Below are 115343 nucleotides of genomic sequence, written 5' to 3' on the forward strand. Positions count from 1 at the left end.
ACGTCCAAAGTGCTGGCCAGACATTCCGGCGTTTGCTCAAGCGCCTCAACCAACGTAGCAACAGCCTGAGCGAGGTACGCCGCAATCCGCTGCGGGTCTATCCCGGTAATCGATTGAGCAGTCAGGGAGAATCCGCTGCCGACATTGGCCACGGCGATTTCAATCGGGTAGTTGGTGCGGGTTTCAGAGGCAATAAAGTGCATGCCCTCGTGATCGCCCATGTCCTCGACGTTTTCCCCGGACGCGTTCACCAGATCGCCGTGTCGGCAGTTGAGGATCACCGTGAACAGCGGCAACGAAGTGTCCACCGCACTGCAACGCTGCGCCAGTGCCAACGAAGCCTGTTCGTGGGTCAGCAGTTCACTGAGCTGCTGATAAGCGTCCTGGACGATGTCGCGGACGCTGTTTTGCTGCAAGCGAATGCGCATCGGCAAGGTATTGATAAACATCCCCAGTGCATGGTCGGCGCCGACCGTGCCTTGGGAGCGGCCCGACAGCACAGTGCCGAAAATTCCGTCGTCACGGCCACTGGTGGCCGCCACGACCAAACCCCAGGCAGCGTGGAACAGCACCGATGTCGGCACACCCTGAGCCCGCGCCGTACGATAAACCTGCGCACTGAGTTCATCGCTCAAGTGCTGCACCGAACGTTTGATCCCGGCGCCGTTGCCCCGCACATCCAGCACGCCGTACGGCGCGGTGGTGGCATCGACATCGGCCAGCAAGCGGCGGAAGTAGGCTTCATGTTCGGCCTGGGACACGCTCGCGGCCTGGGCGATGAAGTTACGATAAGGCTGAGACGGCGGCAGGCTGTCGGCCTGTCCGGCCAGCACGGCTTCAATCTCCAGCATGATCAGGCGCAAGGTCACGTTATCGCTGACCAGGTGATGGTCCAGCAAGGCCAGCAGCCATTGTTCGCCGGGCGCGTCATAGGTGATGTACGCGGCGATCAGCGGAGCCCGTTGCAGATCGAGTCGCAGATGGTGGGTGTCCGTGCGGTCGCGCAGTCCTTGCAAGGCGTCTTCGCCCGGCAGCGTTTCCAGGGTGATGACCGGCAGTTGCGCCTGGCGGTGGACCACCTGCACCGGTTGCGGCAAGCCGTGCCAGCGCAGGGCGGTGCGCAGGATGTCGTGACGGTTGATCACCACTTGCACGGCGGCGAGGAAATTGTCGAGCAACCCGCGCTCATTGAACGTCACCACGGTGCGCATCAGGTACGCGTCGCCCTCGGATTGCAACAAGTGGTGGAACAGAATGCCTTCCTGCAGCGACGACAGTGGGTAGATGTCCTGCACATTGCTGGCGCCGCCGGGAACGTCGGCGACGATCTGCTCGATGTCCGCCTGGCTGAGGGTCACCAGCGGCAACATCGACGGCGTGATGGTGGTGCAATCCGCCGGGATCAGGTTGGCCGGGACGACGTGGCGGGCGCTGCTTTCACCTACCAGAACGCTGGCCATGGCCTTGAGCGTCGGCGCGGAGAAAACCGTGCGCACATCCAGTTGCAGCCCGGCCTGACGCAGGCGCTCGATCAGGCTGATGACCAGGAATGAATGTCCGCCCAGTTCGAAAAAGTGATCGTGACGACCGACGCGCTCAACCCCGAGCAACTCCTGCCAGGCGCTGGCCAGGGTAAGTTCGATAGCCCCCAGCGGCGCTTCGTAGTGTTGGCTGACGGCCGCGGACAGGTCCGGTGCCGGCAAGGCATTGCGGTCGAGTTTGCCGTTGGTGGTCAGTGGCCAGGCCGCCAGATTGACGAACGCACTCGGCAGCATGTGCTCGGCGAGCACTCCGGCCAATTGGCTACGCAACGCCGAGGCTTCCGGGACAATCCCGTCGTGGGCGATCAGGTAGGCAATCAGGCGCTTGTCGCCGGGCGTGTCTTCGCGCACCGTCACCAGCGCTTCGCGGACTTGCGCGCAGGCCAGCAATTGTGCTTCGATTTCCCCCAATTCGATACGGAATCCACGGATCTTGATTTGCGAGTCGTTGCGGCCGACGTACACCACGCCGCCGTCGGCGCGATAGCGGGCGACGTCGCCAGTGCGATACAGCCGCGCGTTCGCCGTCACGGCGAAGGGGTCGGCAATGAAGCGTTCGGCGTTGAGTTCGTCGCGGTTCAGGTAATGCCGGGCCACGCCGGCGCCGCCGATATAGATCTCCCCGTGGACGCCGACCGGCACCGGTTGCTGATAGTCATCGAGAATGCGCAGGCACAGGTCCGGCAGTGCCGGGCCGATCAGGCTCGGCGCACCCGCGTCGATTTCACCTTGGCTGACCGGGTAATAGGTGGCGTGCACGGTGATTTCAGTGATGCCGTACATGTTGACCAACCGAGTGCGCGACAACGGCGTACGCGCTGTCCACGGCCGCAGGCTGCGGAACTCCAGGGCCTCGCCGCCGAAGATCACTTCACGCAAACCGTGCTCACGGTCGCTGCGTTCACGGGCTTCGATAAACTGCCGGAATGCGCTCGGCGTCTGGTTCAACACCGTGACCTGCTGTTGGCAGACCAGCTCGAAAAACTCATCGGGTGAACGGGCCACGTCGCTCGGGACGATCACCAGTTTGCCGCCGTAGCACAGCGCGCCCCAGATTTCCCAGACCGAGAAATCGAACGCGAATGAGTGGAACAGCGTCCAGACGTCGTTGCGGCCGAAGTCGAACAGGGAAGCGCTGGCGTCGAACAAGCGCGAGACATTGCCGTGCTCCACCAATACACCCTTGGGCAGCCCGGTGGAACCCGAGGTGTAAATGACGTAGGCCAGATGTTCGGGCTTCAGGCCGAGGGCGCGGGCCGCAAGGTTGTGGTCCAGGGACGTATCCGCCACATCATCGGTTGCGGCGTATTCGTCGAGAGTCAACAGCGGCACGGCATGGCCGGGCAGGGCGTCGAGGCAGGCCGGTTGCGCGAGCAAAACCACCGGCGCGCTGTCCGCCAGCAAATAGCCGAGGCGCTCGACGGGATAGGCCGGGTCCAATGGTACGTAGGCGGCGCCGGCCTTGAGCACGGCGAGCACGGCGCAGACCATTTCCACCCCGCGCCCGGCCAGAATCGCCACCCGATCATCCGGACGCACACCTTGGGCGAGCAGTTGCCGGGCGATGCGGTTGGCGCGACGATTGAGGGCCTGATAACTCAATTCGAGTTCGCCGAACACCAGCGCGGTGCTTTGCGGATCAGCCGCGGCACGTTCTTCGAAACGTTGATGAATCAGCAGCCCTGGAGCGAACACGACCTTGGGCGGCAGCGTCGCCGGTGAGGCCTGACGCTGGGCCGGGCTGAGCAATGGCAAGCCGAGCACTGGTTGCTCGACATCCTCGACCATCGCCTCAAGCAAGGTCTGGAAGTGTTGGGCAAAGCGCTCCACCGTCGAATGATCGAACAGGTCGCTGGCGTACTCGATGACCCCGGCCAGTGTGCCGTTGTCGTTGCCCAGCGTCAGCATCAGGTCGAACTGCGAAGTTTCGTGGGCCTGCGCCACGGGTGTCAGGGTCAGCCCAGGCAAGCTGAACTCGACGCCGCCGGGAGTGTTGTCCAGCGACAGGGCTACCTGGCACAGCGGGTTGTGGCTCAGGGAGCGTGGAGGCTGCAAGGCTTCGATGACTTGCTCGAAAGGAATGTCCTGATGCTCGTGGGCCGCCAGGGTTGTCTGTTTGATCTGCGCCAGCAACTGCGCCACGCTCGGGTTCTGCCCAAGGTCGACCCGCAGGGCCAGGGTGTTGACGAAGAAACCGATCAGGTTTTCGGTTTCAGTGCGACCCCGATTAGCGGTCGGCACGCCGATCACCACGTCACGCTCGTTACCCAGGCGTGCCATAAGCACCGACCAGGCACTCAGCAGCGTCATGAACAGGGTGACGTTGTGTTGTTGGCAGAAGTGCTCCAGACGTTCGCGCAATGCCGGGGCGATGAGCAGCGGAATGTCGCCGCCACGGTAGCTTTGCACCGCCGGGCGTGGGCGGTCGGTCGGCAAGGCCAACAGCGACGGTGCCCCGCCCAAATGCTCACGCCAGAAATCAGCCTGATGGCTCAACTGCTCGCCGGTGAGGGTGCGGCGCTGCCAGGCCGCATAGTCGGCATATTGAATCGACATCGCTGGCAGCGGATCGGCCAGTTGTTGGCTGAAGGCCTGGTAAAGGGCGGCGAATTCCTTGACCAATACGCCGACCGACCAGCCATCAGAGATGATGTGGTGCTGGGTGATCAGCAGAATGTGTTCGTCATCCGCCACACGCAGCAAGCGGCCACGAATAAGCGGCCCCTGACGCAAGTCGAACGGCGCCATGGCTTCGCTGTTGCCGATGCGTGACGCGGTGAGGCTGGCTTGCTCATAAGGCAGTGCGCGCAAATCCTGCTCGGCCAGCGCGAAACCGCAATCCGCCGGGGCAATGATCTGCACCGGCTGTTCGCCCTGGCGTTCGAAGGTGGTGCGCAGACTTTCGTGGCGCGCCACCAGTTGGTCGAGTGCGGCTTTGAGCGCGACCTGATCGAGGTCGCCGCGCAGCAGCAAGGACGCCGGCATGTGGTACGCGGTGCCGGCGCTCGGGTCGAGCTGGTCGAGGAACCACAGGCGCTGCTGGGAAAAGGACAGCGCCAGCGGGACGTTGCGATCCGCCAGGCCGATGGTTTCGGTGCTGACCTGTTGCAGGCCGCCGACGACTCGGGCCAACTCTTCCACGGTCGGATGGCTGAACAGTTCGCGCAGCATCATCTCGCCGCCCAACTGTTGGCGCACCCGGAGACCAGTTGCGCGGCCAGCAGCGAGTGCCCGCCCAGTTCAAAGAAGCTGTCACGACGACCGACCTTCGGCAGCCCCAGCAGCTCCTGGAAAATCTGCGCCAGCGCATGTTCGGTGGCACCTTCGGGCGCCGCATAACCGCGCTCGGACATGGCGTCCAGATCCGGTGCCGGCAGCGCGTCCTGATCCAGTTTGCCGTTGGCCGTGAGCGGGTAAGCGTTGAGGCTGACAAACGCACTCGGGATCATGTAGTCGGGCAGGGTCGCGCCCAATTGCTTGCGCAACGCCGCGACTTCCAGCACCGCCGCCGGTTGGGCGATCAGGTAGGCGATCAGCCGCTTGCCCTGGCCGGCATCCTCGCGGGCCAGCACCCGGGCTTCGCGCACACCGTCGCAGGCCAGCAGTTTCGCTTCGATTTCCCCCAGCTCGATACGGAAGCCCCGAATCTTAACTTGGGCATCCATTCGACCCAGGTGAATAAGCTCGCCGTTTTCCAGCAACTTACCGAGGTCGCCCGAGCGATACAGCCGCTCGCCGGGGCGGAACGGGTCGGCAATAAAACGTTCGGCACTCAGCTGTTCACGGTTCAGGTAACCCCGACCGACCCCCAGCCCGCCGACGCAGATTTCACCCGCGACCCCGACCGGCAACAGACGCTGATGGGCGTCGAGCACGTAGGCCACGGTAGTCGGAATCGGCCGCCCGACATTGGAGATGCCGGCGGCGATATCCGCTGCACCGATGGCTTTGTAGGTCACGTGCACACAGGTTTCGGTGATGCCGTACATGTTCACCAGCGCCACTGTCGGGTAGGCGCGATGGAAGGCGTCGAGGGTGCCCAGTTCCAGGCTTTCGCCACCGAAAATCACATAGCGCAAGCGTTCCAGGCCAATATCGGCGCGAGCCAAAGCTACCGCACTCAATTGATGGAACGCCGAAGGCGTCTGGTTCAGCACGGTCACGCGTTCGCTGTCGAGGAAACCGAGCAGTTGCTCCGGATCGCGGCGCAGGGCATCGGGCACCAGGGTCAGGCGCGCACCATGCAGCAAGGCCCCGAAGATTTCCCAGACCGAGAAATCGAAGGCATTGGAATGGAACAGCGACCAGACATCGTCAGCGTCGAACTGGAAGTCCGAGCGGTTGTTGTGCAGCAGGCGGACGACGTTGCGGTGTTCCAGCAATGCACCCTTGGGTTCACCGGTGGAACCCGAGGTGTAGATCACGTAGCAGAGGTGGTCCGGGGCGTTGAGGTTGACCAGGTTGGCGGCGCTGTCCGGAGTGGCGCTTGTCGGATCGGTATCAAAGACTTCGACACCGAGTGCCTGCAACGACGGGCTGATGTCGCGATGGGCAATGGCCGTGCGGGCGCCGCTGTCGCGCAGCACGTACGCAATGCGCTCGGCCGGCGAGGAGGGGTCGATCGGCACATAAGCGGCGCCAGACTTGAGCACGGCCAGGGTGGCGACGATCATCGCCAGCGACCGGTCCAGTGCAACCGCCACCAGTTCCTGAGGCTGCACGCCTGCAGCACGCAAGCGGTGGGCGAGGCGGTTGGCCTGTTCGTTGAGTTGGCGATACGTCAGCCGCGCGTCACCGAGGTTTACGGCAATGCGATCCGGGGTCTGACGGGCCTGTTCTTCGAAAATCTGATGCAAGGTCAGGCTATCAGGCCAGGCCGCTTCACTGTCGTTGAAGGCGAGAATCTGCTGCTGACGCTCGGCTGAATCCAGCAGTGACAAGTCGTCGACACGTTGCTGCGGATTCTCGACAAAGCCTTCCAGCAAACGCACGTAATGGCGCATCAGTTGCTGGATAAACCCAGGGTCGAAGAATTCGGCGTTGTACGCCAGATGCCCGGCCCAGTGTTGTTCATCCGCGGTGATCAGCAGGTGCAGGTCGTTCTTGCCGTAACCGAGGTTGGTTTCCAGGGTGTTGACCGCCAGACCGGCGACCACCGCCGCGGTGTCGCTGGCGTGCTCGAAGTTGAACAGCACGTCGAACAGCGCCGTGCGGCTCATGTCCTTGGCCGGGTTCAAGGCCAGGACCAATTGGTCGAACTGCATGTGCCGATGCCGCAGCGCCTGGGCCAGGTGGCTGGCGGTCTGTTCGCACAACTGTTGCACGCTGCTGTCGCTATCGCAGGTGGCGCGGATCACTAGCAGGTTGTCGAGTGGGCCAACGGTGTCCTGCAAGGCCGGGTCGCGAACCGCTGCGGTAGTGCCGATCACCAATTCGTCGTGCCCGGCGTAGCGGCGCAACAGCGCGGCGAATGCGCTCAAGGCCAGGCTGTCGCTGCTCACGCCGAGTTGCCCGGCGAGGGTTTGCAGGCGCCGTACCAGCGCCGGTTCGATGGCGAAGCTATGGGTGGCTTCGGCGAACACATGCACGGCGGCCCGTGGCCGGTTCAACGGCAGTTCCAGGGCTTGCAGCTTGCCGCGCAGTTGAAAGGCCCAGTAGGCCCGCAGGTTTTCCCGGACAGCGGCTGGCAGGTCGCGTTGCCACGCGGCAAAGTCGCCGTAACCGATGGACAGCGCCGGCAGTTCGGCGCTGCGTTCGGCACAGGCGCCTGCATAGAGCGCCAGCAGGTCGCGCTTGAGCAATTGCATGGACGTGCGGTCAGCCAGCAAATGATGCACGGCGATGGCCAGGACGGCGTTTTTGTTATCTGCCTGCACGAGGGTGGCGCGCACCAGGCTGCCGCCGTCCATTGCCAGCGGACGGCGGGTTTCGGCCAGGGCGTGGGCCGCCATGTCGTGCCGGTTGCTTTGAATCAGCTCAAGGGCGAGGGACGCGGCGCCATCGAAACTCTGCCAGGCGTTGACACCGTCGCCGAGGACGCGGCAACGCAAGATTTCATGGCGGGCCAGCAGTCCGTCGAGCGCGGTTTGCAGGGCCGGTTGATTGATTTCACCGCCCAGCTCCAGCAGCAGCGCAATGTTGTGATAGACCGGATTGGCCGGGTACAGGTAACCGGTTTCGAAGGTGTCGACGAACCACAGGCGTTCCTGGTGATAAGACAGCGGTACGCGTTCCGGCTGTTGCGCCAGCGCCGTGACGGGCGGCAGGACCGGGGTTTCGTCCAGCTCCAGATCACCGATGCGGGTGTGCGGTGCTTGGGTGAAGCAACTCAGCAGCCGCTCGAAACGCCCGGCGAGACGTTCAATGCTCGCGGAATCGAACAGCGCGGTGGAGTACGACAGGCTGCAGGACAGTTGCACGCTACCTTCATCGATGTGCAGCGACAGGTCGTGCTGGGTGTTGTCCTTGCGTGAAGGCAGGAACTGCAGATTCAGCCCTGGCAGTTGCAACTGCCCGCCAGCGCCGCCGGCATTGGTGTAGAACATGGTCTGGAACACCGGACTATAGCGGGCGCTGCGCGGTGGCTTGAGGGCTTCGACGACTTGTTCGAACGGCGTGTCCTGGCGGCTGGAGGATTCCAACATCAGGTCTTTGACTTGTTGCAGCACCTGATCGAGGGTCGGGTTGGCGTCCAGGCGAATGCGCAGGGCCAGGGTGTTGACGAAGAAACCGATCAACGACTGCACGTCCTGGCGGTCACGGTTGGCGGCGACGGTGCCGATCACCAGGTCTTGCTGGCCGCTGATACGGGCGAGTAATACAGCCCAGGCGGCCATCAGGGTCATGAACGGGGTCGCGGCGCGGGACTGGGCGAACTGGCCGATGGCGCTGGACAGCGACGCGGGTAAATCGAACGCCAGGGTTGCGCCGCGATAGCTCTGGACCGCCGGGCGTGGCCGGTCGGTCGGCAGCGTCAGCATCGCCGGGGCGCCGGCCAGGTGACTGCGCCAGAACTCCACTTGCTGGCTCAGGCGTTCACCTTCCAGGTGCTGGCGTTGCCATGCGGCGTAGTCGGCGTATTGCAGGGGCAGCGCCGGCAGCGGATCGGGCTGGCCGGCGGAAAAGGCCTGATACAGCGCGGCGAATTCCTTGACCAGCACACCGATGGACCAGCCATCGGAAATGATGTGGTGCTGGGTGATCAGCAGGATGTGTTCTTCATCGGCCAGACGCAGCAGGCTGCCGCGAATCAGCGGCCCATTCAGCAAATCAAACGGCGCCGCCGCTTCACTTTCGGTTAGGCGAGCAGCTTGCTGTTCGGCCTGATCGCGGGGCAGATCACGCAGGTCGTGCTCCACCAGGGTGAAGCCGCAATGCGCCGGAGCGATCACTTGCACCGGGTGTTCGCCGTCGCGGCGGAAAGTGGTGCGCAAACTTTCATGCCGAGCGACGAGACGGTCAAGGGCCGCCTTCAGTGCGGGCTGATCCAGCACGCCGTTGAGCAACAGCGAGGCCGGCATGTGGTAGGCGGCGCTGGCGGTCGGGTCCAACTGATCAAGGAACCACAAGCGCTGTTGGGCGAACGACAACACCAACGGCGCGTTGCGATCCACCGCCACCATGTTCTCGGGCGTCGCTTCGACAACCCGTGTGGCGCCGCGTTGCTTGAGCAGACGCAAGAGGGCGGCACGTTTCAACTGGTCGAGACTATCGTTATGTTCGTTCAATTTATTAAGCATCCTTGGAGACGATAGCGAGCAGTTCGCTTTCAGACAGCGAAGCCATTTCGTGTTGCAGGTCCAGCAGTTCATCCGACTCGTACTGCGCCAGTTGCAGGGTGGTGATCAGGTCGGCCAGGGCCAGCAGCGAGGTGTGTTCGAACAACCCCCGCAGCGGCACTTCGACGCCGAAGGTGTCCCGCGCCCGCAGCGTGACTTGCACCGCCAACAAGGAATGGCCGCCGAGTTCGAAGAAGTCGTCGTGACGGCCGATCCGCTCCAGACCCAGCAGCTCGGTCCAGATCGCCGCCAGCAGCGCTTCGGTTTCACCGTTGGGCGCCTCGTATTGGCGGAAGGCAAAGTCCTCGGCGCCCGGTGCCGGCAGGGCGCGGCGGTCGAGCTTGCCGTTAGGTGTCAACGGCAGTTGTTCGACCACCACGAACGCCGCCGGGACCATATAATCCGGCACCTGCGAGGTCAGGTAAGGCCGTAGCGAGCTGCTGGCATTGCGTCCGGCCAGGTGTGGCTCGACGCTCAGATAAGCCACAAGACGCGTGGCCCCCGGTGTGTCTTCGCGAGCGATCACCGCCGCTTCACGCACGCCGGGCAAGGTGAGCATCAGTGCTTCGATTTCACCGGGTTCGACGCGGAAACCGCGAATCTTCACCTGTTGATCGTTGCGACCGAGGAACTCGATCACCCCATCGGCGCGCATGCGCACCAGATCCCCGGTGCGGTACATCCGCGCCTCGGCGGTCAGGCCAAACGGGTCGGCGAGGAAGTGTTCGGCGTTCAACTGGTCACGGTTCAAGTAGCCCGGGCAACCCCGGCGCCGCCCACGTACAACTCGCCCGGCACGCCCAGTGGCACCGGCAAGCCTTGGCTGTCGAGCAGGTACACACGGGTGTTGGGGATGGGCCGGCCAATCGGCACCGAACCTTGTTCGTCCGCGGTGCAGCGGTGCACCGTGGCCCAGACCGTGGCTTCGGTCGGGCCGTATTCGTTGTACAGGGCAATCGCCGGTTTGACCCCGGCACATTCCTGCACCAACAGCGTCGGGCAAGCCTCACCGGCGACAATCATCTCTCGCAGGCCGGTGCGCCCACCCATGGCGGCAAGGCTGGCCAACACCAGGCGCCCGAGGGACGGCACGCACAACAGCGAAGTGATGGCTTGCCCTGTGATGAAGCGCGCGATGGCTTCTGGGTCGCGGGCGGTTTCGGCATCCGGGATGCACAAGGTGCCGCCGCTGATCAGGGTGCCAAAAATCCCGGCCACGGAGCTGTCGAAAGCAATTGAGGAGAGCAACAGGAAACGCTTGTCGACCGTCGGTGCATACACCGAGCAGCGGGCCAGGGTCGACGCCACCAGGTTGCGGTGTTCGATCATTACGCCCTTGGGTTTGCCGGTAGAGCCGGAGGTGTAGATCACATAAGCCAGGTGCGCCGAGGTCAGGTGGGCGGTTTCGAAGATCGGATCGTTCGCGCTCAGCTCTGCCGGCAGCAGTGCTTCAATGGCTTGATAAGCGGTGTTGCCGGGCAGCGTGCCGACGGCCGCCCGCCCGACCGGGTCAGCCAGGACCCAGCGCGGTTGGGCGTCTTCGACAATCGAGGCAAGTCGCTCGGCCGGGTAGGTCGGGTCCAGAGGTACATAGGCTGCACCGGCCTTGAGAATGCCCAGTAATCCGCTGATCATCGGCGTGCCGCGTTCGACGCAGATCGCAATCAGATCCCCCGGTTGGGTGCCGGCGGCGATCAGGTGATGGGCCAGGCGATTGGCCCGGGTGTTGAGTTCGGCGTAGCTGAGTTGATTCCGGCCATCGATCAATGCGCAAGCATCGGGGGTGCGCCGAACCTGTTCCTCGAACAACTGCTGAATGCACAGGTGGGCCGGGTAGTCGGCTTGGGTCTGGTTGAGAGTTTCCAGCAGCAAGGTGCGTTCCTGAGGTGGTAGCACGTCCAGTTGTGTGAGCTGGATTTTCGGCGTGTACATCAGCGCCTGGGTCAGTTGCTCCAGCGCCCGCTGCATCAAGGCGCAGAGGCGCTGCGGGTCCACTGCTTGCACACTTTGCACGGCCAGGCCGAGGGCGTCGCCGTAATCGTTGACCGACAGGGTCAGCGGATAGTTGGTGCGCTCGGCGCTGTTGAGGATGCGCATGCCCGGCCACTGCAACTGGCTGTCATCACGCTGATGTCGATAGTTGAGCAACGTGGTGAACAACGGCAAACCCGAAGCGACACCGCTGCAACGCTGCGCCAGCGCCAGGGACGCCTGTTCGTGGGACAGCAGCTCGCTGAGGTCGCGGTAGGTTTCATCGACCAGCGCACTGACGCCGAACCCGGCCAAATGCACCCGCACCGGCAAGGTATTGATGAACACCCCGAGTGCACGGTCGGCCCCGGCGGAACCTTGTAGTCGACCGGCGACCACGGTGCCGAACACCACGTCGTCACGGTCGGTGCAGCGCCCGAGCACCTGGGCCCAGGCAATGTGGAACAGCACGGCCGGCGTCACCCCGGCAATGCGCGCCTGGGCGCGGATCCGCTGGCTCAGGGCCGGGTCGAGGCGTTCGCTGGTTTCGAAAACATGGGCACCGTCACCTTGCACATCCAGCACGCCAAAAGGCGCGGTGGGTGCGTCGACGCTGGCCAGACGGCTGCGCAAATAAGCTTCGTGGGCCTGCGGCGGTGTCGCCAGAATCTGCGCGACAAACTCGCGATACGGCATCGGCGCCGGCAGGCTGGCGCCCTGGCCTTGCAACAGGGTCTGGATTTCTTCGAGCACAATCCCCAACGACACGTGGTCGCTGATCATATGATGGTCGAGTAGTGCCAATAACCAGCGTCCGGACTGCGGGTCCTGGGCGATACAGGCGCGCATCAACGGCGCCTGTTGCAAGTCCAGGCGCAACTGCCGTGGATCGCTCAACCGCTCCAGTTGGGTGCGCGGGTCTTCATCGGCCAGCAACGTAAGGGTGTGCACCGGCAACTGCGCCTGACGGTGCACCACCTGCACGGCTTGCGGCTGGCCGACCCAATGCACGGCGCTGCGCAGAATGTCATGGCGATTGATCACCACCTGCAAGGCGTCGACAAAGGCGTCGAGGCGTTGGCGGTCGTCGAACTCGATCATCGAGCGCACCAGGTAGGCGTCGCCCTCATGCCCAAGCAAGTGATGAAAGAGGATGCCTTGTTGCAGCGGCGCCAGCGGGTAGATGTCCTGGATATTCGCGGCGCCACCGGGAACGGCGCTGACGATGCGGTCCAATTGTGCTTGCGTCATCGCCACCAGCGGCAACAGGTCCGGGGTCAGGGCCGTGCAATCGGCCGGGATGCGATTGGCCGGTGCCTGGAACAGCGCTTCGCTGTCGCGGCTCAGAGCTTGGGCCATTTCACGCAGGCTCGGCGCGGTGAACACGGTGCGTACCGTGGCACTCAGGCCGTGTTGGCGCAGACGGTCAATCAGGCTCACAGCCAGCAGCGAATGGCCGCCGAGTTCGAAGAAACGGTCATGACGGCCGACTTTTTCAATCCCCAGCAAGTCTTGCCAGACACTCGCGACCACCTGTTCGATCTCGCCGCGTGGCGCTTCATAGGCCCGACTGGCGAAGGCGTCCTGACCCGGCGCCGGCAGGGCGCGGCGATCGAGTTTGCCGTTAGGTGTCAGCGGCAAGGCTTCAAGGTGCACGTAGGCGCTCGGCACCATGTAGTCGGGCAGCGACTCCAGCAACGCGGCGCGCAATTGCTCCACCGGCACCGGTTCACCGCACAGGTAGGCGATCAAACGCTTGCTGTCGGAATGCCCCGGTTTGCTTTCCTGGGCCACCACCACGGCTTCGAGCACGCCGGCAACAGCGCCGAGCACCGCTTCAATCTCGCCCAGTTCGACACGGAAACCACGGATTTTCACCTGGTCGTCATTGCGACCCAGGTATTCGAGGGTGCCGTCTGCGCGCCAGCGACCGAGGTCGCCGGTCTTGTACAGCCGCGCGTCCGGGTCGGTGCTGAACGGGTCGTTGATAAACTTTTCGGCACTCAGTTCTTCACGATTGAGGTAGCCACGAGCAACACCCACGCCGCCGATATGAATTTCCCCGACGACGCCCAACGGTGCGAGGGCACCGGCGCTGTCCAGCACATGGAGCTGGGTGTTGCGCACCGGTTTGCCGATCGAGCGGAAATCGTCGTTGTCGCTTTCCATCAGGCGAATCGAGGCGTTGACGGTGGCCTCGGTCGGGCCGTAGGCGTTGAACAGCGCCGGACGGTGCCCGGCACGGGCGAACCACTGGGCCACGGCCTGTTTGCCGACGGCTTCGCCGCCGATCATGAACTGACGCAGCGAGGTCGGCAGCGCCACGTGTTGGTCGCGGCTGACTTGTTGCCAGAACACCGTCGGCAGGTTGGCCACAGTGATTTCGTGTTGCTCGCACAGCGCGGCGAAGGCGCCGGTGCCGGCAATCCAGGCATCGCTGCGCAACACCAGTGTGGCGCCGGACAGCAGGGCGCCGAAGATCTCTTCCACGGACATGTCGAAGGTCATGGTGGCGAATTGCAGGACCCGGTCCTGTGGATTCAGGCAGTAGCGTTCTTGCAGTGCGCCGATCTGGTTGCACACCGAACGGTGTTCCAGCATCACGCCTTTCGGCTTGCCGGTGGAACCGGAGGTGTACATCACGTAGGCCAGGTGTCGGGAGGTCAAACCCTCGACCACTGGATTGCACTCATCACCGTCAGCCGGGTCGTCCAGCAGCAGTTGCGCAATCGACAACGGTGGCAGTTGTTCGGCCAAAGAGCCCTGACTCAGCAGCACCCGCGGCGCACTGTCGCTAAGCATGTGCTGCAAGCGGTCCTGCGGATAGTTCGGGTCGAGCGGCACGTAGGCACCACCCGCCTTGAGAATGGCCAGGATGCCAATGATCATTTCCGGGCTGCGTTCAACCAGCAGCGCCACCCGTTCATCCGGGCGCAGACCGGCGGCGATCAGCCGGTGGGCGATGCGGTTGGCCCGGGCATTCAGTTGCGCGTAGCTGAGGCTGATGCCGTCAGCCTGCACGGCGCTGGCGCTTGGGCGAGCCAGCACATGTTGTTCGAACCATTCGTGCAGTAGCATTTTCTCAGGGAAATCGGCGTGGGGCTGATTGAAGCTCCCAAGCAATTCCCGGCGTTGCTGGTTGTCCAGTAACGGCAGGGTCGCCAGCGGTTGCGCCGCGTTGTCGAGCATGGCGTCCAACAAGTGCAGCAGGTGTCGACTCCAGCGCACGACGGTGCACTCGTCGAACAGGTCGGTGGCGTATTCGAACTGGCCACTGATGGTGTTGCCGTCGTCGTTGAGCGACAGGCTGACGTCGAATTGCGTGGTGCCGGTGGCTTGGGGCAGTGGCGTGAGGTTCAGTCCTGGCAGCGCGAGGGCTTGGTCTTGTGGCGTATTGCCGAGCACCAGCATCGCCTGGAACAACGGGCTGTGGCCGAGGCTGCGTTCCGGTTGCAGGACTTCGACGACCTGTTCGAACGGCAAGTCTTGATGGCTGTAGGCGTCGAGGGCGGTGGCTTTGATCGCGGCCAGCAGTTGATCGACGCGGCTGTGGGTCTGGACGTTGATGCGCAGGGCCAGGGTGTTGACGAAGAAGCCGATCAGCGCCTCGGTTTCGCGGCGTGGACGGTTGGCGACCGGGGTGCCGATCACCACTTCTGGTTGATTGCTCAGGCGCGAGAGCAGGATTGACCAGGCGCCGAGCAAAGTCATGAACGGTGTCAGCCCTTGTTGCTGGCTGAAGCTCCGAAGCCTGGCACTCAACGGCGCCGGCAGTGTCAGCGGCAATGTCGCCCCGCGATAGGTTTGCACCTGCGGCCGGGTGTGGTCGGTCGGCAGTTCCAGCAATGCCGGGGCACCGCCGAGGTGTTGTTTCCAGAAACCGGTCTGGGCCTGAAGACGTTCGCCTTGCAGATGCTGTTGTTGCCACGCGGCGTAGTCGGCGTATTGCAGCGCCAGGGCCGGCAGCGGATCGTCGAGGCCTTGGCTGAACGCAGCGTAGAGTGCGTTGAATTCACCGATCAACACTGCGACGGACCAACCGTCGGAGACGATGTGGTGTTGAGTGACCAGCAGGATGTGTTCGTCTTCGGCCAGACGCAGCAAACGCCCGCGAATCAGCGGACCCTGGCTCAGGTCGAAGGCTTCGCGGGCTTCGGCTTCGGTCAGTTGCTCGACGGCGGTTTGCCGGGTGTCGGCCGGCAGGGATTGCAGGTCGTGTTCGCTGAGGGCAAAACCGATATCGGCCGCGGCGAACTGCTGGCGGACTTCGCCGTTGTGGCGTTCGAAGGTGGTGCGCAGGCTTTCGTGACGGGCGACGATGCGATCCAGGGCACGTTGCAAGGCGCTTCGGTCCAACTCGCCACGCAAGTGCAGCGCGGCGGGCATGTGATAGGCGACGCTGGCGGCGTGGTCGAGTTGATCGAGGAACCACAGGCGTTGCTGGGCCAGGGACAACGGCAAGGCCTGATCGCGGGAGACCACGCTGATCGCCTCGACCGTTGATTGACTGGCCTGTTCGACAGACTGCGCCAGTTCGCTGAGCGAGGTCTGGGCAAACAGCGTGCGCAGGTCGATCTCGACGCCGAGGTCCTGATGCAGCCGCGCTTGCAGTTGCACGGTCAGCAGCGAATGGCCGCCGAGTTCGAGGAAACCGTCGTGGCGTCCGACCTGATCCAGGCCAAGCAAGGACTGCCAGATCCCGGCGATGGCGATTTCGGTGGCACCTTGAGGCGCTTCATAGGTTTTACTCGCCAGGGATTCCAGACCTGGCGCGGGCAGGGCGCGGCGGTCAAGTTTGCCGTTGGCAGTCAGGGGCAGGGTGTCGAGGTGGACGAAGGCGCTCGGCACCATGTACTCGGGCAAATGCTTGAGCAATTCGCTGCGCAGCTGTTCGGCACTGGCGGGATCACCGCACAGGTACGCCACCAGACGCTTGCTGTCCGGTTGCTCGGGGTTGTCTTCCGGGCGATCACCACCACTTCGCGAATCCCGGCACACAGTGCCAGCGCGGCTTCAACTTCGCCGATTTCGATGCGCAAGCCGCGAATTTTCACCTGGAAATCGTTGCGCCCCAGGTATTCCAGGGCACCGTTGTCCAGCCAGCGACCAAGGTCGCCGGTCTTGTACAGGCGTGCCTCGGGGTCGCTGGAAAAACCGTCGACAACAAAGCGTTCTGCCGTCAGCTGCGGCTGGTTCAAGTAGCCACGCGCCACGCCGATGCCGCCGATATGCAGTTCGCCGGCCACGCCCAACGGCTGCGGCTGGCCACGACTGTCCAGCACATGCATCTGAATGTTGGCAATCGGTCGGCCGATCGGCACGCTTTCGCCGGGATCACTCGGCAGGCAATGCCACGCCGTTACGTCGATGGCGGCCTCGGTCGGGCCGTACAGGTTGTGCAACTCGATGCCGCTCATTTGCTGCTCGAAACGCCGTTGCAAACTGCGCGGCAGGGCTTCGCCGCTGCACAGCACCCGACGCAGGTCCGGGAAGCCTTCGCTGTCGCGGTGTTCCAGAAACAGGTCGAGCATCGACGGCACGAAGTGCAGCATCGTGACGCCTGCCTGACGTATCAGGCTGGCGAGGTAATCCGGCTCCTGATGGCCGCCGGGGCGAGCCATGACCAGCTCGGCACCCGCCAGCAACGGCAGGAAAAACTCCCAGACCGACACGTCAAAACCAAACGGAGTCTTTTGCAATACCCGGTCGTTGGCGTCGACGCGGTATTCATCTCGCGCCCACAAAAGCCGGTTAACCACGCCGAGGTGTTCATTCATCACGCCTTTCGGAGTGCCAGTCGAGCCCGAGGTGTAGAGCACGTAGGCCAGGTGTTTCGGCGTCAGTCCCAGGGCCAGCGGGTCCGGGTTGTGCCGGGATTGCGCAGACAGTTGTGCGTAGTCTTCGGCGTCGCGATCAATGGCCAGCAGCGGCACGTTCAGCGGCGGCAAGTGATCGAGAAATTCACTGCAACTGAGCACCGCACGCGGGGCACTGTCACTGAGCATGAATGCCTGGCGCGCGCTGGGCAGGTCCGGGTCGATGGGTACGTAGGCGCCGCCGGCCTTGAGAATCCCCAGCAGGGCGACGACCATTTCCGGGCCGCGCTTGAGGCACACCGCGACCCGGGCATCCGGCTCGACGCCGAGCTCGATCAAACGGTGGGCGATCTGGTTGGCCTGGCGATTGAGTTGCCCGTAACTGAGCAACGGCCCCGCGTCGCCGCGCACCGCACAGGCGTGTGGGTGCAATTCGGCCTGCTGTTCGAACAGCGAGTGAATCAGCTCTTCACGAGGGTATTCGCGGGCGGTGGCGTTGAACTCGACCTGCACGCGTTGCTGCTCGGCCTGGCTCATCAGCGGGAAATCCGCGACCGGTGTGTCATAGCCTTCCAGCACGGCTTCGAGCATCGAAACGATGCGCTGTTGCAGATGCCGGGCTTCTTCCAGGCTGAAATAGGCGGTGTTGAAGTTGAAATCCAGATGCACGTCTTCAAACGGGTGGTAATCGCGGACGAAGATCGCCATCGGCGTCTGTTCGTAGCCGTTGTCCATGGTGATGACGCGGGAGGAGGTGCCGCCAAACTGGTCGTCACCGTCCAGGCTTTCGAACGACAGCGACACGTCGAACAGTTGCCGCCGCCCGGTTTGCGCCAGGCGCAAGGTGCGGTTGAGTTCGGCGATGGGGAAGCGTTGATGGCGGTAGCAGCGGCGCAATTGACCGCCGGCGGTGTGCATCAGCTCCAGTAACGAGGCTTGGGGATCGACCGGCAAGCGAATCGGGCTGACCGACGAAAACATGCCAACAGTGGTTTTCGCGCGGGCGGTGGTGCGGTTGTGAACGGGCATGCCGATGACGATTTCATCGACCCCCACGGTACGGCAGAAATAAGTGCCGACCACGCTGATCAGCACGTGGGCCACGGACAGGCTGCGCTCGCTGGCGAATTGCGTCAGGGCGTTGTACAGCGCCCGGGTAACATCGCCTGGACCTGGGCGCTCGGCGCGAGTTCGTTGGCCTGGCCGGTTTTGAAATCGGCCCGGCGTTGCAGCAGGGACGGCGGCAGTTGCGTGTAGGTGTCCTGCCAGAACTGCCGGTCGCGCTCATAGCGTGAAGACTGCAAGTACGCCCGATCGTCGTCGAGGAACGCCAAATAGGATTGCCCAGGCGCAACCTCATCGTTGCCCGCCAATAAAGCGTTATAGACCGCGCCCACTGCATGCCCGATCAGCGCCACGCCGATACCGTCGGTGACCAGGTGGTGGTAGCGGTTGAGCCAGTAATGGCGGTCCGGGCCGCAGCGCACCAGCCGCGCTTCCCAGAGTTGCCCGGTCAGCGATTCGAACGGCTGGCGAAAGGCGGCGCGCAGATAGTCCATGGCCCGCCCGGCATCGTCGTCGGCCTCGGAAAACTCCACCACTTCGAGCTTTACCTTGATGTGGGGCATGACCCGCTGACGGCCGATGCCGCCCTCATGGCTGAAGCTCAGGCGCAGGGCATCGTGATGATTGGCCACCTGTTCGATGGCTTTCTCGAACAGCCCGATATTGATCTCGCCCCTGATCTCCAGGGACATGCCGATGTTGTAGTAGGGCAGGTCCGGGTGCGCGATCTGGTCAAGCCAGATGCCCTGTTGAACCGAGGCCAGTTCGTGGGACGCGGAGTCTTGCGTAGGCAACATATCGGTCGACGAATCCATTTCGGGGCACCTGCTGGGTCAAATGAGGTTCGTCTCCGGTCGGCGGGCAGCAGTGCGTGAAGGCCTGGGCGACTGCGCGCTGGCGGGACGAAAAAAAGGTCGTGGGGAAGGGCATCGAGGCGGGCGAATAAGCGCCTGGTGTGATCAGGTCGATAGGGTTTGCACCGCGGCATGTCGATGGGCCGCCCTGACATCCGCTTGCGCCGATATCCCTCCACAAAGTGAGAAAAAATTAGAGCATTCGCTGCGTTATGTCTGTCATGGGAAGCAGGGACAACAGCGAAGAACGGGGCTTCGGGGCGCTTGGGCTGGGTCGCGCGAGTCTGTTATACCAACGACCCTGAGTGTTCTTGCGAGGGTCGAAAATGCCACTGATAGCCGAATTGGATCGCCCAGCCACGAAGTTCTGGAGCCTGTCCCGTTTCCCCAATCATCCTCAGGCCGATCCCGTTGAAGTGATCGACGCGTTAACGATTTCGAGGGAGGAATTCAACCGCCAGTACGTCAATTGCAACCGTCCCTGCCTGGTCAAAAATGCCGTTAAACATTGGCCGGCCTTCCATAAGTGGAACCAGCTCGACTACCTCAAGGCGCACTCGCGCAATAGTGCGGTGGTGGTGCGTTCGCAGATCGTGTCGGAGGTCATCGGCTGGTCGAAACCCGAGGTCAAGGCAGCGCTGACCGAGTATGCGAACACGGTCTATCGGGAAATGCCGTTCCACGACTTTCTTGATGGTTTAAGCCAGGGTTCCGAGCCGTTGGTGGCCGACAGCTGCCGTTTTTCCGAAGGCTCGGCCATCGAACCGATGAAGGACGACGTCGGAGGTTTGCCGTTCATGCCGCAGTTGTCCAAGTCGCGGCACTACCCACCGCATCGCAGCTTTCTTTATCGCAACTCGTACACCGATTGGCATTTCCATGTCACCGATGAAACCTTCATGGCCCAGGTGGTCGGCGCCAAGGAAGTCCTGTTACTGCCGCCGGACGAGACCAGTTGGCGGGCGTTGCAGCCAGTGATCGAAGAGGCGGGTTACCTGTACGACATCGACACCCGACGCTTCCCTGGCACCCTGGGCTTGCACGCAATGCGCACGGTGGTCGAGCCGGGCGATGCGCTGTACATCCCGGTTTACTGGTGGCATGCGGTGCAATCAATGGACGATGAGTTCGGCGTGACGGTCGCGGCAACATTCCCGACCCCTTTGCACGTCAGTGGCGATATTCGTTCGCCGATTGCCCGGCGCGTGCTGCGCACCTATCTGTTCTCCCGTTATGCGCCGGTGGTGTTGGGCGCAGTGGTGTATTCCATGGCTTATCGACTGCTGCACAAACTCATCAGTGTCGGCACGCCCCGCGATGTGCGCCGATGAGCGTCAAGGGTGGCAAGCAATCATTTGACCTGGGCCGCAGTTTCTATTTTCTCTGGTGCGGCGAGTCCCTGGCGGTCGTCGGCACTGCGCTGATGGAATTCGCACTTGGCGTATGGGTGTACAACCACACGGGTTCTGCGGTGGCCTTTGCCAACGTGGTACTGGCGGCAACGTTGCCGGCGATCCTGTTTCTGCCGTTGGCGGGCGGGCTGGCCGACCGGATCAGTCACCGGGTGATCATTGTCTGTTGCGATGTGAGCCTGGCATTGCTGCTGTTCGTGGTCATGGCGTTGCTCTGGTTTGACCGCCTGGAACCGCTGCACCTGTACATCTTCAATTGCCTGGCGTCGATTGTCGGGGCGTTCCGCAAACCGGCGTATCAAGCGGCGGTGAACTCGATTGTGGCCCGGGACAAATTTACCCGGGCGTCGGGCCTGATGAGCATCAGCAAGAACGCTTCGGCGCTGGTGGCGCCGCTGATGGCCGGGGCGATCATGGCCGAGGCCGGGCTGGTGACGATTCTGGCTGTGGACCTGATTACCTTTTGCTCCGGCACTTTGCTGGTGATCAAGGCATTTTCCCATGTGCGCGTGGCACCGGGGCGTCACGACGGCGCGGCTAAGGGCACGGTGATTCAGGGCGCGCTGAGCAACATCGCCGCAGCGCTGAAGTTCTTTGCCGGCGGGCAGTTGATGGCCGGGCTGCTGGTCTACACCATGGTCCGCAGCGCGTTGTTGTCGCTGTCGACGTTGATGATGACGCCGTTGCTGCTGTCGACGTTGGGCAGCCAGACCTTGGGCATGGCGTACACCTGGGCGGCGTTGGGTGGGTTGTCGGGTGCGGGGCTGCTGATTGCCATGGGCAACCCGCGTCGGTTGATGGCGCTGGTGGCGGTGGCTGATTTGCTGCTGTCGGTCTGCATCATTTCCATGGGCGTCGTTTCGCAAGCCTTTGCCTACTGCGCACTGGCGTTTGTCGCCATCACGGCGGCGAGCATCGCCGATGCCAGCGTGAGTTCGCTGTGGATGCGCAAGATCCCGGACGGCAGCCGTGCCAGTGTGTTTGCGCTGATCAGCATGTTGACCATCGCCACCACCAGCCTGGCGGTGTTCGGCGGCGGCTTGCTGGTCGATCACTGGTTTCAGCCGGCCCTGGTGCCCGGCGGCCTCTATGCCGAGTCGATTGGTCACTGGCTGGGTGTCGGCGCGGGACGTGGTGTGGGGATGCTGTTCGTGGTGGCCGGCGGGTTGTTTGCGCTGCTGTCCTTGAGCGTGCTGGTCTACGGACCGATGCGCCGAATGGACGAAGAACCGCCGCAGACCGCCACGCTGCGAACAACCGACAGTCCCCAGGTCGACGCCTCGTGATTCCGGGCCGGGCCGGTTGTACCGGATTCCCGTGACAGACAGGCCGGGTCGGGTGGGTCAACCTCTGCAGACTCTTGCGCAGTATTGCGCGTCGCGGGTGCGGCAGAACCGTGCCCGTCCATCGATAAAGGAGCACCTATGCGTCCGTCGTTTTATGATCCCAGCCGCTTTCCGCAACTGAAAAACCTTGCCGAGAACTGGGAAGTCATCCGCGAGGAATTTCTCGCCCTCGATGCACCGACCCTGACCATCAATCGCGTGGGCAAGTCGATCATGGAGATCGTCGATGAAGTCGCCGCCCACGTGGAGGGTGGTGGTGAGTACGGTTGGCTCTGGGGCTGGGGCGATGACATGGACGTCATGCCCGAGTGGACGCAATACGGGCTGGTCGCCTACGACACGCCGATCCCTTATGCCCAGGCCGCCATGCCCGGCACCATCGAGTTGCTGAGCAAAATCCCCGGGGTCAAACTCTGTGCACTGTTGCGCATGGAGCCCAACGTGTTCCTCGGCACCCATTCCCACACCGGCACCTGGGAAGAAGGCCTGCTGCACATGCAACTGACCATCGACGCGCCGCTGACCCAGAACTACGCTTACCTCAACGTCAACGGCAGCTTCAACCAGAGCACCAACGGCAACCTGGTGATATTCGACGGCTCCCTCGACCACTTCGCCGTCAACGCCTCCCGAGCTGAACGCACCGTGCTGTACCTCGAATTCCATCGTGAAAAACACATGGTTGCCTGATAGACCGACTATCCCTGTGGGAGCGGGCTTGCTCGCGAAAGCAGTCTCACCTTCAACATCAATGCTGACGGTGAGACTGCTTTCGCGAGCAAGCCCGCTCCCACGGGTTTTTGTGGCTTAAGTGATTGATGTGCTTGAAGCGGGCAGCCCCGGATCATCCAGGGCTGAAGGGGTGGGAGCAGTCAGATGACTGCCGGTTCGACGTTTGATTCGAGGAAGCGGAATGCGGTCTGTTTCGAGCTCTGTGTCGATTCGAAGAACGCCAGGTGGCTGCCGTTGCGTTCGACGTGCAGTGTCGCGTCGCTGATGGCATCGGCGATGTGTCGGGAGCCGCCGATGTGGGTGGTTTCATCGGCGTCGCCAGCGACCACCAGGGTCGGCACGTTGATCTGTTCCAGGCGCGACTGCAGCTCGGTTTTGTTCAATGCATCGTTGAGCCGCGCGTAGCGATAGAACAGTTCCTCGTTGACGTAAGGGTACAGCGCCACGTGGGCGATCGATTCCGGGACGCTGGCCAGTGTGGCCTGATCCAGGAACAGTGCCTGTAGATCGCTGGCTTCGTTGCGATCCACCGCCGCCGTTTCCATCAGCCATTCGAAATTCTGCTGGTGGGCGGTGCGCAAGCTGTTGTCGCCCAGGTTGTAGTCACCGTGCCACAGGCTCAGGGAACTCACCCGGCTATGGTGGGCGGCGGCCGCGCTGAGCGCAATCACTGCGCCACCGCAGATGCCCATCAAGTGCGCGGCCGGCAGTTCGTAATGGTTCATCACGTTGATCAGGTCGCCGACCTGGGCATCGGTGTCCACCGACAACTGGTCGAACGCCGTGCAGGAACCGAACAGTCCACGGGTTTCCCAGGTGACCACGAAGAAGCGCTCACTCAATGCATTGAACCAGTCGCGGCACAGGTCGAACGGCATGCCGCAAGGCAGTGCCAGGACGATGGCCGGGCACTCGCGGTTGGCGCTGGCGTGCACCGACAGCGCAACGTTGTCGCGGGTAATCAGGTGCAGTGTCTCAACCTCCGGCACGGCACCACTGAAATCGAATTGTCTGACCAGGCGCCCGAATTCCTTGACGGTTTCAACGTCGTCGAACCGGTCGTAAGAATAGTCGAGCGCCTCGCAGATTTTCCTGCTGATAAAAATTTCGAAAGACGACAGTTGGTCTTCGCCGTCGTGCAGATACTGCACAGTCCGCACACCAATCCGTGCCAGAGCGGCGTTCACCGCCCGTTCCGTGGCCCTCACGCTGGGGGACGACTGCTCGGGTAAACAGTCATCGCCCTGGGCGAGAAAACTCAGGCAAATGGGATCGGGCAGATGAATGGCAAGGTGCCGAAGCATCCTCACCGTCTCACACAGGCGCATGGCTGCGTCGGTGGCAATAGTCATGGATTGGGGACTCCTGTCGGGCACGTTACGCATGCCAACTGTCGTATGGCACTGAAAAAATCAGACCGCTTCGAACTTTCTGCCACGGGTGGTGTGGGTCACCAGACGGTTGTATTCCGGGGTTGTATCACCGATCACCTGAACCGCGCCGTACTTCTCAAGGCTGATACGTCCACCGTATTCCTCAATGTGATCGGATTCCGGGTAGACCTTCACGAACGACGGCACATAGCGCGAGGCGAAGCCCATGCGCATGTCCTGGGATTCACCGCTGTGCGGGTAGGAAGCGTGCATCAGCGTTGACCAGAAAATGATGAACTGGCCAGCCTTCATCTGCATCGGTACGGCGGCTTCTTCGTCAGGCTTCCAGTTTTCGTCGATTTGCAACTGACGATAGTCGTAGCCGAAGAACCCGCGTCTGACGCCATCCTTGACCACCGAATTGTTGGTGTCCGGGGCGTAGCTCATACGCTTGGTTTCGTCGTAATTCATGCTGTTCTGGGTGCCGGGAATGAACTGCAGGCAGCCGTTGGCAATATTGGCGTCGGTGAACGCCGTCCAGACGGTAATGGTGCCGCCGAACTCTTCGTTTTCCGGCCAGATGATCTGTGGCTTGCCCGAGGCATTGGCGAAGGTGTCGGCCTGGTGCCAGTCGGTGCCTTCATCGCCGGGGTATTTAGGGAAAAACTCGGTGCGCCAGCACAGCACATCCGGCCCCAGGATGCTTTCCACACGGTCGCAGATTTCCGGACGGCAGATGTGGCTGGCGAGGAAGTCATCGTCCAGGTGGCGGTCATAGTTGGCAATGTTAGTGGCGCCGGAGATGGCGTCCAGATCCTGGTAAGCGGCGGCGCTGCGATCAAGCAAGCGCAGGCGCGTGCGTTTCCAGGTTTCTTTCATTTCTTCTGGCGTATAAGCGTCGAAAGGGCCGATGAAACCGTTCTTCTCGAAGGCTGCGCGTTGTTCTTTGGTCAAAGCGAATTGTTTGCTCATGGGCTTTTCCTTTTCGGTCAATGGGCTTGAACAAGGGAGCGTTGAATGCAGCTGGCCAGGACTTTGGCTGTCGCGCCGTCCGCCAGGACACCGGGATCAAGGTTGATCTGGTAGTGGGTCTTGAACGTGCTCAGCGAACGGATCAGCGCCAGCGAGGTGCCGCCGTAATCGAAGAAATCATCGTTCAGGCCGATGTTTTTCAAGCCCAGGGTTTCCGACCAGACCTTGAGCACAAACTGCTCTTGCTCAGTCAGGCCCGGCTCGCTGGCGTGCTGGGCAGTCGCCGGCACGGAATCAGGCGAGGGCAGCAGGTTCTTGTCGATCTTGCCGTGGGCCGTAACCGGCAATTGCGCCAGGGCGATGTAGGCCGACGGGCGCATGTAGTCCGGCAGGTTCTCGGCCATCAGCGCGGCGACGTCGCTGCGGGTCTGTTCGGTCCAGGCGTCCACGCCGAGGGTCGGCACCACATAGCTGATCAGGCGCCAGTCGCCATCGCCATAATCGTGGGCGGCCACGTGGGCGGCGGACACGGCCGGGCTGGTTTGCAGGCAGGCCTCGACTTCGCCTGGCTCGATCCGGAAACCGCGAATCTTCAATTGCTCATCGCAGCGGCCGGCGTAGCGATATTCAGCGTCATCGCCCAGAACCAACAGGTCACCCGTGCGATAGGCGCGGGTCGCGGTGCCCGGTAACTGGACAAAGCGCTCGGCAGTCAGGGCCGGACGGTTCAAGTAGCCCAGCGTGACACCGGCGCCCTCGATGTACAGCTCACCGGTCGTGCCTTGTGGTACTGGCTGCTGATGGGCATCGAGCAAATGCAGGCGCCAGCCGTCCAGCGGCTTGCCAATCGAAACCATCGCGGAGGTTTCAAGGTCCTGGCCCAACACCCGCTTGCAGGTGGTGTGAACCGTCGCTTCGGTGATGCCGTACATGTTGATCAACGCGGGTTTCTGGTCGCCATGACGTTCGACCCATGGCCGCAACACCGTGGCTGGCAATGCCTCACCCCCAAACACCACATAACGCAGCGCCAGCGGCACGCGAACCTGACGGTCAGCCTCATCCAGGCCACGGAACGCAGAAGGCGTCTGGCTCAGTACGGTGACGCCCTGATCAGCCAGCCACCGGTGCAGCGCGGCCGGCGAACGGGATACGTCGTAAGGCACCACGGCCACTTGGCCACCATGGGCCAGCGCGCCCCAGATTTCCCAGACCGAGAAGTCAAAACCGATGGAATGGAACATCGACCAGATATCGTCCTGGGTGAAGGCGTACTCGCGCTGGGTGCTTTCCAGCAGGCGACTGACGTTGCCGTGCGCCACCAGCACACCCTTGGGTTCGCCAGTGGAACCGGAGGTGTAGATGACGTAGGCCGGCGCCGTGTCGGGGTTGCGATTGCCGCTGTCGGCAGCCAGTTGCAGCGTCGGTGCGGACAACAGATCGGCAATCGGCAGCACCCGTAGCGACGGCGTGTTCGGCAGGTTGTCGATGTCGCCGATCAGCAGGTTGATGCCGCTGTCGCGCACGATGTGTTCGAGCCGTTTGGAGGGGTATTGCGGGTCAATCGGCACATAGGCGCCGCCGGCCTTGAGGATGCCCAACAGGCTGATGACCAGTTCGACACTTCGAGTCAGGCACATCCCGACCAGCGTACCGTCCTTGACGCCTTCGTGACGCAACCGGGCGGCCAGCCTGGACGACACGGCATCGAGCTGTGCGTAGCTCAATGCACGAGTGGCGTCGGACACCGCAGTTCGCTCGGGGAATTCCAGCGCCCGTGTGCTGAATATTTCATGCAGCAAAGCACCGGGCGTGAGAGGGGCTGGCGCGGTGATAACCGATCCGCCAGTGTTCTTAATCGGCATGACTAACGCTCCTGTTAATTGCCAGGTGCAGCGCATCTTCGCGTTGGCGAAAATCGCTGCATTCGAGACTTCGCTGCGGTCCACGGGATTCGTTTGAAACGCCGGGACAATCCGCAGTTGCCGCATTTCAGCACCGACTCCGTGCCGGCGTCTGTCGCGGGAAATGGGGACAAGCGGCCCTCGCCGAAGATCGAGACGTTGCGTGACGGCGCCTGTCCCGGAATGCGGTGACAGACAGGGCGGCGCTTAGGTGTTTTTATCCGGCCGCGACGGCGGAGCGCATTCGTTTTGCCGCGTACAACGTAGCTGTGAGTATCTGTAGTTCAGGAGTTATTCATGAGTCTTCAAACGAACGCTTCGCCCGCCATGACCAATGACGGGCTGCCGGATTCGCAGGCCTGGCCGGATTTCGGGCACAACGAAACAGTGAAATTGTCATGGCTGGCCCCCGGTTTGAGTTTGCCGGTGGTGATCGAGCCGATTGAGCCAGGCCTGGACCCGGCACTGTGGGCCGCCACCCATCGCGAGTCGATCGAGGCATTGTTGTGTCGCCACGGTGCCGTGTTATTTCGCGGTTTTGAACTGGGCTCGGTGCCAGCGTTCGAGGCGTTTGCCGAAGCCTTGTCGCCCGGGCTGCACGGCAGCTACGGTGACTTGCCGAAGAAGGAGGGCGGGCGTAACGTCTATCGTTCTACGCCGTATCCCGAGCGCGAGATGATTCTGTATCACAACGAAAGCTCGCACCTGGAAAGCTGGCCACGCAAGCAATGGTTTTTTGCGAGCTGCCATCGCGGGTCGGTGGCGCGACGCCGCTGGCGGACATCCGGCAAGTACTGGCGCGCTTGCCCGCCGAGGTGGTGGCCCGCTTCGAACAACAAGGCCTGATGTACAGCCGCACCTTCACCGTCGGGGTCGAACCGAGCTGGGAGTCGTTCTTCGGCAGCACTGACCGGACGGTTGTCGAACAGCACTGCCGGGAGCAAGGCACCGACTTCGAATGGCTCGACCACGAAACCCTGCAAGTGCGCACGCGCTGCCCGGCGGTGATTCGTCATCCGCTCACCGGGGAGCGGGCATTCTTCAATCAGCTGCAGTTGCATCACCCGTACTGCCTTGGCGAGGAAATGCGCGAAGACCTGCTCGATATGTTCGGCGCTGATCGCTTGCCGCGCCTGGTCAGCTACGGCGACAGCACACCGATTGAAGACGACATCATGGCGCTGGTGGGCCAGGCCTATGAGGACTGTGCCGTGCGGTTTGACTGGCGCAAAGGTGACGTGGCGATGCTCGACAACATGCTGGTCGCCCACGCCCGTGATCCCTACGAAGAGCCGCGCCTGATCGTCGTCGCCATGGGCGAGATGACTGCCCGGGGCGATGTGTGGCAGTCCGAATGACCACACCGATTGGCTCGGTTTGATGTTTTGTACCGGCAATCCGGGACAGCGTAACCGGTGGTGATCCGTACACTTGGGGCCTGGCTCGATCCTGTGGCAATACAGCCTGAGCAAGGCCAACAGTCGGCGAAACCGCAACCGGCAGTGCCCTGTCGCGAGTTCATTTGAGGTAGCAATCAATGAAAGACAAGAAAGAGAAGAAGCCCAAGCCGGGCTCGGTCATGCGCCTGCTATGGCGCAGTCATCCCTGGCTGACGATCTTCACGTTGATTACCGGCATCATCAGTGGCATCGCGTCGATTGCGGTGGTCAATGTGATCAACCAGGCCATCCACAATGACGGCTCGCGCACGGATTCGCTGTACTGGTTTATCGGCCTGAGCGCGGTGGCGCTGATCTTCCGCAATGGCGCGGCCCTGTTTCCGGCTTATGCCAGCATGCGCATCATGACGCGGTTGCGCATCGCGCTGTGCCGCAAGATTCTCGCCACGCCCCTGGAAGAAGTCGACCGGCGTGGTCCGCCCAATGTGCTGACCATGTTGACCAACGACATCCCGCAACTGAACACCACGCTGGTGGTCATGCCCACGGTGCTGGTCGAGGCGACGGTGTTTCTGTTCGGTATTGCCTACCTGGCTTATCTGTCGTGGGTGGTCCTGGCCTTGACCCTCTCGCTGATGATCCTGGGGGTGATGCTGTATCTGTTCTTCTTTGTCAGCGGCGTGCGCTACACCACTCGTGTGCGGGATGAATTCACCTCGTTCAACGAATACACCCATGCCCTGGTGTTTGGTTTGAAGGAGCTGAAGCTCAACGGCATCCGCCGCCGCTGGTTCGGTCGCTCGGCCATTCAGGCATCCTCTACGCGAGTGGCACGCTACAACTTTATTGAGCGCCTGTGGTACACCGCAGCCGATAATGTCGGGCAATTCACCTTGTCGCTATTGATCGGCTGCCTGTTGTTTGCCGCGCCGATGGTCAGTGCACTCGACCCGAAAGTCATGACCGCCAGCGTGTTGGCGGTGCTGTACATCATGGGGCCGCTGTCCTTGTTGGTCGGGGCGATGCCGGTCCTGGCGGCGGGCCGTATTGCCTGCGGTCGGTTGGCGGAATTCGGTTTCTCGATCAACGACCCACACCCGGAGCCGGTTGAAGTGCAAGTGCCGAAGGTGCATCTGCTGGACCACAAGAAGTCCTGGGACAGCATCGAGTTGAAAGACGTGCGCATGCACTATCACGATCAGCACGCCGGGTCCGGTTTCTCGCTGGGACCGATTGACCTGAGCGTGCAATCCGGTGAGCTGATCTACATCGTTGGTGGCAACGGCTGCGGCAAAAGTACCCTGGCCAAAGTCATCTGTGGGCTCTACATCCCCCAGAGTGGCGAGGTGTTGCTCGACGGTACGACGATTACCGAAGACAGCCGCAGCGACTACCGCGACCTGTTTTCGGCGGTGTTCTCGGACTTCCACCTGTTCAATCGCCTGATCGGCCCGAACGAAGAGGAGGGCAGCCCGGCGCTGGCCCAGAAGTACCTCGAAACCCTCGGTCTGGCCGACAAAATCAAGATCGACGGACTCGGCTATTCGACCATGAAGGCGCTGTCCTACGGCCAGCAGAAACGCCTGGCATTGGTCTGCGCGTACATGGAAGACCGTCCGGTGTATGTGCTCGACGAGTGGGCTGCCGACCAGGATCCACCGTTCAAGAAATTCTTCTACGAAGAGTTGTTGCCTGACCTCAAGCGTCGCGGCAAGACGGTGCTGATCATTACCCACGACGACCAATACTTCCAACTGGCCGACCGGATTATCAAGTTGGCGGATGGGCACATCGTCTCGGATATCAACTGCGCCATTCGCGACAAGCGAGCCTGACTTCGCGTTTGCCGACATCGCCAGCCGGGCTGGCGATGTCGCCGCCGCCAAACATTAGTGAACACCTGAAAGACGCCTGACAGCACGCCTTCAACCCGCCGGGACCAGTCCGCTCAATCCGGGCGGCGGAGTCGTGCAGGCGCGATTCGCTGATTCATCGGGCGGCCTCCACTTCAAGCGTGCCTGTTACTTGTGTCCCGGGCAGCACTGACATTTTTTGAGAAGGAACTTATGACATTTTTCTCTGCGCGTGCTGTGGGCGATGTGGTCGCAACAGGCTTTTCACTGGCCAATCTTTCTCATGAAAACAACCTGGGCCGGATGACAGGTCGCGTTCCTGTGTCGTGTGCTGCGCGCGCCTTGGAGCAATGGGTATGAATCAGCTTTTGCAGCTCACCGACACGTACCCGCTGACCGCCGCCCAGCGTGACATCTGGCTCGACCAGATGACCCAAGGCCATTCACCGCTGTACACCATCGGTGGTTACCTCGAAATCAATGGCGCGGTTGATCCCGAGCGCTTTCAGCAGGCCGTCGAGCTGCTGGTTCAAAAGCATGACGCGCTGCGCACGATGCTGCTTCCAGGCGCCGGCGAAGCGGGGCTGCCGATGCAGACGCTAATTGCCGCGCTGGACGAGCCGGTGCCGGTGCAGGATTTCTCCGATCAGCCTGACCCCCAGGCTTCAGCGCAGGTCTGGATGCAGCAACGCATGCAGATTGCGTTTCAACTGGATGGCAGCCCGTTGTTCCGCTTCTACCTGATCAAACTCAACGAGACGTCGTTTTACTTCGTTGCCCACGTTCACCACATCATCCTCGACGGCTGGGGCATCAGCCTGATGTTCGAGTCCCTGGGCGATCTCTACAGTGCGCTGGAAGACGACCAACCGCCGCAGGTGTCGGCGCCGTCCTACGTGGATTTTATCCAGGACGATGCGCGCTATCGGGACTCCACTCGCTTCCTGCGCGACCAGCAGTACTGGCTGGACAAGTATCAGGAGGTTCCTGAGCCGTTGTTCGTTGCGCGGTACCGCGATCAGTACCCCAAGCAACTGGCGCCGAGCCGGCATGCCTTGTGGCGCTTCGCCCATAGCTTGAACGAGCGGGTCGACGCGTTGGCGCGCCGGCATCAGTCGTCGCGGTTCCCGGTGCTGTTGGCTGCGCTGTATGTCTATTTCATTCGCACCAGCCAGCGCGACGAGCTGGTGATTGGCCTGCCGATCCTCAATCGCTCCAACGCCGCATTCAAGCAAACCCTGGGGTTGTTCACCCAAGTCAGTGCGGTGCGGCTGCAATTCGGCGTCGACTTGTCGTTCGGCGAGCTGATCCGCGCAGTGACGCGCACGCTCAAGCAGGACTATCGCAACCAGCGCTTCCCCTGAGCGATATCAACCGTGCGCTGGCGCTGCGCCGTGACGGCCGTGCACAGCTTTTCGATCTGTCGTTCTCCTTTGAGCACGACGATCAGCGCTACCGGTTCGGCGATGCACTGGCGCATTCGGTGAAGTGCTCGAACAATCATGAGCAGACGCCCCTAGCGATTTATCTGCGCAGCAACCCGAACGACGACTGTGCCTGGCTGCACTTCATCCACAACGAAGCTTATTTCCAGTCGGATGAAATCGAGGCGATGGTCGAGCGCTACCTGCATGTGCTGGAGCAGGGGTTGGCGGACGATGATTTACCGGTTCGCGGTTTTCTGCTGCCAACGCCGGCCGAAGCCGAGCAACTGCTAACGTGGAACGCACCCGCTGCGTACCATGAGCAGGCGCGCACGATCCATGGCCTGTTCGAAGCACAGGTGACCGCGCAACCCGACGCGGTGGCCGTGGTGTTTGACGACCAGGCCCTGACCTACGGCGAGCTTAACGCCCGGGCGAACCAGGTCGCTCATCACCTGTTGTCGTTGGGCATTCGCACGGATGACCGGGTAGCGATCTGTGTCGAGCGCGGCCTGGAGATGATCGTCGGCCTGCTCGGTATCCTGAAATCCGGCGCCGGCTACGTGCCGCTCGACCCGGCTTATCCGCCGGAGCGCCTGGCCTTTATGCTCGACGACAGCACGCCGGTGGCGTTGCTGACTCAATCGAATTTGCCTGTTCAGGTGCCTGCAAGAAACGTCCCCGTTGTACTGCTCGATCAACCCGAAGCATCGGGGGTCGCAGCACAGCCACCGCACAATCCCGAGGTGCCGGGCCTGAATTCCAGCCACCTCGCGTACGTGATCTACACCTCCGGCTCGACCGGTCAACCCAAGGGCGTGATGGTCGAACACCGCAACGTTGCGCGGTTGTTTTCGGCAACCCAGTCCTCATTCGACTTCGGCGTGCAAGACGTTTGGGCCTTGTTCCATTCCTTCGCGTTCGACTTTTCGGTCTGGGAAATCTGGGGCGCGTTGACCCGCGGCGGCCGTTTACTGGTGGTGCCGCAACTGATCAGTCGTTCCCCGGCGGATTGCTACGCACTGCTGTGCAAGGCCGGCGTCACGGTGTTGAACCAGACACCGAGCGCCTTCCGCCAGTTGATTGCCGCCCAGGGCGACAGTGATCTGAGCCACAGCTTGCGGCAGGTGATTTTCGGCGGTGAAGCACTGGATACCGGCATCCTCAAACCCTGGTATGCCCGCGAGGCCAACGCCCGGACACAACTGGTCAACATGTACGGCATCACCGAAACCACCGTGCACGTGACCTACCGTGCACTGTGCGCGGCGGATGCGGAACGGGTTGGCTTGAGCCCGATTGGCAAGCGCATCGCTGATTTGCGCCTGTACCTTCTCGATCGACACGGTCAACCGGTGCCGGTGGGCGTGGAGGGCGAGTTGTACGTCGGTGGTGCAGGAGTGGCACGCGGTTACCTGAACCGCCCGCAATTGAACGAAACGCGCTTTCTGGTCGACCCGTTCGACTCTACGCCGCAGGCACGGATGTACCGCACCGGCGACTTGGCTCGCTGGCGGGCGGACGGTGAACTGGAATACCTGGGACGCAACGACGAACAGGTAAAAATCCGTGGTTTCCGTATCGAGTTGGGCGAGATCGAGGCCAAACTCGCCGTGTGCAACGGTGTGCGTGAAGCGGTCGTGATCGTGCGCCAGGATGGATCGGGCGATCAGCGTCTGGTGGCCTATGTGATCGCTGAGGATGGGGTTTCACTATCGGCCGCGCAGTTACGGACTCAACTGCTGGGTTCGCTCGCGGAGTACATGGTGCCGAGCGCATTCGTGGTCCTTGAAGCGTTCCCGCTGACCACCAACGGCAAACTCGACCGCAAGGCATTGCCGGCGCCGGGTTCAGAGGCCTATGCCCGCCGTGACTACGAAGCCCCGGTGGGTGAGGTGGAAATGACCTTGGCCAGTCTGTGGGCCGAATTGCTCGGCGTCACGCAAGTGGGGCGACACGATCAATTCTTCGAGCTGGGCGGTCACTCGCTGCTGGCGGTGAAGCTGATCGAGCGTATGCGCCAGGTCAACCTGGATGCCGATGTGCGCGTGCTGTTTGGTCAGCCAACCCTGGCGACACTCGCCGCTGCGGCGGGTGCAAGCACAGGTCTTGTCGTGCCGGCCAACGGCATTGCGCCGAACGCTGAGCGCATCACCCCGCAGATGCTGCCACTGGCGACGCTGACCCAGGAGGAGATCGACCGGGTGGTTGCCACGGTGCCGGGCGGCGTGGCCAATGTGCAGGATATTTATGGGTTGGTGCCGTTGCAGGAAGGCATTTTGTATCACCACCTGGCTACCGAGGAAGGTGATCCCTACCTGCTCCAAGCTACGTTGCGCATGGCCAGTCGCGAGCAACTGGACGCTTTTGTCCAGGCCATGCAAACGGTGATCGAGCGCCACGACATCCTGCGCACGTCGGTGGTCTGGGAAGGGTTGGACGAACCGGTGCAAGTGGTCTGGCGCGAGGCCCGAATGATGGTCGAGGCATTCGTGCCGGATCCGGCCCAGGGTGACATTGCCAGCCAACTGCAAACCCGTTTCGATCCCCGGCATATCCGCTTCGATCTGCGCCACGCGCCGATGATGCGTCTGCACTTCGCTGAAGACCTGGCCGGCGGCGGTTGGGTAGCGGTGTTGCTGTTCCACCATCTGATCGACGATGCGACGTCACTGGGGTTGCTGGGCAAGGAAATCGAGGCGCATATCGCCGGCCGGTGGGCACTGCTGCCGGTGTCGGTGCCGTATCGCAACTATGTGGCGCAGGTCCGGTTAGGAATTAGTCGCGAGCAGCATGAAGCGTTCTTCAGCGAGATGCTCGGGGACGTCGACGAGCCGACGCTGCCCTTCGGTCTGCAGGATGTGCAAGGCGACGGCAGCGGTATAGAGCAAGCGTCGCTGCCATTGGCAGCCGAACTGGATCAGCGTTTGCGCACCCAGGCACGGCGCTTGGGCGTGAGCACCGCCAGCCTGCACCATTTGGCCTGGGGCCAGGTGGTGGGGCGTTTGTCCGGTCGCCAGGACGTGGTGTTCGGCACCGTGCTGATGGGCCGCTTGCAGGGTGGGCCGTCGGCCGGTCATGCCCTCGGCATGTTCATCAATACACTGCCATTGCGCGTCGAGGCCGGCGATCAGGGAGTACTGGCGGCGCTGAAGACCACTCATGGGCGACTGGCTGCGCTGTTGGGCCACGAACATGCGCCGTTGTCGCTGGCCCAGCGTTGCAGTGGCGTCGCCGCGCCGACGCCGTTGTTCAGTGCATTGATGAATTACCGCCAGGCCGCCGTCGGCGCGCAGGCGTTGAAAGATGCCGGCATCGCACGGGTGTGGGCCGGGGTGGAAATTCTCGGCGGCGAAGAGCGGACCAATTATCCGTTGTCACTGTCCGTTGACGACCTCGGTGACTCGTTCGGGCTGACCGTGCAGGCCGTGGCCGGAATCGGCGCGCAGCGTGTCTGCGGTTACCTGCACACCGTGCTGGAGGCGTTGGCCGATGCCCTCGACCGCGACGTCAGCACGCCGCTGCATAGCCTGGCCTTTGTGCCGGACAGCGAGCGCCGGCAATTACTCGACGACTTCAACGCCTGTGATGTGGTGTACCCGTCGGGGCTGCTGATTCATCAACTGTTCGAGGCGCATGCCGAGGCTCAGCCTGGCGTGGTTGCGGTGACTTATGACCAGCAACGCCTGACCTACGGCGAGTTGAACCGGCTCGCCAATCAGATTGCCCATCGTCTGCTTGAGCTGGGCATCCGCGCCGATGACCGCGTGGCCATTTGTGTGGATCGCAGCCTGGAAATGGTGGCGGGGCTGATCGGCATCCTCAAGGCCGGTGCCGCTTATGTGCCGCTGGACCCGGCGTATCCCGCCGAGCGACTGACCTACATGCTGGAAGACAGCGCGCCCAAGGTGCTGCTGACCCAGCGCAGCTTGCAGTCGCGTTTCCCCGCGCTGGCGGTGCCGCTGCTGTTGCTTGATGGCGACGCTCGCGAAGCGTCCGGTATCTGCCATCAGCCGCTGGCCAATCCCGACTCGGCCGCGAACGGCTTGATCCCGAATAACCTGGCGTATGTCATCTACACCTCGGGCTCGACCGGTCAGCCGAAGGGCGTGGCCATGGCCCACGGGCCACTGGTCAACCTGATGCAATGGCAAGTGGCGCAAGCCAAACTCCAAGGCCAGGCGCCGGCGCGCACCTTGCAGTTCGCCGCCCTCGGGTTCGATGTGGCGTTCCAGGAAGTGTTCAGCACCCTGTGTGCCGGCGCCGAACTGTCGCTGATCCATGCCGACACCCGGCTGAATTTCCACCTACTGTTCCAGCACATCTGCGCCCAGCGGATCGAGCGCCTCTACCTGCCATGCATCGCGTTGCAGGCACTGGCCGAAGCGGTCACCGGCGACGGCGAACCCGGGCCACTGGCCTGCGTGCTGCGGGATGTCATTACCGCTGGCGAGCAACTGCGCATCACCCCACAGATTCGCGCCTTGTTCGAACGCCTGCCGGGTTGTCGCCTGCACAACCACTATGGGCCGACCGAATCCCATGTGACCACGGCGCTGACCCTGCCGGACTCAATCGCGAACTGGCCGACCCTGCCAGCCATCGGCTATCCGGTGGCCAATACCCACATCTATTTGCTCGACGAACACTTGCAACCAGTGCCGGTGGGTGTTGCCGGCGAGATCCACATCGGCGGCGCCTGCGTTGCCCGTGGCTACCTGAACCGTGCGGACTTGACCGCCGAACGCTTCATCCGCGACCCGTTCGCCAGCCATCCGCAGGCGCGCCTGTACAAGACCGGTGACTTGGGCCGCTACCAGGCCGACGGCTGCATCGACTACCTGGGCCGCAACGACGATCAGATCAAGATTCGTGGCTTCCGGGTCGAGTTGGGTGAGATCGAAGCGCGGCTCTGCCAGCATGCCGGAGTCAAAGAAGCGGTGGTCCTCGCCCGTGAAGACAGCCCCGGCGACAAACGTCTGGTGGCGTACTGCACCGCTCAGGCGACAGGCGAGATGCCGGACGCCGACTTGCTGCGTGCGCATCTACAAGCGCTGTTGCCGGACTACATGATCCCGGCGGCGTATGTGCGGCTGGAAAAACTGCCGCTGTCGCCCAACGGAAAACTTCGACCGCCGCGCCTTACCGGCGCCTGACGCGCAGGCATTCGCCAGCCGTGAATACGCTGCGCCACAGGGCGAAACGGAAACCACGCTGGCCTGCTTGTGGGCCGATGTCCTTGGCCTGGAACGGGTAGGGCGCCACGACCACTTCTTCGAACTCGGCGGGCATTCGCTGTTGGCGGTAAAACTGATCGAGCGCATGCGCCAGGCTGGCCTGAGCGCCGACGTGCGCGTGCTGTTCGGGCAACCGACCTTGGCCGCGCTCGCTGCCGCAGTCGGGGGTGGCGCCACGGTTGTGGTGCCGGCGAACGGTATCCCCGACGGTTGCGAACAGCTCACCCCGGCGATGCTGACACTGCTGACCTTGAATCAGGACGCCATCGACCTGATCGTCAGCCGGGTCCCGGCGGCGCACGCAACATTCAAGACATCTACCCGTTGGCGCCGCTGCAAGAAGGCATCCTCTACCACCATATTGCGGCGGAGCACGGTGATCCGTACCTGCTGCAAGCCTCGTTTGTCATGGCCAATCGCGCCGAGCTCGACGGGTTTGTGCAGGCGTTGCAGGCAGTGATCGAGCGCCATGACATCCTGCGCACTGCCGTGCTTCGGGATGGACTTGATGAACCGGTGCAGGTGGTCTTGCGCCAGGCGCAATTGGCGTTCGAAGAAATCCAGCCGGACCTGGAACAGGGGGATGTGGCCGGGCAGTTGGCCAGGCTGTTTGACCCGGCTCACCGTCGCCTCGATTTAGGCAAGGCGCCGTTGATGCACCTGGCGTGTGCCTGGGATGAACGTCAACAGCGCTGGGTCGCGATCCTGCTGTTTCACCACATTGCCCTGGACCACACGGCGCTGGACGTGATGCAGGACGAAATGCTCGCGTTCCTGCGCGGCGAGTCCGCTCGCCTGAGCGCGGCGATGCCTTATCGCAACTATGTGGCGCAGGCCTTGCTGGGTGTGAGCCGCGAGCAACATGAAGCGTTCTTCCGCGACTTGCTCGGCGATGTGGACGAGCCGACATTGCCGTTCGGCCTGCGGGAAGTCCAGGGTGATGGCCGCGGCATCGAAGAGGTCAAACTCAACCTCGATGCGGCGCTGAGCCGGCGCCTGCGGATGCAGGCGCGTCAACTGGGCGTGAGCGCCGCGAGCCTGCATCACTTGGCGTGGGCGCGGGTGCTGGGGCGTTTGTCCGGCCGCGCCGATGTGGTCTTCGGCACGGTGTTGCTGGGCCGTCTGCAAAGCGGCGAGGGTGCGGATCGTGCCTTGGGCATGTTCATCAACACCTTGCCGTTGCGGGTGGAAGTCGGTGCGGGCAGCGTACGTGCCGGTGTCAAACAGACCCATGCGCGGCTGACGGCGCTGCTCGCCCATGAGCACGCGCCGCTGACACTGGCGCAGCGTTGCAGCCAGGTGGCCAGTGCGCTCCCGTTGTTCAGTGCGCTGCTGAATTACCGTCACAGCCCGTCAGCCGCTGAAAACGGCGCCGATCTGTGGGCCGGCATCGAGGTCACGGGCGTCCGCGAGCGGACTAACTATCCCTGCACATTGTCGGTCGACGATCAGGGCGAAGGTTTCCTGCTCAGCGTGCAGACCTTTGCCAGCATTGGCGCGCAGCGGATTGCCGATTACATGAGCACCGCGTTGCACAGCCTGGTCGATGCCCTGGAACAGGCCCCAGACACCGCGCTGCACAGTCTGGAAATCCTGCCCGGTGCCGAGCGTCGGCAGCTGTTGGTGGCGTTCAATAAAACCGCGAGGGATTACCCGGCGCACCTGCCGATCCATCAACGATTTGAAGCCCAAGCGGCCCGACACCCCGATACTGTGGCGCTGGTTTTTGGTACGCAGAGCCTGACCTACGGCGAGTTGAACCGGCGGGCGAACCAGTGGGCGCAGCGCTTGCTGGCGTTGGGCGTGCAGGTTGAAGACCGCGTGGTCATTTGCGCGCAACGCAGCCTTGAACGAGTGGTCGGGCTGGTGGCGATCCTGAAGGCCGGCGCCTGTTATGTGCCGATGGACCCGTCTTACCCGACGCAGAGGCTGGCGTATTTGCTCAAGGACAGTGCGCCAGTGCTGCTGTTGACCGAGCGGGCGCTGCAGGAGCGATTGCCGAACCTGAACGTGCCAGTGTTGCTGCTGGAGGTTGATCAGCCTGAAACAAGGGCTGCTGATGACAACCCGCTGCTCGCGGCGCTGACTCCGGCGTGCCTGGCCTACATCATCTACACCTCGGGCTCCACGGGTGAACCGAAGGGGGTGATGGTCGAGCATCGCAACCTCGGCAATCTGGTGAACTGGCATTGTGAAACTTTCGAGCTGGGGCTCGGCAGTCGCACCTCAAGCGTGGCCGGTTTCGGTTTCGATGCGGCGGCCTGGGAAGTGTGGCCGGCGCTGTGCTCGGGCGCGACGCTGCTGCTGCCACCGGCCCACGCCGGTAGCGAGGATGTCGATGCGCTGCTCACGTGGTGGCAGGCACAGGCGCTGGACGTCAGCTTCCTGCCGACGCCGATTGCCGAGTACGCCTTTGCTCGCGACCAGGACCACGCCCGGTTGCGCACGCTGCTGATTGGCGGCGACCGTTTGCGCAAGTTGCCGCTCGACCCGCACTTTTCCCTGATCAACAACTATGGCCCCACGGAAACCACGGTGGTTGCCACCTCCGGCCGGATCGATGCCACGCAGCCGCTGCTGCACATCGGTAAACCGGTGGCCAATACCCAGGTTTATCTGCTGGATAGGCAATGTCAGCCGGTTCCGGTCGGCGTGACGGGTGAGCTCTATATCGGCGGTGCCGGGGTTGCGCGGGGTTATTTCAACCGTGCCGAGCTCACGGCTGAACGCTTCGTTAACGACCCGTTCAGCGACGTCGACAACGCCAGGCTGTACCGCACCGGGGATCTGGGGCGCTATTTGCCGGACGGCAATATTGAATACCTGGGGCGTAATGACGGTCAGCTGAAAATTCGCGGCTTGCGCATCGAACTGGGCGAAATCGAGGCCCGACTCGGCGCCTGCCTCGGTGTGGTTGAAGCGGTGGTCATCGCCGTCGAAGACGCGGCCGGTGACAAACGCCTGGTGGCTTACTACACCGGGCGCGACAGCGAGGATCAAGCGCTGAGTGCCGTACACCTGCGCTCGCAATTGCAGGCGCAGTTGCCGGAGTACATGGTTCCGTCAGCCTACATGCGCCTTGACGCATTGCCCCTGACCCCGAATGGCAAGCTCGACCGCCGGGCATTACCGGCGCCGGATGCCGACGCCTATTCAAGCCGTGGCTTCGAAGCGCCGCAGGGCGAGACGGAACAAGTGATTGCCGACATCTGGCAGCAGTTGCTGGGCATCGATACGGTTGGTCGGCATGACCACTTCTTTGAGCTGGGTGGGCATTCGCTGCTGGCGGTGCGCCTGACAGCTCAGGTGCGTCAGCGGTTGGGTGTGGAGTTGGGCCTGGCCGAACTGTTTGCCAACCCGCAACTCCAGGCGCTGGCGACATTGGTCACCCAGGCTGCGAGCAGCACCTTGCCGGCTATCGTGCCAGTGCCCCGCGACGGCGCGCTGCCGTTGTCGTTCGCGCAGCAGCGCTTGTGGTTCCTGGCGCAGATGGACAGCAGCAGTGCGGCGTATCACATCTGCGGTGGCTTGCGTCTCAAAGGCCCGCTGGCGCCGGACGCCCTGCAAACGGCGCTGGACCGAATCGTGGCGCGCCACGAGGCGTTGCGCACGACCTTCAACAACGTCGATGGCGAGGCCGTGCAATGCATCGCCGCCGACGCTGCCGGTTTCGTTATGGTGATGCACGATTTGACCCGCAGCGCTGACACCGAAGGCGAATTGCTCGGGCTGGCCGCCGATGAGGCGAACGCAGCGTTCGATCTTGAGCACGGCCCACTGATTCGCGGGCGGTTGCTGCGCTTGGCTGACGACGAGCATGTGTTGCTGGTGACGATGCACCACATCGTCTCGGACGGTTGGTCGATGAGTGTACTGACCCGTGAGCTGGGCGCGCTCTATCACGCCGCGCTGCATGGCCACGCCGACCCGTTGCCCGCGCTGTCGATCCAGTATGCCGACTATGCCGTCTGGCAGCGCCGCTGGCTGGGCGGCGATGTGTTGGGTGAACAAAACGCCTACTGGCAGACCGCGCTGGCGGACGTGCCGCCCTTGCTGACGTTGCCCACGGACCGTGTCCGACCGGCGCAACAGGACTATTGCGGGGCAACCCTCAACGTCGAATTTGACCGGGCACTGACGGCGGATCTCAAGGCGTTGAGCCAGCGCCACGGCACCACGTTGTACATGACGGTGCTGGCCGGCTGGGCCGCTGTGCTCGGCCGGCTCTCGGGGCAAGACACGGTCGTGATTGGTTCGCCAGTGGCCAACCGCATGCGGGTTGAAGTCGAAGGGCTGATCGGTTTCTTCGTCAACACCCTGGCCTTGCCGGTTGATCTATCGGGTGAGCCGAGCATTGAAGCGCTGCTGCAACGGGTGAAGGTGCAAACGCTCGGCGCGCAGGCGCATCAGGACCTGCCGTTCGAGCAAGTCGTGGAACGGGTCAAGCCGCTGCGCAGCCTGTCCCATAGCCCACTGTTTCAGGTCATGTTGTCCTGGCACAACGCCGATATGCAAAGCCTGGCGCTGGATGGCCTGGCGATTGAAGCCGTCGGGGCTTACGGGCGGACGGCGAAGTTCGATTTGTCGCTGAACCTCGGGGAGGCGGACGGGGTTATTTGCGGTGGCCTGGAATATGCCACGGCATTGTTCGACCCGGCGACCGTCGAACGGTACCTCGGTTACTTGCAGCGGATGCTGCGCGCCATGGTCGCGGATACGCGGGAGGTGGTGAGCGCGATTGCCTTGTTGGATGCAGCTGAATGCCGGCGATTGCAAGGGTTCAACACGACCCGGGCGGATTACCCGCGAGACCGGACGATTCACGCGTTGTTCGAGGCGCACGTCGCGCGGACGCCTGAGGCGCTGGCCATCGTCCAGGCCGATCGGCGCCTGAGCTACCGAGAACTGAATGCCCGAGCCAACCAACTGGCCCGCCACCTGATCGACCTCGGTGTCGGGCCGGGTGAGCGGGTGGCGATGTTACTGCCGCGCTCAATCGACCTGATCGTCAGCCAACTGGCGATTCTCAAGTGCGCGGCGGTGTATGTGCCGCTGGACATCAATACCCCCGTGGAGCGTCAGCGCTTTATGGTGCAGGACAGCGGGGCTGTTGCGCTGCTGACCTACTGCGGCGAAAGGGCCGAGCCGGGTGTCCGGCGTGTGAATCTGGATCGCGTGGACTTGGGCTCTGAAGTGGCTCACGACCTGGATTTGCTGCAAACCGCCGAATCAGTGGCCTACCTGATGTACACCTCGGGTTCGACCGGTACGCCTAAAGGTGTATTGGTCCCGCACCGAGCGATCAGCCGGTTGGTGATCAACAACGGTTACGCCTCGTTCAACGCGCAGGATCGGGTGGCATTCGCGTCAAACCCGGCGTTCGACGCCAGTACCCTCGACGTCTGGGCGCCGTTGCTCAATGGCGGTTGTGTGGTGGTGGTTGAACAGGAAGTGCTGTTGTCGCAACACCGTTTTAAAGCGTTGCTGGTTGAGCAATCGATCAGCGTGTTGTGGATGACGGCGGGGCTGTTTCACCAGTACGCCGCTGGTTTGATGGACGTGTTTGGTCAGTTGCGTTACCTGATCGTCGGTGGCGATGTGCTGGATCCGGCGGTGATTCGCCGCGTACTAAAGGAGGGTGCGCCGCAACACCTGCTCAACGGTTATGGCCCGACTGAGGCGACCACGTTCTCGACCACCTATGAAATCAAGGTTGCAGGCGAGGGCAGCATTCCGATTGGTCGTCCCATTGGCAACACCCGAGTCTATGTGTTGGACGCGCACCAACGGCCAGTACCGCTGGGCGTGGCGGGTGAGTTGTACATTGGTGGCGACGGCGTGGCCAAAGGCTATTTGAACCGGCCCGAGCTGACCGCCGAGAAGTTTGTCGTCGACCCGTTCACTAACGATGCATTGCTCTATCGCACGGGCGACCTCGGCCGGTGGCTGGTGGACGGCAATATTGAGTACCTGGGGCGCAACGACGACCAGGTGAAAATCCGCGGTTTCCGCATCGAACTCGGCGAGATCGAAGCGCGTCTGGGCCAGTGTGCCGGCGTGCAAGACGCCGTGATACTGGCGCGAGAGGATGAATCCGGCTCAAAACGCCTCGTGGGTTACGTGATTGCCCAACCGGGTATCACCTTGTCAGTGCAAGACCTGCGCGCCGAACTGGTCGCTTCGCTGGCCGACTATATGGTCCCGAGTGCCTTCGTGGTGCTGGAGATTTTCCCGCTCACCGCCAACGGTAAACTCGACCGTCGCGCACTGCCAGCTCCGGACGCCGAGGCCTACGCCAGCCGCGGATACGAAGCACCGCAGGGCGAAGTCGAGGAAACCCTGGCGCAACTCTGGGCCGAGGTGTTGAAGGTCGACCGAGTCGGTCGCCATGACCACTTTTTTGAACTGGGCGGCCATTCATTGCTGGCGGTCACGCTGATCGAACGGATGCGTCAAGCTAATTTGAGCGCTGACGTCCGCGTCCTGTTCAGCCAGCCAACCCTGGCCGCACTGGCTGCCGCCATCGGTAGCGGCAAAGAAATCAACGTCCCGGCCAACCTTATTCCGGAACATTGCGAACACATCACGCCTGCCATGCTGCCACTGACCACCCTGACTCAAGAAACCATCGACCGCATCATCGCCACCGTCCCCGGCGGCGCCCGCAACGTGCAGGACATCTACCCACTGGCACCGTTGCAGGAAGGCATTCTCTATCACCACCTGGCCGCCGAACACGGCGATCCTTATGTTTTGCAGACCCTGTTCAACCTGCAAAGTCGTGACAGGTTGAGCGCGTTTGTGGCCGCGTTGCAAAGCGTGGTCGACCGCCATGACATCCTGCGCACCAGCATGCTCTGGCAAGACCTGGACACGCCGCTGCAAGTGGTCTGGCGCGAAGCGAAACTGCACGTTGAAGCGCTCGACCTTGACCCCGCGGCGGGCGATGTCACCGGGCAACTGCAACAACGCTTCGATCCGCGGCATTACCGACTGGACGTGACCCAGGCCCCGTTATTGCGCCTCGCATTCGCCGAGGACACGGCCAATCAGCGTTGGGTCGCGGTGTTGCTGTTTCACCATATGGCGCTGGATCACACCGCCATGGAGGTGGTGCAGCACGATATGCAGGCGCAGCTGCTGGGCCAGGCCGATCAACTGACCGACGCCGTGCCGTATCGCAACTACGTGGCGCAGGCACGTCTGGGCGTCAGTCGCGAAGAACACGAAGGGTTTTTCGCGAGATGCTCGGCGATATCGACGAGCCGACGCTGCCGTTCGGTTTGCAGGATGTGCAGGGCGACGGGCGCGATATCGAGCACGCCAGTCAATCGATTGAAGCGGCGCTGGACCAGCGTTTGCGGGCTCAGGCGCGGCAGCTCGGCGTCAGTGCCGCGAGCCTGGTGCACCTGGCCTGGGCGCAGGTGCTGGGCAAGGTGTGCGGCAAACAGGACGTGGTGTTCGGCACCGTGTTGATGGGCCGGATGCAGGGCGGCGAGGGTGCCGACCGGGCGTTGGGGATGTTCATCAACACCTTGCCGTTGCGGGTGGAGGTCGGTGCCCAAAGTGTGTGCGCCGGGGTCAAGGCCGTTCATGCGCGGCTGACGGCATTGCTGGGGCATGAACATGCTTCGCTGGCGTTGGCGCAACGCTGCAGCGCGGTGGCGGCGCCGATACCGTTGTTCAGTTCGCTGGTGAATTACCGGCACAGCGCCGTCGCGGATGTTTCGCCGGAGACAGCACTGGCCTGGCGCGGTATCGAGGCGCTCAGCGGGGAGGAACGCACCAACTACCCGCTGACGTTGAACGTCGATGACCTGGGCAATGGCATTCACTTGTCGGTGCTGGTGACGTCGCAAGTCGGCGCGCAACGTGTCTGCGCCTACATGCACACGGCGTTGGTGCGCTTGGTGGCGGTACTGGAGCATTTACCGCAGGTGCCGATGCACAGCGTATCGATCCTGCCGCAGGGTGAGCTTGAGCAACTGCTGGTGGAGTTCAATGCCACGGAGGTGGATTACCCGTTGGAACAGACGATTCACGGGTTGTTTGAGGCTCAGGTGGAAAGCACGCCGGATGCCGTGGCGGTGCTACATGGCGAGCAACGCTTGAGTTATCGCGAGTTGAATGAGAAGGCCAACCAACTGGCGCATTACCTGCGCGGGCAGGGTGTTCGGCCGGATTCGCGGGTGGCGATTTGTGTTGAGCGTGGGCTCGATATGGTGGTCGGGTTGCTGGCGATTCTGAAGGCGGGCGGTGGTTATGTGCCGCTCGATCCGGCTTATCCGCTGGATCGGATTGCCTACATGTTGGAGGACAGCGCACCGGCCGTGGTGTTGGCCCAAGCAACCACTCGGGATTTGCTGGCCGGGGCTTTGATGCCGGTAATCGATCTCGACTGTGGGCTTTGGCAGGACGAATCCGTCGCCAATCCAGAGATTGCAGACCTGACGTCCTCGCACTTGGCCTACGTCATCTACACCTCCGGTTCGACCGGTTTACCCAAAGGCGTGATGATCGAACACCGCAACACCGTGAATTTCCTGACCTGGGCGCATCGTTCGTTTGACGACGAAACCTTGGCTAAAACCCTGTTCTCCACTTCGCTGAACTTCGACTTGGCGGTTTATGAATGCTTCGCACCGCTAACCTCAGGCGGCAGCATCGATGTCGTGACTAATGTGCTGGAACTTCAGCAGGGCGAGCACGACGTTACGTTGATCAACACCGTGCCGTCGGCGCTCAAGGCTTTGCTGGAGTCTGGCGGACTGAGCGACAACGTGCACACGGTCAACGTCGCGGGGGAAGCGCTCAAACGCAGTCTCGTCGAAAACCTCTTCGAACAGACCGACGTCAAACGCCTGTGCAACCTCTACGGCCCGTCAGAAACCACCACCTACTCAAGTTGGGTGTCGATGGCCCGCGAAGACGGTTTCGCCGCCCACATCGGCAAACCCGTCGCCAACACCCAGTTCTACTTGCTGGATGACCACGGCCAACCCGTGCCATTGGGCGTCGCAGGCGAAATCTACATCGGCGGCGCCGGCGTGGCTCGCGGTTATCTGAACCGCGATGACCTGACTGCCGAACGCTTCCTCACCGATCCATTCAGCACCGCACCCAACGCCCGGATGTACAAAACCGGCGACCTCGGCCGCTACCTCCAGGACGGCAACATCGAATACCTGGGCCGCAACGACGACCAAGTGAAAATCCGTGGCTTCCGTATAGAACTGGGCGAGATCGAAGCCAAACTCGCCCAACACGCTGCCATCAACGAAACCGCCGTCCTCGCCCGCGAAGACGTCCCCGGCGAAAAACGCCTCGTTGCCTACTACACCTCCTCGCAACCCCTCGACATCGACGCCCTGCGCCGTTACCTGCAAACCCAACTCCCGGACTACATGATCCCGGCCGCCTATGTGCACCTCGACGCCTTGCCGCTCACCCCCAACGGCAAACTCGATCGTAAAGCACTGCCGGCACCGGGCCTCGATTCGGTCATCACCCGAAGCTACGAAGCCCCGCAAGGCGAAGTCGAAATGACCCTGGCCCGGCTCTGGGCCGAAGTGCTCAACGTCGACCGCGTCGGTCGCCACGACCATTTCTTTGAGCTGGGCGGGCACTCGTTGCTGGCCGTCAGCCTGATGGAGCGATTGCGCCAGGCCGGTCTGGAAGCCGATGTCAGAACCCTATTCGAGCAGCCCACGCTCTCGGGATATGCAGCAACCACAGAAAGAATGGAGATTGAACTGTGAGCGTGATTGAGCTATTGGCGACCCTGAAAGAAAAGGACGTGCAGCTGTCGGTCAAGGACGATCGACTGGTCGTGAGTGGCCGCAAACAGTCGCTCGGCGAGCCGTCGATCATGGCCTTGCTGCGTGAGCACAAGGCTGCGTTGATCGAGCTGATCCAGGCCGGCGACTATCGCGCGAGCAAGGCCGGCGAGATCGAGGTGCCGGCCAATGGCATCCCGGCGGGATGTACGCAGATCACGCCGCCCATGTTGCCGCTGTTAAGCCTGGCTCAATCGACGATTGACCGTATCGTGGCCACGGTGCCCGGCGGCGCGGCTAACGTGCAGGACATCTACCCGTTGGCGCCGTTGCAGGAAGGCATTCTTTACCACCATGTTTCGGCGGAGCAGGGCGATCCTTACGTCCTGCAGGCCTTGTTCGGCATCAGCGACCGCGCCCGGCTCGACGAGTTCGCACAGGCGTTGCAGAGCGTGGTCAAGCGCCACGACATCCTGCGCACGAGTGTGGTCTGGGAAGGCCTGGACGAACCGGTTCAAGTGGTCTGGCGTGAAGCTCGACTGGCGCTGACCGAGATCAGCATCGACCCTGCACTGGGCGAAGCCACGCAACAATTGCATGAGCGCTTCGACCCGCGGAAATACCGCCTGGCGATCAGCCAGGCGCCGCTGTTGCGCCTGGCATTCGCCGAGGACCGCGCCAATCAGCGCTGGGTCGCGATGCTGCTGTTTCATCACATCGCCATCGACCACGCGGCGCTGGAAGTGGTGCAGCAAGAGATGCAGGCGCACTTGTTCGGTCAGGCTGGTCAACTGGGTGAAACGCTGCCGTATCGCAACTATGTGGCGCAGGCACGCCTGGGCGTGAGTCGCGAACAACATGAAGTGTTTTTCCGCGACATGCTGGGCGAAGTGGATGAGCCGACGCTGCCGTTCGGTTTGCAGGATGTGCGCGGTGAAGGCCAGGACATCGAAGAAGCGCTGCAAGCGGTGGACATCCATCTGAGCCGACGCCTGCGGGCGCAGGCGCGTCAGCTGGGCGTGAGCGCCGCGAGCCTGCATCACTTGGCGTGGGCTCAGGTGCTGGGGCGGATTTCCGGGCGCGAGGATGTGGTGTTCGGCACGGTGATGCTCGGCCGGATGCAGGGCGGCGAAGGCGTCCACCGTGCTTTGGGCATGTTCATCAACACCTTGCCGTTGCGGGTTGATATGCGCGCTCAGGACGTGCGGGCCGGTGTGAAAACCACCCATGCACGGCTGACAGCATTGCTCGGCCACGAACACGCTTCGTTGGCGTTGGCCCAACGCTGCAGCGGTGTGACGGCACCGACGCCGCTGTTCAGCGCCTTGCTGAATTACCGCCACAGTGCGGCGCAAGCGGTGTCCGGCGAAGCCGTGCAGTTGTGGGAAGGCATTGAGGTACTGAGCGGTGAAGAGCGGACCAACTATCCGCTGATCCTGTCGCTGGACGATCTGGGCGATGGGTTCAGCCTGAGTGTGCAGGCGGCTCCGGGCATTGGCGCGCAGCGTATTTGCGATTACATGCTCAGGGCGCTGGAAGCCTTGGTCGAGGCGTTGGAGCAGTCGCCGGAGGCGTCGTTGCGTGGGTTGTCGATTTTGCCAGCGGCGGAACGCGAGCAGGTGCTGGTGACGTTCAATGCCACGGAGGCGGATTACCCGCTGGAACAGACGATTCACGGGTTGTTTGAGGCGCAGGTGGAGCGCACGCCGGATGCCGTGGCGGTGTTGCATGGCGAGCAGCGCTTGAGTTATCGCGAGTTGAATGAGAAGGCCAACCGGTTGGCGCATTACCTGCGCGGGCAGGGTGTGCGACCGGATTCGCGGGTGGCAATTTGTGTTGAGCGTGGGCTCGATATAGTGGTTGGGCTGCTGGCAATTCTTAAGGCCGGTGGCGGTTATGTGCCGCTGGATCCGGCGTATCCGCTGGATCGGATTGCCTACATGCTGGAGGACAGCGCGCCGGCCGTGGTGTTGGCGCACGCGGCGACACTTGGGTTGCTGAGCAACGCGTCGATGCCGTTGATCGACCTTGATAGCGGGCTTTGGCAGGACAAATCCGTCGCCAATCCAGAGATTGCGGACCTGACGTCCTCGCACTTGGCCTACGTGATTTACACCTCGGGTTCGACCGGTTTACCCAAAGGCGTGATGATCGAACACCGCAACACCGTGAATTTCCTGACCTGGGCGCATCGTTCGTTTGACGACGAAACCTTGGCTAAAACCCTGTTCTCGACTTCGCTGAACTTCGATTTGGCAGTCTACGAGTGCTTCGCACCGCTAACCTCAGGCGGCAGCATCGATGTCGTGACTAATGTGCTGGAACTTCAGCAGGGCGAGCACGACGTTACGTTGATCAACACCGTGCCGTCGGCGCTCAAGGCTTTGCTGGAGTCTGGCGGACTGAGCGACAACGTGCACACGGTCAACGTCGCGGGGAAGCGCTCAAACGCAGTCTCGTCGAAAACCTCTTCGAACAGACCAATGTCAAACGCCTGTGTAACCTCTACGGTCCGTCAGAAACCACCACCTACTCAAGTTGGGTGTCGATGGCCCGCGAAGACGGTTTCGCCGCCCACATCGGCAAACCCGTCGCCAACACCCAGTTCTACTTGCTGGATGACCACGGCCAACCCGTGCCACTGGGCGTCGCAGGCGAAATCTACATCGGCGGCGCCGGCGTGGCTCGCGGTTATCTGAACCGCGATGAGCTGACCGCCGAACGTTTCCTCAGCGATCCATTCAGCGTTAAAAAGAACGCCCGGATGTACAAAACCGGCGACCTCGGCCGCTACCTCCCGGACGGCAATATTGAATACCTGGGCCGCAACGACGACCAGGTGAAAATCCGCGGCTTCCGCATCGAACTGGGCGAAATCGAAGCCAAACTTGCCCAGCATCAGGAGATCGACGAAACCGCCGTCCTCGCTCGCGAAGACCTCCCCGGCGACAAACGCCTGGTCGCCTACTACACCGCGCAACAATCCCTCGACATCGACGCCCTGCGCCGTCACCTGCAAACCCAACTCCCGGACTACATGATCCCGGCCGCCTACGTGCACCTCGACGCCTTGCCGCTCACCCCCAACGGCAAACTCGACCGTAAAGCGCTGCCAGCACCGGACCTCGAATCAGTCATCACCCGAGGCTACGAAGCCCCGCAAGGCGAAGTCGAAACGACACTGGCGCAGATCTGGCAAGACCTGCTCAAGGTCGAACGTGTCGGCCGTCATGACCACTTCTTTGAACTCGGCGGGCATTCGCTGCTGGCCGTCAGCCTGATCGGGCAGATGCGCCAGGCCGGGCTGAGTGCCGACGTGCGCGTCCTGTTCGGCCAGCCCACCCTGGCCGCACTGGCGGCAGCGGTGGGTGGCGGCCATGAAGTGAGCATCCCGGCCAACCTGATCCAGGCCGATGGTGGACACATCACTCCAGGCATGCTGCCGCTGGTCCATCTGGACCAACCGAGCATCGACCGTATCGTCGCGACGGTGCCGGGCGGTGCGCACAACGTGCAGGACATCTACCCGCTGGCGCCGCTGCAAGAAGGCATTCTGTATCACCACATTGCCGCAGAACAGGGCGATCCCTATGTACTGCAAGCGGTGTTCGTGGCCTCGAACCGTGCACGGCTGGACGATTTTTCCCAGGCGTTGCAAAGCGTCATCGACCGCCACGACATCTTGCGTACCAGCGTGCTCTGGGAAGGCTTGAACGAACCGGTGCAGGTGGTCTGGCGTCAGGCCCGGCTGGGTCTGGAGGAACTGGCGCTGGACCCGCAAGCCGGGGACATCGCCACACAATTGCACGGCCGTTTCGACGCCCGGCACTATCGCCTGAACGTGAGCGAAGCGCCGCTGATGCGGCTGGCGTTTGCCCATGACGCGCCCAACCAGCGTTGGGTGGCCATGCTGCTGTTCCATCACATGGCCCTCGATCACCTGGCGCTGGAACTGGTGCAACAGGAAATGCAGGCGTACCTGCTCGGTCAGGCCGACGCGTTGGGCGATGCAATGCCCTATCGCAACTACGTGGCCCAGGCGCGACTGGGCGTCAGCCGCGAGGCCCATGAAGCGTTCTTCGGCGAGTTGCTCGCGGACATCGTCGAGCCGACGCTGCCGTTCGGTGTACAGGACGTTTGGCATGACGGCGACAGCATCGAGGAAGACAAACAAGCGGTGGCGCATGAACTGGGTCGACGCCTGCGCGCCCAGGCGCGTCAGTTGGGCGTCAGCGCCGCGAGCCTGGTCCATCTGGCCTGGGCGCAGGTCATCGGCAGTGTGTCGGGCCGCGAAGACGTGGTGTTCGGCACCGTGCTGATGGGCCGGATGCAGGGCGGCGAGGGCGCCGAGCGTGCGCTGGGGATGTTCATCAACACCCTGCCGTTGCGCGTGAATGTCGGTGCCCAGGACGTGCGCGGCGCAGTGAAAACCACCCACGGCCGACTGACCGCACTGCTGGGGCACGAACACGCTTCGCTGGCGTTGGCCCAACGCTGCAGCGGCGTGGCCGCGCCGTCCCCGCTGTTCGGCGCGTTGCTCAACTACCGTCATAGTTCAACGCCTTCGCAGTCCAAAGAGGCGCAGGACGCCTGGAACGGACTTGAGGTGTTGACCAGTGAAGAACGCACCAATTACCCGCTGACCTTGTCGGTGGACGACGACGGCGATGGCTTTAGCCTGAGCGTGTTGGCAACGCCGGGCATTAGCGCGCAACGTGTTTGCGCATACATGCAGGTGGCGCTGGAAAATTTGGTGGAAGCGCTGGAACAGGCACCGCAGACGCTGCTCAATGGTTTGTCGGTTGTGCCGTCCGCTGAACGTCGGCAAGTGCTGGTGGACTTCAATGCGACGACCCGCAGTTATCCGCAGGACAAAACCGTTCATGGGCTGTTCGAGGCACAAGTCCGGGCCTGTCCGGAGGCTGCAGCGGCGGTACACGGCGCGCAAAACCTGACTTATCGGGAACTCAACGCCCGGGCCAATGGCCTGGTTCATCACTTGGTTGGCCTCGGTGTTCAACCGGGCGACCGTGTGGCGATTCTGCTGGAGCGTTCGCTTGAGCTGTTGATCAGTCAGTTGGCGATTCTCAAATGCGCGGCGGGTTATGTGCCGCTGGATGTCAGTGCGCCGGTTGAGCGCCAGCAGTTTATGCTGCAGGACAGCGGGGCGCAGGTGGTGCTGACGCTGAGCACGACGACGGCACCCGACAATGCGCGGCGTGTAAATCTGGACAGCGTGGACCTGGACTCTGAGGTGGCTCACGACCTGGATTTGCTGCAAACCGCCGAATCGGTCGCCTACCTGATGTACACCTCGGGTTCGACGGGCACGCCGAAAGGTGTATTGGTCCCGCATCGGGCGATCAGCCGGTTGGTGGTCAACAACGGTTTCGCCTCGTTCAACCCGCAGGATCGGGTGGCATTCGCCTCCAATCCGGCGTTCGACGCCAGCACCCTCGACGTCTGGGCGCCGTTACTCAATGGCGGTTGCGTGGTCGTGGTTGAGCAGGATGTGTTGTTGTCGCAAGAGCGCTTTAAAACCCTGCTGCTTGAGCAATCGGTCAGTGTCTTGTGGATGACGGCGGGGCTGTTTCACCAGTACGCCGCTGGTTTGATGACCGTGTTTGGCCAGTTGCGGTACCTGATCGTCGGCGGTGATGTACTTGATCCAGCAGTGATCCGCCGAGTGCTGAAAGAGGGCGCGCCGCAGCACTTGCTCAATGGCTACGGTCCGACGGAAGCCACGACTTTCACCACGACGTTTGAGATCAAGTCAGTCGGCGAGGGCAGCATTCCCATCGGTCGCCCCATCGGCAACAGCCGAGTGTACGTACTCGACTCGCACCAACGGCCAGTACCACTGGGCGTGGCGGGCGAGTTGTACATTGGCGGCGACGGCGTGGCCAAAGGGTATTTGAACCAGCCCGAGCTAACCGCCGAGAAGTTTGTCGTCGACCCGTTCACTCACGACGCGTTGCTCTACCGCACCGGCGACCTCGGCCGCTGGCTACCCGACGGCAACATCGAATACCTGGGCCGCAACGACGACCAGGTGAAAATCCGTGGCTTCCGTATCGAACTCGGCGAGATCGAAGCGCGTTTGGGCCAGTGTGCTGGCGTACAAGACGCCGTGGTACTGGCGCGTCAGGACGAATCCGGCCCGAAACGCCTGGTCGGTTATGTGATCCCGGAACCGGACATCACCTTGTCAGCGCAAGACCTGCGCGCCGAACTGGCCGCTTCATTGGCCGAATACATGGTCCCAAGCGCCTTCGTGGTCCTCGATAGCTTCCCGCTGACCGCCAACGGTAAACTTGACCGTCGCGCACTGCCAACCCCGGACTCCGAGGCCTACGCCAGCCGCGAGTACGAAGCACCGCAGGGTGAGGTTGAGGAAACCCTGGCGCAGCTCTGGGCCGACGTGCTCAAAGTCGAACGCGTCGGTCGCCACGACCACTTCTTCGAACTGGGCGGTCACTCGCTGCTGGCCGTCACCCTGATCGAACGGATGCGCCAGGTCAGTTTGAGCGCCGACGTCCGTGTCCTGTTCAGCCAACCGACCCTGGCCGCACTGGCCGCCGCCGTCGGCAGCGGCAAAGAGGTCACCGTCCCGGCCAACTTGATTCCAGACCATTGCGAACACATCACCCCAGCCATGCTGCCGCTGGCGACCCTGACCCAAGACTCCCTGGACCGCCTCGTCGCCACCGTCCCCGGCGGCGCCCGCAACGTGCAAGACATCTACCCACTGGCACCGTTGCAAGAAGGCATCCTTTACCACCATGTTTCGGCAGAGCAGGGCGACCCTTACGTCCTGCAAGCGCAGTTCGCCTTTACGAATCGCCAGCGCCTGGAGGATTTCACCCAAGCGCTGCAAATGGTGATCAACCGCCACGACATCTTGCGCACGGCCGTCTTGTGGGAAGGCCTCGACGAACCCCTGCAAGTGGTCTGGCGTGAAGCACGGCTGGGCCTGGACGAACTGGCACTGGACCCGCACGCCGGAGACATCGCCACACAATTGCACCGCCGTTTCGACGCCCGGCACTACCGCCTGGACGTTACCCAGGCACCGCTGATGCGCCTGGCTTTCGCCCATGATGTGCCGAATCAGCGTTGGGTCGCCATGTTGTTGTTTCACCACATGGCGCTGGACCATACCGCCATGGACGTGGTGCAGCACGAGATGCAGGCGTACCTGTTGGGGCACGCGGACCGGTTGGGCGCCGCAGTGCCGTTTCGCCACTACGTGGCCCAGGCCCGTCTCGGGGTCAGCCCTGAGGAACATGAAGCGTTTTTCCGCCAGATGCTCGGCGACATTGATGAACCGACCCTGCCGTTCGGCCTGCAAGATGTGCAGGGCGACGGCAGTGACATCGAGGAAGCCAAGCTACTGCTCGACAACGGTCTGAGCCGTCGCCTGCGGCAGTTGGCCCGCCAGTCAGGCGTGAGCGCGGCCAGCCTGCACCATTTGGCCTGGGCTCAGGTGCTGAGCCGGGTGTCGGGCCGCGAAGACGTGGTGTTCGGCACTGTACTGATGGGCCGGATGCAGGGCGGCGAGGGCGCCGACCGGGCATTGGGGATGTTCATCAACACCTTACCGCTGCGGGTGAATATCGGCACCCAAGGTGTGCGGGCCGGGGTCAAGACTACTCATGCGCGGCTCAGCGCATTGCTGGGCCACGAACATGCGTCCCTGGCCTTGGCGCAGCGTTGCAGCGGCGTGACCGCACCGACGCCGCTGTTCAGCGCCTTGCTCAACTACCGTCACTCCGGCGCGCAGCCCGACACCACCGCGACCGACTCGACCTGGCAAGGCATCGAGGTATTGGGCGGCGAGGAACGCACCAACTACCCGCTGACGTTGTCGGTGGACGACCTCGGCGAAGACTTCACCCTGACCGTCCTGGTCAGGCCGGGCGTCGGAGCCCAGCGTGTCTGCGCCTACATGAATGCCGCGTTGGAAAGCCTGGCCCAGGCGCTGGAATTCAATCCCGCTGCGCCGTTGTACAGCCTGGAAGTGCTGCCGGCAGCAGAACAACAGCAACTGCGGGTCGAATTCAATGCCACCGAGACCGACTATCCGCAGCACCAAACCCTGCACACGCTGTTCGAGACGCAGGTTGCGCGCAGTCCTGACTCAACCGCCGCTGTGCAACAGGGACACAGCCAGACTTACCGCGAACTGAACCTCAGGGCCAACCAATTGGCCCACCACTTGATCGGCCTCGGTGTAGCACCGGGTGATCGCGTGGCCATCCTGCTGCCCCGCTCGATTGATCTGATCGTCAGCCAATTGGCCATTCTCAAATGCGCCGCCGCCTACGTTCCGCTGGACATCAACGCACCCGGCGAGCGTCAGGGTTTCATGGTGCAGGACAGCCAGGCCACGGCGGTATTGACCTGCCGCGCAGAAACGCTGGAGCAAGATGTCCGCCGCGTGGACCTCGACACAATGGCATTCAGCCACCTGCCGAGCCATGCTCCAGAGCTGCCGCAGTCCAGCGAAACGCCGGCCTACGTCATGTACACCTCGGGCTCGACCGGCACACCGAAAGGCGTGTTGGTCCCGCACCGGGCGATCAGCCGTTTGGTGATCAACAACGGCTATGCCGAATTCAACGCCGAAGACCGCGTCGCCTTCGCCTCGAACCCGGCCTTCGACGCCAGCACCCTTGAGGTCTGGGCGCCGTTGCTCAATGGCGGTTGTCTGGTGGTGGTTGAACAGGACGTGCTGCTGTCGCAAGAACGCTTCAAAACCCTGCTGCTTGAGCAGTCGGTCAGCGTGTTGTGGATGACCGCAGGCTTGTTCCACCAATACGTCGCCGGCCTGATGACGCTGTTCGGCCAGTTGCGTTACCTGATCGTCGGCGGCGATGTGCTCGACCCGGCGGTAATCGGCCGGGTGCTCAAAGAAGGCGCCCCGCAGCACCTCCTCAACGGCTACGGCCCGACGGAAGCCACCACGTTCACCACCACCTATGAGATCAAGACGGTCGACGAGGGCAGCATTCCGATTGGTCGCCCCATCGGCAACACCCGTGTCTATGTGCTGGACGCCTATCAACGTCCGGTACCGCTGGGTGTGGCCGGTGAGTTGTACATCGGTGGCGCCGGCGTGGCCAACGGTTACCTTAACCGCCCGCAGTTGACTGCCGAGAAGTTTGTCGCTGACCCGTTCAGCGCTGATGCGTTGCTTTATCGAACCGGCGATCTCGGTCGCTGGCTGGCGGACGGCAACATCGAATACCTGGGCCGCAACGACGACCAGGTGAAGATCCGTGGTTACCGCATCGAACTCGGCGAAATCGAGGCCCGGCTTACCCGGCATGTCGATGTGAAGGACGCGGTGGTGATGACGCGTGAAGAGGTTCCCGGCGAGAAACGCCTGGTGGCCTATTTCACCCCGCAACTGCCGGGCGCCGTGCCGGATCTCGAAGCGCTGCGGGCGCACCTGGCGGCGCAGTTGCCGGACTATATGGTGCCAGCGGCCTACGTGCGTCTTGAGGTATTGCCCCTGACGGCGAATGGCAAACTGGACCGCAAGGCATTGCCGGCCCCGGACCTGGAAGCGCTGGTCAAACGCGGCTACGAAGCGCCACGCGGTGAGGTTGAATCGACCCTGGCGCAGCTCTGGGCCGACGTGCTGAACGTCGAGCAAGTCGGTCGTCATGATCATTTCTTTGAACTGGGCGGACACTCGCTGCTGGCCGTAAAACTGATTGAACGGATGCGCCACGCCGGTCTGAGCGCCGATGTGCGCGTGCTATTCAGCCGGCCAACCCTGGCTGCGCTGGCCGCCGCCGTCGGCAGCGGCAAGGAAGTCAGTGTTCCGCCGAACCTTATTCCTCCGGACTGCGAACACATCACCCCAGCCATGCTGCCGCTGGCCAGCCTGAGCCAACCGGTCCTGGACCGCATCGTCGCAAGCGTCCCCGGCGGCGCCCGCAACGTGCAGGACATCTACCCGCTGGCGCCGCTGCAAGAGGGGATTCTCTATCACCACCTCACGGCGGAAAAAGGTGATCCCTACGTGCTGCAAACGCAGTTCGCCTTCGACAGCCGCGAGCGCCTGGAAAGCTTCACTCAAGCGCTGCAACAGGTCATCAACCGCCATGACATCCTCAGGACCTCGCTGGTCTGGGAAGGCCTCGATGAGCCGATGCAGGTGGTGTGGCGCCAGGCCCGGCTGGTGAGCGAAGCGTTCGAACCGGACCCGCAGGCCGGTGACATCGCCGCGCAGTTGCATGAGCATTTCGATGCCCGGCATTACCGGCTCGATGTGCGTCAGGCGCCGATGTTGCGCGTGGCCTTCGCCGAAGACGTGGTCCAGCAGCGTTGGGTGGCGATGCTGTTGTTCCATCACATGGCGCTCGACCACACGGCGCTGGAAGTGGTGCAGCAGGAAATGCAGGCGTATTTGCTCGGCGAGGCCCGGCAGTTGGGCGTGGCGATGCCGTATCGCAACTATGTGGCGCAGGCCCGCCTGGGTGTCAGCCGTGAGGAACACGAAGGGTTTTTTCGCGAGATGCTCGGCGATATCGACGAGCCGACACTGCCGTTTGGTCACCAGGATGTGCAGGGCGACGGCACCGGCATCGAGGAAGCGAAGCTGACGATGGACGCCGGGTTGAACCGGCGCCTGCGAGCGCAGGCACGCTTGCTGGGGGTGAGCGCGGCGAGCGTGGTGCACCTGGCCTGGGCGCAGGTTTTGGGCCGCGTCTGCGGTCGCGATGAAGTGGTGTTCGGTACGGTGCTGTTGGGCCGGATGCAGGCGGGCGAGGGCGCTGATCGTGCCTTGGGCATGTTCATCAACACCCTGCCATTGCGCGTCAGTCTGGGCGGGCTAGGTGCGCGTGCCGGGGTGATGGCGACTCATCAACGCCTGACCGGGCTGTTGGGCCACGAACACGCCTCGCTGGCCTTGGCCCAGCGTTGCAGTGGGGTGGCCGCGCCGACGCCGCTGTTCAGTGCCTTGCTCAATTACCGCCACAGCGCCACCGACGTCACCGCGCAAATGCGCACGGCGTGGCAAGGCATTGAAGTGCTCGGCGGCGAAGAGCGCACCAACTACCCATTGGCGCTGGCGGTGGACGATGAAGGCAGCGGTTTCGGTCTGGCCGTCCAGGCTGTGGCCGGGATCGATGCGCAACGCATCGGCGCCTACATGCAGACGGCGCTCGACAGTCTGGTCAGCGCCCTGGAGCAGGCGCCGCAGACGCCACTCTACGAACTCGATATTGTCTCGGCCGCCGAACGTCGGCTCATGCTCGACACCTGGAATGCCACCGAGGTGGCGTACCCGCAAACGCAGACAATCCAGCAGTTGTTCCAGGCCTGGGTCGAGGCGTCTCCCGACGCGGTCGCCCTGGTGTTCGGTGATCAACAGTTGAGCTATGCCGAGTTGAACCGCCAGGCCAACCAGGTCGCCCATGAGCTGCTGGCCCGTGGCATCCGGCCGGATGATCGGGTGGCGCTCTGCGTCGAACGTGGCTTCGACATGCTGGTCGGCTTGCTGGGGATTTTGAAGTCGGGCGCCGCGTATGTCCCACTGGACCCGGCTTACCCCATCGATCGCCTGAGCTACATGCTGGATGACAGTGCGCCAGTGGCGTTGCTGGTACACACCGGCACTCGCGAATTGCTGGCTGATGCCGCGATCCCGGTTATTGATTTGTCCAGCGCGGTCTGGCGGGCCCGATCTTCAACCAATCCGCAGGTGCCGGGCTTGACCTCGGCGCACCTTGCCTACGTGATCTATACCTCGGGCTCGACCGGCAAACCGAAAGGCGTGATGGTCGAGCACCGCAGCGTGGTCAACCTGTTGGGCGCAATGCGCGACATGCTCGGCATGCTGTCCAGCGACCGGATGCTGGCGTTGACGACCCTAGGTTTTGATATCGCCGGCCTTGAGTTGTACCTGCCGCTGATCTGCGGCGCCCGTGTTGTGCTGGTCTCCCGGGATCAGGGGCGCGACGGCGCATTGCTCGCCGGGGTGATTGCCGCTAGCGGTGCCACTGTCGCCCAGGCCACCCCGGCAAGTTGGCGCATGCTGCTCGAATCGGGCTGGCAAGGTGCGCCGGCGCTGACTGCACTGTGCGGCGGCGAAGCCTTGCCGGCCGATCTCGCCGTGCGCATCGCCGGCCAGGTCAAGACCTTGTTCAACGTCTACGGCCCGACCGAAACCACGATCTGGTCCTCGGCCACGCCTGTGGGTGTTCAGGTGACCGGCACCAGCCAGGTCTGCATCGGTCGGCCAATTGCCAATACCCGGTTCTACTTGCTCGACGTGCACGGCAAACCTGCGCCCATCGGCGTCGCCGGGGAAATTTACATCGGTGGCGCGGGCGTCGCTCGCGGTTATATGAACCGCCGTGACCTCACGGAAGAACGCTTCCTGAGCGATCCTTTCAGCACGCAACCCGAGGCGCGGATGTACCGCACGGGCGACATTGCCCGCTACCTGCCTGATGGCACGCTCGACTATCTGGGCCGTAACGATGGCCAGGTGAAGATCCGCGGTTTGCGCATTGAACTGGGTGAAATCGAAGTCGTCCTTGGCGCCTGCCAAGGCGTGGCTGAGGCCGTGGTGATTGTGCGCGAAGACCGTCCCGGCGAGCAGCGGCTGGTGGCGTATTACCGGGCGCAAGCCGGGCACGATGCCTTGCCGGTGGAAACACTGCGCGGGTTGATGCTTGCTCAACTGCCGGAATACATGGTGCCTGTGGCGTACGTAATGCTGGACGCGATGCCGCAGACGCCCAACGGCAAACTCGACCGCAAGGCCCTGGCGGCACCGGAGTCGGGCGCAATGAATGCCTATGGCTATGAAGCGCCGCAAGGAGAGATCGAATCGGTGTTGGTGCAGATCTGGCAAGACTTGCTGGGTCTGGAGCAAGTCGGGCGGCATGACCGGTTCTTCGAACTGGGCGGCCATTCGCTGCTGGCGATGCGGCTTATCTCACAGGTCCGCCTGCGCCTCGGTGTGGAGTTGGCGCTTGGTGAACTGTTTACCCATTCGCAACTAAACGAGTTGGCGCAAGCCGTGGCGCGCTCGGTGGGCAGCACGTTGCCGGAGATGGTGCCGGTGAACCGCGACGAGCCGTTGCCGCTGTCCTTTGCGCAGCAACGCTTGCTGTTTCTGGCGCGGATCGAAGGCGCCAGCGAGGCCTACCATTTGCCGGCCGGCCTGCGCCTGAGCGGCGATCTGGACCGCAACGCACTGCGCCGCGCACTGGACCGGATCGTCGCCCGTCACGAGGCGCTGCGTACGGGTTTCGTGCAGGTTCCGGAGCAGCCAGTGCTGCAACGTATCGCTGCCGAGGATGTCGGTTTTGCCCTGGCGCAGATTGACCTTTCCGGTCATGCCGAGGTGCAGCGCGAACTCAAGACTCTGGTCGCACAGGAAGCGGCCGAACCGTTCGACATCGAGCACGGCCCGTTGATTCGGGGTCGCCTGATCCACTTGGGTGAGCGTGAACATGTGCTGTTGGTGACGATGCATCACATTGTCTCGGATGGTTGGTCGATGGGCGTGCTGACCGGGAGCTGGTTGCGCTGTACGAGGCGTATCGCTGCGGACAGGACGACCCACTGCCGCCGCTGCCGATCCAGTACGCCGACTATGCCGCGTGGCAACGTCGCTGGCTCGTCGGCGAAGTGCTGAAGACCCAGGGCGATTACTGGAAAACCGCACTGGCCGATGCGCCGGCGCTGCTGATGCTGCCCGCCGACCATCCACGGCCCGCTCGGCAGGACTATGCCGGCGCCACGCTGCCGGTGGCGTTCGATCCCGCGCTGACGGCGGACCTCAAGGCGCTGAGTCAGCGTCACGGCACCACGTTGTACATGACGATGCTGGCCGGCTGGGCGGCGGTGCTCGGACGTCTTTCGGGGCAGGACAAGGTTGTCATCGGTTCGCCGGTGGCCAACCGTATGCGTGTCGAGGTCGAAGGGCTGATCGGGTTCTTCGTCAACACCCTGGCCTTGCCGATTGATGTCTCGGGTGAACCGAACATTGAAACGCTGCTGCAACGGGTCAAGGCCCAGACGCTGGGAGCGCAGGCGCATCAGGACTTGCCGTTCGAACAGGTCGTCGAGCTGGTCAAACCGGTGCGCAGCTTGTCCCATAGTGCGGTCTTCCAGGCGATGCTGTCGTGGCAGAACACCGAAAGCGTCGAGCTGGCGTTGGGCGACCTGAAGCTTGAAGGGCTGGGCGCTGCGAGCCGCACGTCGAAGTTCGATGTGTCGCTTGATTTGGGCGAAATCGACGGTCGTATTCAGGGTTCGCTGGAATTTGCCACGGCGTTGTTCGACGCGGCGACGATGCAACGTTACCTCGGTTACCTGGAGCGGATGCTGCGGGCGATGGTGGCGGACACGGGCAGGGCGGTGAGTTCGATTGCGCTGCTGGGCGATGCCGAGCTTCAGCAACTGGTCGGGTTCAATGCCACTGAGGCGGATTATCCGTTGGCGCAGACGATTCACGGGTTGTTTGAAGCGCAGGTTGAGCGCACGCCGGATGCCTTGGCGGTGCTGCATGGCGGGCGGCGCTTGAGTTATCGCGAGCTGAATGTGCAGGCTAACCGGTTGGCGCATTATCTGCGCGGGCAGGGTGTGCGGCCGGATTCGCGGGTGGCGATTTGTGTTGAACGTGGCCTCGATATGGTGGTCGGGTTGTTGGCGATTCTTAAGGCGGGTGGTGGTTACGTGCCGCTGGATCCGGCTTATCCGCTGGACCGGATTGCCTACATGCTGGAGGACAGCGCGCCGGCCGTGGTATTGGCGCACTCGGTAACACTTGGGTTGCTGAGCAACGCGTCGATGCCGGTGATCGACCTGGATAGCGGGCTCTGGCAGGACGAATCTGTCTCCAATCCGCACGTCTCGGACCTGGCGTCGGCGCATTTGGCTTACGTGATCTACACCTCCGGTTCCACTGGTTTACCCAAAGGCGTGATGATCGAACACCGCAACACGGTGAACTTCCTGACCTGGGCGCATCGTTCATTCGATCAGGCCACGTTGGCCAAAACCCTGTTCTCGACTTCGCTGAACTTCGATTTGGCGGTCTACGAGTGCTTCGCGCCACTGACTTGCGGCGCCAGCATCGAGATCGTGACCAATGTGCTGGAACTGCAACAGGGCGAGCACGACATCACCTTAATCAACACCGTACCGTCGGCGCTCAAGGCGTTGCTGGAGTCCGGCGGACTGAGCAAAGGTGTGCACACGGTCAACGTCGCCGGGGAAGCGCTCAAGCGCAGTCTGGTGGAAACGCTGTTCGAACAAACCAGTGTCAAACGCCTGTGCAACCTCTACGGTCCGTCAGAAACCACGACCTACTCAAGCTGGGTGTCGATGGCCCGCGAAGACGGCTTCGCGGCACACATAGGTAAACCCGTCGCCAACACCCAGTTCTACTTGCTGGATGACCACGGACAACCCGTGTCGCTGGGCGTCGCCGGTGAAATCTACATCGGCGGCGCCGGCGTGGCACGGGGTTACCTGAACCGTGACGACCTCACCGCCGAACGCTTCCTCGCCGATCCATTCAGTACGCGACAAAACGCCCGGATGTACAAAACCGGCGACCTCGGCCGCTACCTCCCGGACGGCAACATCGAATACCTCGGCCGCAATGACGACCAGGTAAAAATACGTGGCTTCCGCATCGAACTGGGCGAGATCGAAACCAAACTCGCCTGCCACGACGCCGTGAAAGAAACCGTGGTGCTGGCCCGCGAAGACGTACCCGGCGAGAAACGCCTGGTCGCCTACTACACGTCGCAGACATCGCCGGATACCGGCAGCCTGCGGGCGCACCTGCAAGCGCATTTGCCGGAGTACATGGTGCCGGCGGCCTACGTGCGACTCGACGTGTTGCCGCTGACCCCCAACGGCAAACTCGACCGCAAAGCCCTGGCAGCACCGGACAGCGAGGCCTATGCCACGCGCCTTTACGAGGCACCCGTGGGTGACGTCGAGATCAGGCTGGCCTTGCTCTGGGCCGAGTTGCTGAAGGTCGAACGGGTCGGCCGCCACGATCATTTCTTCGAACTCGGCGGGCATTCACTGTTGGCGGTCAGCCTGATCGAGCGCATGCGCAAGGAGAGCATGGAAGCCGATGTCCGCGTGCTGTTCGGTCAGCCGACGCTGGCGTTGGTCGCTGCGGCCGTGGGGCAGGTGCAACGGGTCGAGGTGCCCCTGAGCAAGATCCCGGCGCTCACGCGCAAACGCAGTATCTGAGTCACCTGCAGTGGCAATCCGATGGCGCTCGCCCATCGGATTGCGCCGATCCTGAGCATCCCGACTGATCCCCTTCAGGGCTTGTCCCTGCTTCCCATGACAGACATCACCCGCCGAATGTTCTAATTTTTTCAACCTGTAAGGGGCGTCATTCCTGCCTCTGACCAGCTATCGATTTTGAACATGACGATGCCTTCACCGCCCTGACCCATACGCCGCCATCGGCCCTTGATACGCAGCCGATTCCCGCGTTCAGGCGTCACGCCGTATCTGAAAACCACATTTTTTGTCGTCAACCACTCCGAATTTAAAAGCAGGTTCTTCGATGCAATTCAGCGATTTGATGGCCGTTCTTTCCAAGCACCCGATCCGTCTGCAACTGGATGACGACAACCTGGTGATCCTGGGTGACGACGAAGGACTGGACAGTGCGCTGTGGGACAGTCTGGCGGTCCACAAGAATGAATTGCTCGACCTGGTGGAAAGAAACGGCGGTGACTGGCTGAGTCCGGCATACCGCATCACCCCGGACATGCTGCCCCTGGCAAGCCTCACGCAGGAAGAGATTGATCGGGTGGTCGACAGCGTGCCCGGCGGCGCCGGCAATGTGCAGGACATCTACCCGCTGGCGCCGCTGCAAGAAGGCATTCTGTACCATCACCTCGCGGCGCAGCGGGGCGATCCCTACGTCTTGCATGCCCTGTTCGGCGCCGAGCAACGGGCACGGCTCGATGACTTCACCCAGGCGCTGCAAGGGGTGATTGATCGCCACGATATCCTGCGCACCGGCGTGGTCTGGGAAGGGCTGGATGAACCGGTGCAAGTGGTTTGGCGCGAAGCAACGCTGACCCTGGAAGAGATCGTCCTCGACCCGGCTGCCGGGAACATCCAGGGGCAGTTGCAGCAACGCTTCGACACCCGGCATCACCGTTTGGATGTGCGGCAGGCGCCGCTGCTGCGGCTGGTCTGCGCGCAAGACCGCGAGAACGACCGTTGGGTGGCAATTCTGTTGTTCCACCACATGGCGCTCGACCATGCGGCGCTGGAGTTGGTGCAGCACGAAATGCAGGCGTTCCTGCTTGGCCAGGCGCACGCCTTGCCCGACGCGGTGCCTTACCGCAATTACGTGGCACAGGTGCGACTGGGCGTCAGCGGCGACGCCCATGAGGCGTTTTTCCGCGAAATGTTGAGCGACATCGATGAGCCGACGCTGCCATTCGGTTTTGCCGAGGTGCCGGAGCGCGAACCGGCTATTGAGGAAGTGAATCTGCCGGTCGCGGCGTCGCTGAGCCGTCGACTGCGGGCTCAGGCCCGGCAGTTGGGCGTGAGCGCCGCGAGCCTGCATCACTTGGCCTGGGCCCGAGTGATCGGTGCTGTGTCGGGCAAGCAGGACGTGGTATTCGGCACCGTGCTGATGGGCCGGATGCAGGGCGGCGACGGTTCCGATCGTGCGTTGGGTATGTTCATCAACACCTTGCCGCTGCGGGTCAATCTGGCCGCGCAGAGCGTGCGCGACGGGGTAAAAGCCACCCATGCCGGCCTGACCGCGTTGCTCGGTCATGAGCATGCTTCGCTGGCATTGGCCCAGCGTTGCAGCGGTGTGCCGGCCCCCACGCCGTTGTTTGGTTCACTGCTCAATTACCGACACAACGGCACGGCGCAGGTCGCGTCGGCTCAAGCACTTGAAGCATGGGCAGGTTTGCAGGCGTTGGGCGGTGCAGAACGCACCAACTATCCGCTGACCTTGTCGGTGGATGACTTGGGCGAAGACTTCAGCCTGAGCGTGCTGGCCTTGTCCGGGATTGGTGCGCAGCGTGTCGGCGACTACATGTCGATGGCGCTTGAAGGGGTGGTCCGGGCCTTGGAGCAAGCACCGGATATGCCGTTGCACCAGCTTGCTATCTTGCCGAGTGCCGAGCGTCAGCAAGTGGTGGTGGATTTCAATGCGACGTCCCGGAGCTATCCGCAGGACAAAACTGTTCATGGGTTGTTTGAGGCTCAGGTTCGGGACTGCCCAGAGGCTACGGCGGTGGTACACGGCGCGCAAAGCCTGACTTATCGGGAACTCAATGCCAGGGCTAACGGCTTGGTTCATCACTTGGTTGGCCTCGGTGTACAACCGGGCGACCGGGTGGCGATTCTGTTGGAGCGTTCGCTTGAATTGCTGATCAGTCAGTTGGCGGTTCTGAAATGTGCGGCGGTTTACGTGCCGCTGGATGCCAGTGCGCCGGTTGAACGCCAGCAGTTTATGGTGCAGGACAGCGGGGCGCAGGTGCTGCTGACGTTGAGTGCATCTGCTGCGCCTGAAGGTGTCCGGCGCGTGGATCTGGATAGCGTGGACTTGGGCTCTGAACTGGCCCATGACCTGAATTTGCTGCAATCCGCCGAGTCGGTCGCCTACCTGATGTACACCTCGGGTTCGACCGGGACACCGAAAGGTGTGTTGGTCCCGCATCGGGCGATCAGCCGATTGGTGATCAACAACGGTTACGCCTCGTTCAACGCGCAGGACCGAGTCGCTTTCGCGTCAAACCCGGCCTTCGACGCCAGCACCCTCGACGTTTGGGCGCCGTTGCTCAATGGCGGTTGCGTGGTGGTGGTTGAACAGGACGTGTTGCTGTCGCAAGAACGCTTTAAAACCCTGCTGCTTGAGCAATCGGTCAGCGTGTTGTGGATGACGGCAGGGCTGTTTCACCAGTACGCCGCTGGTTTGATGGACGTGTTTGGTCAGTTGCGTTATCTGATTGTCGGCGGTGACGTACTTGATCCAGCAGTGATCCGTCGGGTGCTGAAGGACGGTGCGCCGCAGTACCTGCTCAACGGCTACGGCCCGACGGAAGCCACGACTTTCACCGCGACGTTTGAGATCAAGTCAGTCGGCGCGGGCAGCGTCCCTATCGGTCGTCCGATCGGTAATACAAAAGTCTATGTACTCGATGCCTATCAGCAACCCGTACCGCTGGGCGTAGCGGGCGAGCTGTACATCGGCGGCGACGGCGTGGCCAAAGGGTATTTGAACCGGCCCGAGCTGACCGCCGAGAAGTTTGTCGTCGACCCGTTCACTAACGATGCATTGCTCTATCGCACCGGTGACCTCGGCCGGTGGCTGGTGGACGGCAATATTGAGTACCTGGGGCGCAACGACGACCAGGTGAAAATCCGCGGTTTCCGCATCGAACTCGGCGAGATCGAAGCGCGTCTGGGCCAGTGTGCCGGCGTGCAAGACGCCGTGGTGCTGGCGCGGCAGGACGAATCTGGTCCAAGACGTCTGGTCGGTTATGTTATCGCTCAGCCGGACGTCACGCTGTCGGTACAAGACCTGCGGGCCGAACTGGCCGCGTCACTGGCCGAGTACATGGTCCCAAGCGCCTTCGTGGTGCTGGAAACTTTCCCACTGACCACCAACGGCAAACTCGACCGCCGCGCACTGCCAGCTCCGGACGCCGAAGCCTACGCCAGCCGCGGGTACGAAGCACCGCAGGGCGAAGTCGAGGAAACCCTGGCGCAGCTCTGGGCCGAGGTGTTGAAGGTTGACCGAGTGGGTCGCCACGACCATTTCTTCGAACTGGGCGGCCATTCTCTATTGGCGGTCACCCTGATCGAACGGATGCGCCAGGCTGATCTGAGCGCCGACGTCCGCGTCCTGTTCAGCCAGCCAACCCTCGCCGCGCTGGCCGCCGCTGTCGGTAGCGGTAAAGAGATCATCGTCCCGGAAAACCTGATTGCGTTGGACTGCGAACACATCACCCCAGCGATGCTACCGCTGGCGTCACTGACCCAAGACGCCATCGACCGCATCATCGCCACTGTCCCCGGCGGCGCCCGCAACGTCCAGGACATCTACCCGCTGGCGCCGTTGCAGGAAGGCATCCTCTATCACCATTTGGCCGCCGAGCAGGGCGATCCGTACGTCTTGCAATCGCAGTTCGCCTTCGACAACCGCGAGCGCCTTGACGCTTTCACCCAGGCGCTGCAAGTGGTGATTGATCGCCACGACATTCTGCGAACCGGGGTTGTCTGGGATGGGCTGGAATCACCTGCCCAAGTGGTCTGGCGCAAGGCGACATTGCACCTTGAACAGCTCGATCTCGACCCGGCTGCCGGCGATGCGGTGACGCAACTGAGCCAGCGCTTCGACCCGCGGCATCACCGACTGGATGTCAGCCAGGCGCCGATGATGCGCCTGGCCTACGCGCAGGACGACAGCCAGCAACGGCTGGTCGCGACGCTGTTGTTCCACCACATGGCGCTGGACCATACCGCCATGGAAGTGGTGCAGCACGAGATGCAGGCGTACTTGCTGGGCGAGGCCGCTCAACTCACCGACGCGGTGCCGTATCGCAACTATGTAGCGCAGGCACGCCTGGGCGTCAGTCGCGAGGAACACGAAGGGTTTTTCCGCGAGATGCTCGGCGATATCGACGAGCCGACGCTGCCGTTCGGTTTAGAGGATGTGCAGGGCGACGGGCGCGACATTGAAGAACACACCCGGCCCGTCGAGGCGGCGCTTGACCTGCGTCTGCGGGCTCAGGCACGGCAGCTCGGCGTGAGTGCCGCGAGCCTGGTGCACCTGGCCTGGGCGCAAGTGCTGGGCAAGGTGTCGGGCAAACAGGATGTGGTATTCGGCACGGTGTTGATGGGCCGGATGCAGGGCGGCGAGGGCGCCGACCGAGCGCTGGGAATGTTCATCAACACCTTGCCACTGCGAGTCGATGTTGGCACCCAAGGCGTCAAGGCCGGGGTCAAGGCGACCCATGCGCGGCTGACCGCATTGCTGGGGCACGAACACGCATCCCTGGCGTTGGCGCAACGCTGCAGCGGGGTGACGGCGCCGACGCCATTGTTCAGTGCGTTGCTCAACTATCGCCACAGCGCGACCGGCGTTGCTTCGGCGCAAGCGCTGGATGCATGGCGCGGTATTGCGGTTCTGAGTGGCGAAGAAAGGACCAATTACCCGTTGACCTTGAACGTCGATGACCTGGGCAACGGTTTTAACCTGACGGTGCTGGTTGCCCCCAAGATCGGGGCGCAGAGGGTTTGCGCTTATATGCATTCAGCGCTGGAAAATTTGGTATTGGCACTGGAGCAGACGCCTCAGGCGTCGTTGTATCGGTTACCGGTGCTGCCGGTGGCTGAGCGTGAACAGTTGTTGGTGACGTTTAATGCCACGGACGCGGATTACCCGTTGGCGCAGACGATTCACGGGTTGTTTGAGGCTCAGGTGGAAAGCACGCCGGATGCCGTGGCGGTACTGCATGGTGAGCAACGCTTGAGTTATCGCGAGTTGAATGAGAAGGCCAACCGGTTGGCGCATTACCTGCGCGGGCAGGGTGTTCGGCCGGATTCGCGGGTGGCGATTTGTGTTGAACGTGGGCTCGATATGGTGGTCGGGTTGCTGGCGATTCTGAAGGCGGGCGGTGGTTATGTGCCGCTCGATCCGGCTTATCCGCTGGATCGGATTGCCTACATGTTGGAGGACAGCGCACCGGCCGTGGTGTTGGCCCAAGCAACCACTCGGGGTTTGCTGGCCGGGGCTTTGATGCCGGTAATCGATCTCGACTGTGGGCTTTGGCAGGACGAACCCGTCGCCAATCCAGAGATTGCAGACCTGACGTCCTCGCACTTGGCCTACGTGATTTACACCTCGGGTTCGACCGGTTTACCCAAAGGCGTGATGATCGAACACCGCAACACCGTGAATTTCCTGACCTGGGCGCATCGTTCGTTTGACGACGAAACCTTGGCTAAAACCCTGTTCTCGACTTCGCTGAACTTCGATTTGGCAGTCTACGAGTGCTTCGCACCGCTAACCTCAGGCGGCAGCATCGATGTCGTGACTAATGTGCTGGAACTTCAGCAGGGCGAGCACGACGTTACGTTGATCAACACCGTGCCGTCGGCGCTCAAGGCTTTGCTGGAGTCTGGCGGACTGAGCGACAACGTGCACACGGTCAACGTCGCGGGGGAAGCGCTCAAACGCAGTCTCGTCGAAAACCTCTTCGAACAGACCAATGTCAAACGCCTGTGTAACCTCTACGGTCCGTCAGAAACCACCACCTACTCAAGTTGGGTGTCGATGGCCCGCGAAGACGGTTTCGCCGCCCACATCGGCAAACCCGTCGCCAACACCCAGTTCTACTTGCTGGATGACCACGGCCAACCCGTGCCATTGGGCGTCGCAGGCGAAATCTACATCGGCGGCGCCGGCGTGGCTCGCGGTTATCTGAACCGCGATGAGCTGACTGCCGAACGCTTCCTCACCGACCCGTTCAGCACCGCACCCAACGCCCGGATGTACAAAACCGGCGACCTGGGGCGCTACCTCCCGGACGGTAATATTGAATACCTGGGCCGCAACGACGACCAAGTGAAAATCCGCGGTTTCCGCATCGAACTGGGCGAAATCGAAGCCAAACTCGCCCAGCATCAGGACATCAAAGAAACCGCCGTCCTCGCTCGCGAAGACCTCCCCGGAGAAAAACGCCTCGTTGCCTACTACACCGCACCACAACCCCTCGACATCGACGCCCTGGGCCGTCATCTGCAAACCCAACTCCCGGACTACATGATCCCGGCCGCCTACGTGCATCTCGACGCCTTGCCGCTCACCCCCAACGGCAAACTCGACCGTAAAGCACTGCCGGCTCCGGGCCTCGATTCGGTCATCACCCGAAGCTACGAAGCCCCACAAGGTGACGTCGAAATCGCCCTCGCACAGATCTGGCAAGACCTGCTCGGCCTGCCGCACGTCGGCCGTCACGACCACTTCTTCGAACTCGGCGGCCATTCGCTGCTGGCCGTCAGCCTGATCGGGCGGATGCGCCAGCTCGGTTTGTCGGCGGACATCCGCGTCCTGTTCGGCCAGCCCACCCTGGCGGCGCTGGCGGCTGCGGTCGGTGGTGACACTGAAATCGTGGTGCCCACCAACAACATCCTGCTGGGTTGTACCCACATCACCCCGGACATGCTGTCGCTGGTCAAACTCGACCAGCCGGCCATCGACCGCATCGTGGCGACGGTCTCCGGCGGTGCGCGCAACGTGCAGGACATTTACCCATTGGCGCCGCTGCAAGAAGGCATTCTTTATCACCACATTGCCGCAGAACAGGGCGACCCCTATGTACTGAAGGCGACGTTCACCGTCGCTGATCGCGAGCGTCTGGAAGCCTTCGCCCAGGCCCTGCAAGGCGTCATCGATCGCCATGACATCCTGCGCACTTCAGTCGTGTGGCAGGGGCTGGACGAGCCGGTGCAGGTGGTTTGGCGCAAAGCGCAACTGGCCGTCGAGGAAGTCACACTCGACGCCACCGAGGGCGAGATCGCCGACCGCTTGCGCGAGCAATTCGACAGCCTGCATTACCGTCTCGACATGCAACAGGCGCCGTTGATGCGCATCGCGTTCAGCCACGACGCGCCGAACCAGCGCTGGGTCGCCATGCTGTTGTTTCACCACATGGCCCTCGATCACGTGGCCCTGGAAGTGGTGCAACAGGAAATGCAGGCGCACCTGCTCGGTCAGGCCGACGCGTTGGCCGAAGCGGTGCCGTATCGCAATTACGTGGCGCACGCGCAACTGGGCGTCAGCCGCGAGGAACACGAAGGATTTTTCCGCGAAATGCTCGCTGACGTAGACGAGCCAACCTTGCCGTTCGGCCTGCAGGATGTACGCGGCGATGGCAGTGACATAGAAGAAGCGGCGCAGGATATCAGCGCTGACCTGAGTCGCCGTCTGCGGGCGCAAGCACGTCAGTTGGGTGTCAGCGCCGCGAGCCTGCACCATTTGGCCTGGGCCCAGGTGCTGGGCCGGGTGTCGGGGCGTGATGATGTGGTATTCGGCACGGTGTTGATGGGCCGGATGCAGGGCGGCGAAGGTGCCGAACGGGCATTGGGGATGTTCATCAACACCTTGCCGCTGCGCGTGAACCTCGGCGGGTTGGGCGTGCGTGACGGTGTAAAAGCCACCCACGTCCGGTTGACCGGGTTGCTCGGACACGAACATGCCTCGCTGGCATTGGCCCAGCGTTGCAGCGGGGTGGTCGCGCCGTTGCCGTTGTTCAGCGCCTTGCTCAACTATCGGCACAGCGCTGCGCATGTCGCATCGGATGAGGCCCTGAAAGCCTGGGAAGGGATTGAAACCCTCAGCAACGAAGAACGCACCAACTACCCGCTGACGCTGTCGGTGGACGATTTGGGTGAAGGCTTCCGCTTGACGGCGCTGGCCATGCCGCAGATCGGTGCCCAACGTATTTGCGCTTATATGGACACGGCGCTGGCGCATCTGGTCGAGTCGCTGGAGCAAGCGCCGCAGACGCCGCTGCACAGCCTGGCGATCCTGCCGCCCGCCGAGCGCCAGCAACTGCTGGTGGACTTCAACGCGACAACCCGCAGCTATCCGCAGGACAAAACCGTTCATGCGCTGTTCGAAGCGCAGGTTGTGGCTCAACCACAGGCAACGGCGGCCATCCACGATGGGCAACGCCTGACTTACCGCCAACTCAACAATAAAGCCAACCAACTGGCCCGGCACCTGCTGAGCCTCGGTGTTCAACCGGGCGACCGCGTGGCGATCCTGCTGGAGCGTTCGCTGGAGTTGTTGATCAGCCAGTTGGCGATCCTCAAGTGCGCGGCGGTCTACGTGCCGCTGGACATCAGCGCGCCCGCCGAACGCCAGCACTTTATGCTGCAGGACAGCGGGGCGCAGGTGCTGCTGACACTGAGCACGACAACGCTGCCCGAAGACGCACAGCGCGTCGATCTGGACGCGCTGATGCTCGATAGCCTGGTCACCGCTGATCCACAACTGTCGCAGTCGAGCGAGACGCCGGCCTACATCATGTACACCTCGGGCTCGACCGGCACACCGAAAGGCGTGTTGGTCCCGCACCGGGCGATCAACCGATTGGTGATCAACAACGGCTACGCCGAATTCAATGCCCAGGATCGCGTGGCGTTCGCCTCGAACCCGGCGTTCGACGCCAGCACCCTCGACGTCTGGGCGCCGCTGCTCAATGGCGGTTGCGTGGTCGTGGTTGAGCAGGACGTGCTGCTGTCGCAAGAAGGCTTCAAAACGCTGCTGGTTGAGCAATCGGTCAGCGTGTTGTGGATGACGGCGGGGCTATTCCATCAGTACGCCGCCGGTTTGATGAGCGTGTTCGGCCAGTTGCGCTACCTGATCGTCGGCGGCGATGTGCTGGATCCGGCAGTGATTCGCCGGGTGCTGAAAGAAGGCGCGCCGCAGCATTTGCTCAACGGTTACGGCCCGACGGAAGCGACCACGTTCTCGGCAACCTATGAAATCAAAACGGCAGGCGACGGCAGCATCCCGATTGGTCGCCCGATCGCCAATACCCGGCTCTACCTGTTGGATCAACAGGGACACCCGGTGCCCATCGGTGTGGCGGGGGAGTTGTACATTGGTGGCGACGGCCTGGCCAAAGGGTATTTGAACCGGCCTGAATTGACAGCCGAGAAGTTTGTCGTAGACCCATTCAGTGAAGATGCTGTGCTCTATCGAACCGGCGACCTCGGTCGTTGGTTGGCGGACGGCAACATCGAATACCTCGGTCGCAACGACGACCAGGTGAAAATCCGTGGTTTCCGCATCGAACTCGGCGAGATCGAGGCGCATTTGGGTCAATGCGCGGGCGTGCAAGACGCCGTGGTACTGGCGCGTCAGGACGAATCCGGGCCGAAACGCCTGGTCGGTTATGTCATCGCCCAGCCGGACGTCACCTTGTCAGCCCAGGATCTGCGCGCCGAACTGGCCGCTTCACTGGTCGAATACATGGTCCCGAGTGCCTTTGTGGTGCTGGAAACTTTCCCGCTGACCGCCAACGGCAAGCTCGACCGTCGGGCGCTGCCAGCCCCGGACGCCGAGGCCTACGCCAGCCGCGAGTACGAAGCGCCGCAGGGCGAAATCGAAGAAACCCTGGCGCAGCTCTGGGCCGAGGTGCTCAAAGTCGAGCGTGTCGGCCGCCATGACCACTTTTTCGAACTGGGCGGCCATTCACTGCTGGCCGTCACCCTGATCGAACGGATGCGCCAGGCCGATTTAAGCGCGGACGTGCGCGTCCTGTTCAGCCAACCGACCCTGGCCGCACTGGCCGCCGCGGTCGGTAGCGGCAAAGAGATCATTGTCCCGGAAAACCTGATTCCGGACCATTGCCAACACATCACCCCAGCCATGCTGCCACTGGCGGCACTGACCCAGGACACCCTCGACCGGATCATCGCTACCGTTTCTGGCGGCGCCCGCAACGTGCAGGATATCTACCCGCTGGCGCCGTTGCAGGAAGGCATCCTCTATCACCATTTGGCCGCCGAGCAGGGCGACCCGTACGTGCTGCAAACCCAGTTCGCCTTCGACAGCCGCGAACGCCTCGACGGGTTCGTCCAGGCCTTGCAGGTGGTGATCGGTCGCCACGACATTTTGCGCACCTGCGTAGTGTGGGAAGGACTCGACGAGCCCATTCAAGTGGTCTGGCGCGAGGTGTTGCTGGAGCCGGAACACATCGAACTCGACCCCGCCGCCGGTGATATCGCCACGCAGATGGGCACCCGTTTCGACGCGCGGCATTACCGCCTCGACCTGCGCCACGCACCGTTGTTGCACCTGGCTTATGCCCACGACGCGGCGCAAAACCGTTGGGTCGCGACGCTGTTGTTCCACCACATGGCACTCGACCACACCGCGCTGGAGGTGATGCAGCACGAAATGCAACTGCACCTGCTGGGCCGGAATGAGCAGTTGGGCGAAGCGATGCCGTACCGCAACTATGTGGCGCAGGCACGCCTCGGTTTGAGTGCCGACGATCACGAGGCATTTTTCCGTGAAATGCTCAGTGATGTCGACGAACCGACCCTGCCATTCGGCCTGCAAGATGTGCAGGGCGACGGGCATGGCATCGATGAGACCCGACAACCTGTGGATCTCGCACTGTCCAAGCGCCTGCGGGCTCAGGCGCGTCAGTTGGGTGTGAGCGCCGCCAGCCTGGTGCATTTGGCCTGGGCGCAGGTGCTGGGCAAGGTTTCCGGCAAACAGGACGTGGTCTTTGGCACGGTGCTGCTGGGTCGCCTGCAGGCCGGCGAGGGTGCCGACCGCGCCTTGGGCATGTTCATCAACACTTTGCCGTTGCGCGTGGATGTCGGCACCCAAGGCGTGCGGGCCGGTGTCAAAGCCACCCATGCGCGACTCACGGCGTTGCTGGGTCACGAACATGCGTCCCTGGCGCTGGCGCAACGTTGCAGCGGTGTTACCGCACCGACGCCGTTGTTCAGCGCCTTGCTCAACTACCGGCACAGCGCCGGGGAAGTCACCGAGGAGGCAGTGTCCGCGTGGCAGGGCATCCAGGCGCTGGGTGGTGACGAGCGGACGAATTACCCGTTGACCCTGAACGTGGACGACTTGGGCGAAGGTTTTCACCTCACCGCACTGGTCGCGTCGACCATCGGCGCCGAGCGTATCTGCGCCTACATGCAAGTGGCGCTGGGCAACCTGGTCGCGGCCCTGGAAACCGCACCGCAGACCCCGCTGTACGCGGTCACGATCCTGCCGCCGGCCGAGCGTCAGCAGTTGCTTGAGACCTGGAATAGCACCGAGGCGGTGTACACCCATGACGAACTGATTCACCAACAAGTCGAAGCCCGGGCCACGGCACAACCTGATGCCGTGGCTGTGGTCTTTGAAGACCTGACACTGACCTACAGTGAACTCAACGCCCGTGCCAACCAGATCGCCCATCGTTTGCTGGCACTGGGCGTGCGCCCGGATGATCGGGTGGCGATCTGCGTCGAGCGCAGTCTTGAAATGATCGTCGGCCTGCTGGGCATCCTGAAATCCGGCGCCGGTTATGTGCCGCTGGACCCGGCGTATCCGGCCGAGCGCATTGCCTACATGCTCTACGACAGCCAGCCGGTCGCGCTGGTGACTCAACTGCCGTTGCGCGACAACCTGCCACAAATGGCGCTGCCGACCGTGCTGCTCGACCTGATCGAAGCCAGCCATGAAGCCCCGCCGGCGCAGCACAACCCTGATGTGCCGGACCTGACGTCAGCGCATTTGGCCTACGTGATCTACACCTCCGGTTCGACCGGGCTGCCGAAAGGCGTGATGGTCGAACACCGTAACGTCGCTCGGCTATTCTCGGCGACCCAGCCCTGGTTCGATTTCAACCCGCAAGACGTCTGGGCCTTGTTCCATTCCTTCGCTTTCGACTTCTCGGTCTGGGAAATCTGGGGCGCACTGACTCACGGTGGCCAGTTGCTGGTGGTGCCGCAACTGGTCAGCCGCTCACCGCAATACTGCTTCGCACTGCTGTGCAAGGCCGGGGTGACCATTCTCAACCAGACGCCGAGCGCCTTCCGCCAGTTGATTGCGGCCCAGGGGGACAGCGACCTGAACCATAGCCTGCGTCAGGTGATTTTCGGCGGTGAAACGCTGGAAACCGGGATTCTCAAACCCTGGTATGCCCGCGAAGCCAATGCGCAAACGCAGCTGGTCAACATGTACGGCATCACCGAAACCACGGTGCACGTGACCTACCGTGCACTGGTTGCCGCCGATGCAGAATTGGTCGGCGTCAGCCCGATTGGCGGACGCATTCCCGATTTGCAACTGTACGTGCTGGATGCCCAGCGCGAGCCAGTGCCGGTGGGTGTAATCGGTGAGATGTACGTCGGCGGCGCCGGTGTCGCGCGGGGTTACTTGAACCGCGAAGAACTGACCGCCGAGCGCTTCCTGAACAATCCATTCAGCGGTGACTCGAGTTCGCGGTTGTACCGTACCGGTGACCTCGGTCGCTGGCTGGCGGACGGCAGCATTGAATACCTGGGCCGCAATGATGACCAGGTGAAGATCCGCGGTTTCCGTATCGAGCTGGGGGAAATCCAGGCCAAACTGGCCGCGTGCAGCGGTGTGCGGGAAGCCGTGGTGGTGGCCAGTCAGGACACCGGTGACAAACGCCTGGTGGCCTATGTGATTGCCAAAGAAGGCGAGCAATTGTCTGCCGCAGAACTGCGCGCCGAGCTGTCGGGTTCGCTGGCGGAGTACATGGTCCCCAGCGCCTTCGTGACGCTGACCTCGTTCCCGCTGACCACCAACGGCAAACTGGATCGACGGGCGCTACCGGTGCCGGACCAGTCATCCGTGGTCAGCCGCGAATATGAACCGCCGCAAGGTGAGGTCGAGACGGCGATTGCACAGATTTGGCAAGATTTGCTGCAACTGGAGCAGGTCGGTCGCCACGATCATTTCTTTGAGTTGGGCGGGCACTCGCTGCTGGCCGTGAAGCTGATCGAACGCATGCGCCAGGTCAACCTGGCCGCCGATGTCCGCGTCTTGTTCGGTCAGCCGACATTGGTGGCACTGGCCGCAGCGGTGGGCGGTGGTCGCGAAATCGTGGTGCCGGTCAACGGCATCCCGCAAGGCTGCAGGCGAATCACCCCGGACATGTTGCCGCTGGCCACGTTGAGCCAGGACGAGATCGATCATGTGGTGGCGATGGTCCCCGGTGGCGTGGCCAATGTGCAGGACATCTACGCCTTGGCACCGCTACAGGAAGGGATTTTGTATCACCACCTCGCGGCGGAGAAAGGCGACCCTTACTTGCAATACGCAATGTTCTCGTTCGACAGCCGCGCCCGCCTGGAAGTGTTCGCCAAGGCGCTGCAGGGCGTGGTGTCGCGCCACGATATTCTGCGTACTGGCGTTGCCTGGGAAAACCTCGATGAGCCGGTACAAGTGGTCTGGCGTGAGGCGCAACTGGGCCTGGATGAGATTGTGCTGGACCCGGCAGCGGGCGATATCGTCCAGCAATTGCGCGAACGCCTCGATCCACGGCATTTGCGCCTTGACATTCGCCAGGCGCCGATGATGCGGATCGGCTATGCCGAAGACGCGGCAAACCAGCGCTGGGTCGGCATGTTGCTGTTCCACCACATGGTCGACGACGCGACGTCCCTGGGCGTGCTCACCGCCGAAATCGAAGCGCACATGCTCGGTCAGGCGCAGCAGTTGGCGGCCTCGGTGCCGTATCGCAACTACGTGGCACAGGCTCGGCTCGGCGTGAGCCGCGAGGAACACGAAGTATTCTTCCGCGATATGCTGGGCGATGTGGCCGAACCGACGCTGCCTTTCGGCTTGCAGAATGTGCAAGGCGATGGCCACGACATCGAGGAAGTCCGCCAGGTCGTGGACGCCAGCCTCAGCAAGCGTCTGCGGGCCCAGGCTCGTCAGCTCGGGGTGAGCGCGGCCAGTGTCTGTCACTTGGCCTGGGCGCAGGTGCTGGGCCGGGTGTCGGGTAAGGACGATGTGGTTTTCGGCACCGTGCTGTTGGGACGGATGCAGGGCGGCGAAGGGGCTGATCGTGCGCTGGGCATGTTCATCAACACCTTGCCGCTGCGCGTGAGTGTCGGGGTACAAGGTGTGCGCGCCGGGGTCAAGGCGACCCACGCGCAGTTGACCGCGTTGCTCGGCCACGAACATGCCTCGCTGGTACTGGCGCAGCGCTGCAGCGGTGTGACCGCGCCGACGCCGCTGTTCAGTGCACTGCTCAATTACCGGCATCTGGGGACACAAACCGTGTCCAGTGAAGCCATCGCCGCGTGGGAAGGCATCCAGGCGCTGGACGGTGAAGAACGCACCAACTACCCGCTGACGCTGTCGGTGGATGACTTGGGTGAAGGCTTCAACCTGACCGTCATGGCCCAGGCGCCGATTGGTGCCGAGCGTGTTTGCGGCTACATGCAGTGTGTCCTGGAAAACCTCGTAGAGGCGCTGGAACAGGCCCCGCAAGCAGCGTTGCACGGGTTGAAAATCCTGCCAGCGGCCGAGCGCCTGCAGTTGCTCGATACCTGGAATCGCACCGACAGCACCTACGCCGATGACGCGCTGATCCACGGTCAGTTCGAAGCCCAGGCAGCGGCGCAGCCTGACGCCGTGGCCGTGGTGTATGAAGACCTGACCCTGACCTATGGCGAACTCAACGCCCGGGCGAATCAGCTCGCTCATCAACTGTTGGCCTTGGGCATTCGCCCGGATGACCGGGTGGCGATCTGCGTCGAACGCGGTCTTGAAATGATCGTCGGCCTGCTGGGCATCCTCAAGTCCGGCGCCGGCTATGTGCCGCTGGACCCGGCGTATCCGGCAGAACGCATCGCCTACATGCTGCACGACAGCGCCCCGGTGGCGGTGTTGGCGCAATCCGCGACTCAGCGGCTGCTGGCCCACGTTTCGCTGCCGGTCATTGAACTTGATGGTGGCAGCTGGCAGGACCAATCGATCGCCAACCCGCAAGTCCCTGGCCTTTGCTCCAACCATCTGGCCTACGTGATCTACACCTCGGGCTCGACCGGTCTGCCGAAAGGCGTGATGGTCGAACACCGCAACGTTGCGCGGCTGTTCTCGGCTACTCAGCCCTGGTTCGACTTCGGCCCGAAAGATGTTTGGGCGCTGTTCCATTCCTTCGCGTTCGACTTCTCGGTCTGGGAAATCTGGGGCGCGCTGACCCATGGCGGCCGTTTGCTGGTGGTGCCGCAACTGGTCAGCCGGTCGCCGGCAGACTGCTACGCGCTGCTGTGTCAGGCTGGCGTCACGGTGTTGAACCAGACGCCGAGTGCCTTCCGCCAGTTGATTGCCGCTCAGGGCGAAAGCGACTTGAGCCACCGCCTACGGCAGGTGATTTTTGGTGGGGAAGCGCTGGACACCGGCATCCTGAAACCGTGGTATGCCCGGGCGATAAATGCCCAGGCACAACTGGTCAATATGTACGGCATCACCGAAACCACGGTGCACGTGACCTACCGTGCACTGGACGCGGCTGATGCAGAATTGGTCGGTGTCAGCCCGATTGGCCGGCGCATTCCCGACCTGCAACTGTATGTACTGGATGCCCGGCGCGAGCCGGTGCCGGTGGGGGTGATCGGTGAAATGTACGTCGGCGGCGCCGGTGTGGCGCGGGGTTACTTGAATCGTCCCGAACTGAACAGCGAGCGCTTTATCGCGGACACCTTTAGCGGCCACGTCGGCGCGCGGTTGTACCGCACCGGTGACCTCGGTCGGCGGCTGGCAGACGGCAGCATTGAATACCTGGGACGCAATGACGATCAGGTGAAGATTCGCGGTTTCCGCATTGAACTGGGTGAAATCGAAGCGAAACTGGCGGCTTGCAACGCCGTGCGCGAAGCCGTGGTCATCGCCCGTGAAGACGAACCGGGCGACAAGCGCCTGGTGGCCTATGTAATCGCCGAGGAGGGCGTTCAGTTGTCCGCCGCTGAGTTGCGCACGCAGTTACTGGACTCGCTGGCGGAATACATGGTGCCGAGCGCGTTTGTGACACTGGCGGCGTTCCCGCTGACCACCAACGGCAAACTGGATCACAAGGCGTTGCCGGCGCCGGATTCGGCGGCCTACGCCAGCCGCGAATATGAAGCACCCCAAGGCGAGGTCGAGACGACCATTGCCGGGATTTGGCAAGAGCTGCTGAACATCGAGCAGATCGGCCGGCATGACAATTTCTTTGAACTGGGCGGCCATTCGCTGTTGGCCGTGAAGCTGATCGAACGGATGCGTCAGGTCGACCTGGCCGCCGATGTCCGCGTGCTGTTTGGCCAACCGACCCTGGCAGCGTTGGCCGCCGCCGTCGGTGAGCAACATGACCTGGTGGTACCGCCGAATCGGATAGCCCTGGATTGCCAGCGGATCACGCCGGACCTGTTGCCGTTGGTCGACCTCGATCAGCCGGCCATCGACCGTATCGTCACCACCGTGCCGGGCGGCGTGGCCAACGTGCAGGATATCTATGCGCTGGCGCCGTTGCAGGAAGGCATTCTTTATCACCACTTGGCCGCAAGCCAAGGTGACCCGTACGTGCTGCAAGTGCTGTTCGGCTTTGACAACCGAGAACGGCTCGACGCGTTTGCCCAGGCCTTGCAGAGCGTGGTTGCGCGTAACGACATTCTGCGCACCAGCATGGTCTGGCAAGGGCTGGAGGCGCCGGTGCAAGTGGTGTGGCGCAACGCGCAGATGGCGCTCGAGGAAGTCGCGACCGATCCTGCGGCGGGGGATGTCGTGCAGCAACTGCACAGCCGTTTCGATCCACGGCATTACCGTCTGGACATCGCTCAGGCACCGCTGATGCGGTTGGCCTTTGCCCAAGACCCGGCCAATCAGCGTTGGGTCGGCATACTGCTGTTCCACCACATGGTGCTGGATCACACGGCCCTTGAGGTGGTAGTCCATGAAATGCAGGCCAGCCTGATCGGTCAGGTGGACCGGCTCGCGGCCGCCGTGCCGTACCGCAACCACGTGGCACAGGCGCGTCTGGGCGTCAGTCGCGAGCAACATGAGGTGTTCTTCCGCGAAATGCTCGGCGATATCGACGAGCCGACGCTGCCCTTCGGTTTGCAGGATGTGCAGGGCGACGGCAGTGGGATCGAAGAACAACATCAATTGGTCGATGCGGTGCTGGGCCAGCGTCTGCGGGTGCAGGCCCGTCAGCTCGGCGTCAGTGCGGCCAGCCTGGTTCACCTGGCCTGGGCGCAGGTCGTCGGTCGGGTGTCAGGGCGTGAAGAAGTGGTGTTCGGCACCGTACTGATGGGTCGGATGCAGGGCGGCGAGGGCGCTGACCGTGCACTGGGCATGTTCATCAACACGCTCCCGCTGCGCATCAGCGTCGGAGCGCAAAGTGTGCGCGCTGGGGTCAAGGCTACCCATGCGCAGCTCTCGGCCTTGCTGGGGCACGAACATGCCTCGCTGTCCCTGGCGCAACGTTGTAGTGGCGTGCCGAACTCGCTGCCGCTGTTCAGCACGCTGCTGAACTACCGACACAGTGCGGCTGATGCGGTGTCCGAACAGGCGGTTTCGGCCTGGCACGGGATTCAGACGCTGAGCATGGAAGAACGAACCAACTACCCGTTGTGCCTGAATGTGGACGACCTCGGCGAGGGCTTCATGCTCACCGCGCAAGCGGTGGTCGAGGTCGGTGCGCAGCGTGTTTGCGATTACATGCACCGGGCGCTGGAAACCCTGGTGGAGGCGTTGGAGCAGACGCCGGATGCGCCGTTGCGCGGGTTGTCGATATTGCCGGCGGCGGAACGTGAGCAAGTGCTGGTGACGTTCAACGCCACGGAAGCGCAATACCCGCTGGAACAGACGATTCATGGGCTGTTTGAGGCGCAGGTTGAGCGTACGCCGGAGGCCGTGGCGGTGCTGCATGGCGAGCAGCGTTTGAGTTATCGTGAATTGAATGCCAAAGCCAACCAACTGGCGCATTACCTGCGCGGGCAGGGCGTGCGGCCGGATTCTCGGGTGGCGATTTGCGTTGAGCGTGGGCTCGATATGGTGGTGGGGCTGCTGGCGATTTTGAAGGCGGGTGGCGGTTATGTGCCGCTGGATCCGGCTTATCCGTTGGATCGGATTGCCTACATGTTGGAAGACAGCGCCCCGGCTGTAATCCTGGCCCACGCGGCGACTCGGGGTTTGCTGGTCGAAGCTTCAATGCCGATTACCGACCTTGACAGCGGGCTCTGGCAGGACGAATCCGTCTCTAATCCACACATCTCAGACCTGACGTCTTCGCACCTGGCCTACGTGATCTACACCTCGGGGTCGACCGGTCTGCCCAAGGGCGTGATGAACGAGCACGGCGCCGTGGTCAACCGCTTGCTGTGGATGCAGGACGAATACCAATTAACGCCGGCTGACGCCGTGCTGCAAAAGACCCCGTTCAGCTTCGACGTCTCGGTCTGGGAGTTTTTCTGGCCATTGTTCTGCGGTGCGCGGCTGGTGATGGCGCGTCCGGGGGGGCATCGCGAGCCGGCGTACCTGCGGGAGGTGATTGAAGCCAAAGGCATCACCACGATGCACTTTGTGCCGTCGATGCTGGACGTGTTCCTGGCCCATGGCGATGTCAGCGAGTGCAAGGGCCTGCTGCGGGTCATGTGCAGCGGCGAGGCGCTACCGGGGCATCTGGTGCGGCGCTTCAAGGCGCAACTGCCGGGCACCGCACTGCACAACTTATACGGCCCGACCGAAGCGGCCGTGGACGTCACGGCCTGGGATTGCGCAGGTTCGGAAACGCCGGACAGCACGCCGATTGGCAAGCCGGTCGCCAACACCCGCATCTACCTGCTGGACAGCGCTCAGCAACCGGTGCCGCTGGGCGTGGCGGGGGAGATTTACATCGGCGGCGTGCAAGTCGCCCGGGTTATCTGCACCGTCCTGAACTGACGGTGGAACGCTTCCTGAATGACCCGTTCAGTGACGTGCCGAATGCGCGGATGTACCGAACTGGCGACCTGGGGCGTTACTTGCCGGATGGCAACATTGCCTATCTGGGGCGCAACGATGATCAGGTCAAGATTCGCGGCTTCCGTATCGAATTGGGCGAAATCGAGGCGCGTCTCAGCGCGCATCCGGCAGTGCTGGAGGTCGTGGTATTGGCCCGCGAGCACGTACCCGGCGAAAAACGCCTGGTCGCCTATTACACCTCACTGCAAACACTCGACATCGACGCCCTGCGCCGTCACCTGCAAACCCAACTCCCGGACTACATGATCCCGGCCGCCTACGTGCACCTCGACGCATTGCCGCTGACCCCCAACGGTAAGCTCGACCGCAAGGCCCTGCCGGCACCGGACCTGGCATCGGTCATCACCCATGGCTACGAAGCCCCGCACGGCGAAGTCGAAATCGCCCTCGCAGAGATCTGGCAAAAATTGCTCGGTCTGCCGCAGGTCGGTCGCCATGACCAGTTCTTCGAGCTGGGCGGCCACTCGCTGTTGGCGATTCAGTTGATTTCCCAGGTGCGGTTGCAGCTGGGCGTGGAATTGGGCCTGGCTGATCTGTTCGATCACCCGCAACTCGCGGCACTGGCGCAGGCCGTGACCCAGGCCAGTCGCAGCACCTTGCCGGACATCGTCAACGTCTCCCGCGAAGAAGACTTGCCGCTGTCGTTCGCTCAACAGCGCCTGTGGTTCCTGGCGCAAATGGAAGGGGCAGCGCGGCCTATCACATGCCCGCCGGCCTGCGCCTGCGTGGCAACCTGGACCGCATCGCCCTGCAACGCGCCCTCGCTCGGATCGTGGCGCGCCACGAAGCGCTGCGCACCACGTTCATTCAGGACCACGGCGAGGAAGCCCGGCAATGCATCGCCCCGGCCGACTGCGGTTTCGCCTTGCGCCAGCACGATTTGCGTGGCCAGGCCGATACTGACGCTGAACTGCAGACCCTGGCAGCACAAGAAGCCGCCGAGCTGTTCGACCTGGAGCAAGGCCCGTTGATTCGCGGCCGCTTGATCCGCCTGGGTCACAAGGATCACGTGCTGCTGGTGACCATGCACCACATCGTTTCGGACGGCTGGTCAATCGGCGTGCTGACCCAGGAACTGGCAGCGCTGTATAACGCCTTCTGCCATGGTCTCGACGATCCGCTGCCGGCGCTGACCGTGCAATACGCCGACTATGCCGTGTGGCAACGCCGCTGGTTGAGCGGCGAAGTGCTGCGCACTCAATGCACTTGGTGGCAGCAGGCCCTGGCCGAGGCGCCAGCGCTGCTGACGTTGCCGACCGACCGACCGCGCCCGGCGCAGCAAGACTACGCCGGCGCCTCGCTGGCGGTAGCCCTCGATCAAGACCTGACGACTGACCTCAAAGCCTTGAGCAAACGTCACGGCACCACGCTCTACATGACGCTGATGGCCGGCTGGGCAGCGCTGTTGAGCCGACTTTCGGGCCAGGACGAAGTGGTGATCGGCTCGCCGGTAGCCAACCGCATGCGGGCAGAAGTCGAGGGCTTGATCGGTTTCTTCGTCAACACCCTGGCCGTGCGTGTCGATGTCTCTGATGCGCCGAGCGTCGAAGCCTTGCTCGCGCGGGTCAAGACCCAGACCCTCGGCGCCCAGGCCCATCAAGACCTTCCGTTCGAGCAAGTGGTGGAGGTGCTCAACCCGGTGCGCAGCCTGGCCCACAGCCCAGTGTTCCAGGCCATGTTGTCGTGGCAGACCCTGGACAGTTCCGAGCTGCTGCTTGATGGCCTGAAACTTGAAGGCCTGGGCGTGGCCAATAGCGTCGCCAAGTTCGACCTGTCGCTGGAACTCGGCGAGGTCCAGGGCCAATTGTTCGGCACGTTGGAATACGCCACTGCGTTGTTCGATGAATGCACCGTGCAGCGTTACCTCGGCTATTTCGAACGAATGCTGCGGGCCATGGTGGCTGACGATCAGGCGCTGGTTGAACGGATTGCGCTGTTGGACGAGGCCGAACGTCAGCGTTTGCTGGTCGACCTCAATGCCACGCAGACCGAGTACCCCCACGACCAAACGATCCATCAATTGTTCGAAGCGCAAGTCAGCGCGCAACCGGACGCCATCGCAGTACTGTTCGACGGTGAGCGGCTGAGCTACGCCGAGTTGAATCGCCAGGCCAACCAGTTGGCGCATCACCTGATCGAGCAGGGCATTCGTCCGGACGATCGGGTGGCGATCTGTGTCGAACGCGGAGCCGAGATGCTGATCGGCCTGTTGGCGATCCTCAAGGCCGGCGCCGGTTACGTGCCGCTCGACCCGGCGTTCCCGGCGGAACGGCTGGCCTACATGCTCGCCGACAGCGCGCCGACGATGCTGTTGACCCAGCGTGCACTGCAAGCGCGACTGCCCGCACTGGAGGTACCGGTGGTGCTACTCGATCATTCGGAACGGGTGCACAGCGGCATCGCCATCGGCGACGAGCACAATCCGGTTGTCCCGACGCTGGGCGTGCGCCACCTGGCCTACGTCATCTACACCTCGGGTTCGACCGGCAACCCTAAAGGCGTGATGATCGAACACCGTGGCCTGGTCAATTACAGCATCGATGCGGTCCGCTTGTTCGGCCTGACGCCGGCCGACACCGTGCTGCAACAGAACACCCTGAACTTCGACCTGTCGGTAGAAGAGATCTTCCCGGCGCTGATCGCCGGCGCGACCCTGGCGCCGAGCCGTGACCTCTTCGGCACGTCTCAAGACGCCGAGATCCGGCCGACGTTCCTGCACCTGACGGCGGCGCACTGGCACACCCTGGCCGCCGAGTGGCACTACACTCCGGCGCTGGCCCGCGAGCAGTTGCGCGACGTGCGCCTGATCAATGTCACCGGCGATGCCTTGTCGACCCACAAGTTGCAGATGTGGGAACAGCTGCGCCCGGCGCACACGCAACTGATCAACACCTACGGCCCGACTGAAGCGACGGTATCGTGCACCGCGACCTACGTGACCTACGAGGCGCTTAACCGCAATGCAAGCATCGGCACGCCGATGGCCAACACCCGGATTTACCTGCTTGATGCCCACCAGCAACCGGTGCCGTTCGGGGTCACGGGCGAGATCTTTATCGGCGGCGACGGCGTGGCCCGGGGTTACCTCAACCTGGACGCGATCAGCGCCGAGCGATTCCTCTCCGACCCGTTCAGCGACCTGCCCGACGCGCGGATGTACAAGACCGGCGACCTGGCGCGCTATCGCCCGGACGGCGGCCTCGAATACCTGGGTCGCAACGACTTCCAGGTCAAGGTCCGGGGATTCCGTATCGAGCTGGGCGAGATCGAAGCCCGACTCGGCGATTGCGCCGGGGTCAAGGAAGCGGCAGTGATCGTTCGCGAAGATGCGCCGGGTGACAAACGCCTGGTGGCTTATGTAGTGCCGCAAACCGGTGTCGTGCTCACGGCCGCGAGTTTGCGTACGCAGCTGTCACCGGTGTTGGCCGAGTACATGCTGCCGAGCGCGTTCGTCAGCCTGGCGGCGCTGCCGCTGACACCGAACCGCAAACTCGACCGTCAGGCGCTGCCGGCGCCCGACGCCGAGGCTTACGCCAGTCGGGTCCACGAAGCGCCGCAAGGGGTTAGCGAAATCGCTCTGGCGCAGATCTGGCAGGACTTGCTCAAGGTCGAAGCGGTGGGGCGTCATGACCATTTCTTCGAACTCGGCGGCCATTCGTTGCTGGTGATGCGCTTGATCTCACAAGTACGTCAGCACCTCGGTGTGGAGCTGAACCTGGCGGATGTCTTTGCCCATCCCGACCTGATCGCGCTGGCGCAAGTACTGGCCCGGGCCGCACGCAGTACCCAGCCGGCTATCGTGCCGGTGTCCCGTGAGCAAATGCTGCCGTTGTCCTTTGCCCAGCAGCGGCTTTGGTTCCTGGCGCAGTTGGACGGCGCGAATGCGGCGTATCACATGCCCACCGGCCTGCGTCTGCGCGGGGAACTGGACAATCTGGCGCTGACCCGTGCACTGGATCGAATCGTCGCCCGCCACGAAGCCTTGCGCACCACGTTTGTACAGGAACAAGGCCTGGAGCCGGAGCAACGCATTGCCCGCGCCGATATCGGTTTCGCCCTGCAAATGCTGGATCTGGCGGAACATTCGGACGCCGAGGCGGAGCTGCTGGTGATGGCCGCCGAGGAAGCTCGCCAGGCGTTTGATCTGGTGCAAGGTCCACTGGTCCGTGGCCGCTTGGTGCGCATGGCCGACGACGACCATGTGTTGCTGGTGACCATGCACCACATCGTCTCCGACGGTTGGTCGACGGATGTGCTGACCCGTGAACTCGGCGTGCTGTACGAGGCGTTCCGCCAGGGGCAGGACGATCCGCTACCGGCCTTGTCGGTTCAATATGCCGACTACGCTATTTGGCAGCGCAACTGGCTGACGGGCGAAGTGTTGCTGCAACAGGAAGTCTACTGGCAGCAAACACTGGCTGGTACGCCGGCGCTGCTGACATTGCCGAGCGACCGTCAACGTCCGGCGCAGCAAGACTATTCCGGCCATGCCGTGGGGCTCGCACTTGACGCAACCCTGACCCGCGACCTCAACGCGTTGAGCCAGCGCCAAGGCACCACGCTGTTCATGACGGTGATGGCGGCCTGGGCGACGGTGCTGAGTCGCTTGTCCGGACAAAGTGACATCGTCATCGGCACGCCGGCAGCGAATCGCTCGCGTTGCGAAGTCGAAGACCTGATCGGTTTCTTCGTCAACACCCTGGCGCTGCGTCTCGACGTCTCGGCGGAGCTGACCGTCGAAGGCTTGCTGCAACAGGTGAAGGTTCAGACCCTGGGCGCCCAGGCGCATCAGGACTTGCCGTTCGAACAAGTGGTGGAAGTGGTCAGGCCGGTTCGCAGCCTGTCTCATAGCCCGGTGTTCCAGGCCATGTTGACCTGGCAGAGCAGCGAAAACGTTGGACTGGAACTCGGTGGCATGGCGCTGCAAGGCCTGGGCGTAACCAGCCGTACGGCGAAGTTTGATGTGCTGCTGGACATGGCGCAGGTCGGCGGCCGACTGTTCGGTTCGCTGGAATACGCCACCGCTTTGTTTGACCAGTCGACGATGGAACGCTACCTCGGTTATTTCGAGTGCGTATTACGCGCCATGGTGGCCAACGAACACCGCGTGGTCGCGCACATTCCATTGTTGGGCGACAGCGAACGCCAGCATCTGCTGGAAAGCTTGAATGCCACGGCGGTCGACTATCCGCAGGGCTTGACCTTGCAGCGCTTGTTTGAGGCGCAGGTGACGGCCCAGCCGGACGCCATCGCTGTAACGTACGAAGACGATCACTGGACCTACGCCACCCTGAACCGCCGCGCCAACCAGGTCGCCCATCGTTTGATCGATCTGGGCATCCGTCCGGACGACCGCGTGGCGATCTGCGTGGATCGCAGCCTCGACATGCTCGCTGGCTTACTGGGCATCCTCAAATCCGGCGCGGCGTATGTGCCGCTCGACCCGGATTACCCGGCCGATCGCCTGGCCTACATGCTGGAAAACAGCGCGCCGGCCGTGGTCCTGACCCAGCGCGCCTTGCAGGCCAGCCTGCCGGCAACGGCGGCCAAGGTCATGTTGCTGGATGCGGCAGAAGAGGAAGGTTTCTCGGTTCAACCGATATCCGATCCGCTGGTCGATGGCCTGAGTCCGGACAATTTGGCCTACGTGATCTACACCTCGGGGTCGACCGGTCTGCCCAAGGGCGTGATGAACGAGCACGGCGCCGTGGTCAACCGCTTGCTGTGGATGCAGGACGAATACCAATTAACGCCGGCTGACGCCGTGCTGCAAAAGACCCCGTTCAGTTTCGACGTCTCGGTCTGGGAGTTTTTCTGGCCATTGTTCTGCGGTGCGCGGTTGGTGATGGCGCGCCCGGCGGTCATCGCGAGCCGGCGTACCTGCGGGAGGTGATTGAAGCCAAAGGCATCACCACGATGCACTTTGTGCCGTCGATGCTGGACGTGTTCCTGGCCCATGACGATGTCAGCGAGTGCAAGGGCCTGCGGCGGGTCATGTGCAGCGGCGAGGCGCTGCCGGGGCATCTGGTGCGGCGCTTCAAGGCGCAACTGCCGGGCACCGCGCTGCACAATTTGTACGGGCCAACCGAAGCGGCCGTGGACGTCACGGCCTGGGAATGCGCAGGTTCGGAAACGCCGGACAGCACGCCGATTGGCAAGCCGGTCGCCAACACCCGCATCTACTTGCTGGATAGCGCCCAGCAACCGGTGCCGCTGGGCGTGGCGGGGGAGATTTACATCGGCGGCGTGCAAGTCGCCCGGGTTATCTGCACCGTCCTGAACTGACGGCCGAACGTTTCCTGGATGACCCGTTCAGTGACGTGCCGAATGCGCGGATGTACCGAACTGGCGACCTGGGGCGTTACTTACCGGATGGCAACATTGCCTATCTGGGTCGCAACGATGATCAGGTCAAGATTCGCGGCTTCCGTATCGAACTGGGCGAAATCGAGGCCCGGCTCAGCGCACATCCGGCGGTGCTGGAAGCGGTGGTGCTGGCTCGCGAGGACGAGCCTGGTGACAAGCGTCTGGTGGCTTATTACACCTTGCAGGTCCAGGACCATCCCGTGGAGATTCAAGCGTTACGCGCCCATCTGCACGTTCAATTGCCGGAATACATGGTGCCGGCCGCTTATGTGCGGCTCGATGCGTTGCCACTGACGCCGAACGGCAAACTGGATCGCAAGGCCTTGCCGGCGCCGGATCTGGATTCGCTGATAACCCAGGGTTACGTGGCACCGCAAGGCGCCGTCGAAACGACCCTGGCGCAGTTCTGGGCTGAATTGCTCAAGGTCGAGCGAGTCGGGCGTCACGATCACTTTTTCGAACTGGGCGGCCACTCGCTACTGGCGGTCACGCTGATCGAGCGCATGCGCCGAGCCGGCTTGAGCGCCGATGTGCGCGTATTGTTCGGCCAGCCAACGCTGGCGGCATTGGCGGCGGCCGTGGGTGGCACAACCGAAGTTATGGTGCCGGACAACGCTATCGCGCCAGGTTGCGAGCGGATCACCCCGGCGATGTTGCCGCTGGTCACGCTGTCCCAGGACGAGATCAAGCACATTGTCGCCAGGACTCCGGGTGGTGTGGCCAACGTGCAGGACATCTATGCGCTGGCACCCCTGCAAGAAGGGATTTTGTATCACCACCTCGCGTCGCAGCAGGGCGATCCGTATGTGCAGCAAGCGCTGTTTATCGTCAAGGATCGCGCTCGACTGGATGCCTTCGTCGACGCCTTGCAAGGCGTGATCGACCGGCATGACATCCTGCGCACGGCGGTGCTCTGGGAAGGATTGCGCGAGCCGGTGCAAGTGGTCTTGCGCGATGCCCAATTGATTGTGCAAACCTGTGTCTGCGAGCCGGGTCACGACATCGGCGCGCAACTGCGCGAACGTTTCGACCCGCGCCACTACCGGCTCGATGTGCGCCAGGCGCCGCTGATGCGTCTGGCCTGCGCCTACGATGAGCCACAACAGCGTTGGGTGGCCTTGCTGGTTTACCACCATATCGCGCTCGACCACACGGCGCTGGAGGTGGTCCAGCACGAAATGCAGGCTTACCTGTCGGGGCAGCAAGCGCAATTGGGCGCTGCGGTGCCGTACCGCAACTATGTGGCGCAAGCCCGGTTCGGGATCAGCGAAAGCGCCCACGAGAGGTTTTTCAGCGAAATGCTGAGCGACGTCAAGGAACCGACCTTGCCGTTTGGCCTGCACGATGTGCAGGGCGACGGCACAGGCGTCGAGCAGGCGCAATTAGTGGTCGACGAGGCCCTGAGCCGGCGCTTGCGCACTCAGGCTCGGCAATTGGGCGTCAGCGCGGCGAGCCTGCATCACCTGGCATGGGCGCAGGTCGTGGCGGGCGTGTCCGGACGTGAAGACGTGGTGTTTGGCACCGTGTTGATGGGCCGGATGCAGGGCGGCGAGGGCGCTGATCGGGCGCTGGGACTCTTTATCAATACCTTGCCGTTGCGGGTAGATGTCGGCGCCATCGGCGCTCGGGCGGGGGTCAAGGCAACACATGCACGTCTGGCCACATTGCTTGGACACGAACACGCTTCGCTGGCCCTGGCGCAACGTTGCAGCGGTGTGGCCGCGCCGGCGCCGTTGTTCAGCGCCTTGTTGAACTACCGGCACACGGCAACCCAGGTCAGCGCTGATGCAGTGTCGGCCTGGAACGGCATCGAAGGCTTGGGTGGCGAAGAGTGGAGCAACTATCCGCTGTCGCTGAACGTGGACGATCTCGGCGAACCGTTTGTGCTGACCGCCTTGGTGGTGTCGCAGATCGGGGCGAAACGTGTCTGCGGTTACATGCATGCCGCACTGGAAAGCCTTGTCAATGCGCTTGAACGCACCCCCGAAGCACCGCTGCGCGAGCTGGCCATTCTGCCGTCGGCCGAACGCCGGCAACTGCTGCTGGAGTTCAATGCCACCGATGCGGTTTACCCGCATGAACGGACAGTGCACAGCCTGTTCGAAGCCCAGGCACTGGCCCGGCCCGACGCCATCGCCGTCGAACACGCCGGGCAGTCACTCACCTACGCAGAACTGGAGGCGCAGGCGAACGATCTGGCGCATTACCTGCGCGAACACGGCGTGATGCCACAGGCTCGGGTGGCAATTCTGCTGAATCGCTCGTTCGACCTGATCGTCAGTGAACTGGCGATTCTCAAGTGCGCCGCCGTCTATGTGCCGCTGGACCACCATGCACCGCAGGATCGCCAGCGCTTCATGCTGGAAGACTGCGCGGCGACGTTGATACTGACCACCCGCGACAGGCTCGTCCCGGAGGGTGTGCGGCGGGTCAACCTCGATGATTTACGCCTTGCCTACCGTGGGCAATCCGCTGTTCAGGCCTCACAGGCCAGCGATTCCCCGGCGTACATCATGTACACCTCCGGTTCCACCGGCCAACCGAAGGGCGTGATCGTGCCGCACCTGGCCATCGGCCGCTTGGCGATTAACAACGGCTATGCGGATTTTGGTGCGCAAGATCGCGTCGCCTTCGCGTCGAATCCGGCTTTCGACGCCAGCACCATGGAAGTGTGGGGCGCGTTGCTGAACGGTGGACGGGTCGTGATCATTGATCACGACGCCTTGCTCAACCCGCCGCAGTTGGCCCGGGAGTTGACGGATAACGGCGTGTCGGTGCTGTTCGTGACCACGGCGATGTTCAATCAGTATCAAGTGTTGATTCCAGACGCACTGGCGGGGCTGCGCATCCTCATGTGCGGTGGCGAACGCGGTGATCCGGCCTCGTTCCGGCGCTTGTTGGCGCAGGCGCCGGCACTGCGGTTGGTGCATTGCTACGGCCCGACCGAAACCACCACCTTCGCAACCACCCATACCGTGACTGACGTACCGGAAGGCGCGATGAATGTGCCGATCGGCCGGCCGATTTCCAACACCCGGATCTACATCCTCAATGCCGCGCAGCAGCCGGTGCCGGTCGGGGTGACAGGTGAGATTCATATCGGCGGCGCGGGCGTAGCCCTCGGTTATTTGAACCGTGCGGACTTGACCGAAGAGCGCTTCATCGTCGACCCGTTCGGCGAACGGGCGGCGGCGCGGCTGTACCGGACCGGCGACCTCGGGCGCTGGTTGCCGGACGGCACCATCGAATACCTTGACCGCAATGATGGCCAAGTGAAAATCCGTGGTTTCCGCATCGAACTGGGTGAGATCGAAGCCCGCTTGCACCAGTGCCACGGGATTCGCGAAGCCCTGGTTGTAGCCCGTGAAGACAGTCCCGGCGACAAGCGTCTGGTGGCGTATTACACGGTTCAGGCGAGCGGTGAAACACCTGACGCCGAAACCCTGCGCTTGCAACTGCACTCGCTGTTGCCGGAGTACATGGTGCCGGCGGCTTACGTAAGGTTGCCGGTCTTGCCGCTGACGCTGAATGGCAAAGTCGACGTCAGCGCGCTGCCGGCACCGGAAACCGGGGCCTATGCGAGCCGCGACTATGAAGCGCCGATGGGCGCACTGGAGACCACGCTGGCCGGTCTGTGGGCCGAGGTGTTGAAGCTGGAACGGGTGGGTCGCCATGACAATTTCTTTGAAATGGGCGGGCATTCGCTGCTGGCGATCCGCTTGGTAGGGCTGCTGGCGCAGGCCGGCCTGAGCCTGTCCCTGGCCGAGTTGTTCCAGCATGAAAGCGTCGCCTCGATGGCCTCGATGCTGCAGGCTCGCAGCCCGGATATCGAGGTTCACGGCACGGTGGTTCCGGTGCGCAAGGCTGGCACGCAGAACCCGCTGTTCCTGGTGCATGAATTCAGTGGCCTGGACGTTTACTTCCCGGCGCTGGGCAAGCACATCGATCCGGATATCCCAGTCTACGGTTTGCCGGCGATTGCCTGGGGTGAGGAGCAGTTGCAGACCATGGAATGCCTGGCCACCCGACTGTTGGGCATCCTGCGCTCCGTCCAGCCCCAAGGCCCGTACCGATTGGCCGGTTGGTCGTTCGGCGGTGTGCTGGCCTACGAAATCGCCACGCAGCTTATTGGTCTGGACGAAGAGGTCGAGTTCATCGGCCTGATCGACAGCTACCTGCCTCGACTGGTGGATCAGGGCCGCGAGCGCTGGGCTCCGGGCGACGCCCACAAGCTGCATCTGCTGGACCGTTGCGAAGTCTTCTGGAACGCCCAGGCATCCGATCAAACCGACGTTGCGGCGATCCTCGATAACCTCGCCCGATTGCAGGCGCAGGTCAGCCGTTTCGACTTCGAAAGTCTTGTGCAGCAATGCCGCGACGACGCTGTGTTGCACCCGGAACTGGCGGCCTATAGCGCGGCTCAGCTCTGGTATTACCTGGATCGCGAGGTTGCCCACGGCCATGCGCTGGCCCATTACACGGTGTATCCGATCTCCACGCCGGTGCATTTGCTCATCGCCGAAGCGCGCAAGGACGATGCACCCGAGCATTGCGGTTACCTGGGCTGGGACGCCGTGCTGCCAAAATCGCAGTTGCACTGCGTGAATGTGCCGGGGAATCACCAGACGATGATGCAAGCACCGAATATCCAGGTGCTCGGTCAAACCATCAACGCGGCACTGCACGCCATCGCGGCACGTCCGGTGGCTACAACATCGAAACCCGACTACCAACCACTGCTGACCATCCAGGGCGGGCGTGCCGGGCAGGCGCCGATCTTCTGTGTACCGGGGGCGGGGGACAGCGTGACCGGGTTTATCGGGCTGACCGATGCGTTTGGCCCGGACTGGCCGATTCATGGGTTGCAACCCCGTGGACTGGACGGCAGCACCGTGCCGTACAGTCTGGTGGAAACCGCCGCCGAGGCCTATCTCCAAGCCATCGACAACGTTCAACCCGAAGGCCCGGTGCATTTGCTCGGACACTCCTTCGGTGGCTGGATTGTGTTTGAGATGGCCGCGCGTTTGCGCGCCAATGGCCGCGACGTGGCTTCGCTGACGTTGATCGACAGCGAGTCACCGGGTGGCAACGGCGTGGTCGGCAAACCCTACACTGCGACCGGGGTCTTGAAGCGCTTGATCGAGGCGATGCAACTCGCTTCCGGCAAGTCACTGGGTATCGATGCCACGGCATTCGGGACGCAGGATGATGCCGGGCAGATGCGCTTGCTGCATGCCGGAATGGTGCGCGCCGGCATTTTGCCGCAACGTTCGGCGGTCAACTCCATGTGCGGCCCGGCACGGGCCTTTGGCACGGCGCTGCGCACGGTCTATCAACCGCAACACCAATACACCGGGCCGGTGCGGCTGGTGCTGGCCAACGACCCGACACTGGACACGGCCGGTAACAAACGCGAGCAAGAAGAAATGATCGAGGGATGGCGCAAGCATGTGCCCAATCTCAGCATCTGGTACGGTCCGGGCAACCATTTCACCATCCTCAAAGCACCTCACGTACATAACCTGGCAGCCTGGTGGCAGGACAGCCTTCCCCTACTCGATGAGGAGACCGCCGATGACTGCCTGTAGGCGTCCTCCCATTGTTGCGAACAGTCGTCACTCAGCCATGCCCGCGCGCCCCTGAAAGGGGGCTTCGCCAACCTTGAGCGCCGACGCATCCAAGCAACACGACGCTCTTATCAATGGATCCCGGCGGTATACCGGCCGGGCCTGACATCAACGCATTCGTGGTCATTTATGGAAAAGTCGAAGTTTCGCAAAATTGCTATCGTGAGCACACTGGTCGTGGTGGCTGGTCTGATTTTCTACAGCACGCAATCGCCGGGTAAACCGCCGGAATACCTGACTGCCACGGTCGAGCGCGGCGACATCGAGAACGCCGTATTGGCGGCCGGGATTCTGCAAGGGGTCAAACAAGTCGATGTCGGCGCGCAGGTGTCGGGCCAGTTGAAGTCGCTCAAGGTCAAATTGGGCGACAAGGTCACCAAGGGCCAATGGCTGGCGGAAATCGATCCGATGCTGGCGCAGAATTCCCTGCGTCAGGCCCAGGTCAACGAAGAAAATCTGGTGGCGAAGAAGCAGGCCACGGCAGCGCAACTCAAGGATGCGAAAGCCACCTACGATCGCTACAAGAAGTTGCAACCGGACGACGCCATTTCCAAGCAGGAGTACGAGACCGCCGAATCGAACTACAAGGTCCAGGCAGCCAATCTGCTGTCACTTGAAGCGCAGATCAAGGACGCCCGTATCCAGGTGGAAAATGCGCGAATCAACCTGGCCTACACCCATATCGTCGCGCCCATCGACGGTTACGTCGTGGGTGTGGTGACCCAGGAAGGCCAGACCGTCATCGCTCAACAACTGGCGCCCGTGCTGCTGAAACTGGCAGACCTGGACACCATGACCGTCAAGGCCCAAGTGTCCGAAGCGGACGTGATTCACATCACGCCGGGCCAGGAAGTGTATTTCACCATCCTCGGCGAGGCGGACAAACGTTACTACGCCAAGCTGCGTGGCACTGAGCCCGCGCCGCAAAACTTCCTGGAAACCCAGGCCTCCGGCGTAACCAAGCAGAACACCGCCGTGTTTTACAACGGCCTGTTCGACGTGCCGAACCCGGACCATCGCCTGCGTATTTCGATGACCGCGCAGGTGCGCATTGTCCTCGACAAGGCCAAGGACGTATTGACGGTGCCGGTTGCGGCACTGGGCTCGAAAAACAGCGATGGCAGCTACCCGGTGCGAGTACTGGATGCCCAGGGCCAGGCGCAGATGCGCAACGTGCAGACCGGGATCAACAACAACGTTCGGGCGCAGATCAAGGACGGTTTGGCCGAGGGTGACAAGGTGGTCATCGGTGAGCCATCGCCCGCAGTGGCAGGGGCCTGACGATGACGCGACCATTACTGGAACTCAAGGGCGTTACCCGCAGCTTTCTCGCCGGCGAGAAAGATTTCATCGCGCTTAAGGACATCAATCTAACCATCAACGCCGGTGAGATCGTTGCAATCATCGGCGCCTCCGGCTCGGGCAAATCGACGTTGATGAACGTGCTGGGCTGTCTCGATCACGCCAGTTCCGGCAGCTACAAAGTGGATGGGCGCGAGACGAGTGCCATGGACGACCATGAACTGGCTGCACTGCGTCGCGACCATTTCGGCTTTATTTTCCAGCGTTACCACCTGCTGCCACACCTGAGCGCGCTGCATAACGTCGAGATGCCGGCCATCTACGCCGGCGTCGGCGAGTCGCAGCGGCACAGTCGCGCGTCGGATCTGTTGGGTCGGCTGGGGTTGGATGGGCATCTGCAGAATCGGCCGAGCCAGTTGTCCGGTGGTCAGCAGCAGCGGGTGAGTATCGCCCGAGCCCTGATGAACGGCGGTGAAGTTATCCTTGCCGACGAACCGACCGGTGCGCTGGATACCACGAGTGGCAAGGAGGTGATGAAGATTCTGCTGGAGCTCAATGCAGCGGGGCATACGGTGATCATCGTCACCCACGATGAAAAAGTCGCGGCCAACGCCAAACGCATCATTGAGATCCAGGACGGCGAGATCCTCAGCGACCGCGTCAACCTGGAACGTCCGGTGGACGATCCCTCGGCCCAGGGCGAACGTCCGGCCAAGGTCAAGCAGGCGAGCCGTCTGGTCGCGGGGCTGGGGCTGTTCAGCGAAGCCTTCAACATGGCCTGGGTGGCGCTGATATCGCACCGGATGCGCACCTTGCTCACCATGCTCGGGATCATTATCGGCATCACCTCAGTGGTGTCGATCGTGGCCATCGGCGAAGGGGCCAAGCGCTACGTGCTCAAGGACATCCAGGCAATCGGTAGCAATACCATCGAGATCTTCCGGGCACCGACTGGGGCGACAGTCGCTCGACCGCCATCGAAACCCTGGTGTTACCCGACGTCACGGCCCTCAGCGAGCAGTACTACATCGACAGCGCCACGCCCAATGTCGGCCGCAACCTGTTGCTGCGCTTCGAGAACATCGATGTGAACGCGACGGTCAACGGCGTCAGCGAGAGTTACTTCCAGGTGCGCGGGATCAAAATGGGCGAGGGCGTATCGTTCGGCAAGGACGATGCCCGGCGCCAGTCGCAGGTGGTGGTGATCGACCACAACACCCGACTGCGGCTGTTCGGTCCGACCGCCAATCCGTTGGGCCAGGTGATTCTGGTCGACAATCTGCCGTGCACCGTCATCGGCGTGACCGAGGACAAAAAAGCGTCTTCAACACCAGCAAGGCGCTGAACGTGTGGATGCCATACGAAACGGCGGCCGGCCGGCTGCTGGGCCAACACTACCTCGACAGCATCACCGTGCGAATGAAGGACGGCCAACCGAGCAAAGTGGTCGAGGACAATGTGGTCAAGTTCATGGAGCAGCGGCACGGCACCAAGGATTTCTACACCTACAACCTCGACAGCATCATGCAAACGGTGCAGAAAACCAGTCAGTCGCTGGCGTTGCTGCTCTCGCTGATCGCGGTGATATCGCTGGTGGTCGGGGGGATTGGCGTGATGAACATCATGCTGGTCTCGGTGACCGAGCGCACCCGTGAAATCGGGATTCGCATGGCCGTCGGCGCACGTCAGTCTGACATCCGCCAGCAGTTTTTGGTCGAGGCGGTGATGGTGTGTCTGGTGGGCGGAACGATCGGTATCGCGCTGTCGTTCGGGATTGGCTACATCTTTTCGTTGCTGGTCAAGGAATGGCAGATGGTGTTCTCGATGGGCTCGATCATCATGGCGTTTGTCTGCTCGACGCTGATCGGTATCGTCTTCGGCTTCGTGCCGGCACGTAACGCGGCGCGACTTGATCCGATCGAAGCACTGGCGCGGGATTGACACAAAAAACGCCGCTGAAAGGCGGCGGGGGTACCCACCTATTTATCTGAACGCCACAAACCCTGTGGGAGCGGGCTTGCTCGCGAAAGCGGTGTGTCAGGCACTATCAATGTTGACTGTGCTGCCGTCTTCGCGAGCAAGCCCGCTCCCACAGGTTAAGGGGTCGGCTTGACTGACGGGTGTCAGGTCAGGCTTTTCCGCCGGCATAAAGCTGGCGTGCTTCACCGGATTTCTTCACCGCTTGTTCAAAGCGATCCAGCACCATGCCCACTTCAGCCTCGGTAATGGTCAACGGCGGCAGGAACCTGAGCACCGCGCCATGACGGCCGCCGGTTTCCATGATCAGTCCGTTGTCGAAGCAGTTGAGCTTGATCGCCCGAGCCCTCGCGCCGTCGCCCTGACCAGCACGGCCGTGGGTGCCGGGCTTGGTGATTTCCACCCCGAGCATCAACCCGCGACCGCGAATATCCCCCATGAATGAATAGCGTTGCGCGATCTGCTGAAGACCGCTCTCAAGTCGCGTGCCCATTTGTGCAGCATGCTCGACGAGGTGATGTTCCTTGATCTGCCGCATGGTCGCAGTACCGGCGACCATCGCCACCTGGTTGCCGCGAAACGTCCCCGCGTGCATGCCCGGACCCCAGGTATCCAGATGCTCGGAAAACACGATCACCGACAGCGGATAGCCGCCGCCGATGGCTTTGGACAGCACCAGAATGTCAGGCACGATGCCGGCATGCTCGATGGCGAAGGTGCTGCCGGTGCGACCCAAGCCGGTCTGGACTTCGTCGACGATCAGCAAAATATCCTGTTCCAGGGTGATTTCGCGCAAGGCTCTGAGCCACTGGGCTGAGGCCGGAATACAGCCGCCTTCGCCTTGCACCACTTCGACGATGACCGCGGCGGGTTTGGTGACCCCGCCTTCAGGGTCGGAAAGGACGGTGCGGATGTAGTCGATGGACAACTGATCGGTGTTTTCGCCGTCAGTGCCGAACGGGCAGCGAAAGCGATAGGGGAATGGCAGAAAGTGTGTGCCTTGGGCGATCAACCCGTTGCCGGCTTTGGGCGACAGATTGCCCATGGCCGACAAGGCACCAGCCGTCATACCGTGATAGCCACCGTGGAATGCCATCAGGGTCGAACGTTTAGTGTAGTGGCGCGCCAGTTTGATGGCCGCCTCGACTGCATCCGAACCGCTGGGGCCGCAGAACAGAATCTTGCTGGTGTTGCGCATGGCAGCGGGCAACAGCGAGAACAGCGCTTGCACGAACGCGTGCTTGGCCGGTGTGGCCAGGTCCAGCGCTTGCTGCAGATGATCGCCGCCGAGAAAATCCATCACCGCATCCCGCACGTCAGGCGGATTGTGCCCCAGGGCCAGGGTGCCGGCGTTCGACAGGCAATCGAGAAACTCCTGGCCGCTGGCATCTTTGATGCGCATGCCCTTGCCGCTAACGAACAGTCGCTGAAATGTCTGCGCGTAGGTTCGCGCGTTTGACTCGACTTTATTGAGATAGCTTAGTTCTTCCATATTCGATCACCTAGTGGCCATAGGAAAGAGAGCCGAGCGATGTGCCTCATGCTCGGTAGAACGCGGTGCCTTATGTGACAGGCAAGTTGATTTTTCGGTTACTTCAACAGGCGTTTGTGCCGGCGGGTTTTAATCTGGAGAGAACCTTGAAGTGCGGCGTTGATAACGACTTGAGTGGTGTATTCAGCGCTCTTGGAGCGGTCGCTCGATTCTGCTGGAGGCCTCGATTTATCGCCAGTTTTTCGCGCCGGACATGTCCCTGATTCCCATGCCAGACACAGCGGGAGGCGCAGGTTTAAATGCATGACATACAAGTCTCATCAAACCGATGAGGTCATACGGTTGTAGCGATGATTGTCCACTTCTGGCACCGATACCCGCTGGTGATCCTGTGTGCGATAGCCCTGAGCGGTTGCGTACTGGGGCCTGACTATCAGGTCCCCGCGGTTCCGGTCGCCGCCAAATGGCAAGCACCGTTACCCCATGGTGCCTCGGTGGCAGCCTTGACCGATTGGTGGCAGCAATTTGATGACCCGGCACTCGCCGAGTTGTTGCGCCTGGCTGAAGCCGACAGCCCGTCAATGGATCAGGCGGCGGCCAACATCGCCTTGGCCCGTGCGACCCTGGACACACGTTCCGCCGAGGCGCTGCCGAGTCTTGAGTCGACGTTATCGAAGGGCCGTGGCGGCCAACAGAAAGGTTCCGTCAACCAGGCCGGTTCGGGTTCGTCTGCGCAGTTCGACGCGGCGTGGGAGATCGACCTGTTCGGCAAGCTGCACCGCAACAACGAAGCAGCCAGCACCCGTGTCGAAGCGCGAGTCGATGATTGGCACGACGCACGGGTGACGCTGGCGGCGCAAGTGGGCGACGACTACGTGCAATACCGTGGCTGTCAAAAGCTGGTACTGGCCTACAAGGACCAGGCGCAATCGCAACAAGACACGGCGCGCATCACTCGCCAGTCATTCCAGGCCGGCTTCACCTCGTCCGCCGATGCGGCGTTGGCCGATGCCAGTGCCGCGAGCAACGCTGCGACGTTGATCAGTCAGCAGAGCGAGTGTCAGGTCCTGCTCAAAAGCCTTGTCGCGCTGACGGGCAGCGATGAAGACCGGTTGATCGAAGTCCTCAGCCACACCCCGGCGCAATTGCCGCAACCGGCTCAGCTAAACGTGCAAGAAATTCCCGCCGACCTGCTGCGCCAGCGCCCGGACCTGGCGTCCAGCGAGCGCGAGTTGGCGGCGGCCAACGCTGAAATCGGTGCGGCCCAGGCTGATCGGCTGCCGAGCTTGAGTCTGTCCGGAACGTTTTCCGTGGGCGCGACATTGGGCGAGCGCAACCGCAACTGGTCGCTGGGGCCGGTGTTATCGATTCCACTGTTCGACGGCGGCAAGCGCCGCGCCGCAGTCGACGGCGCCGAGGCCAACTATGACGCCGCCCTGGCGGTGTATCGCAAGACATTGCGCACCAGCGTCATGGAGGTTGAACAATCGCTGGTGCGCCTCGATGCGGCGCGCCGCCGCGAGGCCGACGTCGAACGTTCCACCGCAGGGTTTCGCGAGTCTTTCGAAGCCATCGATCGCAGCTGGCAGGCCGGCAACACCAGCCTGCTGGACCGCGAAACCGCACGGCGCCAGGCGCTTACGGCCGAGATTGATTTGATCACCTTGCAGCAGGACCAAGTGCGTTACTGGATCGCCCTGTACAAGGCATTGGGCGGCGGATGGCAAGCCAATCAACCGCTGGCACGAAACCAGGCATTGAACGGAGAGGGCGTGTGAGTTCGACGTGGCGTAATTGTTTGTTGGCAGTCGCCGTCCTCGCCGGAGTGGTCGGGTTTCTCTACCTTCGCCGTGAGGCTGAACCGGTCGTAACGGCGCCCAACGTCAGTAGCTTGAGCGTGGAAGTGGTCCAGGCGCGGCGCCAGCTCTGGCCGCAATTGCTCTCCGCCAGCGGCGCGCTGGCGCCCTGGCAGAAGCGGTGATCAATGCCGAGACCAGCAGCCTGCGCATTGCCAGCCTCGAAGCCGATGTCGGCAGCCGGGTCAAGAAAGGCCAATTGCTGGCCACGCTGGCCTCGGAAACTGTACTGGCCGAAGAACGCAAACAGCAGGCTGTGGTCGCCCAGGCCGTGGCCAGCCTTGAACAGGCCAACTCCAATGATCGTCGCGCCCGGATCGTCGGCCAGGGTGGGGCCTTGTCAGAACAGCAGCGCGAGGAATATCGAATCAAAGTAGCGACTGCCAAGGCCGACCTGGCGGGTGCCAGGGCCGAGTTGCAAACCACCCGGATCCGGCTCAAGCAGACACGCATCGTGGCGGTCGACGATGGGATCATCTCCACGCGTACCGCATTGCTCGGCAAGGTGCTGGCCGCCGGTGACGAGCTCTTTCGCATGGTGCGTGATGGCCGTATCGAATGGCAGGCCGAGCTGGACGCACGCCAGTTGGCCCAGGTGCAGCCTGGCCAGGTCGCCCGCCTGACGTTGCCGAGCGGCCAGCGCCTGGAAGGGCAAGTGCGCCTGGTGTCCCCGACGCTAAGCACCAAAACCAGTCGGGCGCTGGTCTATGTGGCCCTGCCCACTGACAGTGGTGCCCAGGCCGGCATGTACGCCAGTGGCCAGATCGAACTGCCGCCGCGCGAGGCACTCACCGTACCGGATACCGCGGTCATCCTGCGCGACGGTCGCCCCTATGTGTTCACGCTGGGGGAAGACATGCGCGTGGTCCAGCGACCCGTAGAGGTCGGCCGGCGCCTTGAGCAATCGGTGGAGATCCTCAGCGGTTTGAATGAGCCCGCGCGCATCGTGCGGGCCGGCGGCGCCTTTCTAAATGACGGCACGAGCGTGACCCTGGTTCAGGCACAGGTTGCCCAGCCATGAATATTTCGGCACTCTCGATTCGCCATCCGGTTCCGGCCGTCATGCTGTTTATTCTGCTGACGATCTTCGGTTTGCTGGGCTTTGAACGGCTTGGCATCCAGGATTTTCCGGACATGGACCTGCCTGTGGTGGTGATCAGCGCATCACTCGAAGGTGCCGCCCCGGAGCAACTGGAAACCGAAGTGGCACGCAAGATCGAGGACAAACTCACGTCCCTGCGCTTGCTCAAGCACGTGACGACCGTCATCACCGACGGTGCCGTCAACATCAGCGTCAGCTTTGATATCGACAAGGACGGCAACGAAGCCCTCAACGAGGTGCGTAACGCGGTCGACAGCGCCAAACCACAATTGCCGGCCAGCCTCGATATGCCGTCGGTGTCCCGATTGACCACCAGTGCCTCGTCGTTGCTCTCCTATGTCATCGAATCCGACAGCCTGGATGAGGAAGCGCTGTCGTGGTTTGTCGACAATGAGCTGAGTAAAAAACTGCTGTCCGTGCCAGGTGTGGCGCAGATATCACGGGTAGGCGGTGTCGACCGGGAAATCCAGGTCAACCTCGACCCGGCCTTGATGGCGGGCCTGGGCATGCGCGTCGCGGATGTGGCCAACCAGCTCAAAGCAATGCAAAAGGACAACTCCGGCGGCCAGGGCAATCTTGGCAGCGGGCAGCAGGCCATGCGCACCCTGGGTGCCATTGACGACCCGGCAACGCTGGGCGCCATCGACATTCCGAGCGGTGACGGACGCCTGCTCAAGCTCGGCCAGTTGGGCGAGATTCGCGACACCCATGCCGAACGCAGCAGTCGTGCGTTCCGTGATGGCAAGCCGGTGATTGGTTTCCAGATCACCCGTTCGCTGGGGTTTTCCGATGTCGGCGTGGCCGACGACGTGCGCAAGGCCATGGCCACGTTTATCACGCAGCATCCCAACGTGCAGATCGTCGAAGCCAGCAACACGGTCAAATCTGTCCTCGACAATTACCATGGTTCGATGAGCTTGCTGTACGAAGGCATGCTGCTGGCGGTGCTGGTGGTCTGGTGGTTTCTGCGAGACTGGCGCGCCACGATCATCGTTGCCACGGCACTGCCGCTGTCGATCATTCCGACCTTTGGCGTGATGTATTTAGCCGGGTTCACCCTCAATACCGTGTCATTGCTGGCCCTGGCGCTGGTCATCGGCGTGCTGGTGGACGATGCCATCGTCGAGATCGAGAATATCGCCCGGCATCTGCGGATGGGCAAGACCCCGCGTGAAGCGGCCATCGAAGCCGCGGACGAAATTGGTCTGGCGGTGCTTGCCACGACCGTCACCCTGGTCGCGGTGTTCTTGCCCACGGCGTTCATGGGCGGGGTGGCCGGCATCCTGTTCCGTCAGTTCGGGGTAACCGCCTCGGTGGCGCTGTTGTTTTCGTTGTTGGTGGCGCGGGTGCTGACGCCGATGATGGCGGCCTACTTTCTCAGGGCAAGGCAGGATGAAGCACACGACAGCAAGCTGATGACGCGTTATCTGGGCTGGATTCACGGCACCCTGACTCGACGCAAAACCACGATGTTGCTGGCCGGGCTGTTTTTTCGGCTCGCTGGCGCTGATTCCTCTGCTGCCGACCAGTTTTCTGCCGTCCCAGGACAATGCCCGCAGCAAAGTCACGCTAGAGTTACCGCCCGGTGCCACGCTGGAGCAAACCACTGCGCTGACCCTGCAAGCCAGCGAAAGACTGCGTGCCATGCCGCAGGTCAAACACGTATTCACGTCGGTCGGCACCGCCAGCCGCTCGGGCTCCGGGCCCAGCGATATCACCGGCAACGGCGATGCCATTCTGACCGTGGACCTGGTGCCTCGCGATGAGCGCGATCTGAAACAGGTGCAGGTCGAAGACAATATGCGGCAGGCATTGCGCACGCTGCCGGGGGTACGCGTTAACGTGGGGGGCGATGGCAGTGGCGAGCGGCTCGATATCGTCCTCGCCGGTGACGATGGTGACGTACTCGAACGCACGGCCAGTGCCCTCGAACCGCAGTTGCGCCAGTTGCGGGGAATCGGCAATGTCACCTCGAGCACCGCCTTGCAGCGTCCGGAAATCCAGATGCGCCCCGATTTCGCCCGCGCCGCGCAGTTGGGCATTACCAGCCAGGACATTGCCGATACCTTACGCATGGCGACCTACGGCGAATATTCCTCGTCGCTGGGCAAAATCAATTTATCCCAGCGCCAGGTGGACGTACGCGTGCGCATGGACCCGCTGCTGCGCGGCGATCTTGATTTGATCAACCAGCTGCGCGTGACCGGCCGCGACGGCCAAGTGGCATTGGCTTCATTGGGCGACATCCGCATGGGCAGCGGGCCGGCGCAAATCAGCCGGCTGGATCGCTTGCGTAACATCACTCTCTCGATCGAACTCAACGGCCGCAGCTTGGGCGAAGTCATGGCCGAGGCCAGCCAGTTATCGGTGATGCAGAACCTTCCCGCGGAAGTGAAACTGGTGGAGCAGGGCGAGCTGCAACTGATGACTGAGCTGTTTGGCAGTTTCAGTCTGGCCATGGCCATCGGCGTGTTCTGTATCTATGCGGTGCTGGTGCTGTTGTTCCACGACTTCTTGCAACCCGCGACGATTCTTTCGGCACTGCCGCTCTCGTTGGGCGGCGCATTGGTCGCGCTGTTGGTGTGCAATCTGAGTTTTTCCCTGCCGTCGGTGATCGGTTTGCTGATGTTGATGGGGATCGTGACCAAGAACTCCATTCTGTTGGTGGAGTACGCAATCATGGCTCGCCGTGATTATGGCCTGGGTCGATATGAAGCATTGGTGGACGCATGCCACAAGCGAGCCCGCCCCATTTTGATGACCACCATTGCCATGGGTGCCGGGATGTTGCCAACGGCGATGGGCATAGGCGAAGACCCCAGTTTTCGGCAGCCGATGGCGGTGGTGGTCATTGGCGGATTGCTGACTTCAACACTGCTGAGTCTGTTGGTAGTGCCGGTGATTTTCACTTACGTCGACGATGCGCTGGAGTGGTTCAAGCACCGCGCTCGTGTACTGACTGCCGATGCGGGGAGTGGGTGAAGCGAGAAGGGGATGAAAAGTCCTCCAACACCCGCCCGATTTAAGCTGCGATCGGGCAAGTGTTGGGGGAGGAAGTCAGACGGCTTGTCCGGTAACGTTATTGGCGGCCCATTCAACACTGGGTTGACTGGCATCCACCGAATGCATCCAGCGAATCAGCGAGCGACGACCGCCAATCCCCATTTTTATCGCTGCACGTTTTAGATAACTTTCGACCGTGTTCACTTTAAGTTCGAGTTGCTCGGCAAGTTCCGGGGCCGTGCGTCCGGCCAGAAGTCCCACGCACACTTCGGTTTCGCGAGATGACAAGCTCAGTCCGGACAACAGCAATCGATCAGTAAATCGTTGACGCAGCGCTTCCATTCCACCGTTCTCGGGTCCTTCCAGGGCGAGGTTGTTGTCATGTCGAGGGAGTTCCGGCGGGAGCAGGGCAGCAACATGCTCTTCCACCATGGGCAGCAACAGGCAGGAAAAGTCTTTCAGTAATGCACATTCTTGTGCCGAAAAGCCTTGGGAAAGAGGTGATCGGTATACCGAGAGGACGTAACGATGACCATTCTTGCGAGACGTCAGATGCAATTGAGTCGTGGTGGCCCTGAGCGGAGGTGTTTTATCCGGCTGTTCATTGACGAGCACACAGCGGGAAAAATCTGGCAGCTTGTGCGGAGTGGCGTCTTCGAAAAAAACATCATCGGAAAGTAAAAAAGGTTTTGTGGCGGTATGAGCGTCCATCATGGCATCGATGCAAGTGTTGTTCATACCCACACAACCTATACTTGAGGTGCTCAGTTCAGGAGCGCTCCTCGTGTCTATCCATTGCTCAGTAATATGCGTCGCGTCGATAGGTAGTTCAGTGAGTATCAGGTCGTGCAACATACGGGGAAAATTACGGCTGCCAGTACTGGCGATGACTTTTCCAACGTGCGGGAATAATCTTTGTAAGTTCATCCGCTCTCCATAGCATGGCGTCAGGGGGTATTTTATGTAGGTTGAATTGGTCATTCAGTATATGTGTTAAATATTTCTGATGTGTTTCGGTTTTGTAATCGTCATCAGTATTTCTGTGTTAAATCGAATGAAGGTTCACCAGTCATCAGCGATTGGTCATATGCGGATGATCATCTAATGAGTTTCATTTTTAGTACCTCTTCGTAGGTTGTCGCTGTGCAGGCCAGGATGCCGTAAATTGTTTTTGCTTTTTGTCAAAAGCGCAATATTTTTCTACTTTCCGGTCAGTCGGAGCGCTTCAGAGATTTTCTCCATCATGGTATCTATGACAACATTGTAAGTATCTAAATTCTGTTTGCGAGAGAGCTTTATAATTGACAGAAAGACCTCCGCCGTGAGTCAATGCACATTGACTGGAGTCAGTTTACGTTTGCAGTGTGATCAGCCAATAGTGCAAGTCTCGCTGCCTTCCAACGAGGTTTAGAGTTTAGCCTGATCTGTTCGGCTGTTAAGGTTCCGGAGATACGTATTGGCTTGCCGGATGGAAGTAACTGAACACAGCCGGCCACCAAGTCTCTTTCATGAACGTAGATGTAGATCGCATAAGGGTCGCCATATTCATCCGATTCGTAATCACCCTCGCGATAACTTTTTATGTCCCATTTCTTTTTGTCAATAAATGCTATTTTACGGATAAAACGTATTTTTTCCGGGACTCTCGAAGGGATTGTCGAGTCGCTTCCGATGCTGGTGCATACACCGGAAAATCGATAGGTGAATGGAAAGTGATTCATGATCGAATTTTCTTGATTGTGCGTGAGGAGACTACTGTTAACGTTGCACTACAGCATTACAACTGTCCTAAAGTACAGTATTGGTCTGATGGGCATTGTTGACTAATTCGGCGTTTGGTTTTTTGATGGATTCATATGCATTGGCGAGCGACTTGTGCGGCGATTGCGTCAATATTTATTGGCACAGCAGACCTCTATGAAAATCAAGTACTGATGAGTCTACTAATCAAAGACTGAGCATTTCGCTCGGGTATGAATTCAGAACTTTTGTGTGTTGGACTGCCACGAAAAATGTTCTGAATGGTTAGTACCGATTAGCTTTCCTGAAATTGACTCTTCGGGCAAGCAAAGCGGTTCTGCGTAATGAAACAGTAATAAAGGTGTGGGTGCGTTATTTCTGCGGCAGGGGGACTCTTTCTCTTTGTGCAAAGGTGGCGAAGCTTGTTAGTCCTTCGATGCAATCATGGTTGCAGTCGCGATTCTGCCTCAGTGTGATAGCACTATGAATGATGATCGGTCCTGGCATCTGCCATGTAAAGCGTGGGCTGATTGATCCTCCAAAAATATAAGCCGTTTTGGCTTCTCGCAGGGATGAACTTATGTTTTATATTGCACTTTCACTGCTGATGGTCCTGCTGGTGCCGGGCCCCACCAACTCGTTGTTGCTACAGTCCGGAATAAGCAGGGGGCTGAACGCACACTCCTTCAAGCTAATCGCTGCCGAATGGTTGGCCTATGTCACTCAAATTACGTTGTGGGGCGTGTCCATCGATTTGCTGGTCGCTGATTATTCATGGGTCGTTGTTGCAACCAAGGGTTTTGCAGTGTGTTTTTTGTTTTATATCTCGTTGAAACTATGGTTTACGGCAACGGACAATACATCTTCTGTCACGTCGGGGATTACGGCGCCTGAACTTTTTGTGGCGACACTGAGCAATCCAAAAGGATTGTTTTTTGCCACTTTCGTAGCGCCTATTGGAACTTTTTGTCTGCGGGAAGTTATGCGACATTCATGTCGCTGTTTTCAGTCGTTATCTTTCCGGTAGGACTTGTTTGGGTCGCGATTGGCGCTTATTTTGGTCGAAAGTTACACTCGAATTTTTCCGGGCGATGGGTGAGCCGGTCAATTTCAGTGGTGATTGGGCTGTTCGCATCCTTGATGTTGTTCAATATTGCTTCGCAAGTAGTATTTACTTGAATATCACGGTCGATGCCAGCACTGATATCAGATGCCGGCAATTAAATAGGCGTCGGAGGAGTGGGAGTATAGAGCGATAAATCAGGAGGAAAGTATCAGCAGCTAGACAAGGTTTAATTGTAGCGCTTTCATCATGGCTTGCTTGACATTAATACAGTCAAGTTTTTCGGTCGTTTGTTTGGCGTGGAATTTTACTGTTCGTTCTGTGATGCTCATGATCAGACCTATTTCCTTATAGTTCTTTCCAAGCGTAAGCCAGTGTAAAAACTCAACTTCTCTAGGGGTCAGCTTCAGAGTGATTTCAGTACCGATTTCTTCTATTGGGCGATACTGATGAGCAATGAGGCTGAGGGTTTTTATGATAAACATGTTTGATCGAACGATGGGCGCAAAATCGAGGTCGTTTTCTTCAGATGATAAGTGAATGGAACCAAACGCTCTGCCAGGATCATGGATAGGGATCGTAAATCCTTGCTTAAGGCCATAGGAGATCGATTGTTCAAATATCTCGTTGCTGATATCTGTTTCTTCCGGGATTTCATCCCAGAAAAAGGGAGTCGACGTGATGGCTGAGTTTGTCATTATCGGATCAGATTTGTAGAGGGCACTCTTGCAGTAAGTGTCAACCCATTCGGCGGGGTGGTTGCTGTGAATCGAAATTTTGGGGTTTTCGAAAGGAGTGGGTTCCAGGTGAATATAAGAGAATTTATAAATTCCGAGCTTTGCAAACATCCAGCCCAGCACTTCCGTGTACTCTTCCTTGTTAACCCCTTGGATATTGTTTTCAATCTCTTGAATTAAGCTGAAGAGACTCTGGCTTGAGTTGAGCTTGGGCATGACTGGCGGGCTCGACAAAGTATATTTATTTATAAGGCACTGACCATTATTAGACTATTTACTTTAAAAAGCATCAGACCATCATTGATGCAAAAAATATTTATAGCACTGGTTGTCAACAATGACAAGAGTGTTGTGTTGCCTCGTTCAGCTTCAAGAAGGTATCGATTTCTGATCGATAACTGATTGTTGAAAGGGTGATGGCGTTTCAGGGTGCCGATATATGCCAAGCGCCCAAGGAGGATAGTGAAAAGATTCTAAGCTGGTGGGAGGGGTGGGAGTCTATTTCCATTCAAGCAGTATTTGAAGACTTTAAATCCCATATACCTCGCAGATTGTTTGGCGATACTTGCGCTCCACCAAACTGCGCACGCCGCTGCAAATCCAACGGCACCTCAGTCTAGCCCTCGAGGCGGCTACCTGACGGGTGAGAAGCCTGTTTCTGAGGCGCAGGTGGAATCGGTGCTGTCGTATCAACTGGATGGTCTGGAGCCGACACTGGCGCGCCACGGTTATCGCATCAAGGATCTAGTGGGACCGTTCGACGCCAGACTCAATGAGATCAAGGCGCTGTTCAGCAACTCACTCGAGCCACAGAGCTACGAGACAAGAAGCTAACGGCGGGTCTTCCGATCTGAGCGCTGAGACAGCGTGCGTTTTCGAGGGGACGGTTGAAACAGCCTGCGTACCTGTCCGCCCAGAACGGCGCGACGCCTCTGGAAAGTCACTCTGGTCAGTTGCAAATAATGCGAGCCTGTGCGGCTGAATGCAAAATTGGCATTCAGTGGAAACATAGATACTATGCTAATCATTAGCTTGCTATCGATATGTCTGTTGAATGAAACCGCTCACCCTTCAACTCCCTGATTTCTGGCAAGCCGCCCTCGCGCCCTTGCGCAGTGATCTGCTGTTTGCCCTGCGTAACATGATCGCTGGCCTGGTTGCGTTGTATCTGGCCTTCTACTTCGATCTTGAGCAGCCGCAATGGGCATTGACAACGGTGTTCATCGTCGGCCAGTCCACTAGCGGCATGGTGCTGGCCAAGGGGGCCTATCGGTTGGGGGCACTCTGGTGGGAGCCGTGGCGTCCATTGCGATGGTCGCGGTCTTCGGCCAGGCGCCGCTGTTGTTCCTGTTGTGCATGGCCCTGTGGCTGGCTTTGTGCACCACCGGCGCGTCGCTGCTGCGTAATCACGCGTCCTATGGTTTTGTGCTGGCGGGCTACACCGCCGCAATCATTGCGTTGCCCGCGACCTCGGCACCGCTGACGGTTTTCGATCAGGCGGCTGCCCGCTGCCTGGAGATCGGCTTGGGGATCATCTGTACGTCGGTGGCGAGTACCGTCTTATGGCCGCGCCACGTAGAGCAGGCGCTGGCGGCTCAAGGCCGGGCCGCGTGGCAGGCCGGAATGCGGGCGGCGGCGCCGGAATTGTTGGGCACCTATCAACGTAAAGGCCTGCTGGAAGCCTTGGGGCGACTCGTCGCAGTGGACACTCAGCGCGATTACGCCTGGTTCGAAGGCCCCAAGGGGCGGCGCCGTTCTCAAGCGTTGCGGGTGCTCAGTCGAGATCTGCTCAGCCTGTTGCGGGCCGCACGAGGAGTGGCGCGCCAACGGCTGATGCTCGATGAGACAGCTCGAATCCTGCCGTTGGTGGAAGAAGTGGCAGCGACGTTGCAGCAAGAGCGACACCAGGATCTGCCTGACCTAGCCCGACGCCTTGGCCTGGCGCTGAAAAATCCAGCCCTGAGCCAGGAGGCGCATTTTTGCCTGATGCAATTGGCGCAAGTCTTGCGTTTGATCGATCAAGGTGCCCTGACCCTGTTGGCCGTTGAGCAGGGCAGGGTACCACCCGGTGCTCCGGGAGCCATGTCCTGGCACAGGGATATTGAACAAGGTCTGCTCGGCGGGTTGCGCTGTGCCGTGGCGTTTCTGGTGGTCGCGGCCTTCTGGATGTTTACAGCCTGGCCATCGGGCTTGGGAGCGGTGTCGATTTGCGGAGTGGTCTTGAGTCTGTTTGCTGCGCGGGAAAACCCCTCGACATCCAGCCTGAACTTCCTGAAGGGTATTGCGCTGTCGGTCCCGGTGGCTGCTTTTGTCCGCTTTGGCCTATTGCCCTGCTTTGATGGTTTCCCGTTGCTGTGCCTATGCCTGGGAGTGCCGCTGTTCTTCGCCTCGCTGTGTATGAGTCGAGTGAAACTGGCGGCCACCGCCTCAGCGTTCTGCATTTTCTTCGTCAACAACGTCGGGCCCAGCAACCTCATGACCTATGATTTCGCCGCCTTTCTCAACAAAGCCATCTCGACGCTGGTGGGTGTCGGTATCGCGGTGGTGGTGTTCCGCCTGATTCAGCTCAATCCGGGTGAGCACCACTATCGGCGGATGTTCAAGGCGTCGCTGTTCGACCTTGCCCAACTGACAGTCCGCCCATTGGAACAAGCCGAAAGCTGGTTTGGCGGGCGCATGGCGGACCGCTTGATTCGCCTGTCGCGCTACAGCGAAACCTTGCCGGCCGATCACCGTGCCCATTGGGACAATGGCTTGCTAGGGTTGGATCTGGGCGACGAGTTGCTGGAGTTGCGGGCGTGCCTAGCGAACAGTCAGGAGGCGCTGGCGGTTGAGCGTGATCGCTATTTGAGGGGCTTGGCGGCAGCCCTCAAACATGGCGGAGCGACCCTGGCGAACTTATCATTGATGGATGCGCCGAGCGCAGCATTGCTCAAGACGCTTGAGCAGTCTTCCTTGTTGCCGGAGCAGGAGAGGGAGATGGCGAGGGCGGTAGTGCTGCAGTTGCAGTTCACTTGGCGCAAATGGTGTCGGCTGGGTCTTAAGTAGTCTGTGTCCTTGTTCGAGTTACTAATGCAGGGGGGCAGAACGGTTGTGTATTTTTATAACCAGTGAATGGGGGCAATAGCGCTATTTTTACTGATTTCGCAGAATAAGACCTTGCATGGGGGGAGTTGGCTTATTTTCGATTCAGCGAAAACGGAAGGTTTGCTGAGAAAATTGTTGGCCGAGACCGCTGCGTTGATAACGCTTCGAAAAAAGCTCAACAATCGATGGAAAGCTGGTTGCCGCTTTTGAACCTGCGCGGGTTAGCGATTTGGAATATGTGTTTTTGCCCCACAGGGCATCCCTCGTGGCACCGGCATGTCACGAGGTTGCCCGGCTTAGTGCGGGTGTGACGGCAGGGGGGCGCGGGATCGGCCTGAGGCACGGAGAGCGGGCCTGTTTTGGCAGATTTGACTAGCATCAGCGCGCCGATCAGTGCTGTACCGGCTAAAAAGTACATGCCGGCATGGGCGCTCTCGAAATGCTGTTCGACAAAGGTTTTGACCGTCGGCGCAAGAAACCCTCCCAGGTTGCCCAGCGCACCAATCACCGCTATTCCACTGGCGGCTGCGGCGCCCCCAAGTAGCGGGTGGGCAGGGTCCAGAACAACGGCTGCACGGTAATGAAACCCGAGGCAGCGAGACAGAATGCCAGGATCACCAACGTCAGGCTGCTGCTCAGAGTCGAACAGGCAATCCCTACCGCTGCCAGGGCCAGCATCAGGGCTGCGAAGCGGGTTTGTTGGCCTTTGCGATCGGCATAGCGGGTAACGGCATACAGCACGCACACGGTGGCGACCCATGGTATGGCGGTCAACACGCCTACTTTGAGACCAATGCCGGTGCCGAGCAGTTCGGCAATCCGGGTTGGCAGGTAAAACAGGACGCCATATACGCTGACCTGGATCGTGAAGTAGATCAGGGTGAAATACAGCACCTTGGGGTTGATCAGCGCGGCTCGCCAGGTGGACGGGCTATGCAGGGCCTTTTGCAGATGCTCTTGTTCGAGGGCATCCTCAATGGCTGACTTCTCATCGGCGCTCAGCCACTTGGCATCCCGCGGGCGATCGCACAGGTAGAAGAATGCAATGACTCCGATCACTGTGGCTGCCAGGCCTTCGGCTACAAACATCCATTGCCAGCCGCTCAGGCCAAACGGGCTGCTTTCCAGCAACCAGCCTGATACCGGCCCGCCGACCATCAAAGACAATGGCACCCCGAAATAATAAATGCCGTAGGCCGATCCCCGCTGATTTTGCGGGAACCAGTAGGTCAGGTAGAGCACTACACCGGGCGACAATCCGGCTTCGGCCACGCCCAATAAAAAGCGCAAGATGTAAAAACTGGTTTCATCGTGGGCAAACATCATCGCCGCTGACACGATCCCCCACGTGACCATGATTCGGCTCAACCACAAGCGTGCGCCGACCTTGTGCATTATCAAGTTACTGGGCACTTCAAAGATCGCATAACCGATAAAGAAAATGCCCGCACCCAGGGCAAATGCGGCATTGCTCAGGCCGGTGTCGACCTGAAAGGCCTGTTTGGCAAAACCGATGTTGGAACGATCGATGATCGCCATCGCGAACATTAGGGCAACAAAAGGCAAAATGCGCAGGCGCATTTTGCCCAACGCCTGCTTCAACGCGTGATTAGGCATGAAGAGCTCCGATTTTTTTAGTGGAGTGCATCAGTTTTTGGCGCAAGGTGCGAGATGCCTGGCATCGCTCGCAAACGTTGGTGCTTTAACCCCGTTGTGGCTTTTTCAGTGCGCCGCGGGCATAGGCGGCAACGACTAAAAAACACCCCATAGGTAACAAATACGCCATGGCGGTGGAGGTGTGATCGGCTACCAGGCCCATCAGGTAAGGCAGCAGCGCGCCGCCGACAATTGCCATGATCATGAACGAGCTGCCGCGCTTGGTGTGCGGGCCGAGGTTTTTACGCCCATGGCGAACAGCGTCGGGAACATGATCGACATAAAGAAAAACATCGCGATCAGTGCAATGACCGAGATGCCATCCATCCCCATCATCACCAACACGCAGAGCACCACGTTGATCAGCGCATAAATCAGCAACAGGCGCTGGGCGTTAACGCGGCCCATCAGCCAGGTACTGAAAAATCGCCCGAACATAAAGCTGAGCATGGCGATCGAAAGCAAATAGGCGGCTTGCTGACTGCTCATCTTCGACCCATGTTCGGTGACGTAATTAATGAAGAACGCCCCGACCCCGACTTGCGCGCCTACGTAAAAGAACAGGGTGATAACGCCGGTGACAAACTCTCGGTGTTGCCACAAGCTTTTGCCGCTGAGTTGCTGTGTCTGATGTTCTTGCTCGCGCAGATCGGGTAGCTGCGTGCGGGCGATAAGCAGTGCAACCAATAACACCAGTGCGGCAATCACCAGATAAGTCATCTGCAGCGAATGGGTGGTATCGACGTTACTGGCGCCGCTGAAAAACAAAGCTCCGCCCACCAACGGCCCAAAAAACTGCCCCAGACCGTTAAACGACTGCGCCAGGTTCAAGCGCCGCTCGGCACCTTCGGGAGCACCCAATATCGTGGCATAAGGATTGGCGGCGGTTTCCAGGCAGCCAAGGCCGCAGGCGATCACAAACAGTGCGAATAAAAAAAACTGAAAACTTTGCGCCGCGGCGGCAGGCATGAACAGCAAAGCGCCTGCCGCATACAGGCACAAACCCAACAGAATGCCGGCCTTGTAGCCGTATTTATCCATCAAAAAGCCGGCAGGCAGGGCGATCAAAAAATAGGCTCCGAAGTAAGCGCTCTGCAGCAAGCCTGACTGCGCCTTAGTGACGTGCAAAGACTCCTGAAAATGCTTGTTCAGAACATCCAGCAAGCCGTAAGACAACCCCCAGAGAAAAAACAGGCAAGTCACTAAAATCAATGCCCAGCGATAGGTTGTAACCGCTCGTGTGTAGGACGCTGCTGCGACGTTTGGGTGTTTGTTTGACATGGCGCATCTCCTTTTATTTTTTTGTAGGATCAGGTGCGATGTAAATTTTCAAACAGGGTCAGGGCGCGGGCAAAGGTTGCTCCGCGAGGCTGAAAATCTTTGTCATGGGTTCCCATTTGTTATGGGGCGAGGTCCAGGGCGTTCGTTGTTGATAGCGCCACATTAGCGCCTCCCATTCCTGTACCCGCGAGTTGCTGGCGCTCGCCACCTGCATCGCTTGGGCATTGAATTCAGAGGTGGTGTCCATGACCATGAACACCCGCGTACCCAGGCGCCAGATCTGCATATCGAGCACCCCATGGTCGCGCAGGTGCGAGCAGATCTGCGGCCAGATCTGCTGGTGCAGGGACTCGTATTCGGCAATCAGTGCACAGTCGTCGATCAAGTCGAGCGCCAGGCACTGGCGCTGGGTACTCATGTCAGCGCCCGGTCCAGGTGCGTGTAGCCACCGTCCACCACCAGCCATTGCCCGGTGGTGTGAGAAGCGCGTGAAGACAACAGGAACAGCACGCTATCAGCGATTTCCGAGGGCGTGGTCATGCGTTGACCCAAGGGGATTTTCTCGACGATGCTGGCCAGTTTGGCGTTTGGCTCAGCGAAGCTATCGATCCAGCGCTCGTACAGGGGCGTCATGACTTCTGCTGGAATCACGGCGTTGACCCGTACTCCGTCGTTGAGCAAGGACGTTGCCCACTCGCGGGTTAACGACAGTTGAGCGCCTTTGGCTGCGGTATAACCGCTGGTGCCACCTTGACCTGTGAGTGCGGTTTTAGAGCTGATATTGACGATGGAGCCGCAGGAAGCCTTAAGTGCGTCCACGCACAAATGAGTCATCAGGTAGTAATGAATCAGGTTCTTTTCCAGTGAGTCGACGAAGGCCGAGCGTCCGGCCTCAAGCCCGACACTGTCGTTGACCCCGGCATTGTTGACCAGGCCGTCGATATGCCCGAAGTGTTTCAGCACGCTGGCAACGGCCGCACGGCAGGCTTCTTCGTCGCGTAATTCGACCTGGATGAACAAGCTTTTGGCTTGACGTTGATCCAGTT

The 115343-nt window shown here is 61.7% G+C and carries 21 protein-coding genes and 16 pseudogenes (2 of these 37 running past the window's edge); 21 read left to right on the forward strand and 16 right to left on the reverse strand.

The features are described from left to right. From JFV26_RS35145 to JFV26_RS34335, 5 genes and pseudogenes are all read right to left on the reverse strand, one after another. Window positions 1-9280, reverse strand: a pseudogene (locus tag JFV26_RS35145) (amino acid adenylation domain-containing protein) (it extends 4322 nt beyond the left edge of the window). Beyond that, window positions 9273-14479 (reverse strand): annotated as a pseudogene (locus JFV26_RS34035) (amino acid adenylation domain-containing protein). Before JFV26_RS34035 ends, JFV26_RS35145 begins: the two co-directional pseudogenes overlap by 8 nt. Further along, window positions 14468-16141, reverse strand: a pseudogene (locus tag JFV26_RS35150) (condensation domain-containing protein); the annotation flags it as partial. The pseudogenes JFV26_RS35150 and JFV26_RS34035, both read right to left, overlap by 12 nt. Next, window positions 16099-18210 carry an amino acid adenylation domain-containing protein gene (locus tag JFV26_RS33030; RefSeq protein WP_201197676.1) on the reverse strand — a complete coding sequence of 704 codons (2112 nt, stop codon included), beginning with the start codon at window positions 18208-18210 and terminating at the stop codon, window positions 16099-16101. The pseudogene JFV26_RS35150 and the gene JFV26_RS33030, both read right to left, overlap by 43 nt. A gap of 29 nt (window positions 18211-18239) precedes the next feature. Further along, the gene (locus JFV26_RS34335) at window positions 18240-18986 is read right to left on the reverse strand and encodes a condensation domain-containing protein (RefSeq protein ID WP_201197677.1); all 747 of its coding nucleotides are present in this window, start codon (window positions 18984-18986) and stop codon (window positions 18240-18242) included. Window positions 18987-19351: 365 nt separating this feature from the next. Between JFV26_RS34335 and JFV26_RS33040 the strand changes: the two genes are divergently transcribed. The 3 genes from JFV26_RS33040 (at window position 19352) to JFV26_RS33050 (ending at window position 22473) form a co-directional block, all read left to right on the forward strand. Continuing rightward, window positions 19352-20356, forward strand: coding sequence for a cupin-like domain-containing protein (locus tag JFV26_RS33040; protein ID WP_201197678.1), 1005 nt, complete (start codon window positions 19352-19354; stop codon window positions 20354-20356). After that, the gene (locus JFV26_RS33045) at window positions 20353-21723 is read left to right on the forward strand and encodes an MFS transporter (protein ID WP_201197679.1); all 1371 of its coding nucleotides are present in this window, start codon (window positions 20353-20355) and stop codon (window positions 21721-21723) included. The genes JFV26_RS33040 and JFV26_RS33045 overlap by 4 nt, the downstream gene beginning before the upstream one ends. 138 nt (window positions 21724-21861) lie before the next feature. Next, window positions 21862-22473: an aspartyl/asparaginyl beta-hydroxylase domain-containing protein gene (locus JFV26_RS33050; RefSeq protein ID WP_201197680.1), complete on the forward strand. Its 612-nt coding sequence runs from the start codon at window positions 21862-21864 to the stop codon at window positions 22471-22473. A 182-nt stretch (window positions 22474-22655) separates the two neighbouring features. Here the strand turns inward: JFV26_RS33050 and syrC are convergent, their stop codons facing one another. The 3 genes from syrC to syrB1 are packed head-to-tail and all read right to left on the reverse strand — an operon-like array spanning window position 22656 to window position 26725. Next, window positions 22656-23867: a syringomycin E biosynthesis aminoacyltransferase SyrC gene (gene syrC, locus JFV26_RS33055; protein WP_201197681.1), complete on the reverse strand. Its 1212-nt coding sequence runs from the start codon at window positions 23865-23867 to the stop codon at window positions 22656-22658. 60 nt (window positions 23868-23927) lie between these two features. Further along, window positions 23928-24860 (reverse strand): syringomycin E biosynthesis L-threonyl-[L-threonyl-carrier protein] 4-chlorinase SyrB2, encoded by a 933-nt coding sequence (gene syrB2 / locus JFV26_RS33060; RefSeq protein ID WP_201197682.1) that lies wholly within the window; start codon window positions 24858-24860, stop codon window positions 23928-23930. A gap of 17 nt (window positions 24861-24877) precedes the next feature. Then, complete coding sequence (syrB1, locus tag JFV26_RS33065; RefSeq protein WP_201197683.1) at window positions 24878-26725, reverse strand: syringomycin E biosynthesis L-threonine--[L-threonyl-carrier protein] ligase SyrB1; 1848 nt, start codon at window positions 26723-26725, stop codon at window positions 24878-24880. 366 nt (window positions 26726-27091) lie between these two features. On the opposite strand from syrB1, the pseudogene JFV26_RS33070 reads away from it, so the two are divergent. From JFV26_RS33070 to JFV26_RS33110, 12 genes and pseudogenes are all read left to right on the forward strand, one after another. Further along, window positions 27092-28122 (forward strand): annotated as a pseudogene (locus JFV26_RS33070) (TauD/TfdA family dioxygenase). A 179-nt stretch (window positions 28123-28301) separates the two neighbouring features. Further along, window positions 28302-29999 (forward strand): cyclic peptide export ABC transporter, encoded by a 1698-nt coding sequence (locus JFV26_RS33075; protein WP_201197684.1) that lies wholly within the window; start codon window positions 28302-28304, stop codon window positions 29997-29999. Window positions 30000-30445: 446 nt separating this feature from the next. Beyond that, window positions 30446-31674: pseudogene (locus JFV26_RS34580) on the forward strand (condensation domain-containing protein); the annotation flags it as partial. A 156-nt stretch (window positions 31675-31830) separates the two neighbouring features. Continuing rightward, window positions 31831-59502, forward strand: a pseudogene (locus tag JFV26_RS35155) (non-ribosomal peptide synthase/polyketide synthase); the annotation flags it as partial. Window positions 59503-59619: 117 nt separating this feature from the next. Then, window positions 59620-60833 (forward strand): annotated as a pseudogene (locus JFV26_RS35160) (condensation domain-containing protein); the annotation flags it as partial. A gap of 30 nt (window positions 60834-60863) precedes the next feature. Further along, window positions 60864-62702 (forward strand): annotated as a pseudogene (locus tag JFV26_RS35165) (non-ribosomal peptide synthetase); the annotation flags it as partial. Between the two features lie 325 nt (window positions 62703-63027). Then, a complete protein-coding gene (locus JFV26_RS34585) occupies window positions 63028-81927 on the forward strand; it encodes a non-ribosomal peptide synthetase (RefSeq protein WP_201197686.1) in 18900 nt (6299 codons plus the stop codon). 50 nt (window positions 81928-81977) lie between these two features. Then, window positions 81978-82523, forward strand: a pseudogene (locus tag JFV26_RS34590) (AMP-binding enzyme); the annotation flags it as partial. A 227-nt stretch (window positions 82524-82750) separates the two neighbouring features. Next, window positions 82751-88293, forward strand: a pseudogene (locus tag JFV26_RS34595) (amino acid adenylation domain-containing protein); the annotation flags it as partial. Between the two features lie 50 nt (window positions 88294-88343). Beyond that, window positions 88344-93962: a non-ribosomal peptide synthetase gene (locus JFV26_RS34600; RefSeq protein WP_342215513.1), complete on the forward strand. Its 5619-nt coding sequence runs from the start codon at window positions 88344-88346 to the stop codon at window positions 93960-93962. A gap of 168 nt (window positions 93963-94130) precedes the next feature. Next, complete coding sequence (gene macA / locus JFV26_RS33105; protein ID WP_201197687.1) at window positions 94131-95282, forward strand: macrolide transporter subunit MacA; 1152 nt, start codon at window positions 94131-94133, stop codon at window positions 95280-95282. A gap of 2 nt (window positions 95283-95284) precedes the next feature. Beyond that, window positions 95285-97244: pseudogene (locus tag JFV26_RS33110) on the forward strand (MacB family efflux pump subunit). A gap of 187 nt (window positions 97245-97431) precedes the next feature. Here the strand turns inward: JFV26_RS33110 and JFV26_RS33115 are convergent. Beyond that, the gene (locus JFV26_RS33115; RefSeq protein ID WP_201197688.1) at window positions 97432-98772 is read right to left on the reverse strand and encodes a diaminobutyrate--2-oxoglutarate transaminase family protein; all 1341 of its coding nucleotides are present in this window, start codon (window positions 98770-98772) and stop codon (window positions 97432-97434) included. A 350-nt stretch (window positions 98773-99122) separates the two neighbouring features. Here JFV26_RS33115 and JFV26_RS33120 point away from each other — a divergent pair, with 350 nt between their 5' ends. The 3 genes and pseudogenes from JFV26_RS33120 (at window position 99123) to JFV26_RS33130 (ending at window position 104712) form a co-directional block, all read left to right on the forward strand. Beyond that, entirely contained in the window at window positions 99123-100550 is a 1428-nt protein-coding gene (locus tag JFV26_RS33120; RefSeq protein ID WP_201197689.1) for an efflux transporter outer membrane subunit, read from the forward strand. Then, window positions 100547-101649: pseudogene (locus JFV26_RS33125) on the forward strand (efflux RND transporter periplasmic adaptor subunit). The gene JFV26_RS33120 and the pseudogene JFV26_RS33125 overlap by 4 nt, the downstream one beginning before the upstream one ends. Further along, window positions 101646-104712 (forward strand): annotated as a pseudogene (locus JFV26_RS33130) (efflux RND transporter permease subunit). Before JFV26_RS33125 ends, JFV26_RS33130 begins: the two co-directional pseudogenes overlap by 4 nt. A gap of 75 nt (window positions 104713-104787) precedes the next feature. On the opposite strand, the gene JFV26_RS33135 reads toward JFV26_RS33130, so the two are convergent. Together JFV26_RS33135 and JFV26_RS33140 are read right to left on the reverse strand one after the other, a co-directional pair. Beyond that, the gene (locus tag JFV26_RS33135) at window positions 104788-105660 is read right to left on the reverse strand and encodes a helix-turn-helix domain-containing protein (protein ID WP_201197690.1); all 873 of its coding nucleotides are present in this window, start codon (window positions 105658-105660) and stop codon (window positions 104788-104790) included. 419 nt (window positions 105661-106079) lie between these two features. Continuing rightward, window positions 106080-106454: an acyl-homoserine-lactone synthase gene (locus JFV26_RS33140; RefSeq protein ID WP_201197691.1), complete on the reverse strand. Its 375-nt coding sequence runs from the start codon at window positions 106452-106454 to the stop codon at window positions 106080-106082. 599 nt (window positions 106455-107053) lie between these two features. Between JFV26_RS33140 and JFV26_RS33145 the strand changes: the two genes are divergently transcribed. Then, entirely contained in the window at window positions 107054-107500 is a 447-nt protein-coding gene (locus JFV26_RS33145) for a hypothetical protein (protein WP_242487977.1), read from the forward strand. Window positions 107501-107754: 254 nt separating this feature from the next. Here the strand turns inward: JFV26_RS33145 and JFV26_RS33150 are convergent, their stop codons facing one another. Next, window positions 107755-108489: a helix-turn-helix transcriptional regulator gene (locus JFV26_RS33150; protein WP_201197692.1), complete on the reverse strand. Its 735-nt coding sequence runs from the start codon at window positions 108487-108489 to the stop codon at window positions 107755-107757. A 462-nt stretch (window positions 108490-108951) separates the two neighbouring features. On the opposite strand from JFV26_RS33150, the gene JFV26_RS33155 reads away from it, so the two are divergent. Both JFV26_RS33155 and JFV26_RS33160 read left to right on the forward strand, forming a co-directional pair. Then, a complete protein-coding gene (locus tag JFV26_RS33155; RefSeq protein WP_242487978.1) occupies window positions 108952-109107 on the forward strand; it encodes a phosphoribulokinase in 156 nt (51 codons plus the stop codon). Window positions 109108-109327: 220 nt separating this feature from the next. After that, a pseudogene (locus tag JFV26_RS33160) lies at window positions 109328-111321 on the forward strand (FUSC family protein). Between the two features lie 361 nt (window positions 111322-111682). On the opposite strand, the pseudogene JFV26_RS33165 reads toward JFV26_RS33160, so the two are convergent. The 4 genes and pseudogenes from JFV26_RS33165 to JFV26_RS33180 form a co-directional block, all read right to left on the reverse strand. Beyond that, window positions 111683-112977, reverse strand: a pseudogene (locus JFV26_RS33165) (MFS transporter); the annotation flags it as partial. Between the two features lie 85 nt (window positions 112978-113062). Beyond that, window positions 113063-114297 (reverse strand): annotated as a pseudogene (locus JFV26_RS33170) (sugar MFS transporter). Between the two features lie 58 nt (window positions 114298-114355). Continuing rightward, entirely contained in the window at window positions 114356-114715 is a 360-nt protein-coding gene (locus JFV26_RS33175) for an L-rhamnose mutarotase (protein ID WP_201197693.1), read from the reverse strand. After that, window positions 114712-115343, reverse strand: partial view of an SDR family oxidoreductase gene (locus tag JFV26_RS33180; RefSeq protein WP_201197694.1) — the 3' portion only. Its footprint extends 145 nt past the window's final position; 632 of the gene's 777 nt are visible here — the last part of the coding sequence; the start codon falls outside the window, past its right edge; its stop codon occupies window positions 114712-114714. Before JFV26_RS33180 ends, JFV26_RS33175 begins: the two co-directional genes overlap by 4 nt.

It is taken from the genome of Pseudomonas sp. TH31 (assembly GCF_016650815.1).
Classification (GTDB): Bacteria; Pseudomonadota; Gammaproteobacteria; order Pseudomonadales; family Pseudomonadaceae; genus Aquipseudomonas.

Excerpts from the sequence above, each read along its gene's own strand:
- JFV26_RS34335 (WP_201197677.1), bottom strand. The coding sequence starts at position 18,986 with ATGGATTCGTCGACCGATATGTTGCCTACGCAAGACTCCGCGTCCCAC.
- JFV26_RS33040 (WP_201197678.1), top strand. The coding sequence starts at position 19,352 with ATGCCACTGATAGCCGAATTGGATCGCCCAGCCACGAAGTTCTGGAGC.
- JFV26_RS33045 (WP_201197679.1), top strand. The coding sequence starts at position 20,353 with ATGAGCGTCAAGGGTGGCAAGCAATCATTTGACCTGGGCCGCAGTTTC.
- JFV26_RS33050 (WP_201197680.1), top strand. The coding sequence starts at position 21,862 with ATGCGTCCGTCGTTTTATGATCCCAGCCGCTTTCCGCAACTGAAAAAC.
- syrC (WP_201197681.1), bottom strand. The coding sequence starts at position 23,867 with ATGACTATTGCCACCGACGCAGCCATGCGCCTGTGTGAGACGGTGAGG.
- syrB2 (WP_201197682.1), bottom strand. The coding sequence starts at position 24,860 with ATGAGCAAACAATTCGCTTTGACCAAAGAACAACGCGCAGCCTTCGAG.
- syrB1 (WP_201197683.1), bottom strand. The coding sequence starts at position 26,725 with ATGCCGATTAAGAACACTGGCGGATCGGTTATCACCGCGCCAGCCCCT.
- JFV26_RS33075 (WP_201197684.1), top strand. The coding sequence starts at position 28,302 with ATGAAAGACAAGAAAGAGAAGAAGCCCAAGCCGGGCTCGGTCATGCGC.
- JFV26_RS34585 (WP_201197686.1), top strand. The coding sequence starts at position 63,028 with ATGCAATTCAGCGATTTGATGGCCGTTCTTTCCAAGCACCCGATCCGT.
- JFV26_RS34600 (WP_342215513.1), top strand. The coding sequence starts at position 88,344 with ATGTACCGAACTGGCGACCTGGGGCGTTACTTACCGGATGGCAACATT.
- macA (WP_201197687.1), top strand. The coding sequence starts at position 94,131 with ATGGAAAAGTCGAAGTTTCGCAAAATTGCTATCGTGAGCACACTGGTC.
- JFV26_RS33115 (WP_201197688.1), bottom strand. The coding sequence starts at position 98,772 with ATGGAAGAACTAAGCTATCTCAATAAAGTCGAGTCAAACGCGCGAACC.
- JFV26_RS33120 (WP_201197689.1), top strand. The coding sequence starts at position 99,123 with ATGATTGTCCACTTCTGGCACCGATACCCGCTGGTGATCCTGTGTGCG.
- JFV26_RS33135 (WP_201197690.1), bottom strand. The coding sequence starts at position 105,660 with ATGAACTTACAAAGATTATTCCCGCACGTTGGAAAAGTCATCGCCAGT.
- JFV26_RS33140 (WP_201197691.1), bottom strand. The coding sequence starts at position 106,454 with ATGAATCACTTTCCATTCACCTATCGATTTTCCGGTGTATGCACCAGC.
- JFV26_RS33145 (WP_242487977.1), top strand. The coding sequence starts at position 107,054 with ATGTTTTATATTGCACTTTCACTGCTGATGGTCCTGCTGGTGCCGGGC.
- JFV26_RS33150 (WP_201197692.1), bottom strand. The coding sequence starts at position 108,489 with ATGCCCAAGCTCAACTCAAGCCAGAGTCTCTTCAGCTTAATTCAAGAG.
- JFV26_RS33175 (WP_201197693.1), bottom strand. The coding sequence starts at position 114,715 with ATGAGTACCCAGCGCCAGTGCCTGGCGCTCGACTTGATCGACGACTGT.